We start from the raw sequence: 115,343 nt of genomic DNA, 5'->3' as shown, positions 1-115,343 counted from the left end.
GGATGCTTAATGTTCTGGCTATCGTATCAATTGATTCAGTTTGCTTTAGAAAAAAGTTAAAAAGATCTTTAAAGGACTAAGGAGCAACTGCAAAATATGAAGGACGATGAGATTTTATATTTAGTTGAGCAGATGTCTGAGAAAAAGTACTTCTATCAGGAAGAATCGAAGTGCTATACGAACGAAGGCTCACCATCAGACACCGCTTATGAAAAAGTTCGTCATTTTAGGGACGCGAATATGCTTCCGAGATTGAACACGTTACTCGACAAAGTGAAACAAGCAGAACAAAAACAACATCTTTATTTTATGATTGGAACGATTGGTGAGAATTCGGGAGATGTTCGTGCAGGGATGTTATTGCTTGAGAAACTGGAGCAAGAAACAAAGCCGAGTCTTCTCGAAAGTATCTTAGAAGAAATAGCAAAACAACGATGCATTCATAATACAGAACGAATTGTAAAATACATAGACGATTCTCGGTCGTCTGTTCGAGAGGCTGCGATTCAAGCATTGCGAGTCTGTCGAGATGAGATAGCAGAGGATGCATTAATTCGTTTGATTACGACATCAAATAACTCTTTTGATATCATGAGTGCTAATTTTGTTTTAGCCACGATTGGAACAGAGCGAGCAATTTCTTATTTGATTCCTTTGTTGGACCATTCGCGAGGAGACGTTAGGCATTCGGCTTTAGCTGCACTGAGTGAACTTGGAAATGGATTAGATCTTTCAATATTTTTGCATGGACTAAAAGATCGATCTAGCAATGTGAGAGAGTATGCGTTAGTCGCAATCGAGCGACATGGTGATGAAGTAGCGATTGAACCGGTGATCAAACGTGTACAAATATTATTGAAGCGAACGCGACAAATACAAACAGATGAAGTCCTAATCGCTCTTCGATTTTTACATCGATACCAGCATTCTCATCAGGCGATTCCTAAATTATTTCATTGGATCATTCAAACAAAAAGAGAAGTCTTGTTTGACGAAGAATGGCAATGGATCGAAGACCATTTTACTTTCTACTGATGGGCTCGAGGGTAGGTGGAGATAACGATCAATAAACAAGCCTGACTTCCCACTAGACGTGAAGAAGGTCAGGCTTGTTTATTTTAAGAAAATTAGATGCTCTTTAATTACTCTAGTTCATTCTCCTCAATAATCTTATCCGACAGCTTTAACTGCTTACTCACATCCTTCACTTGATTTCGACAGAACTTCAGCTCGACCTTTTTCTCAGTCGATACATCATAACAAGTGCCTTCGCCTGATGCTTTCGTCAAATCCGCTTCATAGTAATAGTCCTTGTAGCGGAACGAACCATCACGGAAGCCCGTCAGATTCGGTTTGTCGTCGATGAGGGATTGCCCCATCATATAGGATGTTTTGAGATTCAACAAATCAATGATCGTTGGTGCAATATCGATCTGTCCGCCGTTTTCTTTCATGACCCGACCGGTTTGTTGGTCGGGTTTTTTGATGAAGAGTGGGATGAGGCGCTCGAGTTCGAAAGCTGCAACCGGAGACGATACATCCGCCTTTTTGCGCATCTCACTGCCTTCATTGACGAGTCCACTATCGTGATCGCCATAAAAGATGACGAGCGACTGATCCCAAAGATCCCGTTGTTTCAACTCATCAATCATCTTTCCGACACCGGTATCGACGTAATGGACAGTCTGGTAATACCGTTTCAACATCGGATCCTTATATCCGGACAAATCAAGCGTCTGATCTTCCTTATCGATCTCATACGGTGTATGACTCGTCAGCGCGACTAAAAACGAGAAGAACGGTTCTTGTAACGTCTCCATATGATCAATCGATTCGAGGAAGAATTGTTGATCGTTCAGCGCCATGCCGATTTTCTTCTCTTTTGAATAATCATTTTGGCTGAAGAAGTGCTTAAAACCGATGTTCTTGTAAACATCGTCACGGTTCCAGAAACCTTTTTCGTAAGCGTGCATTGCTGCCGTATCGTATCCGTTCTTCTCAAGTAACGCAGGTAGCGGCTCAAATTCATTCGTCGGATATTGCGTATAAACGGAACCTGATTTCAACGGGTAAAGCGATGTGTTCGTGATGAACTCAGCGTCCGAAGTTCGTCCTTCATGTGTCTGGTGGTAAAACGACGAGAAGTAGAGCGATTCCTTCTTCAACTGATTCAGGTTCGGCGTTACTTCTTCGCCATTAATGGTCTGGTCGATGACAGAAGCCTGGAACGACTCGAGTTGCACCAAAATGATGTTCGGTGTCTTTTTCGCACCGGTCGGATTCGTCTGCTCCTTTTGGTTGATGCGCTGTTGCTCCTGAGCCGTTAGTCCGTCGCTCGGTCGCCCGGTCACGCCTTTGAAAGCGTCCCACCCGTGATAACCCCAAAAGCCGAACAGGTAGTAGTCACGCATATCGGAGATTGTTGCCGTCGGTTGACGATCTTCCGTTAGCGTCCGGTACGTCAGCAGCGAGGCAGACAAAATAATGCCACTGACTGCAAGGAGTCCAGCTGTCCGGCGTCGTGTTTGCGCTGTCGTTACTTCCGGTCGTTTGCGGAAGACAAAGAGCAGTACCATGAAAATCAAACTATCAGCGAACAAGAGGAAGTCTTGCGGTACGATCAAGGCAGTGAAGCCGCTACTGACGTCACTCATCTGCGTCATTTGTGAGAGGAGCGAGACGGAGAGGAAGTCCTCGAAGTAACGGTAGTACCACATGTCGGAAGCCAGCAGAAAACTGTGCGCCAGCAGTAGACCGAGCCAGACCCAGCGGCGTTTATTCCACGGAATCAGTAACGTCCAGCTCGATAGTATCAGCATGCCAGCAAGATTCATCAGTGTTAAATGAAGCGAAAGGTCGGTTTTTGTAAAATAACTAAATAGCATGAACTTCAGCATGCCAAGTAACAGATAAAGGGTGTAGCGAATCGCCATGGTCAGTACTCCTTACGTGTGTCGTCAATCGGTCTTTACCCTAAACGGCAAATCGAGGAACGCATAGATGTGGGAAGTATACAATCTGAAGGTGAAATGGCGATTGTTTCTGAATCAGGCAAAAATAGAACTATTACCAAGACAGGAAGTCATGTTCGCTCGTTTCATGAATTAATCGAGGAATTGGTTTGAATTTCCTCTTGAATTCAAACAATTGACGTTAATTTGCGCGGAAAGCGGGAATAGAAAGCGTGTACGTCCATCGTCCGTCACTGTCTTTTAAAAAAGGAGCGAAGTCATGTCAAACGTGAAACTAGCGGTCATCTATTACAGCGCAACCGGAACGAACCATCAACTTGCCTCATGGGCAAAAGAAGCGGGAGAAGCAGCAGGGGCGGAAGTCCGTCTTGCGAAAATCAAGGAGACAGCCCCAGCAGAAGCGATCGCTTCGAACCCATTGTGGCAAAAGCATGCGGAAGCCACACGTGATATCGAAGAAGCGACACCGGATCTACTCGACTGGGCAGATGCGATTATCTTTAGCGTCCCGACACGTTACGGTCATGTCCCAGGACAATTCCAACAGTTCCTCGACACGACAGGCGGACTGTGGGCACAAGGCAAACTCGTCAATAAAGTCGTCAGTGCGATGTCGTCGGCACAGAATCCGCATGGCGGTCAGGAAGCGACTGTTCTCGCAGTTTATACGACGATGTTCCACTGGGGTGCAATCGTTGCGGCACCAGGTTATTCGGATCCTGTCTTGTTCGCAGCGGGCGGAAATCCATATGGTACATCGGTCACTGTCGACCAAGACGGTAACATGGTTGAATCAGTCGAACCAGCCGTGCGCCATCAAGCGAAACGGACGGTTGAAGTGGCAAGCCGTCTTAACTCATAACATTACCTAATTCAAAAAGCGCCGTAATGCTGATTCGCATTCTGGCGCTTTTTCGTATGCATCATGTGTTTTGTATTAACGGAAGTTCGACTGTGAACGTCGAGCCTTGTCCTTCGATCGACTCGACATGGATTTCTCCATCATGTCCACGCGCAATTTCGCGACAGATCGAGAGCCCAAGACCAGTACCGCCGATTTGACGGGTGTCCGAATTGTCAACACGATAGAATTTTTGGAACAGGTTACTCATCGCAGAAGCTGGGATCCCGATACCCTCATCTTGAATCGCGACCGTGACCCGTGACGCGTGTCGCGTCAGTTGAATATCGATCGTTCCACCAGCTGGTGAGTATTTGATCGCATTGTTGATCAGGTTACTGAATAATTGGCGAATCTTCTTCGCATCCCCTTCGACGATCAATGGTTCGACGTTTCGGAATATTTCAATCGCGTGGGAAGAAGACGACAGACTATGCAACTGTTTCAAATCCCGAATCATCGCGACGATATCGAACGGTGCCATCTCATATTCCTGACGGTTTGCTTCCATCCGTTGCAAGTCGAGGAAGTCATTGATCAACAGCGAGAGACGTTCTGTTTCCGAATGGACCGCTTCGAGATACTTCTTCTGTCGTTTCGGTGGTAGGTCACGCTGAATCATCAGCTCAGTAAAGCCATAGATCGACGAGAGTGGTGTCCGTAGTTCGTGTGAGATCGTCGAGACGAGTTCGTTTTTGATCCGGTCAATCTCGACTTCATTCGTCACGTCACGTAAGACGAGTAGAATCCCGCGGAACTGTCCACCATAATGAATGCTCTCGGAGTACGTCTTGATGAAGCGTCGCTCTTGATCGATCGAGAAGGTGGTTCCTTCACCGATTTCTCGTTTCACGAACGTCTTTTTCAAGTAACGTTCGAATTCCGGTAGTTGGTCGACGCGATGCTTGAGTTGAACGACAGACGGAGTGATGTTCATCAGCCCATTCTCATCGAGACTGTCATCAACCGGATGGTCAAACAGATCGAGCAATGGTCGGTTGATCAACTGGATGTCACCTTCTGGTTCGATATAGACGATCGATTCACGGATCGAGTTCAACAGTCGCGCTGTTTTTTCCCGTTCGCGTTCAATCTCGTCGAACGTCCGCATCCGTAGGAGTGACAACGCTAGCTGACGCGCGAAGGCAGCGAGTTCTTCCTGCTCGTAACGATCAAACCGATCCTGATTACGGGACAAGAAGATATAGGCGATGATCTCATTTTGACTCGGATCAAGAACCGGTGTGACAGCGCGCGCGACTTCATCTTCGAACTGCGTATGCGGTCGTTTGTCTTGTCGCGACTCACGTAATAACGGCTCAATCGTTGGCATCCAATCTTCGACTGTGAGCGGTGTCTGCGGATAAAAGACGATATCGATCACTTTCGTACCATCTTTGAAAATCAAGGCACCTTGCGTCGCATTCGTGATTTCAACCATCTTTTGAATGACGGCAGGATAGGCACTGATGCTATCACGCGACGCAAGTGTCTCCGTCAATTGATTACGTAGCCGTAAATGGGACTCGTTCCGTTGCGTCAATTTCAACGCATCTTCGAGATTAACGTTCGTCGACATCAATTGGTGTTTGTTTTCAATCAAGGCTGTCGCCATCTGATGGAACGATTTACTCAATTCACCGATCTCGTCAGCACGGTTCAGCGGAATCAACGGTAACGTATGCTCACCACTTGCAAGGAGCTTGCTCTCCTTGCTGAGAAGGTGGATTTGTCGCGTCGTCCGTTCGATGAACGGGCGGACGATCAGCAAGATGACGAGGAACAACACGATCAGGTTGACGAGCCAAATCCACTCAGCGTACTTCGTCTGCGTGACAAGCTGTTCTTTTGCACCGAGTTCTTTCGCGCGGAGACTACTCCGGTAGTTCGTGAACGTACTCTCCATCGTGTTGACACTTTTACGCATCGTTTCACTGTTCGAGGCATTCATCTTGAACTTCCGATTCGGGTCCCGAGGTACTTGTGGCATCATCGCTTTTAGACTCGGCATCTGCAGGAAACGCTCGTCAATCGTGCCCGATTGCTTTGCTTGGACGTATTTAATCAAGCTGGGCATGACGAAATTTGTATAAGAATTATAGAGCGACCGGATATCAGACGCATAGATTTGATCCGCTTTATATAAGCGATTCTTTTCAAACCAAGCCGTCTGTTGTTCGAGTGATGCCTTCTTTTCATCAATCACGTCGAGCACGGCGTCATCTCCGAAGACGATATAGCCCCGCATCTCGTATTGAAGGGACTGCCAATCGTCCCAGAGTTTCGTCGCCCGATCTTCGCGCATGCTGATCGCATCGAGCTCTTGTTTGGCATCCATGACTTGGTGGTTCGTATAAAAATAAGCAGCCAAAGAGGAGACGGATAAGGTAATAAGAATGAGATAAAATGACGACATGATCTGTCGACTGATCTTTTGATTGAACCATTTTCGCATATGGATTATGGATGCTCCTTTGTATATGTGAGTCGAGGGTCGATTAGATGTATTACATTGGAATATTTGTTACCGTAATCGTACATTTTTTAGACGGATAAATATAGTCATAATGTATAAAATATCTTCAAAATAAGAGATTCACGTTCACAAGAAAATAAAGAACGACAAAAAAGCAGGACGAGAGCCTAGTCTCATCCTGCTTCGATACCTATTAATGATGTTCAACGACAATCTTTCCAATCGTTTTTCCACTTTCGACGAGACGGTGTGCTTCTTTTAGATTGTCGGCGTTCATGCCGATCAATGTCTGTGTCACCGTCGTCTCGAGCGTATGCTCTTCGATCCATGCTGCGACTTGCGTCAGAATCTCATGTTGGCGAATCATATCATCTGTCGCAAACAGCGGGCGCGTGAACATGAATTCCCAGACGAACGTCGCACTCTTTTGTTGGAGCGCACTTAAATCGAGTTTTTGATTCGTCTCGACGATGCTACAGATTTTCCCTTGCGGTGCGATCACATCGACCATCGTCTCGAAATGTTGGTCCGTCGCATTGAGACAGAAGATATAGTCAACGTATTTGTAACCGAGGGCTTCGAGCTGAGGACGGAATGCGTCGTGGTGATTGATCGTATGATGCGCACCGTGTTCCTTCGCCCAATCAATCGTCTCGTCGCGTGACGCGGTACCGATGACCGTCAATCCAGCGTGATTCGCAAGTTGTGTCGCAATCGAACCGACACCGCCAGCGGCTCCGATGATGAGGATTGTCTTCTTAAGATTCGACTTAGCATCAAACGTCAATCCGAGACGATCGTTCAATGCTTCATAGGCTGTCAGCGTCGTCAACGGGAGAGCAGCCGCTTCACTGAACGTCAACCGTTCCGGTTTTTTAGCGACAATTCGTTCATCGACGAGTTGGAAGTCGCTGTTTGATCCAGGGCGCTGAATTGCACCAGCGTAATACACTTCATCACCGACTTGGAAGAGGGAGGCATCATCGCCGACTTCAACGACGACTCCCGCTGCATCATAACCGATGACCTTCGGGGCGTCTTCGTCTTTCCCGTGGGCACGGACTTTCGTATCGACCGGGTTGACGGAGACAGCTTTGATCTCAACTAAGAGATCGTGTCCTGTTGCTTCTGGTCGTGGTAGTTCCAGATCAATCAGACTATCTTGTTCCGTTAAAGGTAAGTGTCGGTGGAAACCGACAGCGGACATATTCGACATCAACAATCATCCTTTCCAGATAGGAATCGTTTCTCTCCATCTGTTCCACGCCCGCTCGGTCTTAAAACCAGTTGCGAAACTTTGAAAACGGATTCCCCTTCTGTCATCAACGGAAGAATGCTGGATAGATATGGTAGCATATGAGAGTAGCTATCCATTTTCGAGAAGGAGCGATTTTGTATGTATGACGTCATCTCTCTACCGGCAGGAACGACTCAAGTCACGATTGAACGTTACCTCGTCCATGCTCATCCGCACCCCCGTCCGTATCGACCCGCGCGTTTGATTGCCTTACGTCAAAGTGGTGGCGTCATGCATCGACTGTATCGCACGGAGCGGGAAATCGTGCTCTCTCCGCACGAGGCACTCGCCCCACAAGTCCAGCGGCTCTCGTTCTCGCAACAGGAGCGTGTCCTTGCGTATATCGAAGAACGTCGCGCAAGCTTTGGTTTTGATGAAGGGGAGGAATACAAATTTTACTTACTCGAAGTAGCATATGAACTTCGTCACTTACCACGAACGGATCGACCGATTCGGGCACATACGTACTATCAACTGGATGAGCTGTTGTCGGGTCGACCGCTCGTCTTGCGAGCTAGAAGTTAAGAACGCTCCACATGAGATAAAAAAACAGTCCGCCTTTCCTTACGTTCATCGCGAGGAGGGCGGACTGTTTATTAAAGTGCTGGCGTTGGCGTCGGTGTGACACCGGTCTTCGCATAAGTTTGATCGATTGCAGTCCGAATTTCCTTGACGGAGCTACCTTTTTGATAAGCGACGATCGACTGTGCCGCGATATCGAGACACGTACCACACGTAATGCCGTGCGTCGTCCAGGTCGTTGACGTAGCGTTCTGTTCTTCGATGAAGCAGTCATAGTTGCTCGTATGACCCGCAGATTCACCACAACCGCAATAACATGGCATCTTCTTCAATAAATCGGGATGTTTAGCGACGGAGCGATAGATTGTTTGAATCGATTGATCCTGCTCATCGAGAAAAGCAGGTAACGTGTCCGGTCCCGCGGTCTTCTCGAGTTGATCATCGGCACCGTGACTGGCATGGTCAGCGTGATCTTCGTGATTCGTGTGTTCTGTTTTTGGAGTATCCGTCTGTTCAGCCGTCCCGCATGCAGCGAGCAACAGGCTGAGACTAAGTGGAAGTCCAAAACGATACAGTCGTCTTTGCATAGTCGGCCTCTCTTTCATTGTCTTACCTTCATTATAAGGAAAGTAAAACGATGAAAGCATGACGATTTATTGACGCTTATTTCGTGAGTGCTTGTGTGATCGTCTTGATGTTCGCTTGCATCATACTGTAGTACGTGTCGCCGTCTTTACCCGGTGCTCCGAGCGAGTCGGTGAAAAGTGTGCCAGCGATCGGAACGCCGGTCTCACGAGAGACAGTCTCCATACTCCGCCGGTCGACGCTTGTTTCGACGAATAGGACAGGGATGTCTTGCTCCTTGATCGTATCGACGATCCGGCGGACTTGTGCCGGCGTTCCTTGATTATCCGAGTTGATCTCCCAAATATAATCCGCTTTGACGTCATAGGCAGTTCCGAAGTATTTGAAGGCACCTTCACTCGTGACGAGGTGACGTTCTGCTTTCGGAATGTCGGCAAACTGCTTTTTCGCTTCCTGATCAAGCGTCTGCAGTTGTTTGATGTAAGCCTCGGCATTTTTCTCGTAGTCCGCTTTGTGCTTCGGATCTTCCTTGATCAATGCCTGCTTGACGTTTTCGACGTATTGAATGCCGTTACTCACATCGAGCCACGCGTGCGGATCGGTTTCTGATTCCTTGCCTTTTGTCGTCAGGTACTTTGGTTCGACGCCTTGACTTAAACGATAGACTGGCGCGTCAGACGCATCTTTACTGGTCGTTGCCCGAAGTTTGTCGAACCACGCACCGCCGGCTTCAAGATTCAGACCGTTATAGAAAACGACATCCGCATCCGCCATCGCTTGTACGTCTGCCGGAAGTGGATCATACTCATGCGGATTTGCCCCGATCTTAACCATGCTGTGAACATCAACGTGTTCACGACCAACTTCGCGGGCGAGATCAGCGAGGATTGAATACGTCGCAACGACCTTCAGCTTTCCGTTATCTTCTGCTGGTGTCGAACAAGCAGCAAGCAAGACTGTGCTGAGGAGGACGAACAGGAAAAATTTTAATTTCATACCGTAGACTCCTTTCGTTTCCGGTGACGCATCAGACCGTGACGTGGTGAAAAGATGAAGACGAGTGCGAACAGCGTCGTCGCGACGAGGACGATCGATGCACCTGAGGATAAATTGTAGGTGAAGCTGAAATACAGTCCGACGATGGCGGACAGCGTACCGAAGCCTGCTGCTAGGAACAGCATCCGCGAGAGACGGTTCGTCAGTAAATACGCTGTCGCAGCTGGTGTGATCAGCATCGCAACGACGAGGATGATGCCGACCGTCTGAAGGGAAGCGACGGTGACGAGTGTCAGCAATGTCATCAATCCATAGTGAATCCAGCGTGTCGATAGTCCATAGGCTTGCGCCATTGTCGGGTCAAAGGAACTGATCAGCAACTCTTTGTAGAACAAGAAGATTCCCCCGAGGACGATCAATCCGATGATGACGGTCATCCACATATCGCTCGGACGGACCGCGAGGACGTTGCCGAACAAAATGTGATAGAGATCGCTACTGCTGCGCAAGAACGAAATCAAGATGATCCCGAGGGCGAAGGCGGACGTGAAGAGGATGCCGATCGCTGTGTCGTTCTTGATGCGACTGTTTTGGCTGACGAAGCCGATTCCAAGTGCCGTCACGAGACCTGTGACGATGGCACCGATCAAGAAGTTGATCCCGAGTAGATAAGAAATCGCGACACCAGGTAAAACGGCGTGCGAGATCGCATCACCCATTAACGACATCCCGCGTAAGATGATGAAACAGCCGATCACACCACAGATGATGCCGACCATGATGGCGGTGATCATCGCTTTTTGTAAGAACTCATATTGAAGTAATGCCTCGATGAACGTCATCCTTGTTCCTCCTTGCGTCGTTCGAATAGGGGTAAGCCATACGCTGGTTCGAGCCACTCCGGCGTCAAGATATCAGACGGAGGACCGACAGCGATTAGTCGTTTGTTCAACAGCATCAACGTGTCGAAGTAGTCCTCTGCTTTATGCAGATCATGGTGGACGACGACAATCGTCCGCCCTTCGGCTCGGAGTGTCCGTAAGAGTTCGATGATCATCTGCTCACTGGCGACATCGATACCGACGAACGGTTCGTCCAGCAACAGTAGTTCTGCTTCTTGGGCAAGGGCACGCGCCAGAAAGACCCGTTGTTGTTGTCCGCCTGACAGTTCACCGATTTGCCGTTCGGCATGATCGGACATACCGACGCGTTCGAGACATTCCATGGCGAACGCTTTTTGTGCTTTCGATGGTCGTTTGAATAAGCCGAGCTTCGGATAACAGCCCATCAACACGACATCCTGCACACGAACCGGGAAGTCCCAATCAATTGCACTTCGTTGCGGGACGTATGCGACACGTGACCGGACAGCTTCGAGTGGTTGATCGAGTACGCGTAACTGCTCGATCCGAGCGGGAATCAGACCGAGGATGGCTTTTAAGAAAGTGGATTTACCGGCACCATTCGGTCCGATGATACCAATCAGCGAAGCGACCGGAAGACGGACGGATACATCGGCGAGTGCATGTGTATCAAAATAGGAGACCGTGAGTCGGTTAACATCAAGGGCGTACATGAATGCTCACTCCTTTAGTTTTATGGTATAGAGAAGGAAAGTTTCCTTAGGGCAAAAAGTAGATTAAAAATTTTTGATGATTCATTACTAGAGAAAGATTCGGTCTACTAATAATGTTTCCTTAAGGCAAACTTTAAAGCCGTGAAAAACAGTTGTCAACTGTTTTTCGATATCGATCGCGAATCAACTCGTGCTAAGATGAAAAGGCAGAATCGTATGGGGGTGAGGAGATTGCGTCAGACAGCAGAACAACAATGGAAGTGGCTATTGCTCGATGCGCTTGCGAAGGAAAAGCGAGAGCAAGCACAGCAAGTCATCGAAGAAGTCTATCCGTATGACATCGCGCAAGTGTATGAAGAATTAGGAGAAGACGATCAAGCACGACTCCTCGATTATCTCGATCACGAACGATTGGCAGATGTGCTTGAGGAGCTCGAAGGAGAGCAACGTCTTGCCGTCTTGCGTCGTTTAGACGTCGAGCGCGCCGGGCATGTCCTCGATTTAATGGAAAACGATGATGTCGCGGATTTACTGGAGGAACTGGGACCAGAAGAAACTGACCGTTTGCTTGGTAGCATGCGGACAGACGAGGCACTGATCGTCCGCAATCTCTTGACGTATCCACCGGAGACGGCAGGGCGTTTGATGACGAACCGGTTCATCTGGGTGGGAGAGGATTTCACGGTCGGTGAGACGGTCGAGAAGATGCGTGACTACATCGAATACTCGGAGACGATCAATTACGTGTACGTCGTCAATCAACTCAGTGAACTCGTCGGTGTCATCTCATACCGGGACGTCATCTTAGCTGAAAATACGGAACGAATCAGCGATGTCATGGAGACGAAGGTGATTCGGGTCGCAGCAGAGACCGATCAGGAAGAGGTCGCGCAATTGTTCGAACGCTACGATCTCGTTTCGCTACCGGTCGTCGAAGGCGATGTTCTCGTCGGATTGATTACGGTCGATGATGCACTCGATGTCTTACGGGAAGAAGCGAATGAAGACATCGAGAAACTCTCAGCATCCGGTAAATCAATTGATTTCGAGACGAAGCCGTGGATTGCTGCAACCCGGCGCTTGCCATGGCTCGTCTTGTTACTGTTCATCGGGCTCGTCTCTGGATCGATCATCAGTCAGTTCGAAGAGACGCTTTCAAAAGTTGTCGCGCTCGCCTTTTTCATGCCAATGATTGCTGGGATGACCGGAAATACCGGTACCCAATCGCTCGCGGTCGTCGTCCGTGGATTGATCACGCGTGAAGTCGATAAGCGGGTCGCGACGCGATTAATCCTACGAGAACTTTGGGTTGGTTTGATCATTGGTGTCATTTGTGGCGTCTTGATTGCTATCATTGCGTACGTCTGGCAAGGAAGTGCCGTCTTAGGTCTTGTCGTCGGCAGCTCACTCGTCATCACGCTGATTTTTGGAACACTGGCTGGAACGATCATTCCGCTCATCTTACATCGCTTAAAGATCGACCCGGCGATTGCGTCCGGACCGCTGATCACGACGTTGAACGATATCTTGTCGCTCCTCGTCTACTTCGGGATCGCGACCGCGTTCATCAGTCGCTTGATGTAAAAAAACCGAACCGATTCGCCTTCTCTTCAAGAGAAAGGGAATTGGTTCGGTTTTTTTCATGCATTCTCATGCGTCGTGCGAATCCAGACCGCCAGTGGACCGATGTCGTCAAAGCCTGCTTCGAGCGCCGTGATCAGGTGATCACCGTATTCGTATCCGACGAGTGGTTGACCGGGGAAGTGTGCGGAGCACAAGCGTGCGATATCATCCCATAAGCGTTCATCAAGATAGTCGGAACTAACGTACATCAATCCGGTCGTCGTTTGGTTCGAGTAGGCGATGCAACTTGCCTGTTGTGCTTCGCAATAGAAAAAGCGGACGTCCGGATGTTGCCATAACGATTCCGGTAACTCCGGTGTCGCTTGGATTGCTTGGAAGCGAGTAAACTGCGTGGCATCCGTGACGACAGACCAATCGACGGGAAGAGCGCGACGATCGAGTATGGCGGGACGGGTCATCCATTCCGCTGTGAACAGGTGACTGAGACCAGCGCTTGAGAAATCATAGCTCGCCGTACAGTCCTTGATGCTGTACACGTCGGTTGCATTAATTCGCTGATGAGGAAGGCGAACCATCAGTTCCGGATAATAACTTGGAACGCTTCCTTTAGCGAGCCAGGTCGATTCGGTTTCTGTCACCTGGCATCCGACTTGTTCACAAACAAGGCGACACCAATCGAAATTGTTTTGGATGGCAGATTGACGCATATTTGATTCCCCCCTTAATCCTCTTCCGGTTGTTTAATCAAAACGTATGACAAGGTAGCAATTAACGTCAAGAACAACCCGCAGCCGATCGTGATATACGCCATCGTGAAGACCTTACCGAGCGTCGTCGTCGGGATGAATGTCGGATGCCCGACCGTACTCAGTGTCGTGATGCAAAAGTAAAGCGCATCGATGACCGAAAGGTTTTCTTCCGTACTATAGAAGATCGTCCCAGAGACGAGTGTCAACAAACAAAGAATCAGTAGTCCGCGGAAGTAAGACAAGTGAAAGGCGCGGCGCAATCCCTTGAATAGGCGTGAAAAAATCGTCAGTACAGATATCATCGAATCTCTCCTTTAAGATCGGTGCGTCGAGTCCATCGTATCATGAATGAGATAATCATTCTTTCCGGCATGTTTGACACCATCTATCACCTGATCAACCTGTAAGTTCAAGTGAAGAGGCATTTTTCTTGAATGGAGGAAGAACATCCCATAAGTAAGCGAACGTGAATAAGCTGAGCAGTTAGTGTTGCGGATGTGATGGAGTGCGTAAAAATATATCAATCGACATATAGAACATGATGAAGGTCGGAATCAGATAGACGATCGTAAAAAGAAACAAGGATGGCATGCGTTCCGCTCTTCGAGATGATTTTTAGATAGATAGTCTCAGTATAGTGGGCGCAGATTGCTTAGGCGGATTGAAATTTTAAAAAAGGGGAATCAATCGAGATTTAATGTCAGCCGTCGTATTTTAGCGACACCTTGGAGTCCTGACGGATCATGATGCGTCTTATGGGCGACGAAATGTTCATCGGCTTCCGTCGTCCGGATTCGTAACGGACGTTCGTCACGGTGGACGACCTCGAAGATCACCTCAGCCAGAGCTTCTGCCGATTGGCGGTCGGCATGTCGCGTTCGGTACGTCTGCAAATAAGCCGTGATGATCGGTTTGAAGTCGTCTTCGTGTAAGCCACCCGTCCGTTCAAGTTGATCGAGAACATTTGCGGTAAAGTTCGTCTCGACGGCGGCCGGTTCAATCAGGGTGACGTCGATATTGAAGTACGGTTTATAGTAGGTCGCAAGACTTTCGAACAGCCCTTCGATTGCAAACTTACTGGCACAATACAATTCATTCATCGGTTGACCGACGAGACCACTGACGCTTGAAGTCGCGAGTAAGTGACTACCTTCCGGTGCTTGTTTGAGTAAGGGGAGGCAGGCTTCAATCGTTCGGATGACACCGAAGACATTCGTTTCGAAGAGTTGCTTGATTTCATAACTTGTCGCTTGACCGAGTGCGCGCAGTAAACCATGACCGGCGTTGCAGAATACAACGTCCAGGTGATCGACCTCTTGTTCGATTTGCCGGATGGCTGCCTTCACGCTTGTTTCATCTGTGACATCGAGCGACAAGAAGGTGAGCGTCGGTAACGACACAGTCATCTCACCCGGACTCCGAACACCAGCGTAGACAGACCAGCCGGCTTCCGCAAACCGCTGCGCCGTCGCCAGACCGATACCGGAAGAAGCACCCGTGATCAATATCGTTTGCATATCAATTCCTCCGTTCTGAAAGTAGTTGTCTTCTATTATTTACCCGAATTATCGTCGAATTATTTGCAATAAAATTGCATATGGTAATGAAAAAACTTAATATAAAGAAAAAAGGAGGTAGGAATCGATGGGGCAAATCGAACGGCTGCAACAGATGCGGGAATGGATCAAGACGAGTCCTGAAATTTCGCTGGATCAACTGATGCAGGAGTATCAGATTTCACGAGATACCGCACGTCGTGACGTCATCGTCCTCGAACAAGAAGGGGAGATCATTCGTGTTAAGAATGGATTAGTCCGTGCTGGTGGGACGCTTGCATATGAACAGCGGACAGAGAAACCGGAAAAACGGCGGATCGGACAGCGCGCGGCGCGTCACGTCCAAGCGAACGATCGCTTATTGCTCGACGCTGCAACGACGGTATCTGAGATGGCACGGGCACTTCCACCGTATTCACTACAGGTCATCACGAACTCACTCGATATCGCCGATCACGTCGGAGCGCGGAGGGATATTGAGCTGTACGTCACGGGAGGGCGTTTCGACCGGCATGCGCGAAGCTTGAGTGGGATCAAGACGGCAGACGACATCCTGAATTATCAAGTCGATTGTGTTTTTCTTGGAGCATGTGGGTTGACGGAAGAAGGACTTTTTGCGGAACAACTCGAAGAAGCGGTCGTAAAGAAGGCGATGATTCGAAGTGCGAACCGTGTCATCGTCCTCGCAGACCATACGAAATTCAATAAGCGCTTTTTGCATAAGGTCTGTGATTGGGGACAAATCGATATGCTCGTCACCGATCAAGTACCAGACGCAACGTGGCAAGAACGATTAGATCATTATCATGTCGATCTCGACGTGACAGAGGAGGAAACAACATGAACCCGATTCAAACGACGCTCGTCGGATTCGGCTTTTCAGCGGTGACGTTCCACGTTCCGTTCTTACAAGCATTACCGGCATTTGAAGTGACACAAGTCGTCTCGAGTCGACCGGAGCAGGTGGCACAACATTTCAGTGAGGCGATAGTCGTCGCTACCCTTGCTGATGCGTTGCGAGATGAGAATACGGAACTTGTCGTCATCACGACACCAACGGCACTGCATTTCGAAATGGCAAAACAAGCGATCGAAGCAAAAAAGCACGTCTTACTCGAAAAGCCGGCCGTCGTGACGATCGAAGAAGCACTGGCGCTGCAAACGTTAGCAAAACAGCACGGGGTTCAAATCGCCGTCTATCAAAACCGTCGCTTTGACGGGGACTTCCTGACACTTGAACAATTGATGGAGATGAACGAAATTGGGGACTGGCAAGTCATTGAGTCACGCTTTGATCGCTATCGCCCAGTTGTTCGGGAGCGTTGGCGGGAACAAGCGGGTGATGGTGCCGGCATCCTGTTTGATCTCGGCTCACACTTACTCGATCAAGCACTTGCCTTGTTTGGAGAACCGGATGCTCTGACGGGCGATGTTTACCTGCAACGTGACGGTGCTGTTGTCGATGACGGTTTCCATGTCACGCTACATTACGGTACGCGGCGTGTCATTCTTCGCTCGGCATCCTTTATCCAAGGACCGACACCGCGTTTTGAGTTCCATGCGACACGCGGCAGTTACATTAAATATGGAATGGATCCACAAGAAGGACGGCTTGCGAAAGGTCATGCTGTCGATGGACAGCTCGGCGAAGATGAAGTGGACTCCTATGGCTATCTCCAGATCGCCGATCAGCCAGTTGAGCGCCTCGCGACACTTCCAGGCAGTTATGCGACGTTTTACGAACAGTTGGCGGAAGGACTTCGCGGTGGACGGGTACCTGTCGATTTACGCGACGCTGAAAAAACAATGCGCTTGATTGAAGCAGTGCGCATCAGCAGTGATGAAGGGCGATGCCTCTTACGAAAGGAATGGGATGCATGGAAGAATTGAAAGTGCTGCTTGCGGAAGAGGAAGAACTCGTCCTGACGTCACTGACGAATACGGAAGCGATCGGGATGGGGCATGAGTTGATCGGACGGGCGATGAAGAAAAACTTGTCGATTGCCGTTGAAATCAAACGGAATGGGCAGCGTTTATATTACGCGGCGCTCGATGGTACGGCACCGGATCAAGAAGAGTGGATTCGCCGGAAATCGAACGTCGTCTTGCGACATGGCTATAGCTCGCTGTACATGCGTCGGTATAATGAGAGCAAACATCGCTCGTATCATACGATGTATGCTGTTTCTCCAGCCGATTATGTCGATGCCGGTGGGTCGTTCCCGATCCGGATCGAAGGAGTCGGTGTCGTTGGTACGATCACCGTTTCCGGTCTATCGCAGGAAGCAGACCATCGTCTTGCGACGGAAGCGTTACGTTTACTTAAGAGACAACAGCTGGAACAGTGATATAGATTCATTCGATGTCCTTGCGATGTTCCATTCGCTTTCCTTGGGCGAGACACAAACTGGTCTCGGCTGCCACAGACAGCCGATCCGGGTCTTGTGTGTCTCTAATGAATCGTGCTTTTTTCTGTAAGAGTCGTGTGGAAGTCGGAAAGAACGAGAGGTCATATGAAACAATGAGTAAAAGATTCATACTTAAATCAAAACAGCATCTAAGTGGTGGTATTATCAAAATTGTCGTAGATACGGAAACAGGTGTAAATTACTTAATGACAAGTGGGATTGGCTTGAACGGAATGACACCGTTGTTAGACAAGGACGGTAAAGTCGTTATTGATAAGCCAATCGACTGAAAAAAGTGCAATTTTTTCTAGTATAAGTATCGCATCTACGAGGTCTCACTTATTCTGCTTTTCCTGAAGGAGTCTTCGTCTTGCACGTTCAACAACGAATCGTTCGACACGAAAAAACCGAAATGTTGAAGTAAATTCACTTCAGCATTTCGGTTTTTTCTGTTTCCTTGATGAATTCCGAGAAGTGGTAGGACTCCGTTGTTCACACGATTGCTACAGGAAAAAGCGCGTGAACGAATCGTGAGGGCAATCGTCATGATGCCATCGAATCAGATGAAGCCGATACGTCTTTGCGTGTGTTCCCGCGATAGACGAAGTAAAGCGCAGCTAACATCGCAAGCAAACCGAGTAGACGTTTTCCGTCGAGTGGGACGACGACGCCACCGAATGCACCGATGTGGTCAATGACCATACCTGCTGCGAGTTGACCGATGACGGTCGCGATACTAGCTGCCGTGACACCGATCTGCGGAACGGCAAGAATCGTCAGGAATAGATAACTGACGCCGAACAGGACAGCACTTAGTTGCCAACGAGGTGCTTCGAGCAAGAGTAGGACGTTTCCTTGTCCGAAGAAGAGGATGGCTAAAGCGAGAATCAGCATCCCCGTGAAGAAGGTCAGAAACGTACTTTCGAGAGCCCCTGCCTTTTGACTGAAGGCACCATTGATAGACGACTGTGCGCTCAGCATGACGCCACCGAGTAATGTAAAACCAAGTAATAGAATATTCACGAGCGAACCTCCTTAAAAGATAAGAAATAGGGCGACGAGCATCAGAGCAGAAGCCATCAGCTTGTCGCGATTGATGGGACGTTTCGGACTACCAAGCCAACCGTTATGTTCGATGACCATACTAGCGACCATTTGACCGAGAATGACACTGATCATGGCGAGACCGACACCGACGAGCGGGATGCTGATGATCAAGATCGTCAAGTAGATGCTACCGAGTAGACCACCGAGCAAGGTCCATTTCGGTGCGCGGAATGTATAGCCGAGTGAACCCTTTCCGAAGAAGAGGACGATCAATCCGATGATGATCGTACCGGCGAAGAAATTATAAAAGCTACTTTCGAGTTTTCCGACGAAGTTCCCGAGCTCACCATAGATGGCTCCTTCCACACTGAGAGCGATACCCGCAAGTAACGCGAGTGCGTAATACACGATTTTCAACAGAATTCATCCTTTCACGAATCTAAATATCGAGAAATGTCGATATGTAAGGCGAGGAGAACGAATCAAAGTTCTCCTTTGAGGTACGCTGCAAGCTCCTGGATTTTTTCTTCATTTCGCCGGTAATACGTCCATTTGCCGTGACGTTCGGATTCGAGCAATCCGACTTTTTGCAACATCGCAAGATATTGGGAGACGGTCGATTGAGATAAGTTCGCCTTCTCTTGGATATCTCCGACGCAAATGCCTCCCTTGTCCGACAAATTCGTCGCGAGATGGGCCGTCGGCTTATTGAAATGAGTCTCGGGATCCTTGAGCCAGCGTAAGATATCAAGACGTACCTCGTTCGATAATGCCTTGAATAGATCCACTTGATTTGTCATATGCTTAAACTAATCGATGATTCCCGATATGTCAATTCAAGAAACTTATGGTTGAACGAATCCATGCTTGAGAAGGCGATGTGTCACTTTAGTTGCTGTATACGGCTCAAAACCGAATTGTTCATAAAAGATACTGGCATCGTCCGTATAGAGCCAGAGCTCGGAATACGTCAAAAGTGCTTCCGGGATGATTTTCTCAAGTAGTTGCGTACCAACACCGTGGTGTCGTATTTCTGGTAAGACATAGACATGACGAATCCGACCGACGTCGTTCGTGCCGGTTTGTTTCATATACCCCCCGCACGCGATGACGTGTCCGGAAAGAGATAAAGCGACAAACAGTGCCTCACCATCCTCTTGGAACGTTTCGTTTCGCCGTTCGCGTAGCATCCGTTCGATGAAGGGATAGCCTTCCTGTGTACTCTTTGATAAAATTGGTAACCAGTTGAAGGCATCAAAATCGTTGACCCGTTCGATTGTCATCTCCATCTGTCATTCCTCCTTCTTCTCTCTTGGATATTCCTTTTTCGGGAGCGGGAAAAACACAAATCGAGAATCAATTCGAGCTTTTTTTAAATAGAGACTGGATTTTTAAAAGCCATTTTGCGTATAATGAGAAGTAATGGATTGAACGCAAATGAAAGGAAGTGGCCGTCACAATGAGCCTCAGCCGTTTAAGTAAAGAAGAGATTATTGATCTTTCGCTGATCGAATTCGTCAATGAAATGTTGCAAGAAGCTGGCGAACAGCCAATCACGTTCGATGACATCACGTCAGAAATCGAAAAGTACCATACGTTTACAGATGAAGAAGACAAGTTCGAGAAACTTGCTCAACTCTATACAGACATGAACATCGACGGAAACTTCGTTAACGTCGGAGCGAACCGTTGGTCACTCCGCGCTTGGTATCCGTTTGATAAGTCGGATGAGGATCTCGTCATCGAAGCGCGTCAACGTGGAGAACTCGATGAGTTTGAAGAAGAGTTCAACTATGATGCAGAAGAAGATGAGTTCGAGACGATCGAAGACGATCTCGATACATTCGCGAAGACAGCAGACTATGATTCAGCTGACGACAGCGAAGACGATGATACGTTCAAAAAAGTCGCAGCCATCGATGAACTCGATGACGATCTCGACGAAGAAGACTTAGAAGACTTCGAAGAAGAAGAGGAAGTCTAAGCACGATCAACCACAACTGTACAGCTGCTATTTCCCTATAGAAATGGCAGTTTTTTCGTTGACGGCTGACGAACGAGCGCGAAAATTTTTCTCTGAAAAATTAGGCTTGACGAAGTTTTCCGAATGACGTAAGTTAGTCATGGGCTTCTTTAAGCAACGTGCTTATTTCAGCAAAAGTGTCTCCTATTATGGGGGCACTTTTGCTTTTTTGTTTTTACCACCTCTGTTTTGTTGAGATGTGAATTAGAGAAGGGAGCAATATTTAACATGACAAAGTATATTTTCGTAACAGGTGGCGTCGTATCGTCACTCGGTAAAGGGATCACCGCTGCATCGCTCGCTCGTCTCTTGAAAAACCGTGGCCTTAACGTCACGATCCAAAAATTTGACCCGTACATCAACATCGACCCGGGTACAATGAGCCCGTACCAACACGGGGAAGTTTTCGTCACAGATGATGGCGCAGAGACGGACCTTGACCTTGGTCACTACGAGCGCTTCATCGACATCAACTTGAGCCAGAACGCAAACGTCACGTCTGGTCGTATTTACTCGACGATCCTCAAGAAGGAACGCCGTGGAGACTACAACGGTGGAACAGTCCAAGTCATTCCGCACATCACGAACGAAATCAAAGACCGTGTCTTCCGTGCTGGAAAAGAAACGGGCGCAGACGTCGTCATCACGGAGATTGGTGGAACAGTAGGGGATATTGAGTCGCTTCCGTTCATCGAAGCCATTCGCCAAGTGAAAAACGATATCGGAAAAGAAAACGTCATGTACGTCCACTGTACGCTTGTTCCGTATCTTGCAGCAGCAGGTGAGCTCAAGACGAAACCGACACAACACAGTGTCAAAGAACTCCGTAGCTATGGTATCCAGCCAGACATCATCGTCTTACGTGCAGAGCACCCAGTCCCACAAGAGATGAAAGATAAAATCGCTCTCTTCTGTGACACACGTCCGGAAGCAGTCATCGAAGCACAAGATGCATCGACGCTCTACGAAGTACCGCTCAACTTGCAACGTCAAGGCATGGACCAACTCGTCTGTGACTACTTCAAGTTCGACACACCAGTTGCTGACATGACGGCTTGGAAACAACTCGTCCACACAGTGACGCACCTCGAGAAGACGACGAAGATCGCACTCGTCGGGAAATACGTCGAATTGCGTGATGCGTACATCTCAGTTGCAGAAGCACTGAAACACGCTGGATTCGCCTTCAACAGTGATATCGAAATCGACTGGATCAACGCAGAAGACGTGACGCGCGAAAACGTCAACGAATTGCTCGGTTCAGCAGACGGAATCCTCGTTCCTGGTGGATTTGGAGAACGCGGAATCGAAGGGAAAATCGAAGCGACACGTTTTGCACGTGAAAACAACGTACCGTTCTTCGGTATCTGTCTCGGTATGCAACTCGCGACAGTTGAATTCGCACGTAACGTACTCAATCTTGAAGGCGCACACTCAGCGGAAATCGACCCAGCGACACCATACCCAATCATTGACTTGTTGCCAGAACAAAAAGACATCGAGGATCTCGGTGGTACACTCCGTCTCGGACTTTACCCATGTAAACTCGAAGATGGAACGAAAGCACGTGCCGCGTATTCAAGCGAGCTCGTCTACGAACGTCACCGTCACCGTTATGAGTTCGGTAACGAATTCCGTGAGCAGTTCGAAGCGAACGGCATGGTCTTCTCAGGTACGAGCCCAGACGGTCGTCTCGTTGAGATCATCGAGATTCCAGAACACAAATGGTTCGTCGCGTGTCAGTTCCACCCAGAATTGATCTCGCGTCCCGAACGTCCACAAGCACTCTTCCATGACTTCATCCAAGCTTCACTTGGTGAATGAAAAGAAAGATAATCAAAGACGCGGTAACCTTCAGCATCTTGAAGTTTACCGCGTCTTTTTTGATTAATTATATTCAGAACTACATATTATAGAAGAAAAGTGTTAATCCCACTCTTCCGTCATCTCTTGTAGTTGCGTCAAGATATGTGTCAAGAGGAACGCGCAAAGGGCAAGACTCGGCAGTCCGTGACGTGAACCGTCCTCTGCCGGAAGCAATCCTTTATTAAACTTCAATGCGAGCGGTGCAATCGAACGCTCGAGCGTTTCTGTCACGTCACTGAGTGTGACGATCGCATAAGGCGTATGCCATGCGTCATAGCGGGCAAGAGAAGCGAGAAGGTCGGAGCGTTCCGTATCTGGCGTAAAGATTAAGACGCGATCGACAGCGTGCAGTGTCTTTCGATCCTTGATTTTCGTAACCCGTTTCATCTGATCCGGACCTTCTGAGAGCATTGGATAGAGTCCTTCACATTCACCGTAAGCGTCGACGTAGACCGTGCCTTCTCCGACGAGCGCCTGTGCGAGCAGACGGACGACATCGAATAGTTCGTCTTCCTGTTTTGCGAGCGTTTGCAATTTTCCGTTGAATTGTGTAGCTAAGATTTTCATCATTTTTCTTCATCCTTTCTGTATTTCTCTCAAGGACAGTATAAAGCAAGTTTTGCTTTAGTGTAGAATGGAAATAACTAGAGGGGGAGTGGCAGAGATGAAAGGCAGATTGTTGATCGTCGAGGATGAGCCGGGAATCCGGAACTTACTTGCACAATTGTTCCGGACAGAAGGGTATGAAACGGACGTCGCCGTCGATGGAGAGGAAGCGATCGTCTATTTACAAGAAGCGGCATATGATTTGCTGTTGATGGATGTCAACATGCCGGGGCGGACCGGGATCGAGGTTTTACGTCATCAGGACCGGATCGGACGACGTGTCCGGACGATTTTAATGACGGCACTCGGTGAAAAAGAAGCGATGGAAGAAGCGAAACGATTAGGGGTCGTCGCCTTCTTCGGGAAGCCATTTGACATCTTCGAATTAAAAAAAGAAGTGACTGTGCAAATTTCTCACGATGTAAGCGGTTAATCCTTCACGTCGCCGTCACAAACCAAAAAACCAAGCGAAATGCTGTACGTTCCGATGAATCAGTATGTTATAATCAGTCTGAAATTGCACGAGTTCGTGTAAGCAGCGATCAAAACAGAGGAGGATGTCATTATGCCATTAGTATCTATGACAGACATGTTAAACAAAGCTCTCGAAGGTAAGTATGCAGTAGGTCAATTCAACATCAACAACCTCGAGTGGACACAAGCGATTCTCGGTGCGGCTCAAGAAGAGCAGTCACCAGTTATCCTTGGAGTATCTGAAGGTGCAGCACGCCACATGGGCGGATTCTACACTGTCGTGAAAATGGTTGAAGGTCTCGTACACGACATGAAAGTAACAGTTCCAGTCGCAATCCACCTCGACCACGGTTCGAGCGTTGAAAAATGTAAAGAAGCGATCGACGCTGGATTTACATCTGTCATGATCGATGATTCGCACAGCCCGATCGACACAAACATCGAAACAACTAAAGCAGTCGTTGAATACGCTCACGCTAAAGGCGTTTCAGTTGAAGCGGAAGTTGGTACAGTTGGTGGACAAGAAGACGACGTCATCGGTGATGTCATGTACGCGAAACTTGACGAGTGTGTACGCATCGTTAAAGAAACTGGAATCGACACGCTTGCTCCTGCACTCGGTTCTGTTCACGGACCATACAAAGGTGAACCAAACCTCGGATTCAAAGAGATGGAAGAAATCCGTGACGCTACAAACCTCCCACTCGTTCTTCACGGTGGAACTGGAATTCCGACACACGATATCGAAAAAGCGATCTCACTCGGAACTTCAAAAATCAACGTTAACACAGAGAACCAAATCTCATTCGCGAAAGTCGTTCGTGAAGTGTTGGCTGAGAAACCAGAAGCATATGACCCACGCGTATTCATCGCACCAGGTCGTGAAGCAATCAAACAAACTGTCATCGGTAAGATGCGTGAGTTCGGTTCAAGCAACAAAGCTTAATCGACTCCTCTTTAAAGTGCGGTAGACTTCGGTCTACCGTGCTTTTTTCATATCATATGAACGTGTATTCGATGGAAAACAGTAGGACTTCTCGTGAAAAAAACCTATAATAGAGTCGTAAGCGATTTCAAGGGATGAAAGGGGAACGAGAAAGATGAGATTTTTCATTGACACAGCAAACGTAGAGGACATCAAGAAAGCACATAAAATGGGGATTTTAGATGGTGTCACGACGAATCCATCGCTCGTCGCTAAGGAGGGCGTCGATTTCCATACAAGACTTCGTGAAATCTGTGAAATCGTCGGAGATGTCTCTGTCAGCGCTGAAGTCATCGCGCTTGATGCAGAAGGAATGATTCGCGAAGGGAAGGAACTTGCCCAGATCGCACCGAACATTACGGTTAAGGTTCCAATGACTCCGGCCGGACTCGAAGCGGTCGCAGCACTTTCAAAAGAGAAGATCACGACGAACGTCACATTGATCTTCAATCCGAACCAAGCATTACTCGCAGCCCGTGCTGGTGCGACATACGTATCACCATTCCTCGGTCGTCTAGATGACATCGGTCAAGATGGAATGGGCCTCGTCGAGACGATTGCTCAAATTTTCGTCGTACATGATATTCCGACACAAATCATTGCGGCATCGGTCCGGAACCCGGTTCACGTGACGAACGCTGCACTTGCGGGCGCAGACATCGCGACGATTCCATTCTCGGTCATCGAGTCACTCACACACCACCCACTCACGACGCAAGGAATTGAAAAGTTCCTCGCGGACTGGGAAAAAACGCAGCAATAATCGTAGCGAAGAGAAAGGTTGATGGAACGTGGACATTTTGCATATCGTAGGGCAACAACGCCTAGAAGGAACCGTATCAATCAGTGGTTCGAAGCAAAGCGCCATTCCGTGTCTTGCTGCAGCTCTACTGACGGATCAGACGGTCATTCTAGAAGGCGTGCCGGAAATTGGCGACGTCGCGACAATGATCGAGATTTTAGAGACGCTCGGCACGGTCGTGACACGTCAAGGCGATATGGTGACGATTGATCCAAGTCGGGTTGAATCGATGCCGTTAACTGGTGCGGAGACGCGCAAGTTACGCGGATCGATCTACCTTATGAGCGTTCTGGCGGCCAGATTCAAACAAGGAGTCGTCGGTCTGCCTGGGGGTTATGACATCGGACCACGACCGATTGATTTACACATCAAAGCACTGGAGCGTCTCGGTGTTTCCGTACGTAACGAGCAGGGCGTCCATTACATGCGCGTTGACCGTCTCGTCGGAAACCGAATCTATCTCGATCTTCCGTCATTCGGAGCGACGATCAGTGCTTTACTCGTCGCTGTCTTCGCTGAAGGAACGACTGTCATCGAAAACGCTGCCTATGATCCAGAAGTCATCGACGTCAGTACGATGCTGACGAACATGGGAGCAAATGTCAAAGGGGCAGGAACGGATGAGATTCGAATCAAAGGTGTCTCACGCCTGAGTGGTTGCCGGCATACCTTGATTCCAGACCGGATGGAAGCAGGAACGTTTTTGACGATGGGCGCGGCACTTGGGCGCGTCACCGTCGATAACGTCATTCCGCTCCATCTCGAGAGCGTTATTCAAAAACTCGAGCGGTATGGTGCGTTGATCGAAGTGACAGATGATTCCGTCACGGCGACATTCCAGGAGGCGAAGCCGGTCGATATTCGTGTCTTCCACTACGGTGGATTCCCAAGCGATCTACAACCTGTCATCTCGGCAGCGTTGTTGCAAGCGAAAGGAGCGAGTATCGTTGTCGATAAGTTGTACCCGCAACGTTTCCGACATGTACAGGAGTTGCGGCGCTTAAACGCCCGAATCACGCATGAAGACGCTTCGATCATCATTCGTGGTGGCGAATCCTTACTCGGTACGGAAATCGAGGCACCAGATCCACGCGGTGGCGCAGCACTTGTCTTGGCGGGACTTCTCGCTTCAGGGGAGACGACATTGCACCACGCAGAAGTGCTTGACCAGAGTTACGAACGATTTGATCAGAAGTTGAAGGAACTAGGCGCCCTCGTATGGCGTGAAACGATTTGACCGATTTGTAACAAGGGAGAGGGGACATACACATGGAGAGAAGTCTATCAATGGAACTTGTACGCGTCACGGAGGCGGCAGCACTTGCCTCTGCACGCTGGATGGGAAAAGGATTGAAGAATGAAGCGGATGATGCGGCAACAAGCGCGATGCGTGATGTCTTCGATACGATTCCGATGAAAGGAACCGTCGTCATCGGGGAAGGCGAGATGGATGAAGCACCGATGCTTTACATTGGAGAAAAGCTAGGAAATGGGTATGGACCACGACTTGACGTCGCTGTCGATCCGCTCGAAGGAACGAATATCGTCGCAAAAGGAACATGGGGCGCACTTGCTGTCCTCGCTGTTGCGGATGCGGGAGATTTACTCCATGCACCGGACATGTACATGGATAAGATTGCAGTTGGTCCAGAAGCAGCAGGACACATCAGTCTGGATGCGACGATTGAAGAAAACATCGCAGCCGTCGCAAAGGCGAAGAACAAGGAAATCGAAGACGTCGTCGTCTCGATCCTTGATCGCGAACGTCATGAAGAAATCATTCAACGGATTCGGGCAACAGGGGCACGGATTCGCTTGATTGGTGACGGTGACGTTGCTGGTGCAATCAACACGGCGTTCCCGCATACAGGGATTGATATCTTGCTCGGTTCAGGTGGCGCACCGGAAGGCGTTCTTGCTGCCGTTGCCTTGAAGTGTCTCGGTGGAGAGCTCCAAGGGCGCTTATTACCAGCAGACGATGCCGAGATCGAACGTTGTAAGAAGATGGGTATCGAAGATCCATCGAAGATTCTCATGATGGACGATCTCGTCGCAGGAGACGACTGTATCTTCGCTGCGACAGGGGTCACGGACAGTGAGTTGATGAAAGGTGTCCAGTTCACGGCACAAGGCGGTCAGACACACTCTGTCGTCATGCGTGCGAAATCCGGAACGGTTCGTTTCGTTGAAGGCATTCACTCGTTTAAGAAAAAACCGAAGCTTGTCATTAAGTAAAAGAGACGGACTCATACGTGAGGACTTGATTGATAAAAAAGAGTTGGTGTTTCGGATAATTTCCGAAACACCAACTCTTTTTGCTATGTTTCTAGGAATCAAGACGTTCATCCTCAATTCCTAGAGGAAAAGGAAACGTGCTAACGTTTTCCGCTTCGTTAAATCGTATGGGAAGATTGCAGTACCTCCAAATCGCTCGACATGAAATTTCGTTTTGAAGAGCATTGCCTCACGTTTGACGAGCAAGATGTGATCTCCTGATCGTGCAGATAAGCGAATTCACGACTAAGACCTCTTGAAGCACCTGTGATGAAGACATGCATCCTATTTCCTTCTTATGAATTGAATGAGATGAAAAGAAGCGATCGAGCCAATGCTCAACCGCTTTGAGATGATGAATTAAAGGTAAGATCCTGCGCCGACAAGACGTGAACCCCAGTACCCTGATTTGAAGCTTGAGTATTTAACGCCACCTGTTTCTGAGTTAACCATGCTTGACTTACTTGTTGCGATCCCGACGTGTTGAATGCCGCTACCGTGTGAGAAGAAGACAAGATCTCCTGGTTGTACGCTTGAAACACTGACTTTCTTAGAAGAAGAATATTGTGAAGAAGACGTACGTGGCAATGTTTTACCAGCCGCTTTCTTGTAAACGTAGCTTGTGAAACCAGAGCAGTCGAATCCACGAGTCGTTGTTCCGCCCCATACGTATGGTGTACCTTTATGTTTTGCTGCTTCGTTCAGGATTTTCGTCCGTTTAGAAGATGTGCTTGTTGATTTTTTAGCGCTTGAAGATGATTTGTATGTCTTTGTGTATTGTGAGAAGACATAACGTGTTTTACCGCCGTATGAGATTTTTGTCCAGCTGCCTGATTTGCCTTTGTATGTAAAGACTTGACCAGCGTTGACTTTCCCGACGATGCTTGCTTTCGTAGAAGGAGCTGTCCGAACACGAAGACCGTTGTCCGTGATCTTGACTTTCGTGACTGTTGCTGCTTCAACTTTACCTGTACCCACTGATGTAAAACCTGAAACCACTAAGGCTGCTGTCGCGATCGATGCTAGAAAACGTTTCATGTTAAGAATTCCTCCGTTTTAATGTAGTGTGTTGCGTCCGTAAGTTATATGATGAAATCATTAAGTGTGTAATTAAGCAGTGAACCTTACAACTGTGTAAGAATTTTGTCTGCAGGAATATCTTAGCATGTGCGCCCTTAAAAACGTTTTTTCAGTTAGAAGACAAAATAGATGCTTTTGTAACATAACTGAAATAATATCCTTGAATATTACAAAGTAAGAAACGCAAAGGATTGTTGACGACGAATTTAAAAAAATATGATACCTTTAGTTCACGAAAGAAATTACATACCTCCTGATGTATGTATGGAAGTATGCTGAATGCAGTTGAATTTATAAAGAATAGGTGAAAAACATGCCAACAACTGATAAAAAAGATAAACCTGAACGTTCCTATACTTTGGCTCAATTGAGCCAGCTGACATTAAAAGAATTATATGAAATCGCAAAGACGAAGAATGTCCCGCAATATCGGGAAGCCCGTAAGCGTGAGTTGATGTTCAAGATTCTAAAAGCACAGGCGGAATCAACAGGTCTTTATTTCCTCGAAGGGGTACTTGAAGTCATCCCTGGTAATCCACAAATGCAAAACGATGGTGGCTTCGGCTTCCTTCGCCCTATCAATTATTCCCAATCCTCTGAAGATATCTATATCGCCGCTTCTCAAATCCGACGCTTCAATCTACGTAATGGTGATGTCGTCACAGGTAAAGTACGCCCACCGAAGGAAAACGAACGTTTCCAAGGGTTACTTAGTGTGGAAGCCGTCAACGGCGAAGCACCGGATACAGCGCGTAACCGTTTGTTCTTCCCGGCGCTGACACCGATCTATCCGGATCGTTTAATGCGTCTTGAGACAGAGCCACGTCATTTATCGGTTCGTGTCATGGATATGATTGCACCAGTTGGGTTTGGACAACGCGGTTTGATCGTCGCACCACCAAAAGCAGGGAAGACGTCACTCCTCAAAGAAATCGCGAACTCGATTCAAGAGAATCATCCGGATGTCGAGCTGATCATTCTATTGATCGATGAGCGACCAGAGGAAGTAACTGACATCGAGCGTTCAGTTCCGGGAGCAGACGTCGTCAGTTCAACGTTCGACGAAACACCGGACAACCATGTGCGGATTTCTGAACTTGTCCTTGAACGGGCGATGCGACTTGTCGAACATAAAAAAGATGTCGTCATCTTGATGGATTCGATCACGCGTTTGACTCGTGCGTATAACTTAACAGTGCCGCAAAGCGGACGGACGCTTTCAGGGGGGATTGACCCAGCAGCGTTCCACAAACCAAAACGGTTCTTTGGTGCGGCGCGAAACATCGAACATGGTGGCAGTTTGACGATTCTTGCGACGGCGCTCGTCGAGACGGGATCCCGCATGGATGACGTCATCTATGAGGAATTCAAAGGAACAGGAAACATGGAGCTACATCTCGATCGTAAGCTGTCGGAACGCCGAATCTTCCCGGCAATCGACATTCGCAAATCAGGTACGCGGAAGGAAGAACTCTTGCTTCCGAAAGAGCAACTCGATGCGCTCTGGACGATTCGTCGGACGATGAACGAGTCGAACGAGTTCGTCGATACGTTCCTGCGTAAGATTCGCGACACGAAAAATAATGAAGAATTTTTTGCTGAACTTGAGAAAGAAAAGAAGAAGACGGTCCGACGTGCACCTGCTAAACCGCGTACCGTCAAGAAGGAAGCAACGACGGAAAAATAACTATTGCGACGCGTAAAAAAATCGTTTAGTATAGGAAGGTAACTTACTCTGGCTCAGCAAATGGACCAGGGCGGAAGGAGAGAAATCAACCATGAAACAAGGAATTCACCCTAACTACAACAAAGTAGTATTTATGGATTCAACGACTGAGTACAAATTCTTAAGCGGTTCTACTCGTTCTTCGAACGAAACGATCACTTGGGAAGATGGTAACGAGTACCCACTCATCCGTGTGGATGTGTCTTCAGACTCGCACCCATTCTACACAGGTCGTCAAAAGTTCAACGCGGCAGATGGTCGTGTCGATCGCTTCAACAAAAAATACGGCCGCAAGTAATTACTTGCCGGTTCTTAAAAAACAGCCTGCCTCCATTACGGAAGCAGGCTGTTTTTGTATAGGCTAAATTGCGAACGGTACGTAAGGTACGTCTTTAAGACGAACGAGAAAGCAATCCCGCCGACGATCCCGATCAAGTACGGCATAGCATCTGGATGTGCCAAGATGTAGTCGACGACTTTATGGAACGAGATATGACGACCAACAAAGTAGCCGGCGCCCAAGAACACACTGACCCAAATCAAAGCACCTGTATACGCGTAACTCGCAAAAATGCGAAACGGCATTTTTGAAACACCTGCAAAAAAGGCAGAGAGTTGGCGAAGACCAGGTATGTAGTAACCGATGATCAAGACCGATTTGCCGTAACGACGAAATCCGGCTTCAGCGGAGAGAATGTGTTTTTCTGAGATGCGCATCTTTGGTCCGACGCGATGCAACAGGGGCATGCCGAGTTTTAAGCCCAGCACGTAGCTAATCGTCATTCCAATGCAACTGCCAGCGTAAGCGGCAAGAATCGTACCGAACAGCGGTAGATTGCCTTGATGCATCCAAAAACCGGACAGGACGAGCAAGGTCTCATCAGGAACCGGCAATCCCACGATACCACCTGCGAGAAGGACGGAAAGACCAAGGGCGCCATATTGGTGCAGAATGTCATGTAAGAGATGATGAATCGGGGACACCTTCTTTCGCGAGAATCTTCTTCTTTAGTGTACAGGAAATGGATGAAGGTTGGAATGAAAGGACAAAAATTCTAGGTAAAGAAAAAATGAATTTTGATTTCCGGAAGTCAACCCTTTTTCTCAATACCGTTTCGAGCTATACTCGTTAAAGTGACTATTTTTAGAGGACGGTGTCGGACGATGATGCATGTAATAAATCAGTACGGCTGGATCGAAGTAATTTGTGGCAGTATGTTTTCCGGGAAATCGGAAGAGTTGATTCGTCGTGTCAGACGGGCACAGTACGGCAAACTGCCCGTTCAAGTATTCAAGCCGGCAATCGATGACCGGTACCATGAAGAGCATGTCGTCTCTCACATCGGAAATTCCGTCGTGGCGATTCCAATGGCGACGAGTCGTGATCTCTATGCAGCAGTAGCGGAAGAAACACAAATTGTCGGAATTGATGAAGTTCAATTCTTTGATGATGAGATCGTTCAAGTCATCGAAGCACTTGCGCAAGACGGAAAACGCGTCATTTGTGCAGGACTCGATCAGGATTTCCGGGCAGAGCCATTTGGCAAGATGCCGGAATTACTGGCGCGCGCAGAATTTGTGACGAAACTTCAGGCGATCTGTCTCTCATGTGGCGATCCGGCTTCCCGGACACAACGTTTGATTGATGGAAAACCAGCGAACTATGATGATCCGATCATTTTAGTCGGCGCTTCAGAATCGTATGAGCCACGGTGCCGCCACTGCCATGAAGTGCCAGGAAAGCCGAAGCCGCTCCAAACGATGCAGCACCAAAAAGGATAAACAAAAAAGACGAACCGATGATGGTCGTCCTTTGATGTAACAGCTGTTCGCTTCTAAGTGAAGACGAATAGCTGTTTTTTTATTATCCCGTTTCCTGTGAGAAACGACTCGAGCGTTCGATGAAACGAATCGTCTCACGCACGATTAAATCCTGATCATGATCGAGGGTCGCGACGTGGTACGAGTTGAGGAGACAGTAGATTCGTTTATCATTCGTCCCGATATGCTGATGCAGGTAATCCGAGCTCGACGGCGGAACGACGTGATCGGTTGCCGAGTAAAGAATCAATGTCGGTAGAAGGATCGATCCAAGGCGTCCTTTCGTCTCATCCATCAAGCGGACGAGTTCGAATGCACAACGACTCGGAACGAGGTCATAGATGATTTCGAAAGCAGACCGTTTGATATCCGGTGCCCCTTCTGGTAAGTACTGTGGACCATCTTCAAACGACAATGCTTCATAAGACGGAACGGAGAGAGCGGCATTGATCGTAATGATGCCTGAAAATGGAATCCCGTCAGCGGCGAGCGATAGTGCGAGCGTCGCGCCCATCGATTGACCGATGACGAAGACTTGATCGCATGTTTCTTGTAAACGTGCATAGCCGTCTTGCAGGCTCTGCTTCCAACATCGAGCAGTCGATTGTTCGAACTCACGGACGTTCGTCCCGTGACCACGCAAACGTGGAGCATAGACAGTGAATCCTTTAGCAGCAAATGCCTCACCGACGTCCCGAACACTTTGCGGGGTCGCATTAAAACCATGACAGATTAAAATGCCGATCGGTCCACCTTGAAGATAAAATGCTTCAGCACCAGTCAATACAGGATAGTTCATCATTACTATTTTTCCTCCATTCGTGAAAAAAAACTCGTCAACGTCACTGCTTGGACGCCCACGAGTTTTTCACCGTATCATCCAAAGCCGCGCTTTGCTGGTCGGAGCACCTTACAGATTGCAGGTTGCCGTGAAGTCATAGAGCCAGGTCTCTCGTTCACTCTTGATAAATATCATATTGGAATTGTCGGATTAATCATTGAAACGATGGTAGCACGACCGAAAATGCCTTGTCAAATCGTTCTGGACGAATCGTGATTTGTTCTTTCAGCTAACTCATAACTTATGACTCAATCGATATGCGACAAATGGATTATTTTTGCAAAGTTGGTTGACTTTTAAAGGTTCGACCCGTAATGTAAAAATTAGTTTTACGACATAAGCAACAACGCAACAACACACATACGAATTTCATACCGCAATACTTATCCAGAGAGGTGGAGGGACTGGCCCTACGAAACCTCGGCAACAGACTCATTATGAGCACTGTGCCAATTCCATCAGACAGATGTCTGAGAGATGAGTGGAGTGGATTCTGCCACTGTGCGGATCCAGGTCTCTTCTTGTTTCTCAAGAAGGGACCTTTTTTGTTGAATGAAGGGGGAAAACGGAATGATTGCATTTCATCAAGTCAAAAAAACGTACATCACGAAGGATCAGACGATCGCAGCACTCGACGGTGTCGACCTGACGATCGAAAAAGGCGAAATCTTCGGTGTCATCGGCTTTAGCGGTGCTGGGAAAAGTTCATTGCTCCGCTGCGTCAACCTATTAGAACGACCGACGTCAGGAACAGTGACGGTCGACGGGGAAGATTTAACAAAACTATCACCAAAAAAATTACGCCAAGCGAAACAGCGGATCGGGATGATCTTTCAACACTTCAATCTATTGAATGCAAACACGGTCTTTACGAACGTTGCGAAACCACTCGTTCTCGCAGGTGTCAAGAAAGACGAGATTCGTCGCCGGGTGACGGAGTTACTCGAATTCGTCGATCTCGCAGACAAGGCGGATCATTATCCGGATCAATTATCCGGCGGACAAAAGCAACGTGTCGGCATCGCCCGGGCACTAGCGACGCAACCATCCGTCCTCTTATGTGACGAAGCGACGTCAGCACTCGATCCTCAGACGACACATCATATTCTCCAGTTATTAAAACGCATCAATGCGGAATACGGGATCACCATTCTCTTGATCACCCATGAGATGGGCGTCATCCGTGAGATTTGTGACCGGGTCGCCGTCATCGAAGCTGGGAAGCTGATCGAGTCAGGAACAGTCTTTGATGTCTTTTCGAATCCGCAGACCGAGACAGCGAAAAACTTCGTCCGCTCCGTCATGCATGATGAAATTCCGGCATCAATTCGTCAGTTGATCGAGTCACGGAATGCGCATCCGATCTATAAGATTCATTTTCTCGGACACCACACCGGACAACCACTCTTGTCGCAAGTCGCAAAACGCTTCGACGTCGATGTCAACATCCTGCACGGTAGCATCACGGAGTTACAGGAAACACCGTTCGGTACATTACTTGTTGAACTGATCGGTGAAACGATCGAAGTAAAACGGGCCTTACAGTACATCGATCAGGCACAGGTGACCGTCGAGGAGGTGCTTGCTGATGCTAGTTAACTACAGTGATATCTGGACAGCATTTTTGCAGACGATGACGATGGTGTCAGTGTCGTTATTATTTTCGACTTTGATCGGTTTACCACTCGGCATCCTGCTCGTCGTCACCCGGAAAGGGGCATTGCTCGAGAACGTCCCGCTGTTCACATTCTTCAACAGTATCGTCAATATCTTCCGTTCAATTCCGTTCATCATCTTACTTGTTGCGATCATCCCGTTGACACGGTTGATCGTCCAGACGTCGATCGGAACCGAAGCCGCAATCGTCCCGCTCGTCTTTTACGCCGCACCGTACATGGCGCGTCTGATCGAGAGCTCGTTACTTGAAGTCGATAAAGGCGTCCTTGAGGCAGCAGAAGCGATGGGGGCGACACCGTTTCAAACGATTTTCCGCTTCCTCTTACCGGAAGCACTCGGTTCACTAATCCTTAATTTAACGATTGCAACAGTCGGCTTGATCGGGGCGTCGGCGATGGCAGGCGCCATCGGTGGTGGCGGTTTGGGTGACTTAGCAATTACGTACGGTTATCAACGGTTCGACACGAAAGTCATGATCATCACGGTCGGGATTCTCGTTATCTTAGTCCAAGGCTTACAGACGACAGGCAACATCGTCGCACGAAAAATCAGAAGACATTAATCAAGGGAGCGATTCAGCCATGAAAAAAGCAGTAGCGATTGGAGCAACATTAACGACGATTTTATTTGCCGGGTGCTCAGCATCAGGAGAAGGAGAAAAGACGATCAAGCTAGGGGTCAGTGGTTCAGACACTCAAGTGTGGGATTACGTCGCGAAAAAAGCGGAAAAGGAGGGCATCAAAATCGAGCTCGTCAAGTTCTCCGATTATGTCCAGCCGAACATGGCACTGGCTGAGGGTGAGATCGACGCCAATGCCTTCCAGACGATTTCCTACTTCAACGCCTTCAAGAAGGAACATAAGTTGAAGCTGTCGCCGATTGCGACGACCGTCATTGCACCGATGGGCATTTACTCAGATAAATATAAGGACGTCAAAGATATTCCAGTCGGTGGCAAAATCGCTGTTCCGAACGAAGCGACGAACATGGGACGTGCCTTCTTGTTACTACAAGAAGCAGGTTTGATCAAATTACCGGACGACTTTGACGGCAATGGATCGGTCGATAAGATCGTTGAAAATCCGAAGAAACTGAAAATCGTTCCGATCGTCGCGGGACAAACGCCACGCGTCTTACCGGACGTCGCTGCATCGATCATCAATAACGGTATTGCTGTTGACGCAGGACTAAATCCGATCAAGGACTCGATCGTCCATGAGAACGAGACAGCAAAACCATACATCAACATCATCGCGACACGGACGGAAGACAAGAACAAAAAAGAACTAAAAAAGATCGCGTCGCTTTACCAACAAAAAGATGTCGCGGCTTTCATCAAAAAAGAATATAAAGGTAGCTCGATCCCGACGTTCGTTCCACTAAGCGAAATCGGCGAATAAATTCTAAAGGAGAGTGGATAGCATGACGACACCAGTACGCACGACATGGGTAGAGACGATTGAGCAGGACATCGAACAAAAACGGGAATCGTATCTTGAGACGAGCCACCGGATTCATGCGACGCCGGAAATCGGTAACGAGGAATTCTTTGCTTCGCGACTACATGCAGAGCGTTTAACGGCAGAAGGCTTTACAGTAGAACTCGGCGTCGCAGGGCACGAGACCGCGTTCATCGCGAAGAAGTCAAGCGACCGACCTGGCGCGACAATTGCCTTTCTCGCTGAGTACGATGCGTTGCCGGGCATCGGACACGCATGCGGTCATAATATCATCGGAACGACGAGTGTCGCAGCGGCGATTGCGCTCAGCAAAGTGCTTGATGAAGTCGGTGGGAGTGTCGTCGTGCTTGGAACGCCAGCCGAAGAAGGTGGGCCGAACGGAAGTGCGAAAGGCAGTTTCGTCAAACACCAGTTGCTTGAAGGAATCGATGCGGCCTTGATGGTCCACCCGTCCGGACAAACGCGGATCACGGGGTCCTCGCTTGCGGTTGATCCGCTCGATTTTGCCTTTACGGGTCGTCCCGCGCACGCAGCGGCGACACCGGAAGAAGGTATCAACGCTCTCGACGCTGTCATTCAGCTCTTCAATGGGATCAACGCCTTACGTCAGCAGTTACCGGACGATGTCCGGATCCACGGGATCATCACGAATGGTGGCGATGCGCCGAACATCATTCCGGAATACGCAAAAGCACGTTTCTTCATTCGGGCGACGACACGGGAACGGCTGAATGCCGTCACGGAGAAAGTCAAAGCGGTCGCGCAAGGTGCGGCACTTGCGACCGGGGCGACGCTTGACGTCATCGCTTTCCAAAATGAAGTCGACAATCTCGTCTTCAACCGGACGTTTGATCGTCTCTTCCAAGAAGAAGCAGAGGCGCTTGGGCAAATCGTGCACCTCGACGAACGACCGGGTCTTGGATCGACGGACGCGGGTAACATCAGTCAAGTCATCCCGACAATCCATCCGTATATCAAGATTGGTCCGGACGATCTCGTCGCGCATACAGAAGCATTCAAAGAAGCCGCCCGTTCAGAAGCGGGGGATGAAGCGTTGATCGCAGGCGCTAAAATCCTCGCACGGACAGCACTTCGCGTCCTCGCTGATGAACGGACACGCGGAGCGATTGCCCAAGAATTCCACGACCGGAAGAACGGTTATTTGTAACCGGAACACAATGACTGGACGCACTGATATCAGGTGCTCCAGTCATTTTTAGTATCCAATAGATCACGAATTGGGGAGGGGTAACAGAAGTGGAACGAAATCATAAAAGAGCCAATACCGAAACATTTGCGCTTTGTTTTCTTGAAAAAGATATGCTAGGCTAAAGTTGTATAACTCAATAATCCAGTTCTTCGGGGTAGGGTGAAAATCCCAACCGGCGGTGATGCGATCGATCGATCGACGAGCCCGCGACCCGCGATGTACGCATCATGGCTGACTTGGTGAGATTCCAGGGCCGACGGTAAAGTCCGGATGGGAGAAGAACGAAACGACGCGATTCAAGCTGTTTTCTGAAAAAATGTTTTCAGAAGATGGTCTCTTTCTGCATGCGAAAAAGCAGAAGGCGAACCGTGTATTTCGTGAACCCTTCTATACAGACGCCCCTTTTTCAAGGAGCGTCTTTTTTATTTGAAAGGAGTGAACGCGATGTCACAGATGATGAGTTATGCCATGCAATTAGCACATATGTTAAACGGACAAACAAGTCCGAATCCAAGTGTCGGCTGTGTCATCGTCAAACAAGGACGCATCATCGGATTTGGTGCGCACCGGTTTGCCGGTGGTCCGCACGCGGAAGTCGAAGCCTTGCGAATGGCAGGAGAGGCCGCCCGTGGTGCTGATCTCTACGTGACGCTTGAGCCATGCAACCATCATGGTAAGACACCACCATGTACGGAAGCGATTCTACAAGCCGGGATCAAACGGGTTTTCGTCGCAACGGAAGACAAACATACGATTGTCGCTGGTTCAGGGATCAAACGGCTTCAAGACGAGGGAATCGAAGTCGAAGTCGGCTTGTTACGGCATGAAGCGGAAGTCCTCTACGAGACATTTTGGAAAACGATCGAACGGAAACGTCCGACCGTGACCGTCAAAATCGCTCAGACGATGAACGGGATCGCGGCAACGGGGGAACAGCGCTGGATCACGTCAGAAGAAGCACGCGCGAATGGTCGCGCCCTGCGGGGGTGCCATGATGCGATCCTCGTCGGAAGTGAAACGGTGCTCGTCGATGATCCAGCACTGACTTTACGCGCAGTGTCAGGCATCGAGCCGATTCGAGTAATCGTCGATCGCCGTGGTCGGGTGCCAGAGACCGCGCAAGTCTTTTGCGATGGAAAAAATCCAACGTACTGGCTGACGAGTGTTCCTCGGATAAGTCATGATCAAGTGACGGTGCTCGTCGGTGAATATGAGACGCCGGAAGCGATTCTTAAACGCTTATACGAACAAGACATCCGCAGCGTTTTAATTGAAGGTGGACCGACGATTCAAGCCGCATTCTTTGAAGCAGATCTCGTCGATCGGATTGAAGTCTACCAAGCCCCGTCGATTTTTGAAGGGACTGCCTGGAACGGACGACATGATATCGAAGAACGTTTTCAAATCGATCAGATTGAAATGGTCGGACCGGATCTCCATCTGACGTACATCCGAAAGGAGGAGACGATATGTTCACCGGATTGATTGAAGAAGTCGGGACCCTAAAACGAAAGATTCCGCGACCGAATGGATTAGCACTTGAAATTGAAGCGCACCGGGTGCTCGAAGGAACGAAGATTGGTGACAGTATCGCCGTCGACGGGATTTGTTTGACGGTCACGTCAATGAGCCCAACCGGTTTTACGGCGGATGCTGTCCATGACACGATTCGTTCGACAGCACTCGGCACGTACCGGGTCGGAAACCCGTTGCAACTCGAACGGGCGATGCCGGCAGACGGTCGGTTCGGTGGACATTTCGTCAGTGGGCACATCGACGGGACGGCACGACTAATCAGTCGGCGACCGGACGGAGAAGCGATGGTGTATACGTTTGATGTCGGATCGTGGCAAAAGTATTGCATTCCAAAAGGATCAATCGCGATCAACGGCACGAGCCTGACCTTGCAACGCGTCACGCCGGAAACGATCTCGATTTCATTGATTCCGCATTCCCGTCAAGTGACGACGTTTGATCGATTGGCAAGCGGCGCAGTCGTCAATATCGAGTGTGACATGATGGCGAAACATCTCTATCATTTCACGCAACATGAGAAACAGACGGACTGGGCAGCATTCTTAGGAGGCGACATGTGATGAACGGATTCGACTTGATTGAAGACGCGATAGAAGATTTGAAGAACGGACGACCGATCATCGTCTGTGATGACGAGGATCGTGAGAATGAGGGCGATCTCGTCATGCTCGCAGAACACGCGACGCCAGAAAACATCAACTTCATGATTACGTATGGAAAAGGACTCGTCTGTGTTCCGGTTAGTCCATATGTGGCAGAGCGATTACATCTCTCGCCGATGACGGACAATAATACGGACCCGCACGGTACGGCATTCACGCTCAGCATTGATCATGAAGAAGCGAAGACCGGCATCAGTGCCGAAGAGCGTTCGCTGACGATCCAGCGGATGCTGACGGATGGACCGGAGCGCTTCAAACGACCGGGTCACATCTTCCCGTTGATCGCAAAAGAGGGCGGTGTCCGGGAACGACGCGGACATACGGAAGCAGGTGTTGACCTTGCCCGTCTTGCCGGTAACGATGAGATTGCCGTCATTTGTGAAATCATCAAGGAAGATGGCACGATGGCACGGGTGGATGATTTGCTTCTCTATAAGGAAGAACACGACTTAAAACTGATCACGATCGAGGCACTCGTCGCGTATCTCGAGCATCCATTGACGCGGGAAGCGGAAGTGTTGCTTCCGACGACGTTCGGAGCCTTTCGGATGATTGGCTATACGACACAAGATAAGAAAGAACATGTCGCTGTCTTATCCGGTGAAGCGCACGACGGGATGCTCGTCCGTCTGCACTCGGAATGTCTGACAGGGGATGTCTTCGGTTCGAAACGTTGCGATTGTGGTCCACAACTCGATGCGGCACTTGAGCGAATCGAACGAGAAGGTGGAGCCGTCTTGTATCTACGTCAGGAAGGACGCGGCATCGGTCTGATGGCGAAGTTGAAAGCGTACGAGTTGCAGGAACAAGGACTCGATACAGTCGAAGCGAACCATGCACTCGGTTATCCGACAGACATGCGTGATTATACGGTCGCGGCCAACATGTTGCGTGATCTTGGCGTGACGAAGATTCGCTTGATGACGAACAATCCAGACAAACAACGGGTGCTCGAGCAAGAGGGGATTGAAGTCATCGAACGTGTTCCCCATCAAGTACCCGTTGAACCGGAAAATCAGCGTTATCTGAAAACAAAACAAACGAAACTCGGGCACTGGCTCGATATCCAAGGAGGACACACATCATGATTTACGAAGGTTTCTTAACAGGAGAAGGACTACGCGTCGCAATCGTCGCAGCACGTTTTAATGAATTGATCACATCAAAACTCGTCGGAGGAGCGAACGACGCGTTCCGTCGTCACGGTGTTGCGGCGGATGCTGTGGATACAGCATGGGTTCCTGGAGCATTTGAAATTCCACTCGTTGCGGAAAAGTTAGCGAAAAGCGGTAAGTATGATGCGGTCATCACACTGGGTGCCGTCATCCGCGGAGCAACATCACACTATGACTATGTCTGTAACGAAGTCGCGAAAGGTGTCGCGAGTGCGTCGCGTGATACAGGCGTACCCATCATCTTCGGTGTCCTGACGACGGATTCGATCGAGCAAGCGGTCGAACGTGCCGGTACGAAAGCTGGAAATAAAGGCTACGAAGCTGCCGTTTCCGCGATTGAGATGGCGAATCTTTTACGCACGATCTAACGAAATAAGGATAGGGTGACGGAAGTTTCCGTCATCCTATTTTTTTGTGGACATTTTGCAGGTGATAAATCAAATTTCAAAAAAAGAATAGTAGATTTGAAATATGAGGATTTGTTTTGAAGAAGAACGGTAATGAGGTAATAAAGAAACTTTGAAACATTTTCCAATGCTTTTCGTAAATCAGGGTAACGCGTATAAAGGAGGAAATGAATATGAAGAAAACAAGGTGGGTAGCAGCTGGGATCATCGCAGCATCGATTGGACTAGCTGGATGTCAAGATGGGCAGACAGATTCGGGTAGTGGCAGTGGGTCTGGTTCGACGAAGTCGGGGGAACTCTCGAATACGGAATTACTGAATAAAGCGACAGCCGCTCAAAAAGATATTAAATCGTTCCACATGGAGGGGACAGTCAATTCAAAAGCAGGTGAGATGGCAGTAGATCAGAAGGTATCAGCCGATATCATCCAGAAGCCGCTTACGATGCATCAGACGATGACGATGAAAAATCCACAGGACGGTAAGGACATGTCGATCGAGAGCTATATCGTCGACGATAAGATGTATCTATCGCAAAACGGACAATGGCTCGTTCAAGATGTCTCGGAGCTAGGTGATATGGTTGAGGCGATGGAGTCATCGGCATCGACGGATCAAAATCTCAAGCTACTGAAAAAGTACAAAGACAACTGGACCGCCAAAAAAGAGGGTGACGTTTATCAAATCGACGTCAAACTAAAAGGGGACGACCTCAAAGCATTCATGAAGGATTCGCTTGAGCAGACAGGACAGATGGCACAGATGAAAGATGCGATGGACAGCATCGATTACAAGAAAATGAATTACACGATGACGTATGATGCGAAAACATTCTATCCGAAATCACTCGATATGGACATGGTGTTTGCGATTGAAAAAGATACCGAGTTCAATATGAAGAACGAGTCGACGTTCTCAAAATTCAATGAGATCAGCGAAATCAAATTACCTGCGGAAGCAAAAGATGCACAACCGCTCACAGGTGCAGCACAATAAACATCGAAGTCCCCTCTCTTCCATGAAGATGAGGGGACTTTTTTGAGACTTGGAACTGACGAAGAACTTCTTTTAGTGCTTCCGTCTGTTTTTGACTGATGGAAATCTGTTCGTGCATATCGCGGAATGCTTGAGCGTCATCCTAGTATTGAATCGAGATAGCTTCGAATAAATCATTGTCATTGACGACTTTCGTATCGATGAAGGACAGCACCCCACCGGACGCGGCATTCAAATGTTCGATCGTCTTGAGTGGCAAGTTCGTAGGTTTTGCCTGCAGTTGGCGAAGAGGACCGAAGATCGATTATAAAATCAAGATAATAAAGATTACACTGAACACTCCAATGACAACGATCGTAGTGAACAGGAGGATGTGTGCTGTGTTAACGGTATCCGTGATCGTTGCTCCGTTATTCTTAGCCTATTGATTATTAAATTTCACGATTTCGTCAGTTGTTCCGAGACGGTGAAGTATGAATCACGACTATCTCCTTCATATTATTGAAATGAATAAGTATCAAAATAGTTTCATAAAAAAATAGTTTGACAATTATCAGTAAATTCTGAAAAAATGGTAAAGAACTACATATTTCATAAAGGGAGGTAACACGAATGGGAAATTCATTTAGTGACTGGATCAGTACGGTGTCCAATCTTGTTTGGGGACCACCGTTACTTATTCTGTTGGTCGGTACGGGGATTTACTTGACGATTCGCTTAGGATTCATTCAAATTACCAAACTACCGTATGCGCTGAAGCTCGCGTTTTCAAAGCATCAGGACGATAAGTCGGAAGGCGACATCAGTCACTTTCAAGCATTGATGACGGCACTGGCTGCGACCGTCGGTACGGGGAATATCGTTGGTGTCGCAACCGCCGTCGTCCTCGGCGGACCGGGTGCGATCGTTTGGATGTGGTTGTCCGGTCTATTCGGGATGGCGACGAAGTATGCGGAAGCAATCCTTGCCGTCAAGTACCGTGTCGTTGATGAAAATGGACAGATGGCAGGGGGGCCAATGTATTATCTCGAGCGTGGGCTGAAGCAGAAATGGCTGGGTGTCTTGTTTGCCGCATTCGCTTCAATCGCTGCGTTCGGGATCGGGAACGGGGTCCAGACGAATTCGGTCGCCCTCGCGATGAAATCAACGTTCGATGTGCCACTTTACGTGACGGGGATCGTATTGATGGTACTGACAGGCGTCGTCATTCTTGGTGGGGTCAAATCAATCGGAAAAGTTGTCAGTTTGTTTGTTCCGTTTATGATTTTCTTCTATGTTGGAAGTGGATTACTGATTCTCGTCATGAACTATGACTTGATTCCAGGTGCGATTTCGACGATCTTCAGCAGCACGTTCTCAAGCGAAGCAATTACGGGTGGCGCGATCGGGGCGGCGATTCGTTATGGTGTCGCGCGTGGTGTCTTCTCAAATGAAGCGGGTCTTGGTTCAGCACCGATTGCAGCCGCTGCAGCGAAAACGGACTTCCCAGGACGTCAAGCGCTCGTTTCGATGACGCAGGTGTTTTTAGATACATTGGTCGTCTGTTCGATCACAGGTTTGACGCTCGTCATGGGAGGACAACTTGATACGAAGTTACAAGGCGTTGAATTGACGACAGCAAGCTTCGAGGTCTTCCTCGGTCCTGCCGGAAAATACATCGTCACGATTGGACTCGTCATGTTTGCTTATTCGACTGTTCTTGGCTGGTCGTATTATGGCGAAAAATCAATCTATTATCTATTCGGTCAAAAATCGATCCTCCCATACCGTATCCTGTTCGTCTTAGTCGCCGGAGCGGGTGCGATGACGACGAACTTGAACATGGTCTGGGCGATTTCCGATGTCTTTAATGGATTGATGGCGATTCCGAACTTAATCGGTTTGATTGGATTGTCCGGTGTCGTCATTGCTGAGACACGACTGTTCCGCGAACAGTTGAGACGAGAAGAAGCGAATCGGAAAGTTTCGTAGAACATGCGAAAATGAAAGACTCGGAAGGAACTAGTGCTTAAAAATCATTTTTGAAAACGAATGACTTTGCCATCCTCGCTTTCCCTGACAAAAGCATGTACCATGCTTTCTTTTCCTGTAGGAGTCGAGGAATAGGCATTCACATTCTATATCTATTCAACGAAAGAGAAGATTGGTTTCTAGGGTATCCCTTGGAAACCAACCTTCTCTTTTTTGCGTGTGCTCCGTCTCATTCAATCACTTTTTACGATAAAGCATCAGTGATTCATAAGGTCGTAACGTTAAAGTGTACCCCTCTGTCTGCATCTGCTGATAATTATGAAGCAACACCGTATAGTCCGATCCGTCATGAGGTAACGTGAACGTCGTGTCCGTTCCGTAGAAATTCGAGACGACGAGTAATTCTTCTTCACTCGTTGCGCGTTCGTACGCCCAGAGTGATGGATCGTCCGGTGTCAACAGCCGGTATGAACCGTCCGTGAGCACGTCATACTGTTTGCGGAGTTGAATCAACCGTTTGTAATGATGATAGACCGAATCAGGGTCTGCGACAGCAGCCTTGACATTGATCTGATCATACGTCGGCGAGACCGGAATCCATGGTTCACTTGTACTAAAGCCACCGTTGACGGCGTCTGACCAAGGCATCGGTGTCCGCGCGTTATCGCGCGATTTTTGACGGATCGCAGCGAGAATTGCTTCTTCCGATACGCCGTTGGTCCGTGCTTCTTGATAGGCATTCAATGTCTCGACATCACGGTAGTCGGACAGATTCGTGAAGTCCGGATTCGGCATTCCGATCTCTTCTCCTTGGTAAATATACGGTGTACCTTGCAAGCCATGAAGCGTCGTCGCGAGCATCTTTGCACTCTCGACACGATACGCGACGTCGTCACCAAACCGGCTGACGACGCGGGGTTGGTCATGGTTACACCAAAAAATCGCGTTCCATGCTTGTCCGTTCATGCCAGTTTGCCAGTCGGAGAAAATTTGTTTCAACTGCTTGAAGTCAAACGGTGCAGCCGTCCATTTCTCACCGTTCGGATAATCGACCTTCAAGTGATGGAAGTTGAACGTCATCTTCAGTTCTTGATTTTCGAGCGAAGAATATTGAAGACAATGTTCAAGCGACGTCGACGACATCTCACCGACCGTCAAGAGATCGTGTCCAGCAAAAACGGCTGCGTTCATCTCTTGCAAGTAGTCGTGGACGTTCGGTCCGTCCGTATAATACGCACGTCCGTCTCCCTCGGGATCATTGGGAAGCCCTGGCGTCTTCGAGATCAAGTTGATGACGTCGAGTCGGAAGCCGCTGACCCCTTTATCGCGCCAAAAGCGCATCATCGCGTAAACGTCTTCCCGGAGTCGGGGATTTTCCCAGTTCAGGTCCGCTTGCGTCTTGTCGAACAGGTGCAAGTAATACTTACCTGCTACCTCATCGAATGACCAAGCAGGACCGCCGAACTTCGATACCCAGTCGTTCGGTGTCTCGCGCCAAATGAAGTAGTCATGATAGGGACTGTCCGGATGACGTCCTTCTTCGAACCAAGCGTGTGACGTCGAGCAGTGATTGACGACGATATCCATCATGACCGACAGACCACGTCGTTTTGTTTCTGCGAGTAACGTCTCGAAATCATCCATCGTTCCATACGAGGGATCAATCGCGTAATAGTCACTGACATCATATCCATTATCGTTTTGCGGTGAGGCATAGACCGGCGTCAACCACAGGTAATCGACACCAAGATCCGCCAGATAATCGAGTTTGGCCGTGACCCCGCGCAACGTACCGGTCGCTTTACCCTCCGGACTATAAAAACTCTTCGGATAGATTTGATAAACGGCGGATTTGCGCCAATCGGTTGTCGTGATCATCAGATACACACCTTTCTGAAATTACGCCGCTTTGTTCAGTGCGGCTTTTTTTGCGCGTTTCGTTGAGACATAGTGGAACAGGAACGTACAGGCAATAGGAACGATAATTGCGATTACCATGCCGACAATGAACGACAGGATCGACCCGGGTACGATCGAGATGAAAGCAGGTAAGCCACCGACACCGATTGCAGGAGCAAGGACACCGCTGACTGCGATGAAGGCAGACGCGATTGCTGATCCGACGAGTGCCGCATAAAACGGATATTTGAATCGAAGATTAACCCCGAACATCGCTGGTTCCGTGATCCCAAAGTAAGCGGATAGGGCCGACGTCGACGCCATGTTCTTATCGTTGACGTTTTTCGCGAGGAAAAGCATCGCAAGCGTTGCTGAACCTTGGGCGATGTTCGAGATCGCGATCATCGGCCAGATAAACGTCGTTCCATTTTGTCCGATCAACTGTAAGTCGACGGCGATGAACATGTGATGCATGCCGGTGATGACGAGCGGTGCGTAGAGTGCACCGAATAATAAGGCACCGAGTAACGGAACAGCTTCGAACGTATTGACGACACCAATCGTGATCCAGTCACCGACTTGACGTGTGACCGGTCCGATGACGGCAAGGGCAAGGAAGCCCGTTAATGTGATCGTCGTAATCGGTACGACGAGTAATTGGATGGCGTTCGGTACGCGTTTTTTGAGCCAGCGTTCAATCGTGCTAAGGACATAAGCGGCTGCGAGCACCGGGAGAATTTGTCCTTGATAGCCGACTTTTTCGATTTCAAACAGACCGAGGATGTTGAACGTCGGAATTTCACCTTTTAAAGCGCTCTGTCCGTAATTCCAAGCGTTTAAGAGATCAGGGTGAACAAGCATTAGACCCATGACGATTCCGAGGATCTCACTTCCACCGAAGCGTTTCGTTGCCGACCAGCCGACGAGTGCCGGGAGGAAGACGAAAGCGGTATTTGCCATCATATTGATCAGGTCCCATAATCCTTGTAGATTCGGATAACGATCAATCATCGTCTTGCCGCCGAATTCGATACCGAACAGGTTATTGATCCCCATTAAGAGACCAGCGACGATGATCGCCGGGATGATGGGCATGAAGACGTCGGAAAAGACTTTGATCAACTTTTGGAACGGGTTCATTTTCGCCGCTCCTGACGATTTAACATCTGCAATCGTTGTCGCCTGCAAACCAGTCAGTTGAATGAATTCAGCATAGACCCGGTCGACATCACCAGCACCAATGACGATTTGATAAACGCCTGCGTTCAAGAACGCGCCTTTGACGAGCGGAACTTCAAGTAAGGCTTCTTGGTCGACAAGCTCTTGATTTTTAAGCGTTAAGCGAAGACGGGTGACACAGTGAGCTGCCTGCTCAACGTTCTCCTTGCCTCCGATTTTCTCAATGATTTGCTCTGCAATCTGACGATAGTTTGGTTTCATCTCGATGCTCCTTTTTGGAAGTGACGTACTCGACCACTTTTGAAATGAAAACGTTTTCTTATCTGCGCACACTTATCTTAACTTATCTATATAAGTTGGTCAAGAACTTATATAGATAAGTTAAGATGTTAAAAAAAGAGAGAACCCGTCATGTACGGATTCTCTCGTGGATCATCATCTATTCAACGCCGTGCGATATCGGTGAATTGAAATTTATCGAGGCGGTGACGTGATTCCGTTCGCTCGAAATGTTGGCCTTCATAGAAGTACGTATCGTTCGTGACGACGATGACGTGTGTCATGTCGTGAAGATCAAGTCGTTCTTGGTCTTCCCGTGTCGCAGGGCGCGCTTCAATCTTTCGTTTCGCATAGCTGATCTGCCGGCCGAGTGTCTCTTCGATGTAATGATAGATGGACCCTTTAGCAATGTCAGCGGTTAGGCCGGGCACAAGTGCGGTCACGAAATGATTAATGTCACGGATGACGCGTTCGCCATCAATCTGACGAATCCGCTCAATACGGGTTACGTCTGTTCCTTGTGCCACATGCAATAACGAAGCGAGCTCAGGAGAGGCGGAGAGCACTTCGCACGATAGCACATCCGTCTCGACAGCATGTCGACCCATCCGGCGATGCGCCTCCGAAAAGCTGACGATTCCGTTGAACTGAAACTCGATCGCTTCTTGCGATAGAACGAAGACACCCTTTCCTTGGTGTTTGCGGACGAAGCCTTTCTCTTGCAGCGCATCGATCGCTTTTCGGACCGTTCCACGACTCGCCTCGAATTCATGCATCAATTCTGTCTCAGAAGGTAATTTCATGTCAGCTGGAAGCGTTCCTTCTTGAATCCGTTGTGCGAGTTGATGATAAATGGTTAAGTATTTCGGCATACAATCCGTCCTTTGCACTCAAATAGTGCTTTTAGTGTAGCATGGAACGAATACAGGCATCAAAATAGCTCCACCTATGGTCCGAGTACAACCGGAAAACAGATGGAGCGCAAAAGTGTGAAAGGTAGTTAACGAAGGGATGTCGAATACGTCGTACCCTTTTGGAGGACCGCTTGTTTTTCATCGAGTACGTCACTCGTCAAGAGTTCGATTGATGTGACCGGGCGTTCCAAGATGAATCCGAAGTTACCACTATGAGTTTCAGACGGAGCATATGTCTTTGCCAGGGATTCGAGATAGACATCGTCTTCAAGTGTCTTTTCCGCTTCGTCATCCAGTTTGAAATGAGCAACGGGATTAAAGGTGACGGGTGCGTCACTCGTGTTTGTGATCGTGACACGTATCTTAATCAGATCAAAGGACTCATCGTGCGTATAACCATGGAAGAAATCGATCATGCCGTAGCTTGGACGGGCGTGAAAGACTTTGATTTCTTCGATCGTCATCTTGATTGGACCAATCTTCCGCGTTTCATTCACTGGTTTGAACTGTTTTAACGTCAGGTCGCCTTTGTCGTCCGTCACGGTTTGATCGATTTTCGTCAGCTGACGATCATCTGGAAGTTGTGGGTTCGGGACATAGGCGCTTGTTTTTTCAAGCAGTACCGGCTGCTCTTGTTTCGCAGACGATGGTTCTTTCGGTGTGTCTTGTGATGCGGAAGTGCTACAACCAGCGAGCACTGTCCCAAGCATCAAAGTAGCAAGGATCTGTTTCATGAGACGTCTCCTTATTTCTTCGCCTTCAACAGATCGAAGATGATTTTGGCGTGATCCGTGTTATCGACTTGACCAGCGAATCGGTCTTTCGCAGGACCGAACGCATAGACGGGTACGTCTTCACCCGTATGACCACCTGTCGTCCAGCCCGTATGCGAGCGTTCGTTGAAGATCTCTTCGATGGCATTATCGATGTCGAGTAATGTTTTCGATTCAGCAGCGCGAGAGACGCTGTCGATTTCTTGATCCGTCAAGGCGAGTTTGTCTTGGTCGATGTACTTCATTAACGTTTTCCGTACGTCCGCGCCTTCGACGATTTGCTGCGCCATGAAGTCAGGTGTCTTCTTCGCTGCTTTGATTGGCTCAGCGAACCAGTTGTAAATGCCATCTGCACCAATCGAGTAACCGCCAGTCGAGTGGTCGGCTGTTGCGACGACGAGTGTATGCTTATCCTTCTTCGCGAAAGCGATCGCGGCTTTAAAAGCACGTTCGAAATCTTCCATCTCACTCATCGCACCGACGATATCATTGTCGTGTCCTGCCCAGTCAATTTGACTGCCTTCGACCATCAGGAAGAATCCTTTTTTATTCGAATCAAGTCGCTTGATTGCGGCGTTCGTCATTTGAGCAAGTGACGGGACTGAGTTTTCGCGATCGATTCGTTTAGGTAATCCACCGTCTGCGAACAATCCGAGCACTTGTTTATTTTTATCCGCTTGCAGCTGATTGAGGTCAGTGACATAGCTATAGCCATCTTTCTTGAACGCTTTCGTCAAATCGACGTCTGGACGGACAAAGTTCGATTTCCCACCCCCGAGCATGACATCAATCTTATGTTTGCCGTTCACACGTTCTTTGAAATAGTCATCTGCAATCGCATTCATGTTTTTACGACTTTCGTCATGCGCACCGAATGAGGCAGGTGTTGCATGCGTGATTTCCGATGTCGCGACGAGTCCCGTTGACTTGCCACGTTCTTTGGCTGCTTCAAGGACGGTCTTGACTTCCGATTTATCATTATCGACCGCAATCGCTGCATTGTACGTCTTCACACCAGAGGACATCGCTGTCGCGGCAGAGGCGGAATCGGTGATATTCTCCTTCGCATCTTCCGGATACGTCATCTGTTGACCGACGAGATAGGGATCAAAGGCTGTTTTTTCAGCCGTCGTCGTCGAAGGATCGTTCTTTAAGTAACGGTGTGCAGACGTGTATGAGACACCCATGCCGTCACCAATCAGGAAGATGACGTTCCGGATTTCGGGTGAGTGAGTATGTTTGGCTTTCGCTTCGGCTTCCGGCATCGAAATCATCGTACTCAGGGAAAGGGTCGATAAGGCAAAAATCGGGATCAGACGTTTTAGTTTCATAGGGATTCCTCCTCAAAAGGTAATGGGTTATGGCGCTACGACCTACAAACACAACCTTACGCAGAAAATATGAAATCCATATGGACCGTCTGTAAAGGTTTGTGAAGAAACGATGACAAACGAATAGCCCTTCTGAAAAATTATCTCAGAAGGACTACTTGTGTATAGATTAGCGACTCCATCCGATCATCCGACGGTAGGAACTGAACGTCGGCCATGCGAGAATGACGATCGCGAGCCAGTACAGGAACTGGTTCTCGGACGAAATCAGACCAATGATTCCTGCGAGCAGGATCGTCGTGTAGATCGAGAACGTAATGATCAGTGCTGGGTGTAGTTTTGGGAAAATAGTGAACCGACCGAGTCGTTCGTTCGCTCCGCGGATATATAGGCGACTACCAAAGAAGAGTAAGGCAATCGTCAAAGCTAAACAGAACAAGACGGGATATGTTAGATTCAGATCGACATTACTTTCGAAAAAGAGTGCGAAGGGTGTCGTGATCGTCATCAGGAAACTTGTTGGCTTGTCTAACTCCTCGTAGGTCACGCCAAAACCGAGCAGGGCGACGGCGTAGATGCTGAAATACGTGAAGTAGTTCAAGAACAAGAAGAACGTGCCGAGCAACAGTTGTCCGATGATATCACCAGCGATTGTTCCGGCGAATAAGAAGATCGTCAAAATCGTCACATCAAATAGAAGGAAAAGACCAAAATCTTGGAAGAGTGACGACCACGTGACGTAATCAAACGGATTGATACCGCCGAACGCTTGCAGCAACAACCAGCTGACGAAGAAGCCGATGATCGGAAACACGATCAGTGTTACGACGCCAATCGCCCATTTGATCCAGAACAACCAGACCTTCGGAAACGGTAACGCGTGCAAAACCAGGCTGCGACCACTCCCGCGCTCGGAACCGAGCATCAGGATCGCGAAGACAGCAATGAGAATCGCTGCGAATCCGGCGAAAAAGGGACTGACGAGTACGGTGTTGAGTAGAGCAGGTTGCTGAGAGGCCTCGTAATTCTCGAACTCATTGATGACGGTATAACTGCCGAACCCATAGCTGAAGATCGCAAGCAGAATGAAACAAGCGAGCGGCCAGATGCCTTGTTTGATATGATAACGGATCAATTGCTTAACCATGTCGTTTCCCTCCAAATGTCCCTAAGAAGTAATCTTCCATCTGCACTGGCAAAGCATCTTTTAACAAGGGGTTCGTCGTTTCAAGATACTGCGCGCCTGCATCGGATAAGACGAGCAATGTCACGACCCGACCTGTTTGGGATAAGACGTGAAGATCAGCATGTGACAATTCCGGAACGTCCTCATAGACGACTTGCCATTTCTGCATGCTGGCTTTGGCGTCGTCGAGTGCTTTGGGTTCACGGACGAGATGCTTTTCGATCGTCATGACACGGTCAGCGAGTGAATCAAGCTCTTCGAGTTGGTGTGAGGCGATCAAGACGGCAGTTTGGCGCTCCGCAAGTAACGAGACGAGCTGCTTTAAGTAATCTCGTTTGTTGATTCGATCGAGTCCGTCTGTTGGTTCATCCAGTAAGAGGACCGGAGCATTCGTCGCGAACGCAAGTTGAAGAAGGAACAACTGAGCTTGTCCTTTGGATAATGACGTCACGCGACGTCCGCGATCGAGGTTTGACGAACGACAATAGTTTTCGATGTACGTTTTCTCGAAGTTCGGATAGAACGCATTGTAGAAGTTGATCAGTTCGCCGAGTGTCATCTGGCGATAGACGGAAACAGAATCCGGAACGAGGAAAAGGTGCTCGCGTGTCTTCGGGACGTGGTGGATCGACTCGCCATTCCATTCAACTTTTCCGCGCGTTGGCTCAAGAGCACCGACAAGTGTTTTCAGTAATGTCGTTTTTCCGGCACCATTACGCCCGATCAACGCAGTAATCGTTCCTGCTGGTAGAGTAAAGGATGCATTTTCATAAATCATGGTACGGTCAATTTGTTTCGTTAGATGAGAAACGGTCAACATGAGGAATCCTCCCTAATGTGTAAGATGAGTTGATAGAGTTCTTCGTTTGAAATGGAGAGTTCGTCGGCGACGGAACAAAGACGGATGAGTGGATCTTGAATGGCGGCTTTCTTGACTTCATGAAGTGGAATATCTGAGATGAAGGAGCCTTTGCCGCGCATCGTGACGATGAAGTTGCGGCTCTCGAGTTCCTGATAGGCGCGGGAGACAGTGTTCGGATTGACAAGGAGTGTACCAGCAAGTTCACGGACGGATGGCATCTGTTCGCCAGAGCGGAGTAGACCACGGGCAATCGAGCGGATGATTTGAGCGACCAGTTGTTCATAGATCGGTAACGGACTTTTTGGATCGACGGTGAACATTTCTTCACCTCCTTAAGTGTACTAATTCAATTAATACACCAATTATAGGAATTCAAAACCTGTCTGTCAATGCCTCTTTTCAAGAAGACGATGACGCCATCGATCGCAATATTTGCTATACTGACGTCAGAAGAATCGCAGGAAGGATGACCCGAGATGTTGGATCGATTGAGTGCCTTAGAGGACCGTTATGAAAAACTGAATGATATGTTGGCTGATCCAGCCATCATTAATGATACGAATCAATTGCGCGAGGTCTCAAAAGAGCAGTCGCAACTTGCACCGACCGTCGAGACCTATCGCGTCTACCGCGAGAAGATGGAAGCCTATCAAGAGGCACGCCAAATGTTGACGGATCCGGAGATGCGCGACCTTGCGAAGGAAGAAGTCGCGATGCTTGAGCCGGAGATCAAAGAGCTCGAAGCGAAACTGAAAGCCTTACTGCTACCGAAGGACCCGAATGACGACAAGAACGTCATCGTCGAAATCCGCGGCGCAGCGGGAGGAGACGAGGCAGCCTTATTTGCTGGTGATCTCTTTAAGATGTACTCGAAGTTTGCTGAGAAACAGAACTGGAAGATCGAAATCATCGACGCGAGCTATACGGAGCTTGGCGGTTATAAGGAAATTATCTTCATCGTCAAAGGAACGGGTGCCTACTCGAAGTTAAAATACGAGAACGGAGCACATCGTGTCCAACGTGTTCCGTCCACAGAATCCGGCGGACGGATCCATACATCGACCGCAACGGTCGCCGTGTTACCGGAAGCAGAAGACGTTGAAGTCGAGATCCACGATAAGGATGTCCGGGTCGACACGTTCACATCGAGTGGACCGGGCGGGCAGTCCGTTAATACGACGCAATCCGCTGTCCGTGTCACACACGTGCCGACGGGAATCGTCGCCAGTTGTCAGGACGAGAAGTCGCAGATCAAGAACAAGGAAAAAGCGATGAAGGTCTTGCGCGCACGTGTCTACGATAAGATTCAACGCGAGCAGCAGGCGGAGTATGATGAAAAACGGAAGTCGGCTGTCGGTACAGGTGACCGTTCAGAACGGATCCGGACGTATAATTTCGCACAAAACCGAGTGACGGACCACCGAATCGGTTTGACGATCCAGAAGCTCGACCGGATCCTCCAAGGAGAGATGGATGAGGTCATCGATACGCTCGTCATGGAGTATCAAGCACGGGCATCGGAGGCGGCAAACTGATGCGGATCGCAAAACGTCTAAATGATGCAAAAACGATGATGGAACAAGCAGGACGCGAGGGTTCGAGTGCCGAATGGTTACTCATGCACGTCTTAGAAGTCGACCGGACCGGACTCCTCGTCCGTCTGTCAGATGAATTGACGCCGGAGCAGGATTTACGATTCAGTGAATACTTGCTCGCCCATGTTCACGGTGTGCCCGTGCAACATTTAATCGGCTATCAGCCGTTTTATGGACGGGATTTCCGTGTCACACCGGATGTCTTGATTCCGCGACCAGAAACGGAAGAGTTGATCGTCTTCGTGACGGAGCGCCTCAAACGTGAGTCGTTTACCGCGGGACAGATCGTCGACATCGGTACCGGTAGTGGGGCGATCGGAATCACACTCGCGCTCGAACTCGAGCAACCGGTCACGACCGTCGATATTTCACCAGCCGCGATTGCGGTCGCGAAGCAGAATCAAGCGACGCTTGGTGGGGACGTGACGTTTCTCGAAGGGGATCTACTGGCACCACTTGCGGACGATTCCGTGCGGGTGCTCGTCTCGAACCCTCCTTATATTGAGGAAGAAGAATTGCTCAGTGAGGTCGTATTCGACCATGAACCGCATCTCGCTCTGTTTGGTGGAAAAGACGGTCTCGTCTTTTACCGACGTCTCGTCGAGGAGAGCGGACGGGTTCTACGCGACGATTTCCGACTGATTGCGTTTGAAATTGGACACAATCAAGGACCAGAAGTGCAAATGATGTTAAAAGAACGTTATCCAAGTGCGGAAACGGGTATTTTAAAAGATATAAACGGTAAAGACCGTATCGTGTATGCGGAACGAAAGGATTGTACAGCGTGAAGACGGAAATGATTGATTTACAGACAATGGATGAAGCAGTTCGGTTATTGCAGGAAGGAGAGGTCGTGGCGATGCCGACCGAGACCGTCTATGGTCTCGCAGGGGACGCAACGAACGAAGCGGCTGTTCGGCGAATCTTCGCCGCGAAGGGTCGACCTTCCGACAATCCGCTGATTGTCCATGTCGCATCCGTAGAACAGGCACATCAGTTCGTCACGCACATTCCCGATGTTGCAACACGTTTGATGGAGGCGTTTTGGCCAGGAGCCTTGACGATCATCCTCGAATCGAACGGCACCGCATCCACACTCGTCACAGCAGGACTAGATACGATCGGATTACGGATGCCAGATCATCCGCTCGCGCTTCAATTGATTGAAGCGACAGGGCTGGGTCTCGCAGCACCGAGTGCCAACCGTTCTGGAAAACCTTCACCGACGTCATCTGCGCATGTCGCACATGACCTCTCGGGACGCATCGCTGCGATCGTCGATGGAGGGGAGACGGGCATCGGGGTCGAATCGACTGTCATCGATTGTACGATGACGCCACCGGCGATTTTACGACCGGGTGGCGTGACACGCGAACAAGTCGAGGCAATCATCGGTCCTGTCACACTCGATCCTGCTTTATCGATGAAAGATGTTACACCGAAGGCACCCGGGATGAAATATACCCATTATGCGCCGGAAGCGACACTGTCCGTCGTCGAAGGGGATCTTTCATTCTTACAGCAACTCATCGATGATGCACGACAAACCGGACACAAGACGGGCGTTCTCCTGTTCGATGGAGAGGATGTCGACGCAGATGTTCGCTGCTCCCTTGGTAATTCGATGGAGACGGCGGCACAACGTCTTTACGATTGTTTACGGCGATTTGATCAGACGACGGTGGATCAGATTTTTGTACGAGACCTATCAGAAGAAGGGGTGGGGCTTGCGGTCCGCAACCGCCTCCATAAAGCAGCAGGTGGTCGGGTCATTCGCCCTTGAAGAAGGAGGATACGGAGATGAGCACACGTCGCGTTTTATTCATCTGTACAGGAAATACATGCCGTAGCCCGATGGCGATGGCGTTACTACGCTCGAAAGTCGCTGATCAGGAATTCGATGTCCGTTCAGCAGGACTACGTTCGATGCAAGGATTCGATGCGTCCGAGAACGCACTACAAGTGTTACGCGAACGCGGCATCGAACTCGAGCACTATACGCAAGTCTTTGATGATGTACTCGGACGCTGGTCTGACATCATCTTGACGATGACGCGTCAGCACAAGCAGGAAGTCGGTGAACGCTATCCGGAACTGAAGGAACGGACATTCACCTTGTACGAATATGTGACTGGGCTTGAACGGGATATCAACGATCCGTACGGCGGATCGATGAACGTCTATCGCCAAGTACGTAATGAACTCGAACCCCTCGTCAATCGTCTTGTGTTAAAATTAACGCAGAACGGAAACGGAAGAAAAACTCCGGACACACGGAAGCTTCCGAAAAAACAACCTAAACAAACGGGGGAATAGTAAAGATGAAAGTAGCAATCGGCGCGGATCATGGCGGTTTTAAGTTAAAGGCAGAAATCAACGATCTCCTACAAGAGCTCGGCATCGACTATACGGACTTCGGTACGCATTCGTCCGACTCGATCGATTATCCGGATGTCGCGATTCCAGTCGCGGAGGCAGTCGCGAACGGAGAGTTTGACCGTGGCATCTTGATTTGTGGCACAGGCATTGGGATCGGTATCGCAGCGAACAAGGTCAAGGGCATCCGAGCAGCGCTCGTCCATGATACGTTCAGCGCGAAAGCGACGCGGCAGCACAACAACTCGAACATCTTGACGATGGGCGAACGCGTTATCGGTCCAGGACTGGCTCGTGAGATCGCGCAGCTTTGGCTTGAGACGGAATTCGAAGGTGGACGTCATGAGAACCGCGTTTGCAAAATCTCGGATTATGAGGTGAAGTAATGGACGTGACACGCATCCAGCACGATTTAGAAGAAACACTGAACGCTCTGGATGAACGATTTTCTTTAAAAGGAAAATTGCTCGTGATCGGCTGTTCGACGAGTGAAGTGATTGGCAAACAAATCGGCAAGGCAGGTTCACCAGAAGTGGCGGACGCCTTGTTCGATGTCTTCGATGCCTTTCGTCGATCGCATCAAGTCGATCTCGCCTTCCAAGGCTGTGAGCATATCAACCGAGCGCTGACACTTGAGCGGCAAACGGCCGAACGTCTCGGGCTTGATCCGGTGACGGTCGTTCCCGTTCCAGAAGCGGGTGGATCGATGGCGAGTGCTGCGTACCAGCGCTTCTCGGCACCTGTCGTCGTCGAAGCGATTCAAGCTGATGCCGGAATCGATATCGGTGATACATTCATCGGGATGCACTTGAAAGCTGTTGCGATTCCAGTGCGCTTGCCGCATAAGGAAATTGGTGAGGCACACGTGACGGCAGCCGTGACACGACCAAAATTAATCGGTGGGGCACGTGCTAAATACGAATAATTCATGCAAGGGGTTGCGCACCCCTTGCTTTTTTGATGTTGTTTTGGGGGATGCCGGGAAGGAAACATTCGTGTTAAGATAGGTTTATCGAAATGAAATGGGGGAATTCAGATGGAACAAACACCGCTTACGTATCTGAAACAACAAGATGAGGCACTCTTTTCGGCAATGCGCCAGGAACTAGGTCGTCAACGGGATAACATCGAATTGATCGCATCCGAGAACTTCGTCTCGCAAGCTGTCATGGAAGCACAAGGCAGCGTCTTAACGAACAAGTACGCAGAAGGTTACCCGGGTCGTCGTTATTATGGTGGCTGTGAGTATGTCGATCTCGCTGAGAATCTCGCACGCGACCGCGCGAAGGAAATCTTCGGGGCAGAGCACGCGAACGTGCAGCCGCACTCCGGTGCACAAGCGAACATGGCGGTCTACTTCACGATTCTCGAACAGGGCGATACGGTCCTCGGGATGAACCTATCGCACGGTGGCCATCTGACGCACGGTAGTCCCGTCAATTTCTCCGGTGTCCAGTACAACTTCGTGGAATACGGTGTCGATCAAGAGACAGAGATGATTGACTACGACGTCGTCGCGAAATTAGCAGAAGAGCACAAACCAAAATTAATCGTAGCGGGCGCATCGGCGTATCCGCGCGTCATCGACTTCAAGCGGTTCCGTGAAATCGCAGACAGCGTCGGTGCTTACTTGATGGTCGACATGGCACACATCGCTGGACTCGTCGCAGCAGGTCAACATCCGAACCCAGTCGAGCATGCACACTTCGTCACGACGACGACGCATAAGACGTTGCGTGGTCCACGTGGTGGGATGATTCTCTGTAAAGAAGAGCATGCGAAAGCGATTGATAAAGCAATCTTCCCAGGGATCCAAGGTGGTCCACTCATGCATGTCATCGCCGCGAAAGCTGTTGCATTTGGTGAAGCCCTTGCACCAGAGTTCAAGGACTACATCGGTCAAGTCGTCACGAACGCCAAAGTACTCGGTGAGGAATTGACGAATCGTGGACTCCGGATCGTTTCAGGCGGAACAGACAATCACTTGCTCCTCGTTGACTTGCAACCACTCGGTATCACAGGTAAACTCGCCGAGCATGCGCTTGACGAAGCTGGCATTACGGTCAACAAGAACACGATTCCGTTCGACCCAGCGAGCCCGTTCGTCACGAGCGGTATCCGGATCGGAACGGCAGCGATGACATCTCGCGGATTCAAGGAAGCTGAGATGAAAGAAATCGCAGAGTTGATCGAACTCGTGTTGAACCACCCAGAAGAAGCAGACGTTCTCGCACAAGCACGTGAGCGTGTCGTTGCTTTGACAGGTCGTTTCCCACTCTACCCAGAGCGCGGATGATCGTCATCCCCTTCATCCTTTTCATTTTGAGAAGGGGGAAGGGGATTTTTTTGTTTGTCTAAAAAAGGAGGAGTACGATGTATATTCTAGTCGCAGAAGATGATCCTCATATCCAAGCCCTTGTCGTGTCGACGTTACAAGCCGACGGGCATTCCATCCGAGCGACAGCAGACGGAAACGAAGCGCTTGCTTGGATCGAGAAGATGACGTTCGAAGCAGCCGTACTTGATGTCCTGCTCCCCGGACAGACCGGTCTCGTCTTATGCGAGCGATTACGGCAACACGGGGACATCCCGATCTTGATGCTGACGGCACTCGGGGAGCTGACAGATAAACGGGACGGTTTCGCAGCAGGTGCCGATGATTACATCACAAAACCGTTTGATCCGGAAGAATTAGTATTTCGCCTCCACGCTGTGGCTCGGCGCTATCAAAAAGCGGCGCAACCTGTTTTGCATCTTGGAGATGTCACGATCGATAAACGTAGTCAGCTCGTGACGATTCAGTCGACCGAGTGGACACTCCCGCGACGTGAATTCGAATTGTTGCATCAGTTGGCGAGTTTCCCGGGACGGGTCTTCAGCCGCGAGGAATTGATCGAACACGTCTGGGGACTCGATTTCATGGGGGATGACCGGACGATTGATGTTCACATTAAACGCCTCCGTGGACGCTTAAAGGAAACGAATCAGGTGAAGATTGAGACGGTCCGCGGACTCGGATACCGGTTGGAGGTCGACGCATGAGATCCCTCTATACGAAAATCGTCGGACTCGTCTGCGTTGTCTTACTCGTGTCGGCACTACTGGCGCTCCTGATTAGTAATATTGCCTATTATTCCTTTTGGCAGGACAGCTACAGCCAAAAAGTCGAGGAAGCGGTCGAGACGGCGATCGATTATTATGAAACGCACGGGGACGGCAAGACGGAGTCGTTTTACCGGATGTTACAAGCGACCGGCTTTCAACTTTATGTGCGCACGGACGACGCAATCGAGCGTTACGGAAACCCGTTTCGTGATGAAGCGCTCTCGAATCGGGTCGTCGAGCAAGTGAAGAGTGGTCAACCGTATTACGGAATGCGTGAATATCCGTTCCATCTCTTCTTGCTCGGTCTGTTCGATAACGAAGTCATCAATACGTACGGCACGTCGGTCAAGACGGCGCAAGGCACGGACGCGATCTTCGTCCGACCGGACTTGAGTCGTCAGATCCGTGAGTTGCATCTGTTCGTCGGTCTGTTCCTTGGACTGCTTGTCGTGATCAGTTTCCTTTTGCTTGTCTTTTCAATCCGCTATCTCGTTCGTCCGATCCGGCGCCTGACAAAAGCGACGGAACAGATGGCAGACGGTGACTACGGAATCCGCGTCGGAACGAAGGCACGCGATGAAATTGGTGAGCTGTCCCGGCGGTTTGACGAAATGGCAACGGCAGTCGAAGCGTCTGATACGGAACGGCGCCGATTCGTTGCGAACGTCTCGCATGAATTCCAGTCGCCGCTGACGACGATTGCTGGTTACGCGGGACAACTCGATGTGACGGGAGAAGACGTCAGGAAACGGACGGTCATCCGTCAAGAGGCGGAGCGAATGTCGGAGCTGACGCGTCAACTGTTGATCTTAGCGAAGCTCGATGAAGGACGACGCTTCAAACGACAAGCACTTAATCTGCGGACGAATCTTGAGGCGACACTCACGACACTTGCCTTCCAGCTGGATGAGCAAGGAATCGCTGTCGCACTCGATGTTCCGACGGTGATACAAATACAAGCGGATGTCAGTGCGTTGGAACATGTCTTCCAAAATGTCATCCGAAACGCTGTCTCGGTCTCAAAAGACGGAGCGACGATCCAGATTCAAGCAGAGGAACAAGCGGATCAGATCATCATCCGAATCAAGGATGAAGGACCAGGCATGACTGATGAACAGATGAAACATGCCTTTGAACGCTTTTATCAAGGCGATGCATCCCGGACGACGCGTGGGACGGGTCTTGGTCTAGCGATTGTCAAAGAGACGATGCGTCAACTCGGTGGGGATGCGAGTTTGTCGTCCGCTTCATCGGGTCTAACCGTAATGTTAACTTTTTTACGCGCGTGACACCTGCGTTCATGTTCCGTTCATATTGCGGCTGTATCATCAATCCTGTAGCGAACATACAGGAGGGATCACATAATGAAACTAGGATGGAAAGAACTCGTCCGGATGAAAGGGCGATTCAGTTGGATGACGATTGTGACGATGTTGATCGTCTTATTAATCTTGATGATCACCGGTCTTGCAGATGGACTAGCTTATGACAATGGGGCAGCCGTCCGTAATCTGCCGGTCGAACAGTTTGCGCTAAGTAAAGATGCAGAAGGGCAGCTGACCCGTTCATTCTTACAGGCGGATGAGACACCAAAGGACGCGGAAGCACTCGGTGTCCAGAACATGGTGCTTGAGAAGAAGAATAAAACGAAGGACGACGTAACGGTCTTTGCGTTACCACAGACTACGAAATATGGTCCCAAACAGCTGCAATCGTTGCAAAAAGGGGAGGTACTTGTTGATGCTGCGTATGCGGAGCAACGCGGAACGCGCGTCGGCGATAGGATCACGGATTTTCGAACGAAGGAGACGTTCCAGATTGCCGGTACAGTGACGGACGGTCGTTATAGTCATGCACCCGTTCTCTGGATGACGGATGAATCGTGGCAAGCCTGGCAATCAAAAATGGGCACGTCATACGTATCAGCGTACATCGGTCAGTCGTTGCAAACGGATCAAGCGCTCTTTTCGAAACAAACGGTGGTCGAGAACGTTCCGGGTTATGCGGCAGAACAAAACTCCTTTCAGATGATGCGGGTCGCGCTCGTCGTCATCGGAGCATTGATCCTGACAGCCTTCTTCTATATTTTAACGATGCAGAAGATGAAACAGCTTGGTGTCTTAAAGGCAATCGGTATCCGGACACGGACGATGGGTGCGAGTCTGCTCGTTCAAGTCGTCATACTGACGAGTCTTGCCTTTGGTGTCAGCGTCGCCATCACCTATCTGACGAGTCGTTTCCTACCGACGGATCTTCCCTTTCGATTTGAATGGTCGACGAGTCTGATGTACGGCGGCATTCTACTCGCAACGGCGATCCTCGGTGCGCTCGTTCCCTTACGGATGGTCAAGAAACTCGAAGCGGCAGATGCGATGGGAGGAATGAACGGATGATTCGATTAGAACAGATTGAGCAAAGTTATGGTGAGATGACGGTGTTGCATGACATTAACTTACAAGCAGAAGCGGGTGAGTTGATTGCTCTCGTCGGACCGAGCGGTAGTGGGAAAAGTACACTACTCCAGTTGCTTGGATTGTTACAGACCCCAACGAATGGTGCCGTCTACTTTGATCATACGTGTGTCAGTGAAGCAGTGGACGAAGAACGTCGTCGCTTACGTCTCGAAGAAGTCGGATTCATCTTTCAAGAATCGCATCTCGTGCCGTTTTTGACGGCAGGTGAGCAACTGGAGCTAGTCGCGAAGGAAGCTGGTCGATCGGTTGACGCGACGGCGGCACTCGCTGTGTTCGGACTCGAGCACCGGAAAGACCATTTGCCGCACGCCTTATCGGGTGGGGAACGTCAACGTGTCGCAATTGCCCGGGCTTTCGTCAATGACCCACGACTTGTACTCGCGGATGAACCGACGGCGAGTCTCGATTACCCAAATGGACGCCGGGTGATGGAGTTATTGCAACAGCAAGCGCATGATGCGAACAAGACCGTCATCGTCATCACCCATGATGAACGGATGCTAGATGTCTGTGACCGGATTTGGCGAATTGAAGACGGACGGATTACGGAAGCGACAGCATCCCGGTCCTATTCTCATAGTTGAACGAGTTCCCCTTTTGTTTTCGTGCCTCAGTGCATGTGAAAACAAAAGGGTTTTTTGCTGATTCGTCACGAAGATAGGGGAAACGGACCATTTGCGGAAGCGTTATCTTTGATATACTTAACCGTAGTAAAAAAAGATAAGGGTGGAAATAAATGTGAATTTAACAACCTTGATTCAAAGCGAATTACAAGCCATTCAGACTGAACGACTAACGGAATGGTTTACACATAAAAGCCACGAGCGCCGGGAATATCAACGGATGCTCGAAGATTTCAAAGCAATCGTCATCATGCAACAGGCCGGATTTTATGAACAAGCGGATGCTCGTTTTGAACAGTGGAAGACGTTACCGATGCCGGCAGAGGTTTATCGTTACCGCCTAGCGATCGCAGGAAAAGCAGGCGGGAAACGTCTTGTTCAGAAACGGCTAGCATCGTTTCCTATGACCGTTCAGAATCATCCACAGCTGAAAAACTGGAAGCGACTCGGAAAACTAAATCTCTGGTGGCTCGGTGGAGCTGTAGCTGTCGTTTGTCTCGGTCTGATCTGGACACAGTTGGACGATGAACCCGCAACACCGGTCGCGACGAAACAGACAGAGGTCGAGCAACAACTCGCAGCGCTGCAAACAGAAGTCGAACAGTTAAAAGAAAAAAACGAACAGTTGGCAAGTGAGCAAGAGAGAGAGAAAGCGATCAAGCCAGAGAAGAAGAAAACGAAAACGGAAACGCAGAAGCCGAAAGTGTCTGCGAAAGAATCGCTCGAGCAAGGGGTCGCTGCCGTTCAGGCGAAGGACTACAAGCGAGCAGACAGTGCCTTGACCGGATCCGTCTTGACGAACAAAGAGACGGCAGGCATGGCCCGCTTTTATAAGTTGATTGCGGCCGGAAAGTTGAAGAACACGACACAAGCGGATTACATCGCCTATCGGGAAGATTTTCCGAAGTCCGGTTACATAAGTGATGTCCTCTGGATGCAAGCCGTTTATGAACAAAAATATAAAAAAGGCGACTATCGAGCGACCTTACAAGAACTCGCGAAACAACCGGAAAATGAATGGTCTTATGCGGCAAAAGCGATTCTGTCGGGTAAGAGTACGCTCGGGAATTGACGAAAAAACAGTTCCCAAGCAGTACGCTTATAGAGTACAATGCGAAAAGAGAATGGAGAGGAGATGCAAACAATGAGTAAAGTACATGTATTTGATCACCCATTGATTCAGCACAAGATGACGATCATGCGTAAAGTCGAAACAGGAACGAAACAATTCCGGGAACTTGTCGACGAGGTGGCTTCATTGATGGCATATGAAATCACACGTGACCTTCCACTCACAGATGTCGCGATCGAGACACCGGTCACGAAGACGACGCAGAAGATGATCGAAGGCAAGAAACTCGGGATCGTCCCGATTCTCCGCGCCGGTCTCGGTATGGTCGACGGCATGCTCCGCATGATGCCGAACGTCAAAGTCGGTCACATCGGTTTGTACCGTGATCCGGAGACACTCGAGCCAACGGAATACTACCTCAAGCTCCCAACAGACGTCGCAGAACGTGATTTCGTCGTCGTTGACCCGATGCTTGCGACAGGTGGTTCGGCGGCAGACGCCATCTCCTCCTTAAAGAAACAAGGGGCGAAGAGCATCAAGCTCGCATGTCTCTGTGCAGCACCTGAAGGCGTTAAACGCGTTCAAGAAGAACACCCAGACGTCGACATCTATCTCGCGGCACTCGACGAGAAGTTGAACGACCACGGATACATCGTCCCAGGACTCGGTGATGCAGGAGACCGTCTCTTCGGAACGAAGTAAAAAACAGCAAGATATACGAAAAGACCGCAGACGATGATCTGCGGTCTTTTCGTTGCTATTTCGTAAACTGCGCAAGATTGCTGAAATATGCTTTAATGAAAAAAGGAAAAAAGGAGGAAGTCACCATGCCGATTACAGTCATGCCGATTTTCGGGACACGACCGGAAGCCATCAAGATGGCACCGCTCGTCAACGCCCTAAAGCAACACCCTGCTTTTGATGTTCATGTTACGATCACTGCCCAACACCGCGAGATGCTCGATCAAGTGCTCGATCTGTTTGAGATCGAACCGGATCATGATTTGAATATCATGAAGCAACGTCAAACACTTGTCGACATTACGACGCGTGGTCTTGAAGGACTTGATGCCATCATGAAGGACATCAAACCGGATCTCGTCCTCGTCCATGGGGACACGACGACGACGTTCGTCGGAAGCCTGGCTGCTTATTACAATCAGATCGCGGTCGGTCACGTCGAGGCGGGACTGCGGACCTATAATAAGTACTCTCCGTTTCCGGAAGAGGTCAATCGTCAGTTGACGTCGACGCTCGCGGACTTACATTTCGCTCCGACAGCGCAAGCGGCAGCGAATCTCGCATCTGAAAATCGTCACGCCGGTGTTTACATTACAGGAAACACGGCAATCGATGCCCTGCAAACGACCGTCCAATCGGATTACGTCCATCCGATGCTCGAGACGGTCGGGGACCGGAAGTTGATCTTGATGACAGCGCACCGTCGTGAGAACCAAGGCGAGAAAATGCACCAAATGTTCCGGGCGATTCGTCGCCTCGTCGATGCGTTCCCGGAGACGCACGTCGTCTATCCGGTCCACCTCAATCCAGTTGTTCAAGAAGCAGCGAAGAAGGTTTTTGAAGGGCATGATCGGATTTCGTTGATCGCTCCACTCGACGTCTTCGATTTCCATAACTTCGCGAGCCGTGCCCATTTGATCTTAACTGACTCGGGTGGCGTACAAGAAGAAGCACCATCACTCGGTGTTCCTGTTCTTGTCTTACGCGATACGACGGAACGTCCGGAAGGGATTACTGCCGGAACGTTGAAGCTTGCCGGAACGGAAGAAGAGACGATCTATCAGATGGCAACAGAACTCTTGACGAACAAAACACTTTATCAGGAGATGGCGCATGCTTCAAACCCGTATGGAGACGGTCGCGCGTCCGAACGCATCGTCCAAGCGATTCTGCATCACTTCGGTCAAGGCGAAGCACCGGCACCGTTACTCACGCAATAAAAAACGATCATTCTCGAATCGCTTGCATTCACTTGCTTTCCTCAGGCGAGACGTGAGCCGCGCCTCCTTCGTCTTTAGACGAGGAGTCGGATCTCACTTGTCTCTGACAGCACGAAAACTCGTGCTTTTTCCTGTAGGAGTCGCGTGATGTGAGCGATTCTTTGTTATGTCTTGAATTTCGTGTAATCGCAATAGTTGATTTAGGAGGATAATATCTTTAAATCTTACCATTTCCACTAAAATCAGCCCATTTGTTTAGAAAATGTAAAACCAGATGACCTTGAAACTGGAAGGGAAGCGATGACGATTCAAGCTGTGACGTAGCGCACGATTAAAAAAATGGAAATCGCTGAAATGTATTGTTACAAACAGATGTCAGAGCTGTTTTTATGTCCTGATTCGGAAGCGTTTTCAATTGTGAACAAAAAATGTTTTTTCACAAAATCGACACAAATCAATTTTAGAGGTCTTGTTTCGGTTTAACGGACACGATATAACGTTACTGTTCAACGGTTTTGTTCACCATATGAACAATCTCTTTAACCGTTGATAGCACTACATATTTTCTTCACATCTTCGTGAAATGACTTGCATGTAAGACATCTGTGAAAACCTTATCAATCGTTGATATGTATAGGTTTTTCGGCTCTGTTTTTATTGTGAATTCATTTGACTATGAAAGCTGCTTCATTGTATTCTTGACTAGTATGAAAATCCGCAAATTGTGGGAAAGAAAAAGAACTCACAATTGGGAAAAAAGGGGGTCGTCTCTAGTGCGCCAAAGTGGGCTCGCGAAGAGTATGGTCATGGCCTCGCAAATTTCGACGGCACTGGCTGCACCGATCGTCATTGGCTTTTTGGTTGGGAACTATGGGGAACAACAACAATGGTGGGAAAAAATGGGTGCGACGTTCGCCGTGTTCATCGGGATTTTCATCGGCATTCTTTGCATGATCGCCATGATCAGGCACTTGTTAGGGGAGAAGACATGAACATCATCCTTCAAGATGCGTTGTATCGTGCGTACTTACGATGGTTTGGACTCTTTTACGGGATCCTGGCTGTCCTGCTGCTCATTGGACGCCCGAGTGAACCGGTCATTTATGGACTGGCGCTTGGTGGAACTGGCAGCTTTCTGATCTTGACGCTTCAACGACTCAGCGTCGATCGGATGTATCGTGTAATCGAGACGGGGCGTAAGCCGATGTCTCGTGGGACCGTTTCACGCATGGCGGTCGCGGTACTTTGTGTGATGATCGGTTTGAAATATCAAACTGAATTGTCATTAACTGCGGTGGTAATAGGCCTTCTCGCCGGCCACGTCATACAATTTTGTGAGTTCTTGACTCACGAACTCAAGCGGGAAAAGAGGTGAATAGTCAAATGAACCACGAAATGCCACTTTACGAAATCCCACTCTGGGGTGACTTCGTTCTGTACGGTAGCTGGACGAACTTGATCACAGTATTGATTGCTGCTGCTCTCGTCTTCTTGATTGCCGTGGCCGGTACGCGACGTCTTGTGATGAAGCCAACCGGTGCTCAAAACGTGATGGAGATGTTCCTCGAATTCGTTCGCGGTATCATCAGCAGCACGATGGACTGGAAAACAGGGGGTCGCTTCCTTACGTTCGGAATGACATTATTCCTGTTCATCCTTGTATCCAACATCATGGGTCTCCCATTCAACGTCGTGACGGGACACTACATTTGGTTCAACTCACCAACTGCAGATCCTTACGTGACACTGGCACTTTCATCTATGGTAGTGGTCATGAGCCATTACTACGGTGTGAAGATGCGAGGCTTCGGCTCTTATGCGAAAACATTCATGACGCCGATGTTTATCATTACCATCATCGAGGAGTTTGCAAACACGTTGACACTCGGTCTTCGTCTTTACGGAAACATCTTCGCTGGTGAGATCATGATCGGAATCATTCTTTCGATCGGTATCGTCTCTGGTACGAACGATTTCCAATTCGCCGGACCACTAGGCGCGATCATCTCGGGTATCCCGATGTTGATCTGGCAAGGATTCTCACTCTTCATCGGTGGTATCCAAGCGTACATCTTCCTTATCCTGACGATGGTTTACATCGGACATAAGGCAGCGCACGACCATTAATTCGAAGGTAAAGCATTCGCTTTTCCGATAACAGCACGACCAAATCAATGAACACACTCTAGGGAGGCAATTTATCATGAATCTTATTGCAACAGCGATCATCATCGGACTCGGCGCACTCGGCGCAGGTATCGGTAACGGTCTTATCGTAAACGGTACAGTATTAGGTCAAGCACGTCAGCCAGAACTCAAAAACGAACTTCGTCAAACAATGTTCATCGGTATCGGTCTCGTCGAGGCACTTCCAATCATCGGTGTAGCGGTCGGTTTCCTTCTTCTCAACTCTTAATCCACGATTAACGAGAACGGACTACATAGGGCGCTATTCGTTCAACGTTTGAGTGAACCGTCACGGGAGCTTAGGCTCCCTTATGTAGATATTGAAGTTGAACCAACCACGAGGGGAGTGTAATCGAATGAATCTAGCGTATCTTGCTGCTGAAAAAACAGAGACTGCAAACACGCATGAACTCTTGATCGGCAATATGATCGTCACGATCGTCGTTTTCCTCTTGCTCCTCATCCTCTTGAAGAAATTCGCATGGGGCCCGCTCGTCAACATGATGAAAGCGCGGGAAGAGCATGTGGCTAGCGAGATCAACTCGGCTGAAAAGAGCCGTAAAGACGCTGAAGTCTACGTAGAACAACAACGCGAAGAATTAAACAAGGCGCGTACGGAAGCACGCGACCTTTTAGAAGCATCACGCCGTCAGGCAGAAGCAGAGCAAGCACGTGCGATGGAGCAGGCACGTCTTGAATCCGAAATGAGTAAGGAAGAAGCTCGCCGTGCGATCGAACGTGAACGCGCTGAAGCACAAGCTGCTTTGAAGAACGATGTCGCTCTTCAAGCAATCGCTGCAGCACGCCACGTCATGAAAACACAGCTTGCGACGGACGAAGCCGCTCAAAAGGCACTCGTCGATCAATTCCTTGCTGATACTAAGGGCACGAACTAATGCGTGATCACGTAGCGGGACGCTACGCAAAAGCGCTCTTCGATCTTGCGCTTGAGCACCATGTGCTCGAGCAAGCAGAAGCTGATGTGCGGACGCTCGGCGAAGTGCTCCACGCAACACCAGAGCTCGCTTCGGTTTTAGATAACCCATCGATTTCTGCTGAAGAGCTCAAGCAAGTTCTTCAAACAAGCTTCACTGGCTTCAACTCGATCGTCTTGAACACGTTGCTCGTCATGGTCGAAAACGACCGGGCGGCAGAAATCGTCACGTTACCGGAACACTTCATTGCATTGTTGAATGAACACCGCAATGTCGCGACGGCAATCGTCACGAGTGCATACAAATTGTCAGACGAGGAACTCACGAAAGTGAAAGAGACGTTTGGCCAAAAATCAGGTAAAACGCTTGAAGTCGAGAACGTCGTCGACACGAGTGTCATCGGAGGACTTCGCGTTCAAATCGGTTACACGACATATGACGGTACGATCGAAACTAAACTAACGCGCCTTGAGCGTGAGCTGTTAAAAGCGTAAGAAAATAGGGGTGAAACGCATGAGCATTAGAGCTGAAGAAATCAGCGCCCTGCTTAAAGCGCGTATCGCGCAGTACGGTTCTACGATGGAAGTGAACGAGACAGGTACGGTCATCCAAATCGGTGATGGTATCGCTCGTGCACACGGACTCGACAACGTCATGTCGGGAGAGCTCGTAGAATTCGCTAACGGCACAATGGGCTTGGCGCAAAACTTAGAAGAAGGCAACGTCGGTATCATCATCCTCGGTGACTACCTTGAAATCAAAGAAGGCGACTCTGTTCGCCGTACGGGCCGCATCATGGAAGTACCAACTGGAGACGCACTTCTCGGACGTGTCGTTAACCCACTCGGTATGCCAATCGATGGTCTTGGTCCAATCGAAACAGAACACTACAACCCGATCGAGCGTAAGGCGTCTGGCGTCATGGCGCGTAAATCGGTACACGAACCACTTCAGACAGGAATCAAGGCGATCGATGCCCTCGTTCCAATCGGTCGTGGACAGCGTGAGTTGATCATCGGTGACCGTCAGACGGGTAAGACGTCGATCGCAATCGATACGATCATCAACCAAAAAGAAGAAAACATGATCTGTATCTACGTCGCAATCGGACAAAAAGAATCAACAGTCCGTGGCGTCGTCGAGACGCTCCGTAAAAACGGTGCCCTCGATTACACGATCGTCGTTTCGGCAGCGGCTTCACAGCCGGCTCCACTTCTTTACCTCGCACCATTCGCAGGTGTCGCGATGGGTGAACACTTCATGGACCAAGGCAAACACGTTCTTGTCATCTATGATGATCTTTCAAAACAAGCAGCTGCTTACCGTGAGCTTTCACTTCTCTTGAAACGCCCACCAGGCCGCGAAGCTTACCCAGGGGATGTCTTCTACCTCCACTCACGCCTTCTTGAGCGTGCGGCGAAGTTGAACGACGAGCTTGGCGCAGGTAGCTTGACTGCCCTTCCGTTCATCGAGACGCAAGCGTCGGATATCTCAGCTTATATCCCGACGAACGTTATCTCGATCACGGATGGTCAAATCTTCCTTCAATCGGATCTCTTCTTCTCAGGTGTCCGTCCCGCGATCAACCCGGGTCTCTCGGTATCGCGTGTAGGTGGTTCGGCTCAAGTAAAAGCGATGAAGAAGGTAGCGGGTACGCTCCGTCTTGACCTCGCATCTTACCGTGAGCTTGAAGCATTCGCTCAGTTCGGATCTGACCTTGATAAAGCGACTCAGTCGAAGCTTAACCGTGGTGAGCGGACAGTTGAAGTCTTGAAACAAGACTTGAACCAACCCCTTACTGTCGATAAGCAAGTCATCATCATCTATGCCTTGACTCGTGGTCACCTTGATGATGTTGCTGTAACGGATATTCGTCGTTTTGAAAAGGAACTCAACCTCTGGCTCGATCAAAACCGCAAACAACTTTGCGATGAGATCCGTAAGACAGGTAACCTTCCAGCAGACGAAGAGATCGTAGCAGCAATCTCAGAATTTAAGAAAACGTTCCAAGCGACGGTTTAATCCGGCGGAACGCTCTTGATACTAACAAGGTGGTGAATCGAAATGGCATCGTTGCGCGAGATACAAACGCGGATCAACTCGACGAAAAGTACGAAACAGATCACGAAAGCGATGAACATGGTTTCGGCGTCGAAACTGAACCGCGCTCAAGCACATAGCGCGAAGTTCCAACCTTACATGCTGAAAATGCAAGAGGTACTCGGAACCATTGCGAATGGCACGACAGGTGCGAGCCATCCGATGCTCGAGAAACGTCCCGTCAAAAAGACAGGATATATCGTCATCACATCGGATCGCGGCTTAGCTGGTGCATATAACGCCAACGTGCTGCGTGAAGTCTACCGGGAAATCAAAGAAAAGCATACTACGGACAGTTACGTTCTCTTCGTGGTCGGTAAAGTCGGTGTCCAGTTCTTCCGTTCGCGCGGAATCACGGTCACGGATGCGATCACAGGTTTGAACGATTCTCCTTCGTATGTCGACGTCGCTGAGATCGTGAAGCGTACAGTGAGTGCGTTCACGGTCGGCGAAATCGACGAGCTCAAGCTGTGCTACAACCACTTCCTATCTGTCATCAGCCAGGAAGTGAAAGTCGAAACCCTTCTCCCACTCGGAGAAATCGAAGCTTCATCTTCGACGACTTATGAGTACGAGCCAAGCGAGGAACAAATCCTTGCGGAACTCCTCCCGCGTTATGCGGAGAGCTTGATCTTCGGTGCGCTTCTTGACGCGAAAGTAGCAGAACATGCGTCACGTATGACAGCAATGCAAAGTGCGACAGATAACGCAGATGACTTGATCGGTCGATTGACTCTCGTCTACAACCGAGCTCGACAAGCTGCGATCACGCAAGAAATCACAGAGATCGTCAGTGGGGCTGCTGCGCAGCAGTAATCCCGACTGGCGTAACGATAGGTAGGAGGAAACACGATGAACGAACTCGGTTTAAAAGGCCGCGTCGTCGCGGTCATGGGACCTGTCATCGACGTTAAGTTCGAAGGACACTTACCGAACATCTACAACGCGCTCCGTATTCAATATACGCCGCAAACTGTAGAAGAAGTGGCTATCGACTTGACGCTTGAGGTCGCCCTGCACCTTGGTGACGACGTCGTCCGTACCATTGCGATGGACTCTACGGATGGAGTACGCCGTGGAATGGAAGTACTCGATACGAATGCTCCAATCTCGGTACCCGTCGGAGAAGCGACACTTGGTCGCGTCTTCAACGTACTCGGTAACCCAATTGATGAAAAAGAAATCGCTGCTGATGTGGAACGTCTTCCGATCCACAAAAAAGCACCGACTTTCGATAACCTTTCAACGAAAGTTGAAATCCTCGAAACTGGAATTAAAGTCGTCGACTTGCTCGCTCCTTACATCAAGGGTGGTAAGATCGGTCTCTTCGGTGGTGCCGGTGTAGGTAAGACCGTCCTCATCCAGGAATTGATCAACAACATCGCGCAAGAGCACAGCGGTATCTCAGTATTCGCAGGTGTTGGTGAGCGGACGCGTGAAGGAAATGACTTGTTCCACGAGATGACGGATTCAGGCGTTATCAAACAAACAGCGATGGTCTTCGGTCAGATGAACGAACCACCGGGTGCACGTCTTCGTGTTGCGTTGACTGGTTTGACGATGGCAGAATACTTCCGTGATGAGCAAGGACAAGACGTTCTTCTCTTCGTTGATAACATCTTCCGTTACACACAAGCGGGTTCTGAGGTATCGGCCCTTCTCGGTCGTATGCCATCTGCCGTTGGTTACCAGCCGACACTCGCAACAGAGATGGGTATGCTCCAAGAGCGAATTACATCAACAAACAAAGGTTCGGTTACATCGATCCAAGCGGTTTATGTACCAGCCGATGACTATACTGACCCGGCTCCTGCAACGACGTTTGCTCACTTAGATGCAACGACGAACCTTGAGCGCCGTCTCTCTGAGATGGGGATCTATCCTGCCGTGGATCCACTTGCATCGACATCACGTGCCCTTTCACCGGAAATCGTCGGCGAAGAGCACTACGGTGTTGCACGTCAAGTTCAGGAAACACTTCAGCGTTATAAAGAACTTCAAGATATCATCGCGATCCTCGGTATGGACGAGTTGTCAGAAGACGACAAATTGACTGTACACCGTGCGCGTCGTATCCAGTTCTTCTTGTCGCAGAACTTCCACGTAGCTGAGCAGTTCACAGGACAAAAAGGATCGTACGTCCCAGTTAAGGACACGATCCGCGGCTTCAAAGAAATCCTCGAAGGTAAACACGATGATCTAACGGAAGAAGCATTCCGTCTCGTCGGTCCGATCGAAGATGCGATTGAAAAAGCGAAGGCGCTTGTCTAAGTGACAAAGCATAAGGGGGACTTGAGATGAACACACTTCATGTCAATATCGTCACCCCGGATGGCGAAGTGTATGATGGCGATGTCCGTATGGTCGTTGCGAAGACGATTTCTGGTGAGATCGGGGTTCTCCCGCACCACGTCCCACTCGTGACACCACTCGACATCAGCATCTTGAAGTTGCGCCACGAAGATGGCGGACGCACGTTGATCGCTATCAGCGGTGGCTTTATGGAAGTGCGCCAGGATACTGTAACGGTTCTTGCGGAAACTGCGGAGCAAGCAGACAAGGTCGACTATGACCGTGCTGCAGCTGCGAAGGTTCGTGCAGAACGTCGTCTCCAGGACACGAAATTATCAGAACTCGAATTCAAGCGTGCTGAACTTTCACTGAAACGAGCAGTTAACCGTCTCAGCTTGAAAGACTACGGTCGCGATTGATTCGACCAAAGACCCGAATTCCTTTGCGGAATCGGGTCTTTTTTTGTACGATACGTCAATGATTTTTCTAAAGACAAACGTTTTCGCAAGAGGGAGAACGATACAGGTTTAAAACGCCGTAAAAATGTAAAAGTACATTATATGCCTCGTCTTCACAATTTCTTCAACATTTTTTCTTTGGAAGACTAAATTTATCTTCAATAAATATATTTTATACGCTAAAATTAATTCAGCGTGTTCTTTTTTGTTTGCGCAATCATTCATTTTATGAAATCATAGTAAAGTTGGAGAAACTATGAAGAAGAGGTGCAACGAAAGTGACATCTATTGGTGTGAGTGCGTTAGTTGGTATGCTGGTCTACATCGTAGCGATTCTACTCGCTTGGTGGTCCTTATTACCAGTCAAATGGGAGAAAATCCTGCAACATCCTAAAGGACCGCATGCGGTAGCCTTGCGAACGATTCTAGCCATTGCACTCGGATCGATCGTCGCTCGCTTTTTATTGGATTATGCCGGTTTTGCACAGCGTCTTCAGTTTTTAATTGGGTGAACTTGTAACTGCATTGTAAACCCTGAAATGGTAATTTGTTTTAACATGGAACAGGACACTGCTCTTTCAATGAAGGAACACAGTCATTTAGCAATTATCTAACATTACAATCGAAACGTCGTATTGGCTTTGGAGTAAGAGATCAACTATAGGGAAGTTTCTTTTCTAACATTCGTTGAATTCCAACTATGATCCTCACCAATCACGAATTGAACATACTAGAACAGAAACGAAGCAGAGGAGTAGGGAGAATGGAAAAAATCGTTGTCCGTGGCGGACGTAAATTAGCTGGAACAGTCAAAGTAGAAGGTGCAAAGAACGCGGTCTTAAAAACACTCGTCGCGACATTGCTTGCATCAGAGGGCCAATCGGTTCTTCAAAACGTACCACGTCTAGCAGACGTCTATACAATCAATAACGTCTTACGCAACTTGAATGCGGAAGTCGAGTTCGACGCTGAAGCAAATACGGTGACGGTCAATGCCGAACCGAATCTTAAAGATGAAGCGCCACTCGAATACGTCCGTAAGATGCGGGCTTCGATCCTCGTCATGGGTCCATTACTTGCACGTCTCGGTCGCGCACGTGTTGCGATGCCAGGTGGCTGTGCGATTGGTTCACGTCCAATCGATCTTCACCTAAAAGGCTTCGAAGCGATGGGCGCGAAGACGATCATCGGAAATGGATTCGTTGAAGCACATGTCGACGGTCGTCTCAAAGGTGCGAAAATCTACCTCGACTTCCCATCAGTCGGTGCGACAGAAAACATCATGATGGCTGCGACACTCGCAGAAGGAACGACAGTGATTGAGAACGTCGCAAAAGAACCAGAAATCGTTGATCTTGCGAACTTCTTGAACGCAATGGGCGCAAAAGTCCGCGGTGCAGGTACAGAAACGATCCGCATCGAAGGCGTCGAGAAGTTACATGGTGCAACACACTACGTCATTCCGGACCGGATTGAAGCAGGTACGTTCATGATCGCAGCAGCAATCACAGAAGGTGACGTCGAAGTCATCGGTGCAGAACGTGAACACCTTCGTCCACTCATCTCGAAGATGGAAGAGATGGGCGTTAAGATCACGGATACAGAAGAAGGTCTCCGTGTCGTCGGTCCAGCGAAACTCGAAGCAGTCGACGTCAAGACGATGCCACACCCAGGGTTCCCGACAGACGTTCAAGCACAAATGATGGCGCTTGTTCTCAAAGCAGGTGGCACATCGGTCATCACGGAAACTGTTTTCGAGAACCGCTTCATGCACGTTGAAGAATTCCGTCGTATGAACGCGGACATCAAAATCGAAGGTCGTTCATCGATCATCAATGGTGGCGTTCAATTACAAGGTGCAGAAGTGCTCTCAACAGACCTTCGCTCAGGTGCGGCACTCGTCACAGCAGGATTGATCGCTGAAGGCGAAACGCGCGTTGGCGCACTTCACCACATCGACCGTGGATACGTCGACTTCCACTTGAAGTTACAAGCACTTGGTGCAGACGTAGAACGTGTGACAGAAGAAGCGGCAGTCGTTGAAGAAACAGCTGCAACAAAACTTTAAGCACTCATTCAAGAGCATTCTCTCGATTTCGGGGGAATGCTCTTTTTGTCTTCTTTTTAAAAAGATGACAATGAAATCAGAAAAGCCGAAAAAGAAAGTCGTTTCACGATGGGGCATATGCTAGAATTGAAAGGTATGTATACATAAATGGGTTAGACGTCCAAACGACGTTCTATATTTTGGAAGAATAGCCAGTGGGTAAAGGAGAGCACACGAGATGTTTTCAAGAGATATCGGAATCGACTTAGGGACGGCGAATGTCGTCATTCATGTAAAAGGTAGAGGCATTGTCCTCGATGAGCCATCGGTCGTCGCGATCGATAAGGCGACAGGCAAGATTCATGCGGTAGGGACAGAAGCACACTTGATGGTGGGCCGGACACCGGGAAACATTGTGGCCATTCGACCGCTTCAAGACGGCGTCATTGCTGATTTCGAAATGACAGAAGCGATGCTACGCCATTTCATCGATAAGATTGAGGTCCGTAAGATGTTCGGTGGAGTCCGCATGTTGATTTGTACACCAGCAAGCATCACAACGGTCGAAGCAAAAGCGATTCGCCAAGCTGGTGAAAAATCAGGCGCGAAGACGGTCTTCCTCGAAGTCGAGCCGAAGGTCGCAGCAGTCGGTGCCGGTATGGACATTTGGATGCCAGCAGGGCACATGGTCATTGATATCGGTGGCGGAACGACGGATGTTGCCGTCCTTTCAATGGGTGATATCGTTTGCGGTGAAACGATCAAAGTCGCAGGTGACCGGTTTGATCACGACATCATCCGCTCGATCAAGGATACGCATAAGTTGATCATCGGGGAACGGACAGCGCAAGCCGTCAAGACGACGGTCGCGACGGTCTCAGAAGACGGACGTCGGGAACAGATGGATATTCGTGGACGCAATCTCGTGACGGGCTTACCGCACAACATCACGGTGACATCAGAAGAGATGCATGAGGCACTTGCAGAAGCAGCAATGGAGATCGTCGAAGCAACGAAGCGTGTGCTCGAGAAGACACCACCAGAGCTTGCAGCGGACATCATCGACCGTGGCATCATCCTGACGGGTGGGGGCGCACTTCTTGACGGAATCGACCAGTTACTTGCAAAAGAACTCGGCCTACCGGTTCTGATTGCAGAAGATCCGATGTTATGTGTCGCACGCGGTACAGGGATCATGCTCGACAATCTTGGGAAGTAAGAGCGTGTCAGCGTAAAAGATATGATTTTTCGTAAAAATTCATTCCTATAACGACCGTCTTGTCCTTCTCGCTTTCCACAGGCGGGAGGTAAGCCGCGACAGCGCGCATTTCATGCGAGTTGTCGCGTCTTACCTATCCCTGACGAAAGTGCTACTTGCACTTTCTTTTCCTGCAGGAGTCGAGAATGGACAAGTTCGTTCGATATGAATCAAACCAATAGGGAGTCCGGTTTCCGAAGTACGTATCGGAAACTGGACTCCCCTTGTTTTAAACATAATGCTTAGTCCATAATGTCATGGTAATAAATGATTATGTGCCTCCTTGTGCTTCATTCGACTCCTACAGGAAAAAATGCAAATTTTTGCGCTGTCAGAGACAAACAAGACCCAGGTTCACTGTTATACGAACAGTGAAGACTGGCTTGTGTCTCGCCTGAGGAAAGCGGATGAAAAGCAAAGGGGCATAAAGATAACTTACTGCGTACTACGCATGAAAGTCTGGTAGGCTTCAAAATCATGATAGACAATGGCACTTGGTGGCAACGAACTTGCCATCGTCTGATTAACGAGCTGATTTAGCTGCGTCCGTGTTTTGCCGTAGAACGTAATGTCTGGTGTTTCCGGAAGCTCCGTGAATTCGATCGCATACGATAAACGATATCCGTTACTCGCTGCATACAGTGCATCCGTCATCGTGATGGCGCCAAGTCCGTTGCCACCACCGTAAACGGTCCGGTAACTCATCAATGTGACTTCGTCAGCGAGATCCATCGTCCATTCGCTGATGGAACGCCCACCTGCATCCTGTACGGTATGGAACCAGAACGGGAGGAACAGCTGAAGCGGTAATCCTTCAGCAGATGCTTTTTCGCGGAAGGCGAGTAAGATGCGTTCGTAGGAGGCGATGACTCCTGGCTGGTCCGTCTCCCATTCCGGTAAGGCGTACGGTTCGAGATCGACACTGATACCGTCCGGATGACTGATCGTCTCCTGCTGATAGGTCGAGATCCAGGCGAGTGGATCTTCAACGTTTGGTCGAGCTGTCGTTCCTTCGTTTGTGATCCAGCGCGGCTGTCCGAATAGAAAGTACACTTCGATGCCGACAGCGTGCGCTTTTTCAACGAATGTTCGGTAGAGAGTACGGTCACCCTCGACAGCGACATGCAGATAGACACGTTTCATCTGTCTGTTTGCCAGCTGATTGATCTTCGTTGAAATGGATTTGACCTCTGGGATGGACCAGATGACCGTGTGACGAGTGACGGAAACGGCAGCTGAACTCTTGAGCGGTAGTCCGAATTGAAGCAACGACAGGCAGACTACGCCAATCAAAAAGCGTTTCATTTCAATTTCACTCCTTCGTGTGGATTACCTTACTATCGGTCGTTGCGCATTCACTTATATGCATCAAAGGTCCTGTTCTACACTTTGACAGTTCAAATCCTAGACATTTCACAATGTGAAGTGTATATTAAAAGTTGTTGTATTGAAACGAGTTGTCAATTAAAAGGAAGTGATGCCACAATGCCATTGTGGAAAAGAAATTTAGTAGTCGTCTGGTTCGGTAGTTTTTTGACCGCTGCCGCCCTCAGTCTTGTATTACCGTTTTTGCCTTTATTCATTGAAGAACTCGGTGTCGACAGCCGACAAGATATTACGACCTGGTCTGGTATCGCCTTTGGTGCAACCTTCCTCGTCGCTGCGATCGTGTCACCCATTTGGGGACGTCTTGCCGATCGAAAAGGGCGTAAGCTCATGCTACTCCGAGCAAGTCTTGGTATGTCGATCGTCATGTTCTTAATCAGTTTCGTTCAAGACGTGTATCAACTCGTATTCCTACGTCTTGTCATGGGAGCCGTCTCCGGATTCATCTCAGCCGGGATTACAATGGTTGCTTCCCAAACCCCAAAAGAGAAAAGTGGCTGGGCGCTCGGCACCCTGTCGACCGGTGGGATTGCCGGTGGATTGCTAGGACCTCTCATTGGAGGATTCCTCGCCGACGTTGTTGGGCTTCGACCCGTTTTTCTCTTTACGAGCGTTCCGCTCTTCATTACCTTCCTCGTGACCTACTTCTTCGTCAAAGAAGAATTCGTCCCACTGGAAGTCAAAAAGATGGCGTCTGCGAAAGAAATCATCCAGTCACTTCGCCATCCGGAACTCATTTTAAGCCTCTTCTTGACGACGTTCCTGATTCAGTTCGCGGCACAATCAATTAGTCCGATTCTGTCGCTGTACGTGCGGGAACTCAGTCCCGGTACCGAACGACTCGCCTTGTTATCTGGAATTGTTGCTTCGGCACCAGGGATTGCGGCACTGATCGCTGCACAACGACTGGGTCGTCTATCCGATAAGATTGGCGCTGAGCGTGTCTTATTCTTTGCGTTACTCGTCTTTGCAGCTTTCTTGATTCCGCAAGCATTCGTCACGGATACAAGTCAATTGATCGTCTTACGGATGGGGATCGGTTTTGCGACAGCAGCACTGCTGCCATCTGTCCAAACCTTGTTACGGAAGAATACGCCAGCGAATGCATCGGGACGGATCTTTGGATATAACCAGTCCGCGCAGTTCATGGGGAACTTCCTCGGACCACTCGCAGGTGGACAGATTGCCGGTCACTTTGGTTTTGAAGCGCTGTTCCTCTTTACTGGCTTGATCGTCATCACGAATGCGGTGCTAGAGCGAACACAAACGGCTGTTTTAAAGAAAAATCCGAATAACTAATGAGAAGCTTCCATTTCCTAGACTGTGTTTGGGGAACGGAAGCTTTTTTTCATAGGATTCACCTTAAGTATCTTTAAATTATTATCTAAAGTATAACAAAATTTGTAAATTTTTAATATACAAGCTATTAAAAAGTGGATTATGGAATTTAGGTAGGTCTTTCGATGCATCTCTGCTGAATATTACCGTTTTGTTCAAAAAAGCTCATAATTCCTCTTCGGTCGACCGATATACTGAAAGGAAAGAATTGAACATGAAGTCAATGAGGAGATGGAACGCATGCTACGAGGAATGTACACGGCGTCGAATGCGATGCAGGCATTACAACGTCAACAGGAAATGCTCAGTAACAACTTGGCGAATGCGCGGACGCCGGGCTTCCGCGCTGATCAAGCGTCACTCCGGACATTTCCAGAGATGCTGATCCAGCAGACAGCAAACAATGAACGGACAGGCGTGCGAGGAGTCGCGACGGTCGGGAAACTCGCGACCGGTGTCTTCATGCAGGCAGCGACCCCGAACTTCACGCAAGGTTCGATCACGGAGACAGGCAATGCGACCGATCTACAAATCAGTTCACTTGAAGGAGCACCGCTGTTCACGATTCGTCACCGGGATCCGTTGACAGAAGAGGAAGAGACGCTTTATACGACGAACGGACAGTTTGCCGTCGGACAAGACGGTCTACTCCGGACGACAGAGAATGATCTCGTTCTTGATACGAACGGGCAACCACTCGACGTCGTCAATGAGGACTTCAAAGTTGACGCGGACGGAGCCGTCACGGATGGAAATGGTCAAGCGATCGGCAATCTCGGTCTCGTCGTAACGGATCAACCGGAGACGCTCGAACGGACAGGAAATGGTCTATTCCGGTCAACCAATCCATTGAATGCCGGAAACGTCCGAGTCGATCAAGGTGTACTCGAACTCGGAAATGTCGAGATTGAACAGACGATGGCGGAGATGAATGCTGGTCTGCGTCAGTTCGAAGCCAATCAAAAAGTCATTCAAGCGTACGACCGGACAGCGGAAAAAGCTGTTTCCGAAATCGGACGCGTTCGCTAATAGGAGGATATGATGCAATCAATCTATACATCCGCAAGTACGATGGGACAATTGCAAAAACAGCTTGATACGACCGGGCAAAACCTTGCCAATGTGGATACGAACGGTTATAAACGGCGGGATGCTCAGTTCAATGAACTGCTCGTCCGTAACATCAATAACCAAGCGACAGGCTTCACACCAGGTCCCTTGACGACGCCAGAGGGTCTTCGACTCGGCGTTGGTGGTTATGTCGCGAACGAAGCGACACGTTTTGGCGTCGGAACATTCCGGACGACGGATCGAAAACTCGATGCGGCACTCGGAAACCCGCACCATTTCTTCGGTGTCATCGATACGGATGGCGTGACGAAGTTTACGCGGGACGGAAACTTCCAGTTGTCGCCGCAAGCGAACGGACAAGTTCTGTTGACGGACGATGCCGGGCGCTCCGTCATCAACCAGGCGAATGATCCAATCGTCTTACCGGCGAACGCGACCGAGATTGAACTGAACAAGGACGGCAACATCACCGGCATCTTAAACGGGGATCGTCGTGTCCTCGCTCGAGTGGGTGTCGCGGACATCCCGAACTACGGAGAGCTGACGGAAGTCGGGGGTGGCTTGTTCACAGCAACCGGACAATACCAGAATGCGACAGGGAATCCGTTGACGGTCGGTCGGCTTGAGACATCGAACGTCGATATGGCGCTTGAGATGACGAACTTGACGCAACTCCAGCGGGCGTATCAGTTTAACTCGAAAGCGTTGATGACGAGTGATCAGATGATGGGGATCGTCACGTCACTGAAATAAAACATCACAAAAGGGTGACGCTTCTCGCAAGAGAGGTATCACCCTTTTCATTATTTTTCCTGTAACGCAAGATAGATCGCAGCCATGTCCGCGTCGCCGTAAGCGGGTTTCGCATTAGTGTAGCTAGCGTCCGTTGCTTGCGCAAGGGGTAGTTCAAGCTTTTGTCGTCTCGCTTCTGCCGTGATGAGTCCAAGATCCTTTGCCATCAGACGGAGCGGGAAAGCAGACGGGAAGTCGTTCTTCCGGTACATGTCACGTTTACCGCTGAAGAGGGGAGTGTTCATCCCGGAAGCACTGATCATCTGGATCAGCTTCTCTTTTTCGAGCCCGGCACCTTCTCCGAGCAGTAATGTCTCCGCGACCCCTTGACCGACGACAGCGAGCAATAAATTGATGGCGAGTTTCGCCGCACTGCCTGAGCCATGTGGTCCAAAATGAATCGTTTCCTTACCAAGTAGGTCAAGATACGGCTGACAAGTCGCGACGACGTTCACGTCACCACCGGCAAGCAGGACGAGCTGACCGTTTTCTGCGACCGGAACGGAGCCCGAGACAGGCGATTCCAGATACGTGCCGTCATTCTTTTCGACGAGACGAGCCATCTCCTTCGTTTCTTCTGGTGAGATTGTACTTAAGTTAACGATTGTCTTACCTGTGAGGTTCTCTTGGATACTTTCGAGAACGGACGCGACGGCAGGTCCGTCCGCTAACATGACGAAGAGAATGTCGCTCTGACGTACCACGTCCTGTATTTCTTTGACAGCTGTTGCTCCTAATTCTGTCAACGGAGCAGTCTTTTCATACGTCCGGTTATAGACGAGCAAATCATGACCGCCATCAATTAAACGTTTTGCCATCGGTACACCCATATGTCCTAAGCCAATCCATCCGAGTTGCATGTCGATTCCTCCTTATCATGATGCGCTTTTGACTATACCCCGCGCTTCGCCAAATCTAACGAAAAAAAGACCGTCCACATGATGTGAACGGTCGCGTGATTAATCTTCATACGTGAGGATGGTCGAGATGACGGCGATCGGGAAACGAATCGTAAAGGTCGATCCGACACCAACGACAGATTCGACATCAATCGTTCCGTTGTGGTGCTTGACGATCTCCTTACAGATCGACAGACCAAGACCGGTTCCGCCAATTTTGCGTGTCTCGGAGTTATCGACACGATAGAACTTATCGAACAATTTTGGAAGGGCATCTTGCGGAATCCCGATGCCTTCATCTTGGATACGGATTTGAGCGAAACCAAGTTCATTTGTAATCCGTATCAAGACTGTACCACCGCTCGGCGAGTACTTGACGGCGTTGCTGAGCAGGTTGTTCAGCAACTGTTTCATCTTTTCCGCATCCCCGTCGATCATGATCGGTCCACGGGCCTCAAAATCAATCGTATGCGTCTCATGCGAGACATCATAGAACTCGATCAAGTCCTGAGCAAGTTCGACGACATCAAACGTCGTCATCTCATACCGGTGTTCACTCGACTCCATGCGCTGGACGTCGAGGAAGTCGTTGACGAGTGTCGTCAGGCGACCAGTCTCGGAGTGGATCGTCTGGAGGTACTTCCGTTGCCGTTCCTCCTCGAACCGTTTGTTGAGCATCAGCTCCGTGAAGCCATAGATCGAAGAGAGCGGTGTCCGTAACTCATGCGAGACGGTCGAGACGAACTCTTCCTTCATCCGCTCGGCTTCCGTTTCTTTCGTCACGTCGCGGAGAACGAGCATCGTACCGACCCACATACCGTCTACCTCGATCTTCTCCGCGTAGATTTGGATGTAAGTACTATGCTTGCGGATCGAGACGATCAAGCTGTCTTTCGGTAAATCGAGTTCGACGATCTGTTCAATGTAACGTTCGAACGCTGCCGGTTCGTCAATGATGTCAGCGAGTGCCTGCATCGCTTGCTCGAAGGCAGAACGTTCTTCGTCTTCGAACGTTGTCGGGACTTCCGGAAACAACGTCATGAGGGGTTCGTTGACGAGCAACTCATCCGTCTCATGTTCGATGTAGACGACAGCTTCCCGAATCGAGTTCAACAGTTGCGTCGTCTTGTTCTTCTCGCGAATCATTTCTTCATAGATCCCCATCCGTAGGAGGGAGAGCGACAATTGATGCGAGAACGACAAGATGTCGCTCATCTGCTCGGTCGTGAAGGCATCACGATAACGAACGAGATAGATGCAGGCGATCATATGCTCTTTTGACGGATCAAGGACCGGAACCGCGACTTCATACATATAGTACGGGTACGGAAGCGGGCTTTCGTGCGCGACCTGTTTCGATGAGTGCACAGGACGCTTCAGAAGACGTGCCCGGTGCAGGAGTGACTGATCATCAGAGACGAGACGACCGACCATCTCTTCTGTCATCCCGTAATCGATCGTCGAGCGGACTTCCTGTTGATCGAGGAACAAGAGGGCACCGATTTCAGAATGCGTGATCGAGACGAGTTTCTCGATGATTTCCGGATAAGCCGTCAACGTCTCACGAGAAGCAAGCGTCTCAGTCAGTTCGTTACGATACTTGAGATGTTGTTCACTCCGAAGCGTGATATCAAGTGCTTCCTCGAGTTCTTCCTGTTGCGCTTGCAATTCTTCTTGCTGCGCGACGAGTTCTTCCTGTTGCGCTTGGAGTTCTTCGTTCTTCGCGAGCATATGGACTTTATTGTCCGCGATCGAAGCCGCCATCTGATTGAACGATGCCGTTAGCGTATGCAGTTCATCCTTGCGTTTCGGTAACGGAATTGCTTGGATGTCTTCCCCTGATGTAAGTAGAGCACTGTCGTGGGATAGCGTATTGACCTGTTTCGTGACGCGGCTGATGAATGGGCGAACGAGAGATAAGAGGACGAGAATCAAGACGACGAGATTCGACAGCCAGATGAACTGCGCGACACGCATCTCACTTAAAAGATCGTTTTTCGCGTCCACTTCCTTCTTTTCGATCAACGTCAGATAATCTGAAAGCAACGTATCAATCCGTGTCATGTCGACGTCTGCTTCTGATAAGCTGACCGACCCGCGTAACGTCCCATTTTTGGTGAACAAGTCTTTCCCGTTGGAAAGAGCAGCGAGCGTGTCAGGAGTCACAAAGTCTTCATTGATCTTCCCGTCCTTTTTTCCTTCGACGTATTCGTTGAGAAGTGGAAGAGATGTGCCGAAATAATCGTCATAAATGCGACGAGTCGCTGTCGCATATTCTTTCCCTTGCTCATAAATTGCATACTTTTCGAACCACGTCGTCAGACGATTGATTTCCTGCTGATTCGTCTTCACCTGATCAAGTGTTTCCTGTGAACCAGTCAATAAGTAGGATTTAACGTTACTTTGCGCGACGGTCCATTCGTTAGCGAGTGCATTCGCATTCGTCCGCCGTTCACGTAAATCATCAAATGTTGCATTGGCTTGATCGATCTTCTGTTCCGTATAGAAATAGACGATCGCAGACGTGATGCTAAGCGCGACGAACACCATATAGAAGGCGAACATCAATTGACGACCGATGGTACGATTAATCCATTTCACTGGGGTATCCTCCGTATTCTGTTTTACATGTATGAAAAAGATTGCTTAAATGCCGAATATATTCATCTTACGTAGTTTTAAAGGTCTCGGCAAATTTGAATCTGCAAAAACCACTAAAACAAATATATCATATATTTGTTAATTGATATTAAATGATACATTTTTTAAGAATAAGGATTAAGAAGCAATGTTTTAAGGAAAAACCATAGAAGATATTGAACTTCATCATTTTAAGTAGGGAAGTGGTTAGATGCAAAAAATGTTTGAAAACAAATGGTACCGATTCGCATGGTGGGTCATGACATTGCTCATCATCGTCTGGATTGGTGATCATGTTACGTTCTTGTTCCGACCGATCGCAATTCTGCTTCAAATGGTCGTACCACCCCTTGCAATCGCTGGGATTCTCTACTATGTCCTGTTGCCAATCGTCGAGTTGCTCGAGAAAAAGATGAAGCGGCGACCTGCTGTCTTAATCGTGCTCGTCGGTTTAATCGGTATTTTAACGACACTCGGCTTCATCTTTGGTCCGATGTTGTCGGAGCAGGTCACGCAGTTCGTCAATTCGATACCGACGCTCGCGACACAGTTCCAGCGCCAATTGATTGACGTCCGGGATCAACTCGAAAACAGTGCAGCCTTTTCACGCTTCCTATCAGGACCAGATAACTTGTTCAATAAGTTCTCAGGGAACATCTCGGAATATGCATCGACGTTCCTGAAGAACATCGGTACAGGTGTCGGTGGGTTCGTCAGTGTCCTGACGACAGCGGTCGTGACGATCATCATCATTCCGATCATGTTGACCTATATGCTGCTTGACGGCGATAAGCTTAAAGGCAATCTCGTTAAGCTGATGCCGTATGAGTACCATAAGGAAACGCAAAAAATCCTCGGGGACGTCCACGTGACGATCATGAGCTACATCCGCGGGCAAGTCATCGTCAGTATTGGTGTCGGGATCATCGCCTATATCGGATATCTCATCATCGGAATCGATTATGCGTTGTTACTCGCCTTGTTTGCGACACTGACGAATATCATTCCGTTTCTCGGTCCGGTTCTCGGTGTCATTCCGGCATTGATCGTTGGGTTCATCCAGGATCCGATCCTTGCGATTTATGCGATCATCGTCATGACGGTCGCGCAACAGATTGATTCGCACATCATGTCACCACTTGTACAAGGGAAGACACTCGATGTCCACCCGTTGACAATCATCATCGTCTTGCTTGTCGCGGGGAACATCGCCGGTTTCTTCGGAGTCTTGCTAGGTGTACCGTTCTACGCTGTCATGAAGGTCGTCATTCTAAACATCCGTCGTCTCTATCACCTCCGATCGCAGAAGAAGATGGTCATCACGGAGGAAGAAAAGACGTTCGATACGATCATCACCGAGCGCGATTGAGTTTTGAAATTCATGTAAAAGTGCGTCATACTGAAAAGGTAGCTAAGAGAAGGGGGCAAGAATCAGATGGATTCACGTCATACCGAAGAACAAGCCGATCTACTGGCGTTGCAAAAATTTCAACACAACTTCGAAAACAGTCTCAAGTCGAGTATCATTTATCTCTTGCGTGATGGAGCGTTGACGATCGGGGAACTCGAGCAACGGATTGATCAGTCACACGGACAAATCCTCGAGCAACTGCAGGAGCTGATTGAAGACGGACTCGTCATCCAGCAGATGTCTGAGAAAGTGCACGGACTGGCCTATTATTTGACGGCACCAGCAGAAGACCTCGTTCGACAATTCACGGAATCGATCCGGTGGAGTAAACAGCACATCCGATATTAAACAGCAGGATTCTAGACCTCTGAGCAGCTGCTCAGAGGTCTTTTTTTGCGTTTTTTGAAGCGATCCTCCTAAAAAAATGGCATGCGCAGGAAAGAACCGGGTCAAAACAAGGCGATGCATGTCTTCTTCAATGCTTCTGAACGAGTGAACGAACTTGAAGTGTAGTAGATAAAAGTAAAGCAGGAACCAAATCATCCGTTGGTTCCTGCTCTGCTATCATTTTTGGACGGCGCTGAACGCATCCTCTGATTCGATTCCGGCTTTACTGACTGCCGTGATGACGAAACGACCTGTTGCATCTTTAGGGAGCGGGAATGCTTTACGCTCGATTGATTCCGTTGTACCGAGTTTTTTGCGTTTTCCGTCCTTCTCTTGATAGATGTTGTATTTGACGACATCCTCATCTGTTGAGGCATACCAGTTGATGAATCCACCACTGACACGGATGTTCGTCGCTGGTTTTGGTGGTGTCTTGACGGGATCTGATGCCTTTTCGTCTAATTCCGTGAAAACGACGAGGCGGTTATCATACGTTCCTTGGTTCTGATCGTATGTTCCGATACACGTGATTAAGTTCAAGTTCCGCGTATCAGCTGGACCAAAGATTTTCTTCAGTGGTGCTTTTAAGTGATCGTACTGGATGAGCTCTTTGACACGAAAGACGAGCTTACGCCCGGAAGCGTCCGTCACTTCGACCGGATCGCCCCTTTTTAGTTCATGCAGTTTATAGAAGATGGCAGGACCGGTCTTCGTATCGGTATGTCCGTCAATGACGGCGTTCCCGACATCACCCGGACGCGGACCGAACTTATACCAACCGGCTTGTTGTTCGTTTTTAGGTGTCGCCATCGCGCCATCTTGATCGAGTCCGACTTGTTCGACCTTCGTCTTGATGTCATGTTTCGGAATGAAGAGTTGTTTTGGGAGCTCGACCTCTGTCGTCGAGAGATCCTTGAACTCCTTCTTAAAGATTTCTGACGGCTTGAGCGGATCTTCCTTCGTCTCGGAAGAGGCCGCGGATTCTGTTTTAGGATCACCTTGCGTGATGTTCGACGTGTCCGGCTTTGATTGACCGAACAAAAGGAACAGCAATGTTCCGACTGATGCGACCATCAAAAGAATGCTCGCCGGTAATAACCAACGTTTCATGTGCGCGTAGCTCCTTTCCGAGAGAAGGGGTTCCCTCTATGTAAAAAACAGGATAGCGGATCGCTATCCTGTTATGGAGTATACCCAATTTCTTAGGCGTTTTGACGTTTACGTGCGAGGACAAGACCAACTGCTCCAAGTGCAAGACCGAATACTGCGATCGCACCAGTTGTTGCAGCTGTGTTGTTGCTATCGCTCATACCACCGTTACCTGTGTTCGGCATTGATCCTGGAGTACCATCCATGAACTTCTCTGGTGATTGTTTGACGATGGCATCACCGAGGTTAGCTCCTACGCCGTACATGTAAGCGTAAGACTCACGGAATGTGTCGACAGAACCTTTGTAGTCGCCTTCAACATACTGCATGAATGTATCTTGGACGTACGTCTCGTGACCGGATACGGCTTCTTGTGCTGCTTTTGTTGGAAGGTTTTCTTCTGTAGCTGCACCAAGGAATGCACCGAAGTCGTTCGAGAACATTTTGAGCATGTCTTGCGCGTCACCCATCAATTTCTTATCATCATTGACGGCTGCTGTGACAAGGTTCGCTTGTGCTTCGATGTGGTTTTTCGTCCAAACTTGTTCGAATTGATCTGCACCGGCTTGACCATAGATTGATTTAATGGCTGCTTTGAAGTCAGCTGTGTGCATATCTTCAGCCCAGTTTGCTGCATCGTAGTCTTTTGCTTTATCCACACCAGCTGTCATGCTGAGGTTTGCAAGTGCGACGTGTTCAGCGGCGAGACTGTTGAGTGTTGAACGAAGATCTGCTGCTTTTGAGTCAGCTTTCGTGTTGTCGAATTTCTCAGGCATCTGTGTTGTGATCGCAACAGAGAGTGCTTTTGAGATGTCATACATACGGCTGTATCCTTCGCGGAACGTGTTGTACGATCCTTCGTAGTCACCAGCTGCGTATTGTTGGAAAGTCTTGTAGACGTCTGCTTCGTGCGCACGGAGAACTTCTTCAGCTGCTGCTTTCGGGAGTTTACCTTCCGTTGCTGTATCGAGGAAGCTTGAGAGATCTTGTACGAACTCTTCTGTTTCTTTCTTCGAAGCGTTGATACCGTCTTGGTCGTCCGCTTTTACGGCTTTGACGAGGTCTGTCGTATATTTGTTGTGAGCAACGAAGATTTTCTCGAATTGTTTCGCGCCTTCGTCACCGTAGACAGAAGCGATTGCTGGTGTCATGTCGAGTGCGTTTTGTTTAAGTGCTGCTTCGTAGTACTGTGCGTCTTTTGAACCGTCATATTGTTTCTTCATGTCCATGACGGCAAGAACGAAGTGCTCAGAGAGTAATTGATCGAGTGTGGCACGAAGGTCAGCGGCTTTCGTTTTGACCGTGACGTTTTTCGGTGCATCTTGTTTCATGTCTTCTCCGCCACCGGAAGCGAATGCTGCCGTTCCTGGTAGTACGAGTGCTGCTGCCATTGCTGATGCTGCGAATTTTTTCGTGTGTTTCATCTGAAATCATTCCTCTCATTTTTTGGTTTATTTGGTAGGTGTTTCTTGCCTGTTCTGAATAGCTTACGCATCACTGGTCGATTTGGATTGCATAAAGTTTTATTTTTTCAAAAGACTGTCGAAGTGATGTTTCATGCCATCCGGTGGACCGTTGTTGCGTCGTTCTGGAAAGCTTACGCCGAGCAGTTCATTTTGGATTTAAAAAAATCGCAAAAAACCGCAGATCGTGGGAAACTGTTTTTCTGCTTCCTTATATACATAAACTAAAATTTTTTAGAGAAATTGCCTGTCTGGTCGTGTTACACTAATTGCGGAACACGTTTTGTAGCGAATTTGGAACTATTTAATACCAGGTACTAATATGCTATACTGTTCTCAGACTGAATCAATGAAAGGTGATCAAGATGGTACAAAACCAAACAGGCACGGATCAGCCAACGCGTGAACGCCTGAAGAAGCAACAGCCTTCGAACCAGGAAACCGGCAATCCAGAGCACAAATCAGAGCGACGTTTTCGTGCGTACTCGACACGCCGAGTTCCGATCATCGTACGCGTACTGATCGTTCTCGTTCTCATCGTCGTAGCACTGATCGTCGGTGCAATGGTGGGTTATGCGACGTTTGGTGGTGGCGAGGCAATGGATGTGTTAAAGCTCGACACATGGACCCGCATCACCGATTTTTGGATGAAATCTTAATTTTAATCAGTGATGGGAGCTGTCGAATATGTATACAATCGAACAAATCAAGGAAGTCATTCCGCACCGGTATCCGTTTTTACTCGTTGACCGCATTTTAGAAGTCGAAGAGGGAAAACGTGCCGTTGGAATCAAGAACGTGACGGCGAATGAAGAATTCTTCAATGGCCATTTCCCAGAATACAATGTCATGCCTGGCGTCTTGATCGTCGAAGCACTCGCACAAGTTGGTGCCTTCGCTGTGCTGAAGATGGAAGAAAACCAAGGGAAGCTTGCCTTCTTCGCAGGAATTGAAGGATGTCGCTTCAAACGTCAAGTCGTTCCCGGGGATCAGCTCCGCCTCGAAGTCGAATTGACGAAGGTCCGTGGACCAATCGGTAAAGGTCGTGCCACAGCCACAGTCGATGGGGAAGTCGCCTGTGTCGCTGAACTGACGTTTGCTATGAAGTGAAGCCAACATGAAACGCTGGCTGATCCCTCTTGCGATTTCCTTACTTGTCATTCCGGGTTGTCAGCGCGCGGAACAAGCGAAGACCGCTTCCCCGACGGTCATCGTAGATCCCGTTAAGCGTGCGGGGCAGACCGAGAACATTTCCGCACAGGTCACGCTGACGGAAAATGACCGGATGCGTCTCGTCATCCGGACAGCAAATGACATTCGGCTCGATGACCAACAGGTCGATATCCGCCTCGATGTCGCCAATCAATCGATTCCGTTTCCGTTCGTCTCCTTCCAAGCAAAGAAGATGGGGGAAATCCGGACCTATACGTCCGATACGACGATTGAAAAAGAAGTCTTCGATGACCAGCGTCTTCCGGTCCTCATCATTGATGCAGGAGCAGGGCGTGGGATCGAGATTCCGCTTGAGATCGTTAAATAAGACAACAGGGTGAGCATTTTGCTCCAAATGCTGTCTTATTTTTGTTTTGTTTCAAGTCATCAGGGTAATCAAAACCTATACAAAGGAGGAATCAATATGGATCACGCAGTACAGCAACGACTGACGGATTGTATTCTCGCCTGTAATCATTGTTTTGATGCCTGCCTGAACGAGGAACATGTCGGACATATGTCAGATTGTATTCGACTCGACCGCGATTGTGCCGATATCTGTAGCTTATTGCTGCAAGCGATCGCTCGAAACAGCGCAAATGTCGCGGTCCTTGCAAAGGCATGCCAAGAAATCTGTGAAGCATGTGCGACTGAATGTAGCAAACACGATCATGACCACTGCCAAGCTTGTGCGCAAGCATGTACGGAATGTGCAGAAGCGTGTCGCCAGCTTATCTAATACCTTGTCCTTGGACGAGGTTTTTATTATAAAAAAATAGCAGGAATTCAAGATTTCTTCTGGTTATTTTTGGCGGATTTGTTTACTATTTAGGGAGGTAATATTAAATCACGATAGGAGCATACATACACTTATGAAAAAACTTAGCTTACTTTTGATGGCACTCGTCGTTGCATTTGGTCTGAAGTTACCGGTCTATGCGGAAACAGTCGAGTGGGACGTCACAGGAACGGGCACAGGTCCGTATACGTTGACGTTTGAAGGCACAGGCATCGTCGATATCACGTCTGAGACGGCACTTGTCTTTGAAGACGGTGTAACAGGGGAAGATGTCAACATCGAAGAGACACCGGTTGTGACGTTTACGGCAGAGACGGCACCTGTCGTCAAGGTCGTCTCAGCAGATGGACAGCGGACGGTTCTCGTCCAGTTCGGTAAAGTCGTTACACCAGATGAACCGACGACAGACGAACCGACGACAGAGACACCAAAGACGGATGAGCCAGTCACAGAAGATCCAGCGACAGACGAACCCGTCAAGGAAGAACCAACACCGGAAGAGCCCGTGAAAGAAGAACCGGTCAAGGAAGAGCCGACATCGGAAGAACCAACGACCGAAAAACCGGAGACAGGTGATGACGCGACACCGACACCAGTCGAAACACCGACGACGGCAACGATCGAAGGAACGATCTGGTTCGATGAGAACGAGGACGGGATTCGTCAAGAGAAGGAAACACGTCTCGATGATATCCTCGTCTCTTTGATGAATCGGAACGAAGATGTCATCGATGAAGCCTACACGAAGAACGGCGCATACAGCTTCAAGAATTTGAAGCCAGGAACATATGAAGTGGAAGTCGACGGATATGATATGGGTTACTACTTCTATTCCGAGCAAAACGTCGGTGACGACCGGACGATCGATTCCGATGTCGACGAAGACATGGGAACGAAGAAAGTCCGTCTTGTTGCAGGACAAACGGAAGTGATTGATGCAGGAATCTACGGCGACGAAGAGCTCGATGGTATGTTCGAGCATTGGTTAGCCGTCGTCAACTTCTTTGATGCGAACGGCAACCAAAAGCCAGATTATGACGAAGGAACAGTTCCTGCGACATATACGGTGACGGATGCGATCACAGGAAAAGACGTCTATCAAGAGAAGATTTCGAAAGATGACTTAATGATGATCCAGCTCGATCCAGGAACATACACAGTCAAGACGGAAGTCGCAGAAGGCTACACGGTCAAAGCGATGCACCATCTTGACATGGATGACTTAATGATGGATATGGACGAAGAAATGTATGAAGATTATGAGTCATTCGCTCAGCAAGCAAAAGCGATGAAATTGATGGCGAACGATGAAGAAGCCTTGACACCAGAAGAACAAGAAATGGTGGATGAGTTGTTGAAGTACTTTGAGCGGAAATCACCGGAAGCGGGTGTGACGATCGAAGAAGGTAGCTTCGGTACGATCTTGCTCGCAGAAATTGCGAAAGTAGAACCGGTCGCGAAGCCAACACCAAAACCAACACCAAAACCAACACCAACGTCAACAAAAACGCCAGTCAAAGCAGTCGATGCTGCGACAAAACAGTCGACGACAACAGCAACGGGAACATTACCACAAGCTGGGGAAGACAAGCCATTCCCATATGCAGCAACAGGAGCAGGTCTTGCTGTCGTGGGTCTTTGGTTACTCGTACGTCGTGGAGCATAATCATTACGGAGGGACCTTCTATAGGAAGGTCTCTTTTTTTGGTGTGTGTATCCTTTGACACACACGCACACATGTGTGTATAGTGAAGGTACTACTAGAAGAAAAGAGGGATGACGATGTTAACGACAAAACAGATTAGTGAATTGTTGCGCGTCTCAGAAGAAACGGTCCGTCGCTGGATCCGGACAGGTGAATTACATGCCGAACAGGACGGAAAAGGGTATCTCGTCGATGAGTTAGCGCTGAAACGTCTCGTTGACCAGAAGTCACAAATTCCGGGCACAGCGATGAATAAGATTCTCCCGCTCATCCAAGACATGTTCGGACCGGAAGCAGCACAGTTTGCGAAATCGAACCTGTTCGACCCGCTCCGTCAATCGATGGAACAGGCACCACCGAAACCGGAAGCGTCGACAGAGTCACTCGCGGAAGAACTCGATCGCCTGAAACGGAAAAAACGTCGTCTTGAACTGGAACATGAACTGAAGTTACTAGAGATTGAAGAAAAAATTGCGGCGGTTGAACGGAAAGTTCAATCGTAAAGACAAAAAGCGATGTTCCCGATATAGGAGACATCGCTTTTTTCGTTTCGCTACAAGAAAAACCCACTTCACGAGGCGGAAGGGGTTTTGTCGTTTGCTTGTTTCTTTTTACGTTGCCAGTACCAGTAGGCAAGTCCCAGTCCAATCGGGATTGCAGCCAGATACGGATTGGCTTCGATGAAGCCGATCATCTCAAAGAGCGCGAACCATCCACTGAGTAAACCGAGGATGAGTAAAATCGTCCGTAGTGCTTCGGGAAGCTTGCGGATCCGATACGCAATGAGACAGACGAGGCAAAAGATAATGATAGCCACGAGCATTCCTCCCATTCCCGTAATCCAGTATAGCGTATTCGGAAAGCTTTTTCGATGCACAAATCTTCTCCTCTCCCGTATAGTGGAGACAGAGAAACTATCGAAGGACGTGATGGAATGCAACTGACAGTGATTGGAACAGGATATGTCGGTCTTGTGACCGCCATCGGACTGGCTGAAAATGGACATAACGTGACATGTGTCGACTTGAACGCTGATCGGATGGCGCAACTGACACGAGGAATCCCACCGATTAAGGAAGAGGGAATCGAAGAAGCGTTAATCGCGAATCAACATCGAATGACGTTCACGACGGAATATCCAGTCGCAAAGACATACCTTGTCGCTGTCGGAACACCAGAGAAAGCGGACGGCAGTTGCGACTTATCAGCGGTAGAAGCCGTCGTCGCCCATATTGAACGAATCGCACCAAGTGCGGCTGTCGTCATTAAATCGACAGTGCCACCTGGTACGACGATGCAACTGGCGATGCAGTATCCGACGTTACGCTTTGCAATGGTGCCTGAATTTTTACGAGAGGGTACAGCACTCGCTGATATGCGACATCCTCACCGTGTCGTCATTGGAACGAATGATGAAGATTTATCAAACGAGCTTGCGACACTATTTGCGACGACCGCTCCTCTCGTCGCAGTCGATCCGACGACGGCAGAGTTGACGAAGTATGCAGCGAATAGTTTTTTAGCAGTGAAAATCAGTTTTATCAATGAAATCGCGCGACTAGCAGATGCAGTTGGTGCTGATGTCTCTGATGTCGCAAAAGGTATCGGTCTTGATCCACGGATTGGCTCCTCGTTCTTACGGGCTGGAGCTGGATATGGCGGATCTTGTTTCCCGAAAGACATCGCAGCACTTACGACGCTCGCTCGTCAGCATGATCAGCAACTTCACGTCATCGAAGCAGCTGATAAGACAAATGAAGCACAACTGGACTATGTGTTACAAAAAATCCAACCGCGGACAGGAATGCGCGTGGCGCTACTCGGTCTCGCCTTTAAACCAGGAACGGATGACTTACGTGATGCGCCGGCATTACGACTAGCGACACGTCTTGAGCAATTCGGTGTCATCGTAACCGGATATGACCCTGTTGCACGGACGCTACTCGACCAAAAGCAAACGGTCGAAGAGGCGTTACAGGATGCAGATGTTGCCGTCATCATGACGGAGTGGGAAGAACTCCGTCTTATCACACCAGAGCAGTTCATTCGTCAGATGCGTCAGCCACGTGTCGTCGATGGACGTAACTGTTGGTCGTTTATGGATCATCCGGGTGGTGTTCAATACGAAAGTATTGGACGCCCTTCTAAATCATTTTCGAACAATCGAACCATTTGACCTGTCATGATAGGTGAGACCCACGCGGACTCACCTATTTTTTTGATGAAAAGGAGCAGACGAATGGTCATTGATTATTTCGCAGTCTTACCGAGTGGTAAAAAAGGAGCGCTAGAGCCGCACTGTCTGACGCAAGGTACCTGGTATCAGCGTATCAATGAGGAGTTGTTCCGGGCGATTCATTACGGAGCGGGCATCATCCGGATACGAGATAAGGGAGCGGAGCTGCGGATTCCGATTGAGTTTGGGTTCGGTTATGTCCTCCAGTACTTGCGCCAATTTACGGAAGCAGAGCGACAGGACGGACGAAAGCGTCATGTCTTGCAACGTCAACTTGATTGGATTGGTCGTGGATTACCGATTGAACTCAAACGACGTGGATCAAAAATCGAGATGTGGGCCGATGATGTGCATCGTCTACATCGTGAATCATTTCTTCGGGCGATCGAAAAAGCAGATCATTTCATCTCATGAAATTTAAACTTTATTTTAATAAAACGAAAACAAGACAAAAATTTAATATAATGTAAGCGTTTTCTTTAAAGGGGTAAATCCAAAAATTAATTTCCATGCACAGCCTATGTAAATATATTTTATCTTACTACTATTCACCTATTTTTTACAAAAAATCTATTGTGGCGTCTTTCCCAGTTTTGTATATTTGACGTGTAGCATTCTTACCGTTTCTCAAAAACGAAATGGTGGAGTGCACGAATCTACAATAAAAATGCTTTTTGAAGCGGTTTTGGCAGTGTCTTTAGTTCATCCCAATCGGATACATATGAATCACGGATAGATCGTCTTGATGATAGACGAATGATCGCACGTGAAACAGAACGTACTCCTCCTAAGACGACTAAAGAATTTTTTTACTGCTCTAAAGTAAAATATTTCTATATTTTACTTATATTGTAGATTTAAAATTGGGATTTTCGCTTTTGATTTGTTAGAAAAGAGGAGGAATAGTAAACATGGGTTATTCGAAGAAAACGAACAAATTGTACGCTGCTGCAGCTGCGCTTGCAGTCACGGCGTCTGTCGTAGCTCCGGTTGCTGCTGATGCAGCATCGAAGGTCTCGGTTAAATACATCTCTCCAATCTTGATGAAACATGCAGGTGGTTCGAAATACGCAGTCAAGAAATTGACGCTTCCGACGAAAGTCAAAGTCAAACTTTCAAACGGCAAGTATGAGATGCGCTCAGTCAAGTGGAGCGGTTCTGTCAAATTCGAAAAGAAATACATCAACAAATACCAAGTTCTCTACGGTAAGGTAGCCGGTACGACGAAGAAAGCAGTTCTTAAAGTCGAACTTCAAAACTATGTCGTAGATATCATCGAACCAGTCCTCGAACCGGTTGCTGTTGGCGGAAAAGTTCAATTGCCAAGCACAATCAACGTTCAATACAAATCAGGTATCATCGTCAAGCGCCCAATTAGCAAGTTCAACCTCAAAACTCCATCGACTTCAAAAGCAGGCAAATATAAATTAGCTTACACGTACAAAGGTGCTAACTCTGTCGTAACAGGTTACATCAACTACGAAGTTAAGGCAGCAAACATCTCGAACGTCTTGGGAAGCGTTGATGATCAGAAGCTTTCAGTCAAAGCAGACGTTATGTACCCAGCAGTGGGCGCGAAGGCAGAACTCTTGATCTATCCAGGCAAAAACATGTCAGCTACACCAATCGTAGCGAAAGGAACGCTCTCGAAAGGGAAGTTCATGGCATCGCAAGGTGGTATTCCAGAAGGAACACACAGCTATGTCGTCAAAGTCGGCGCTGTCAAATCAGCTGCGATGGACTTCACGATTGCAAACACAGTCCTCGCTTCAGCAAAAGCAATCGGCAAAGAGCGAGTTGAAGTTTCATTCTCGCGTGCCGTTGACTCTGTCACAGCAGACAATTTCAAAATCGCAGGTGCGACAGTTAAATCCGCGACACTTAGCCCAGACAAGAAGTCAGCCGTTCTTGAAGTGGAAGGACTCGAGTATGGCAAAGACTACTCAGTTGACGCGAAAGGGATCATGGTCGGTGGCGTCGCGAAGGATCTCGGTTCGCTCAGCTTCATGACACAAAGTGTTGAAGATATCTGGATGCTGGAAGTATCACCAAAAGCTTCGACAATCGTTGCGAACGGAGCAGATAACACGGAAGTGACATTCGCTCTTAAAAACAAAGCGACAGGTGAAGTCGATAAAAATGCAGATGATATCGTCTTGAAATTGTCGACATCATTCGGTGCTCTCGCGAAAGATCGTGTCACGATCCAGGACGGTAAAGCGACAGTTCTGTTGACGTCTGAATTCAGTAACACAGATATCGAAGCAATCATCAAAGCAGAAATCATTGAAACGGCAGCTGGTGACTACAAAAACCTAATCGGTAAGATTGCTGGAGAAACGAAAGTCAAATTCAGCACGATCGCTGTGACGCCTGCTCCAATTGAGATGATCAATGTTCTTGCAGCTGAGTCGAACCAAGCAGATCGCGTAACGATCTTCCTCGATAAAGCGGTCTCACGTGAACTTCTGCTTAAATCATTTGGACTCGATAAAGTCATGCAAGGTCTTCATGAAGAAGATTATCTCGCAAACGATAACATCCAAATCGAACAATTTGAGGGAACGAAACGTGTCATCGGTGTCAAAGCAGTTCCTTCTAATCCAAAAGCATTCGAGTTGATCTTGGACAAAGAAACACCACTCCAAGATAACGCAGTCGTTAAGCTGACAGCGAAAATCACGAGCAACACGGATACAGAAGTCAAATCAAAAGCAAGCTTCAAGTTAACAGATGCTCGTCAGCCTGAAGTCACTTCTGTTAAGGCTGTAGGGTTGAATCAACTCGAAGTGAAATTCTCTGAATCTGTTGCTACGGCTGATTTCAAAATCGACGGTCAGTACGGCGAGAAGTACTTCGACGTCCTCCATTATGGATTTGATAATAAAATGGGTGTCGATCGCCGCGATACAGTCAAAATCACTTTAAAAGATAACTATCCAGGTCTTAAACAAGGTTACTTCGCAGCGGGTAAACATTCACTTCAAGTATCAAGCATTTACGACTATGCAGCGCTTTCTGATGAAACGAATATCGGTACGACTCAAAACCTTGACTTCACTGTTGCAGCAGACACGGTTAAACCGACAGCTGGTGTGGTAGTTGAGTCGCCTGAACAATTCCGTATCATGTTCAGTAAAGGTCTTAAAAAAGCGAACATCTTAGCATTGCTTGATAATGAACTGAAGTTTGAGCGTTACAACTCGAATACGAAGAAATATGAAGACTTCAGCAAATATGTGGACGTCACGTCGTATAACAAAGAGACTGGCGAAGCAGTCATCGAGTTGATGAAGGACTGGACGGAAATCTATGATACCGTCAACACGAAAGAAAACTATTACAACGATAAATTCCGCATCACACTCGCGAAAGATGCGATTCAGGCTGAAGCGAATGGAGAGAAAAATGACGCACTCGTGCTTGATTTGAACTATGATGGTTCTCCTCTTAATTCACCAGATCTGAAGAGTGCTGAGATTAACACGATTGATCGCTTAGCACCAAGTAATGATTTCGTTGTTATGATGAGTGAGCCTGTTAAAATCCGTGATCTCGATGAGTACAACACTCCACTCATTAATAGTGATGGTGTAGTCTTACCTCCGAAGACAACTGTTGAATTCATTGGTAAAAACAAAGACGGAAAAATCGTTACAATCGATGGTTCGGTCCTTAATTACACGGATACAACAGATAAAAACTTCCGCGTCGCAGCAAACGAGAATCTACAAAAGCTTGTTGACATGGAAGGTTACGGTGAAGAGTGGAAAGTCGTCGTCAAATCACTTTCGGATGATGTCGGCAACACAGTTGCGACAGCGACACATGATTTCAAACTCATGAAAACACCACCAACACCAGTCTTATCACCATTTGAAATCCTTAAGGTCACTGCTAATGCGAAAAACGAGAAAGATGTCATTCGCATCAAATTCACAGAGGGCGTTCAGTACTCTGGTATGTACGATGCGACAAGTACAGCGAATTATGTCTTAAACGGCAAAGCACTTCCGGTCGGAACAACGATTTCGCTTGCTGACTCAGATGACATCGTATCGAACGGACTTGACATCGTGAAGATCAAAGTCCCAGCTGGTACGCTGAAAACGTTGTCGAACGTCATCGTCGTCAATAAAGATCTTCAGTCGTATGACAACTCTGTCTTGACTGGTGGTTACGAGAAAGCTGTTCTTCTCGGATTGAACTAAGGAATGTGAACCTCTTTCTACTTCGGTAGGAGGAGGTTTTTTCGAGGAATTAGCGCAATCGATTGCATTTTGAAAAATATATTTACTTACTTTGAAAAATCAGACTCATATTCATCTCAATAAAATGTTAAATTATGTGATGTTATTTGGAAATTCAGGTAGAAATATTAAAAAACATATAGAGATAAAGGAGATTTAATCCATGGGAAAAACGAAAAAAGTATCTGTTGGATTGTTAGCAGCCGTCGTTGCAACAAGTGGGCTCACGTATGCACCAGAACGTGCGCAAGCATTCACAGCAGGTGAAAAACTCGATAACCGTGTCATTTTCCAAAGCTTTAGCCTTTTCCAACCGTACGAAAGTAACATGTACCGGACGCTTGCGAAAAAAGGAGATTTACTGAACGCGTGGGGCGTGACAGATGTCTGGCTTCCACCAGCGTATCGTTCATTTGATATGGCTCGTTATTTAGAAGGCTATGCGATTGCCGATCGATATGACCTTGGTGAATTCCCGCAAGGACCGGGTGGTACGATTCCGACGAAGTACGGAAAAGCCTCACAACTCGAAATGATGGTCGATATGTTGCATGACGATCACATCAAAGTCCAAATGGATCTCGTACCGAACCAAATGCTTGGTCTAAGTCAACGAGAAGCAGTTTACGTTCGTCGTGCGACAGGTTCAGGTAAACCATTCGCAAATCCATTCACAGGTGGCGAAACGACGAAAACCCTTGCGACACCTTACCTCGCCTACACAAAAGGTGGGGGTATGGGACAAGCGAAATACGGCTACATCAAAGAATGGAACAAGTTGTATCTCAACGGAACCTCTCTTCAAGGGCAGGGGCTTGGACGGATCATGACGGACCAAGACGGGAAAGCGTATCGTTTCTTTGGTGTCGATCACGCGGACAACTACTTGCCAGAATGGTTGCTTGAAGCGGCAAAAACGGGACACATCAACACGGTCGATTCGTATCTCGCGACAGATGGCTGGTATGAAGTATCACCAGATAACTGGAAACCGATGTTGACGCAATATACAAAAGACACAGGTTATCTGCCGTTCATGCTGAAGAATGGCTTTGCATCAAAAGAAGCTTTGTTAGCATCTGGAGATAATAAAAAAATTGCCGACTTAACAACTCAATACATGAATACAAAAGCGGAGTATGGTTATGGTTCGGAAGAACGTTCGTTCCAAAACGATAACTCCGGAATCGATACAGAAGATCAGTTCCTCTTCGTCGATGAAAAGGGAAACCCGACGCAGACAATCAACAACACGATGGCAAGAAATGATGAATTCCTAGTCGGTGTTGACCTCGCAAACTCGAACCCGGAGGTCATCAAGGAACAGAAAAACTGGATGAAGTGGATGCTTGAAACGTATAAGTTCGACGGATTCCGAATCGATGCAGCGTCGCACTATGATAAAGCGATTCTAAAAGCAGAAGCAGAAATCTCAAAAGCACATTTCGGAAAACAAGATTACTTGAGCTATATCGAAAGCTATAAAGTGTCTCAACGTTCGTACATGAAGGCAAACAATAACGAACAACTCATCATGGACTCTGATTTGTACTTCACATTGCGTTCAGCGCTAAAAGCTTCGCAAAAACGTCCACTTCGTGATCTTGCGAAACTTTCAGTTGTCGATCGTGAGGGGTATGGCGCGACAGACGTTCAACCGAACTGGTCGTTCGTCAATAACCATGACCAAGAGAAAAACCGTGTCAACCAAATCATGCTCGATAGGTTCGGCATCAAGGCTGGTGCTCAGTACAGTAAAACGGATCAGCCGAAGTCGTTTGAGAAGCTGTACACGAAAGAAAAAGAGGCAGAAGCACTGACAATCTATAACAAAGAGCTTGCTAGTCCGACGAAGAAATACTCGACGGAAAACATCGTCGCTCAGTATGCGTACCTCTTATCGAACAAAAACACGGTTCCGACTGTCTACTACGGTGACCTCTACCAAACCGATGCATCGTACATGTCAAAAACGACACCGTACTATGACGAAATCACGAATCTCTTAAAAGTACGTAAAAAATACGCGTACGGCAAACAGTTCGTGGCTTACCATACATCGAACACATCAAAAGAAGCTGGGAAAGACTTGATCTCGAGCGTCCGCTTCGGGAAGAACCGTAACACAGGTGTCGCGACCGTCATCGGGAAAAATGCAGCTCTCGATACGACGATTCCAGTCAGCATGGGTAAAACACACGCGAACCAAGTCTTCGTCGATGCAAGTGGCGTCACGAACACGAAACTCGTCACAGATAAGAACGGTGTCTTGACGGTACCAGTCAAAGGAATCAAGACGGCGGAAGTCAACGGGTACGTCGGCGTTTTCGTGCCGCAAGCAACAAAAGCACCAGTCGCAACGATGAAAGCCGGTGCCGTCTATCAAGGGAAAGTGTTGAACTTGAAAACGACGATTGCAAACTCAAAATCAGCAATCGCTTCGACTCGCTATCGTGTCCTCGATACGAAAAAAGCGATAGTCGATTCAAAAGGTCGCTTGACAGGTAAAGCAACAGGGAAAACGACGGTTGAAGCAACGGTTACGTTAAAAGATGGTTTTGTTTTGAAGACGGTCTTGCCAATCGAAACAAAAGCAAACAGTGTCACGCTGAAAGCTTCAAAAGCAACACTGAAGAAGAACCAGACGACACGTATCTCTTATACGTCAGCAACGGATAAAATCAAATCCGTTCAGTATACGTCAGCGAACAAAAAAGTCGCACAAGTCTCGTCACGCGGTAACGTCAGAGGCATTAAAGCAGGCAAAACGACGATTCGTATCACGTACATGACAGCTGGAAACTATAAAGTCGTTAAAACGTTCACAGTCACAGTCAAGTAACATCAAGCGCCACTCTCAATATGAGAGTGGTGTTTTTTATGATTTCCGTCAATGTTTCACTATATTCCACATAATCCTATCTAATCCGGGTATTATTGACACTTCCACGGCTAAAGCCGCAAGCTCACCCTTCGGGATGAGTGGGATTCCAAAGTGCTTGTGCGAGCGCAGTCCATTTCTGTTTTGCTCAAGCCTTCAGATGAGGGTGTGCCATCACCCCTCCTAAGACAGACCCTATAGGTTCTCAGGCTGATTGACTATTACCATCAACCACAGGTGCGTATCGAATGTTCATCGCACCGACGAAATCTCTGTGTTTCTTGAATCCACATGAACAAGAATATGTTCGATCTTTCGCTTTGTTTCTTTTGCCGCAAGAAGGGCATGTCTGAGATGTATATGCCGGATCGACATATTCAACTTTAATCCCTTCTAATTTTGCTTTGTACTCAATAAATGTTGCTAAGCGATAGAATGACCACGTGTGTAGATTCTTATTGTTTTTACGGCTTGTTCTTGCCGTCTGTCGGATGTTCGCCAGCCTTTCGAGGCGGATGACAGAAATGTTGTTTTCTTTTGCAAACTCAACGATTTTACGACTGACTTTGTGATCCTTATCTTGCATCCAACGTTGCTCTTTGTTATCTAACTTCTTGATCGCCTTTAACTTTTTCTTTTGACCAAGATCTTTTCGTTTTGCACGAAACTTTCGTTTCATATACTTATTTTCTCGACCGTTACCAAAGAACCTAACTCGATCACAATCTGTAGTAGCGACTGCTGGAACCTTTAATCCCAGATCAACCCCTACTGTTTTTATGCCTGTTTTCTCTGTTGTCAAAATCGTGACAGCAATTTGTGCCATCCATTTGTTCGATTTTTTGATAATCCGGAGTGTTCCGAGTTTGTTGTTCAATAGTGAAAAAATACGGTTGTCTTGATCGACCATCTCGGCGCGGATTGCCGTTTTCTTCGCTTTACCGTTTATCATGATGGGTAGAGAAATCGACTCGAAATCGAACGAATAGTTCTGGTTGTTCCATGTGCAGTACGGTTTCTTGAGAATAGGGATGATTTCAAATTTTGATTTTTTCGCTTTCTTGAAGACACTTTGGGCATCCTTGATAGCTTGGTTCTTGACGGCACTAGGCAAATGAACGTGAACATTCTTGCTTGTCATTTTTATCATTGTTTCTGCTTCTACCATGTCTGAAACAAGCTGGTTGACCGTGTGAATATAAGCCCCCATCATACTTTCCAAAATAGGCTGCTGTTCTCTAGTAGGAAGAAGCTTGATATTTACCGTCAATATCTGAGACACGGTTTCACCCCCTTGTTTTTTGTTGTTCGACATAACGTCTGATCGTCTCACTCGATACATTTCCAGCAGTAGAGACGAAGTAGGAACGCGTCCAAAGACTTGGCAAATGTTGAAGATGAGGAAATTCTTCTCTCAGCTTTTTAGAGGTCACTCCTTTAATTTTTGCCATGATGTCAGCAGGACTAAGTGTTGGTAGAGTATTGAGAAGCATATGCGAATGATCTTTATCGCATTCCAAAGCAATCACCGTGATCTCCAACTCTTCACACACCTCCCGTACCAATTGTTTAAAACGTGCTTCGACATCCTTACGAAGAAATATCTTTCTTCTGTATCGAGGGCAGAATACAAAATGATAATTAATTAAAGAAACAGTCGTGTGAGTTCTTCTGTAGTTGTTTTCCATAACATGATTGTATCAATTTGTCAGGTTAATTGAAACAAAAACCCTTCGGATACGTGAAGTGTCAAAACCGGTAGTTTAGTACTGACACTCCGTATCCGACATCGCTTTCATCCCACCCCTAAAGGAGTGGGATTTCTCGCTATGAAGTTTTGTAAAGCCGACGCGGAAGCGGGTCGCGTCTACAATCGCTATTACCAAGTCACGGATGATACGCTCTACTTCCCGCTCAGTTGGAATGGACGACAGTACTTAGTGCTCGAAGGGTATCCAGGCGACCGCTACTCCGTTCCTGCCTACATCTCACGTTATGAACCGATCGAGGAATCGATGACAGCTGCCGTCAAAGCAGTCAAACCAGCGTTACTCGTTCAGACACGACCCGGTGCAATGCGAGCGCAAGCCTTCGGCGCCTTAAAAGTAGAGTCGATCGCGTCAGAGCTTCGAATCGAGCGACTCGTCTATGCTTCCTATGCGGAAGCGAAAGCAGCGCAACAGAAATTCGAACGCTCATCAGCTGTCGCGTTCGCGGAGTTCGATGCACCAATTCAAGCATTCGGAGTCGATGCCTATCAGAAATATCAATGGTCCTTGCAGAATACGGGGCAAAAGAAAGGTCTCAAAGGGGCGGATATCGGTTTCGTCGCCATGCAAAAACGGATCAAAGGCAAGAAACTCTCTGCAACGAAAGTCGCAGTCCTCGACTCCGGCATTAATCCGACATATGCCGACTTCGCAGGGAAAGTCCGCATGGATCTTGGCTATGATTTCATCAATGGCGATAAGAGCGCCTGGGATGATAACGGACATGGCTCGCATGTCGCTGGAATCATTGCAGCTGGAGGAAATAACACATATGGAATGACGGGCATCAATCCGATGGCGACGTTGATTCCGATCAAGGTCCTCGATGACTCAGGCGCTGGTTCAGTGTCAGGACTCGTCAAAGGCATTCAGCATGCGACGAAACAAGGTGCTCGGGTCATCAACATGAGTCTCGGTGGGAGTTCCTCTTCGAAATCGATTGAGTCGGCGTTAGCAGCAGCAGTCAAGAAGAATATCCTGATCGTTGCGGCATCCGGGAACGAAGGGCGTGGAACGATTGCTTATCCGGCCCGTTCGAAATATGTCTTATCGGTCGGGGCGACAGGACGTAAAGATACGAAAGCCTCGTTCTCGAACTACGGGACGGGACTTGACCTTGTCGCACCGGGAGTCTCGATTCCAAGCTACGTCGCGGATGGGGAGTTGTTATATGGAAGTGGGACCTCGATGGCGACGCCACACGTCGCTGGTGTCGCGAGTCTCTTGATTAGTTTGAAGCCGTCTTTAAAGGCAAGCAGTGTCGAAAGCATCCTTAAGAAATCGGCAAAAGATCTTGGGAAAAAAGGCTATGATACGAGCTATGGTGCTGGTCGGTTGAACGCCGATAGTGCCGTCAAACTGATTCCTTAAATCATTAAAGAAGTCCTGTGCTGACAGGGCTTCTTTTTTTCGGTCCATTCATTGATTGATGGAGGTAAAAAGAACTAGAAAAATCAATTTTTTCCATTATAATGAAAAAGGATACATGAATGAAGGAGTGAAATCATATGAAAAAGATCATCGTCAGCGCCCTCCTCGTGAGTGCGTTTAGTACATATACGTTGGATACGACAGAAGCGGCGACAACGGCTAAAAAAGTACCAGCCATTGAAGCGAAAACGAAAAAAGGCTATATCAAAGGAAAGTTCGATGCAAGTGGGAAAGCGTTGTTCTATTTCGATACCAAAACCTATCTTGCCGGCGGAACACACTTGAAGTTCGCCTTCGATGCTTCAAAGAAAGCGACCGTCTATACATCGCAGACAGAGTATAAACAAAAAGATCCGTATGCGCGATATGCGAACAGTAAAAAGACACTCTTTTTCCCACTGACGTGGAGTGGGCGACAATACATCGAAGTGACGGGAGCGAAGAACAAAGCATTCACGATTCCCTATAAACTCGAACGGCTCGAACCGATCCGGGATTACGCAACCAAATCAACGGCAACCGAACAAGCGACGAGTCTCGTCGTCCGTCTAAACGGGGCGACGAAAGCGAGTACGTTATCACAGACGTCGCGCGCGAGTCATCACGAAACGATCGACAACACGTTACGGCTCGAGAAGTTCTCCTACAACAGCTTCATTCAAGCTGTAGCTGCGAAACGACAACTCGAACAAACGAAGGGTGTCCGGTATGTCGAACTCGATCAATCGATGAAGTTGCTCAGTACGGATCCTTTCCAGTCCGTCCAGTGGTCGTTAAAAAATACCGGACAACGTGGTGGTGTCAAAGGAGCGGACATCGGTTATCATGCGATGGTCAAGCGGATTGCGAATAAGTCACGTTCGACTGTCCGTGTAGCGGTCGTCGATACGGGCATCAATCCAACCTATGCGGATTTCGCTGGACGCGTCCGGATGGATCTCGGCTACGATTTCGTTCATAAGCGCCAGCTTGCTTATGACGATCATGGACACGGGACCCACGTCGCCGGTGTCATTGCCGCAGCATCGAACAATGGCTACGGGATGACGGGGATCAATGATCGGGCGAGCATCATTCCGATTAAAGTCATCTCACGCAATAACTACGCTTCGAACTCGAATATCGCGAAAGGCATTCTGTTTGCCGTAAAACAAAAGGCGAAAGTCATCAACTTAAGTCTTGGCGGTGGCGGTGTTTCCCTCGCGATTGAAGATGCTTTGGCGGAAGCGCGTAAGAAAGGAATCTTCGTCGCCGCAGCGACCGGAAACGAAGGGGCGTCGAAACTATCCTATCCGGCACGGTCGAAATATGCCTTCTCGGTCGGAGCGACGAACCGGTCCGATAAACGGGCCTCGTTCTCGAACTATGGTGAAGGGCTTGATCTCGTCGCACCGGGGCAAGACATCGCGAGTTACCTAGAAGACGGGGAATCGATCTTCTGGAGTGGCACATCGATGGCGACACCGCATGTCGCAGGCGTCGCGAGTGTCCTCTATAGCTTGAAGCCAAGCATCAAGGTGACGGACGTCGAATCGATCCTCCGCAAGTCAGCGAAGGACCTCGGCAAAAAGGGCTATGACACGACGTACGGATATGGTCGCTTGAATGCCGATCGTGCCGTTCAGCTCGTGAAATAAGGAAAGTGGGTCGAACGATGAAACGAATTTTATGTGTTCTCCTGATTGGTGTCCTCTGTGTGAGCGGGATCCTCGAAGGACAGGCAGCGTCAAAAGAAGAACAACAAACATTAAACGATTATCGGGAATTAAAGTTCGGACTGACGCTGACACAAATCGCAAAAGTCGTGTACGGTTCGTCGTACAAGGAGCATCTAACACAAAAGAATGGTGCGACGGTCTTGAAGCAAAAAGCGAATTGGGCGAAGCAGGATAAAGGATACCGGTCCCGGTCGTATTCATTCATGAATCAATCGAAGACCCTTCCGAGTCGGACGACACTTGAGTTCTATACGAAGAAAAATGGAAAAACGTATTATCTCGCACAAAAAACGATTCAATTTTTAGCGGATACGAATACAGGACTTCGGGAGAGCACGCGGACACTGAAGCATGTGACGTATGTTCAGGGAGATGAGACAGAAGAAGAGCTCGACGCACTGTTGTCAGGAAAAGGATTAGGTCAGGTTGGCATGCGTTGGTCATGGGACTTTACATCCGTCCAGACGAAACAGGAACGGAAAGCGTACAAGTATAAGGGACGGATCAAGATTTATATCTTCCAAAGCTCTAATCCAAAGAAGCAAATCGATATGACGATGAAGTTCGATGATCAGCAGGAACAATATAAGGTCAACAACTATAGACTCATTCCGATTGAATCACCTAAAACAAAATAAGCAGACAATCATGTCTAACAGTCATCATGAAAGAACAAGGAGAAAGGAAACATCAAAATGAAAGTACTCGTAAAACTGATCGTTCTCGTAATCATAGCGATGTCGGTCTTGATTCCGAATACGATATCGGCAGCCTCAAAAGAAGCACTGCAAATCAAGCAAGATTACAAAACACTCAAATTCAGCATGACGCTGACGGAAGTCGCGAAGACGATATACGGAAAAGAGTACCGAAAGTACATCAAGAAAAAAGATGGGAGAGTCGTCTTTACGAAAAAACCAGGCACGACCGGTAACGAACAAGGTTATCGGTCCCTCGGATATGTACTGGATCGTCCCTCTAAAAACCTTCCAACAACAACACTTCTTGAATTTAGTACGAAACAACATCAGAAGACATATTACCTGACACAAAAAGCTCTGTACTATCAAGGCGATACGGAGAATGGCTTGTACGAAAATAGCCGGACACTCGTGAAACCGTCGGCACTCCGCCACGGAATGACAGAGAAACAGCTTAATCAACTGGTGACAGGTAAAAAGCTCGGACAGGTGTCGATGTATTGGAGTTGGAACGTTTCATCCGTCATAAAAAAAAGTCCGATGAAGAATGGACGCTATAAAATCTATCAATTCCACCGACCACATTCGAAAAAAATCGAAGTCGTCACCTTGTCCTATAACACGAAGAAAAAGCGATATGAGGTTGACACAGAAATCGGGATTTCATTGAAGTACGAAAAATGAATAATGATGATGTATAGAGTCATCAAAGAGAGAGGGAAGCAGATATGAAGCGCACCATCACGTGGTCATTCTGTTTAGTATTACTGCTTAGTCTGTTTGTTCCAGGAACGGTATCCGCAGCGACAAAAGCAGAAACGCTTGCGACGACACAGTACAAGGGCTTGAAAAATGGAATGACGATGGAACAAGTCGCTCAAGTCCTGTATGGCAAGTCGTATCAGCAACACCTGAAGAAAAGAAACGGATCGACTGTCTTGAAGCTTTCAATCAACTTTGAAGGGGACGAAGAAGGACATAAGCAATTGATCCACGTCCTCTCCGATTCGACAACAACACATCCCCCGACCGAACTGGTCTTACAATTCATGACGAAACAGAAGAGTACGAAGTACCGATTGGTGACGAAAGCCTTGTTCATCGAACGGAAGACGAAGACAGGATATCGTGAAAGTACACGGACGCTCGTCAAAGGTGCCGTACTCCAGAACGGGATGACGGAAAAAGAGCTCGATGCGAAATTGACGGGGAAAGGTCTTGGTAACTGGACGATGCTCGGTCATATGGATACAGCGTCTGCTTATACGCTAGATGAACAAAAACGAGGATTTGCTGACGTGTTTCGAGTGAAGGAATATGTCTTTAAATCGACGACGAATAAGTGGAAACATGTCGAGTTGACGTATAACGAACAAGCGAAAATCTATAAAGTCAGTGACATTCGGACGATTCTGACGAAAAACTAAAGCAACAGGAATGGAAAGCGAGTGGAATGGATGCAAAAATGGATCAAATTGAGTTTCGTCTGTCTGATGGCAATCGTATTACTTAGCGGTGGATCGGTCTCAGCAGCAACGAAGAACGAACAACAATTCACCGATTCTTTGAAGAACTATTCGTTCGGGATGACGGTGACAGAGTTTGCCAAGAAGATGTACGGCAAGTCGTATCAAAAACATCTAACGAAAAAGAATGGTTCGACCGTCCTCAAACACGATGTAAAGAAAGTCATTTCAGAAGAATCTGTCGATAGCCTTCAGTATTTCTTCTATGATCAAACGAAACAAGAGCCGATGCATGTCATGCAAATCATGTTCATGAAAAAGCCGAAGGACAAGCTCTATCGTCTTGTATTCAAAGGCGTTGACATGAAACGAGATAAGACCGTAAGGCAAAGTACGAAACAACTCATGACAGGGAAACGGATTCGATTCGAAATGACTACGGAACAAGTAGATGCTGTCTTGACAGGAAAAGGGCTCGGTGATTGGATGACGTGGGCTGTGATGGATTATAGATCGGTCTTTACGAAACGAGAGTTGAAAAACATTGGATTCAGAAAGGCAAAAGTGAAGATTTACATCTTCCAGACGGACAAAAAGAATAAGCAGAAGCGCGTCAGGATGCATGATACGGGTAAAGGTTATGTCGTCACAGATATCATGACGGTTTCTGGTGCGACTGAAGATGGTAGGTTCTGATGCATAATTGGATTATAAGTCGATTCCTTCCCATAGTAGTTCTAGCAACAGTTTGCCTTAATCCAGTAACAGCGGATGCAGCAACGAAGGCTGAGACAATCGCAACGAAACAATATCGTGCGTTAAAACCAGGGATGACAGTGGAGCAAGTCGCAAAAGTCCTCTACGGAAAGACATATAAAAAACAACTGAAGATGAAAAAAGGTTCACAAGTTTTACGATTGAACACAGAAATCGAGATGGAGGAATGGGATCGAAACGTCCTTCTCTACGATCTCGTGAATCGAAAAGTTGAATTCCCGTCAGCAATCGGTGTTCTGATGTTCATGACAGAGACGGGTGGAACGAAGTACCGGCTAACGATGAAACAAATGGAGTTCAAGCGTGACACGGCAGCGGGCTTCCGGACGAGTGATCGTAAACTAATCAAAAGTGCGAAAATCAAGAACGGGATGACGGAACAACAAGTCGATCGACTACTGACAGGGAAAGGACTCGGAGCATTCGGAACACTCGGTCTAGCCGATACGACATCCGTTCTTCGAAAAAAAGAAATTAAAGCAGGAAAAGCGACGATCATTCATACGAAATCATACGTTTTTCCGACAGCGACGAATCAGTGGCAGTATGTCTTTTTCATCTATGACGCCAAAAAGAAAACGTATCTTGTCGAAAGTCACGATCGGTATTAAAAAGGAGCTGGGAATATGAACACGACATTCATGAAAATCACGGTAGCGACAATCATCGCGGGATCAACACTCTTTAGTGGAACAGCATCTGCTGCGACGAAAGTCGAGACAGCGGCAACGAATCAATACAAAGCACTCAAAGCGGGTATGACGATGGAGCAAGCAGCGAAGGTCTTGTATGGAAAAAGTTATAAAACACAACTCATCAAAAAAAATGGCTCAACGATGCTGAAGAAAAAAGCGGCTTCGACTTCAAATGAAGAAGGGCATAAAATTGCTAACTATCAATTCTTCGATACAAAAGCAAAAGTGCCGCCAGTGACAACGGATTTGACGTTTGTGAAAAAAAAGAAGGATTCGGTTTATCGCTTGGCGATGAAGATCATCAATATCACGGCAGATACGAAGCTTGAAGCGCGTGAAAGTAAGATGCAACTCGTAAAAGGCGCGAAACTAAAAGAAGGCATGACGGAAAAACAGTTAGATGCTGTTCTGACAGGAAAGGGTCTCGGAGACTGGATGACTTTGATGACATTCGATTTCACAAGTATTGCTACGAAGAAAGAAATCAAAGACGGCATAGCGGGTCCAGCATCGATAAAAGCCTACGTCTTCCAAACAACGGATCCTAAAAAACGAATGGTTGTTAATCTCGAATACAATACGAAGAAAAAAGTTTTTGAAGTATTCGATTTTGAGAAGATTTCTGCTAATTCACCACTCTATTAAGTCTTTTTAAAGACAAAGAGTCTACTTTTTGGTAGGCTCTTTTTTTCATCTTTTCCCGTTTTTTACAAATCACTTTCAAATTTCGTTATACTCAGGCTGTAAGTCTTGTCATACACAACCGATATTAACGAGAAGCAAAACACAGAAGGGAATGGACGCAGTTGGAACGAGTAAAGAAAAAACGTAAGGTGAAAAAACGCTGGACGCCACTGAAAATCATGCTATTAATTGCACTTGTCCTCATCGTCGGTGTCGGCGGATTCATCGGCTATACATATTATCAAGTCGACCAGACGGTCAAAAAAATTCAGTCGCCGGTCAAGAACACGGGAGACAAGGTCGTTGAAGATCAAAAGCCGGTCTCGGTGTTGTTACTAGGTGTCGACCAACGACCAGGCGAGCGCGGACGCAGTGACTCAATCATGGTCATGACACTGAACCCGACACGAAATGAAAGTCGGTTGATTAGTATTCCCCGGGATACAAAAGTCGATATCGTCGGTAAAGGAACAAATGATAAGATCAACCACGCCTATTCATTCGGTGGACCAGAGATGGCCATCAAGACGGTCGAAAAATTTCTCAATATCCCGATCAACTACTATGCAGAAATCAACATGGAAGGGTTCACGTCTCTAGTTGATGCAGTCGGTGGTGTGACGGTCAATAATGATATCGATTTTACAGTCAGTGGGACACATTTCCCGATTGGTAAAGTGAACTTAGATGGAAAGTCGGCGTTGAAGTTCACACGGATGCGTTATGAAGATCCACGTGGTGACTTTGGTCGTCAGATGCGTCAACGGGAAGTCATCGCCCAAGTCGCAAACAAATTGTCGTCCGACGTTTCAGTCAGTAACTTCAACGCCATCATGGATGTCGTCGGGAAGAACGCTCAAACGAATGTCTCGTTCAAACCAATGCGGACACTGGCCTTTGACTACATGGACGCTTTCCGTAATCAAAAGAACTTAAAGCTTGAAGGAACAGGTGGAAAAGAAGGCGATGGAATTTATTACTGGCACCCAACAGAGGATTCACTCAAAGAAACACAAACGGCATTACGCTATTCGCTCGATATGGAATAAGACAAAAGTGCACCGAACCCACATGGATTCGGTGCACTTTTCATTAGAACGATTGTTCAGCTAAACGAATCCGGCTAACTGTTCCGTCCTTCGCGAAGCGTTGGATGCGATACGAATTGCTTGTAACGAGTCCTGTCGTGTCAGTCTCTAGTTGAAGTGGTGCGAGTGAGGCTAAGTGCTCATTCGTAATACTTGTCTCCATCCAGTCGATGGCAGCCACTTTATCGTCTTTTAAGATAAAGAAATGGTTACCGTAGAACCAGTACTGATGAATGTTATCTGGATATCTTCCATCAACAGGATAAGTACGATCGGGTGGTCCATAAAGACTATTTAGTTCTTCACCACTTTTGCCGATAAGGTCAATGAGTGTACCCGTCACAAAACTCGTATCGAGATTATCGTTTGCCCAAGTCAAGAGTGTCTCGTCAGCAAGCGGTTCACCTTCAAGTCGTTTTGTCGTGTCGGACGTTTTAATATAACCAGTTAAGTCATCTGATAATTCGATTTCGGTTACGCCGTCTTTTTTCTTAATGATACGATATCCATCGCCGAAGTCGGCTTCATAGAGTAATGTCGTCATCGCTTCTTCACCATAAATATTGCTAGATCGAGTTTTGACATATAAAACATCCTCAACAGTAGTAGCTGCTTTTGGTTTCTTTTCCTTTGTTTTTTCAACGGTCACTGGTTTTTCAACAGTAGCTTTAGGCTTAGTATCTGCCGAATCAGCGAAATAAGTCGAGTAGACATAAGTTCCACTTGCTCCAAGTAAGAAACAAAGAATCAATAGCGCGATCCAGCCCCAAGGTACTGGTCGCTTAGATCGAGAAGACTTAATGACTTTTTCTTTTTTACGATGTTTTGGTTCAGGTTCCCGTTGACTACGCGATAGCGTTGGGAGTGGTTCTTTCTCTTCGTCCGGTAGTGGACCATCTTCATCGAGAATTGGACGAGCAACTAATGTACCGTAAAAGTCAGCTAATGTCGCATGATGTTTTCCGGCAAGGAATGCATTCCATTCGTCGACCGTGACGGCATCTTCGTCATAAGGAATCAGTGGCGGCTGACCGGTGATTCGGATCATTGTATCCGTTAAGGATTCGGTCGAAGCCAGACTCGAACGAATTCGTTCATGAAGTCGTGCGATGTCCTCCTTCGAGTGGGATGTATAGAATTGTAGCGCTTGTAACGAGCGATGCATAAAGAAATTCCTCCTATGTCGAGATACGGAAATGAATGTAAAAAGTAACAATTCATCTTTTATTATACGCAATGTTTTTCAATAAACGTATGACATTTCCTAAAAAAACATCAACCATTTCCCAAAAATTTGTTATACTAACTTTTAGTTGTGTTAGAAAACGTTGAATTAGACAAATAAAGGAGAATAATTAGACCATGAATGAAACGATTAGCTTACAAGAATTATTTTCAATTTTACGTAAATCGTTCTGGCGCATCTTGGCGTTGACGATCGTCACCGCTCTCATCTCATTTGCCGTCAGTAGCTTTTTGATTAAACCGACGTATCAAGCAGGAACGCAAATTCTCGTCACACCAAAAAAACAAGAAAATCAAGTTATCGATGCATCACAAGTCCAGTCATCTGTCACATTGGTTAATACATATCGGGTCATCATCAAGAGCCCGGCGATTTTAGAGCAGGTTCAAAAAGAAGTAGCGAATGCACCAATAAATATTAAATCACTAAACGATATGGTAACTGTTGAAAGTGAACAAAATTCACAGGTCATTAATGTCTCTGTCCAAAGTACGGATGCAGCACTCGCATCTAACTTAGCAAATTCGATTGCAGAAATCTTTAGCACGGATGTCCAAGAATTGATGAGTGTCGATAACGTCAAAGTCTTATCAACATCTAGTATTCCGACATCACCAATTAGTCCTAATATTTTATTGAACACAGCAATCGCGGCAGTCGTCGGATTCTTACTTGGTGTCGGTCTTGCCTTCTTACGTGAAGTACTTGATCGTCGCATCCGTACAGAAGATCAAGTACAACAAATTCTTGATCTTCCAGTCCTCGGTAGTATCCCGGATATTGATAGCAAAGTTTTCAAGTCATCGTCAAAAGCAACAAAACGAGAGGCGGTCCAACAACATGGCTAAGAAAAGCAAAATGAATAAAGACGCTCGGAAGCTGATTACAGTTACACAACCAAAGTCACCTGTTGCTGAACAATACCGAACTATTCGGACGAATATTGAATTCATGGCTGTCGATCGTGAGATTCAAGCGATTCT

117 protein-coding genes and 3 riboswitches (2 of these 120 running past the window's edge) are annotated in these 115,343 nt (G+C 48.2%); of the genes, 82 read left to right on the top strand and 35 right to left on the bottom strand.

The window, feature by feature from the left end; all coding sequences use genetic code 11:
• Positions 1-60, top strand: the final stretch of a protein-coding gene (locus ACN9MT_RS14265) for a LysE/ArgO family amino acid transporter (RefSeq protein WP_290788751.1). 561 nt of this gene lie to the left of the window's left edge; the window shows 60 of its 621 coding nt (coding positions 562-621); the start codon falls outside the window, past its left edge; it ends in the stop codon at positions 58-60.
• A gap of 36 nt (positions 61-96) precedes the next feature.
• Positions 97-1,035 carry a HEAT repeat domain-containing protein gene (locus ACN9MT_RS14260; RefSeq protein ID WP_426272461.1) on the top strand — a complete coding sequence of 313 codons (939 nt, stop codon included), beginning with the start codon at positions 97-99 and terminating at the stop codon, positions 1,033-1,035.
• Between the two features lie 107 nt (positions 1,036-1,142).
• Here the strand turns inward: ACN9MT_RS14260 and ACN9MT_RS14255 are convergent, their stop codons facing one another.
• The gene (locus ACN9MT_RS14255) at positions 1,143-2,933 is read right to left on the bottom strand and encodes an LTA synthase family protein (protein WP_426272460.1); all 1,791 of its coding nucleotides are present in this window, start codon (positions 2,931-2,933) and stop codon (positions 1,143-1,145) included.
• 298 nt (positions 2,934-3,231) lie between these two features.
• Here ACN9MT_RS14255 and wrbA point away from each other — a divergent pair, with 298 nt between their 5' ends.
• Entirely contained in the window at positions 3,232-3,834 is a 603-nt protein-coding gene (wrbA, locus tag ACN9MT_RS14250) for an NAD(P)H:quinone oxidoreductase (RefSeq protein ID WP_035410786.1), read from the top strand.
• 61 nt (positions 3,835-3,895) lie between these two features.
• Here the strand turns inward: wrbA and ACN9MT_RS14245 are convergent, their stop codons facing one another.
• Entirely contained in the window at positions 3,896-6,328 is a 2,433-nt protein-coding gene (locus tag ACN9MT_RS14245) for an ATP-binding protein (RefSeq protein WP_426272459.1), read from the bottom strand.
• A gap of 214 nt (positions 6,329-6,542) precedes the next feature.
• Positions 6,543-7,556, bottom strand: a complete 1,014-nt coding sequence (locus ACN9MT_RS14240; RefSeq protein ID WP_426273521.1) for a zinc-binding alcohol dehydrogenase family protein — start codon at positions 7,554-7,556, stop codon at positions 6,543-6,545.
• A 189-nt stretch (positions 7,557-7,745) separates the two neighbouring features.
• Here ACN9MT_RS14240 and ACN9MT_RS14235 point away from each other — a divergent pair, with 189 nt between their 5' ends.
• Entirely contained in the window at positions 7,746-8,171 is a 426-nt protein-coding gene (locus tag ACN9MT_RS14235) for a hypothetical protein (protein WP_035410778.1), read from the top strand.
• Positions 8,172-8,242: 71 nt separating this feature from the next.
• On the opposite strand, the gene ACN9MT_RS14230 is transcribed toward ACN9MT_RS14235, so the two are convergent.
• The 4 genes from ACN9MT_RS14230 to ACN9MT_RS14215 all read right to left on the bottom strand — a co-directional run bounded on the left by ACN9MT_RS14230 (position 8,243) and on the right by ACN9MT_RS14215 (position 11,325).
• Positions 8,243-8,755: a PCYCGC domain-containing protein gene (locus ACN9MT_RS14230; protein ID WP_214852058.1), complete on the bottom strand. Its 513-nt coding sequence runs from the start codon at positions 8,753-8,755 to the stop codon at positions 8,243-8,245.
• 76 nt (positions 8,756-8,831) lie between these two features.
• On the bottom strand, positions 8,832-9,749 hold the full coding sequence (locus tag ACN9MT_RS14225) for a metal ABC transporter substrate-binding protein (protein ID WP_214852059.1): 918 nt from the start codon (positions 9,747-9,749) through the stop codon (positions 8,832-8,834).
• Positions 9,746-10,591, bottom strand: coding sequence for a metal ABC transporter permease (locus ACN9MT_RS14220; protein ID WP_426272458.1), 846 nt, complete (start codon positions 10,589-10,591; stop codon positions 9,746-9,748). The genes ACN9MT_RS14225 and ACN9MT_RS14220 overlap by 4 nt, the downstream gene beginning before the upstream one ends.
• Entirely contained in the window at positions 10,588-11,325 is a 738-nt protein-coding gene (locus ACN9MT_RS14215) for a metal ABC transporter ATP-binding protein (RefSeq protein WP_313489533.1), read from the bottom strand. The genes ACN9MT_RS14220 and ACN9MT_RS14215 overlap by 4 nt, the downstream gene beginning before the upstream one ends.
• 231 nt (positions 11,326-11,556) lie before the next feature.
• Between ACN9MT_RS14215 and mgtE the strand changes: the two genes are divergently transcribed.
• Positions 11,557-12,909: a magnesium transporter gene (mgtE, locus tag ACN9MT_RS14210; protein WP_035410763.1), complete on the top strand. Its 1,353-nt coding sequence runs from the start codon at positions 11,557-11,559 to the stop codon at positions 12,907-12,909.
• 56 nt (positions 12,910-12,965) lie between these two features.
• Here the strand turns inward: mgtE and ACN9MT_RS14205 are convergent, their stop codons facing one another.
• From ACN9MT_RS14205 to ACN9MT_RS14195, 3 genes are all read right to left on the bottom strand, one after another.
• Positions 12,966-13,616, bottom strand: a complete 651-nt coding sequence (locus ACN9MT_RS14205; RefSeq protein ID WP_056064119.1) for a hypothetical protein — start codon at positions 13,614-13,616, stop codon at positions 12,966-12,968.
• 14 nt (positions 13,617-13,630) lie between these two features.
• Complete coding sequence (locus ACN9MT_RS14200) at positions 13,631-13,960, bottom strand: potassium channel family protein (protein WP_035410757.1); 330 nt, start codon at positions 13,958-13,960, stop codon at positions 13,631-13,633.
• A 381-nt stretch (positions 13,961-14,341) separates the two neighbouring features.
• Entirely contained in the window at positions 14,342-15,175 is an 834-nt protein-coding gene (locus ACN9MT_RS14195; protein WP_329469375.1) for an SDR family oxidoreductase, read from the bottom strand.
• Positions 15,176-15,302: 127 nt separating this feature from the next.
• On the opposite strand from ACN9MT_RS14195, the gene ACN9MT_RS14190 reads away from it, so the two are divergent.
• From ACN9MT_RS14190 to ACN9MT_RS14175, 4 genes are read left to right on the top strand one after another with little or no spacing between them, the layout of a single operon-like run.
• Positions 15,303-16,058: a DeoR/GlpR family DNA-binding transcription regulator gene (locus ACN9MT_RS14190; protein ID WP_426272457.1), complete on the top strand. Its 756-nt coding sequence runs from the start codon at positions 15,303-15,305 to the stop codon at positions 16,056-16,058.
• Positions 16,055-17,104 (top strand): Gfo/Idh/MocA family oxidoreductase, encoded by a 1,050-nt coding sequence (locus tag ACN9MT_RS14185; RefSeq protein ID WP_426272456.1) that lies wholly within the window; start codon positions 16,055-16,057, stop codon positions 17,102-17,104. Before ACN9MT_RS14190 ends, ACN9MT_RS14185 begins: the two co-directional genes overlap by 4 nt.
• A complete protein-coding gene (locus tag ACN9MT_RS14180; protein ID WP_035410746.1) occupies positions 17,092-17,562 on the top strand; it encodes a heme-degrading domain-containing protein in 471 nt (156 codons plus the stop codon). The genes ACN9MT_RS14185 and ACN9MT_RS14180 overlap by 13 nt, the downstream gene beginning before the upstream one ends.
• A 14-nt stretch (positions 17,563-17,576) precedes the next feature.
• On the top strand, positions 17,577-17,912 hold the full coding sequence (locus ACN9MT_RS14175; protein ID WP_426272455.1) for a DUF6440 family protein: 336 nt from the start codon (positions 17,577-17,579) through the stop codon (positions 17,910-17,912).
• Between the two features lie 253 nt (positions 17,913-18,165).
• On the opposite strand, the gene ACN9MT_RS14170 is transcribed toward ACN9MT_RS14175, so the two are convergent.
• The 4 genes from ACN9MT_RS14170 to ACN9MT_RS14155 form a co-directional block, all read right to left on the bottom strand.
• Positions 18,166-18,645: a DMT family transporter gene (locus ACN9MT_RS14170; protein ID WP_035395771.1), complete on the bottom strand. Its 480-nt coding sequence runs from the start codon at positions 18,643-18,645 to the stop codon at positions 18,166-18,168.
• A 12-nt stretch (positions 18,646-18,657) separates the two neighbouring features.
• On the bottom strand, positions 18,658-19,086 hold the full coding sequence (locus ACN9MT_RS14165) for a DMT family transporter (RefSeq protein ID WP_290756349.1): 429 nt from the start codon (positions 19,084-19,086) through the stop codon (positions 18,658-18,660).
• Between the two features lie 65 nt (positions 19,087-19,151).
• Entirely contained in the window at positions 19,152-19,469 is a 318-nt protein-coding gene (locus tag ACN9MT_RS14160) for an ArsR/SmtB family transcription factor (protein WP_023469564.1), read from the bottom strand.
• A gap of 45 nt (positions 19,470-19,514) precedes the next feature.
• Complete coding sequence (locus ACN9MT_RS14155; RefSeq protein WP_426272454.1) at positions 19,515-19,958, bottom strand: GNAT family N-acetyltransferase; 444 nt, start codon at positions 19,956-19,958, stop codon at positions 19,515-19,517.
• Between the two features lie 170 nt (positions 19,959-20,128).
• Between ACN9MT_RS14155 and rpoE the strand changes: the two genes are divergently transcribed.
• Together rpoE and ACN9MT_RS14145 are read left to right on the top strand one after the other, a co-directional pair.
• Positions 20,129-20,653, top strand: coding sequence for a DNA-directed RNA polymerase subunit delta (rpoE, locus tag ACN9MT_RS14150; protein ID WP_426272453.1), 525 nt, complete (start codon positions 20,129-20,131; stop codon positions 20,651-20,653).
• Between the two features lie 267 nt (positions 20,654-20,920).
• Positions 20,921-22,516: a CTP synthase gene (locus tag ACN9MT_RS14145; RefSeq protein WP_047394418.1), complete on the top strand. Its 1,596-nt coding sequence runs from the start codon at positions 20,921-20,923 to the stop codon at positions 22,514-22,516.
• Between the two features lie 102 nt (positions 22,517-22,618).
• Here the strand turns inward: ACN9MT_RS14145 and ACN9MT_RS14140 are convergent, their stop codons facing one another.
• Complete coding sequence (locus ACN9MT_RS14140; RefSeq protein WP_035395788.1) at positions 22,619-23,128, bottom strand: DUF2529 family protein; 510 nt, start codon at positions 23,126-23,128, stop codon at positions 22,619-22,621.
• Between the two features lie 94 nt (positions 23,129-23,222).
• On the opposite strand from ACN9MT_RS14140, the gene ACN9MT_RS14135 reads away from it, so the two are divergent.
• The 5 genes from ACN9MT_RS14135 to glpX all read left to right on the top strand — a co-directional run bounded on the left by ACN9MT_RS14135 (position 23,223) and on the right by glpX (position 27,660).
• Positions 23,223-23,597 (top strand): response regulator, encoded by a 375-nt coding sequence (locus ACN9MT_RS14135; RefSeq protein WP_035410731.1) that lies wholly within the window; start codon positions 23,223-23,225, stop codon positions 23,595-23,597.
• Positions 23,598-23,729: 132 nt separating this feature from the next.
• On the top strand, positions 23,730-24,584 hold the full coding sequence (gene fba / locus ACN9MT_RS14130; protein WP_035410728.1) for a class II fructose-1,6-bisphosphate aldolase: 855 nt from the start codon (positions 23,730-23,732) through the stop codon (positions 24,582-24,584).
• A 154-nt stretch (positions 24,585-24,738) separates the two neighbouring features.
• On the top strand, positions 24,739-25,386 hold the full coding sequence (fsa, locus tag ACN9MT_RS14125; protein ID WP_023469552.1) for a fructose-6-phosphate aldolase: 648 nt from the start codon (positions 24,739-24,741) through the stop codon (positions 25,384-25,386).
• A gap of 28 nt (positions 25,387-25,414) precedes the next feature.
• Positions 25,415-26,662 carry a UDP-N-acetylglucosamine 1-carboxyvinyltransferase gene (gene murA / locus ACN9MT_RS14120; RefSeq protein ID WP_290772808.1) on the top strand — a complete coding sequence of 416 codons (1,248 nt, stop codon included), beginning with the start codon at positions 25,415-25,417 and terminating at the stop codon, positions 26,660-26,662.
• A gap of 32 nt (positions 26,663-26,694) precedes the next feature.
• Complete coding sequence (gene glpX, locus ACN9MT_RS14115; protein ID WP_035410722.1) at positions 26,695-27,660, top strand: class II fructose-bisphosphatase; 966 nt, start codon at positions 26,695-26,697, stop codon at positions 27,658-27,660.
• Positions 27,661-28,059: 399 nt separating this feature from the next.
• On the opposite strand, the gene ACN9MT_RS14110 is transcribed toward glpX, so the two are convergent.
• Positions 28,060-28,737 (bottom strand): C40 family peptidase, encoded by a 678-nt coding sequence (locus ACN9MT_RS14110; protein WP_035410719.1) that lies wholly within the window; start codon positions 28,735-28,737, stop codon positions 28,060-28,062.
• A 355-nt stretch (positions 28,738-29,092) separates the two neighbouring features.
• Here ACN9MT_RS14110 and rho point away from each other — a divergent pair, with 355 nt between their 5' ends.
• Positions 29,093-30,466 carry a transcription termination factor Rho gene (gene rho / locus ACN9MT_RS14105; protein ID WP_056064138.1) on the top strand — a complete coding sequence of 458 codons (1,374 nt, stop codon included), beginning with the start codon at positions 29,093-29,095 and terminating at the stop codon, positions 30,464-30,466.
• 91 nt (positions 30,467-30,557) lie between these two features.
• Positions 30,558-30,803 (top strand): type B 50S ribosomal protein L31, encoded by a 246-nt coding sequence (locus ACN9MT_RS14100; RefSeq protein ID WP_023469546.1) that lies wholly within the window; start codon positions 30,558-30,560, stop codon positions 30,801-30,803.
• A 35-nt stretch (positions 30,804-30,838) separates the two neighbouring features.
• Here ACN9MT_RS14100 and ACN9MT_RS14095 read toward each other — a convergent pair whose 3' ends face one another.
• Positions 30,839-31,489 carry a DedA family protein gene (locus ACN9MT_RS14095; RefSeq protein WP_052019115.1) on the bottom strand — a complete coding sequence of 217 codons (651 nt, stop codon included), beginning with the start codon at positions 31,487-31,489 and terminating at the stop codon, positions 30,839-30,841.
• 183 nt (positions 31,490-31,672) lie between these two features.
• Here ACN9MT_RS14095 and ACN9MT_RS14090 point away from each other — a divergent pair, with 183 nt between their 5' ends.
• Positions 31,673-32,287, top strand: coding sequence for a thymidine kinase (locus ACN9MT_RS14090; RefSeq protein WP_035410895.1), 615 nt, complete (start codon positions 31,673-31,675; stop codon positions 32,285-32,287).
• An 82-nt stretch (positions 32,288-32,369) separates the two neighbouring features.
• Here the strand turns inward: ACN9MT_RS14090 and ACN9MT_RS14085 are convergent, their stop codons facing one another.
• A complete protein-coding gene (locus tag ACN9MT_RS14085; RefSeq protein ID WP_290753029.1) occupies positions 32,370-33,128 on the bottom strand; it encodes an alpha/beta hydrolase in 759 nt (252 codons plus the stop codon).
• Positions 33,129-33,196: 68 nt separating this feature from the next.
• Positions 33,197-33,298, bottom strand: a riboswitch (SAM riboswitch).
• A 249-nt stretch (positions 33,299-33,547) separates the two neighbouring features.
• Positions 33,548-33,651: riboswitch (SAM riboswitch) on the top strand.
• 86 nt (positions 33,652-33,737) lie between these two features.
• Here ACN9MT_RS14085 and ACN9MT_RS14080 point away from each other — a divergent pair.
• From ACN9MT_RS14080 to ACN9MT_RS14035, 10 genes are all read left to right on the top strand, one after another.
• A complete protein-coding gene (locus tag ACN9MT_RS14080) occupies positions 33,738-34,766 on the top strand; it encodes a methionine ABC transporter ATP-binding protein (RefSeq protein WP_426272452.1) in 1,029 nt (342 codons plus the stop codon).
• Complete coding sequence (locus tag ACN9MT_RS14075; protein ID WP_023469541.1) at positions 34,756-35,406, top strand: methionine ABC transporter permease; 651 nt, start codon at positions 34,756-34,758, stop codon at positions 35,404-35,406. The genes ACN9MT_RS14080 and ACN9MT_RS14075 overlap by 11 nt, the downstream gene beginning before the upstream one ends.
• A gap of 19 nt (positions 35,407-35,425) precedes the next feature.
• Positions 35,426-36,244 carry a MetQ/NlpA family ABC transporter substrate-binding protein gene (locus ACN9MT_RS14070; protein ID WP_426272451.1) on the top strand — a complete coding sequence of 273 codons (819 nt, stop codon included), beginning with the start codon at positions 35,426-35,428 and terminating at the stop codon, positions 36,242-36,244.
• A 22-nt stretch (positions 36,245-36,266) separates the two neighbouring features.
• Entirely contained in the window at positions 36,267-37,472 is a 1,206-nt protein-coding gene (locus ACN9MT_RS14065; protein WP_426272450.1) for a M20 family metallopeptidase, read from the top strand.
• A 183-nt stretch (positions 37,473-37,655) separates the two neighbouring features.
• Positions 37,656-37,800: riboswitch (FMN riboswitch) on the top strand.
• Positions 37,801-37,958: 158 nt separating this feature from the next.
• On the top strand, positions 37,959-38,999 hold the full coding sequence (gene ribD / locus ACN9MT_RS14060; protein ID WP_426272449.1) for a bifunctional diaminohydroxyphosphoribosylaminopyrimidine deaminase/5-amino-6-(5-phosphoribosylamino)uracil reductase RibD: 1,041 nt from the start codon (positions 37,959-37,961) through the stop codon (positions 38,997-38,999).
• On the top strand, positions 38,984-39,610 hold the full coding sequence (ribE, locus tag ACN9MT_RS14055) for a riboflavin synthase (RefSeq protein WP_290784024.1): 627 nt from the start codon (positions 38,984-38,986) through the stop codon (positions 39,608-39,610). Before ribD ends, ribE begins: the two co-directional genes overlap by 16 nt.
• Positions 39,610-40,800, top strand: a complete 1,191-nt coding sequence (gene ribA, locus ACN9MT_RS14050; RefSeq protein ID WP_426272448.1) for a GTP cyclohydrolase II — start codon at positions 39,610-39,612, stop codon at positions 40,798-40,800. Before ribE ends, ribA begins: the two co-directional genes overlap by 1 nt.
• A complete protein-coding gene (gene ribH / locus ACN9MT_RS14045) occupies positions 40,797-41,255 on the top strand; it encodes a 6,7-dimethyl-8-ribityllumazine synthase (RefSeq protein WP_035395821.1) in 459 nt (152 codons plus the stop codon). Before ribA ends, ribH begins: the two co-directional genes overlap by 4 nt.
• A 212-nt stretch (positions 41,256-41,467) precedes the next feature.
• A complete protein-coding gene (locus ACN9MT_RS14040) occupies positions 41,468-42,289 on the top strand; it encodes a DUF6612 family protein (RefSeq protein WP_426272447.1) in 822 nt (273 codons plus the stop codon).
• Positions 42,290-42,901: 612 nt separating this feature from the next.
• Complete coding sequence (locus ACN9MT_RS14035) at positions 42,902-44,260, top strand: alanine/glycine:cation symporter family protein (protein WP_056064159.1); 1,359 nt, start codon at positions 42,902-42,904, stop codon at positions 44,258-44,260.
• Positions 44,261-44,497: 237 nt separating this feature from the next.
• Here ACN9MT_RS14035 and treC read toward each other — a convergent pair whose 3' ends face one another.
• From treC to ACN9MT_RS13995, 8 genes are all read right to left on the bottom strand, one after another.
• Positions 44,498-46,138, bottom strand: coding sequence for an alpha,alpha-phosphotrehalase (gene treC, locus ACN9MT_RS14030; protein ID WP_426272446.1), 1,641 nt, complete (start codon positions 46,136-46,138; stop codon positions 44,498-44,500).
• 21 nt (positions 46,139-46,159) lie between these two features.
• Complete coding sequence (gene treP, locus ACN9MT_RS14025) at positions 46,160-47,599, bottom strand: PTS system trehalose-specific EIIBC component (protein WP_290753012.1); 1,440 nt, start codon at positions 47,597-47,599, stop codon at positions 46,160-46,162.
• A 182-nt stretch (positions 47,600-47,781) separates the two neighbouring features.
• Positions 47,782-48,489 carry a trehalose operon repressor gene (gene treR / locus ACN9MT_RS14020; protein ID WP_290753009.1) on the bottom strand — a complete coding sequence of 236 codons (708 nt, stop codon included), beginning with the start codon at positions 48,487-48,489 and terminating at the stop codon, positions 47,782-47,784.
• A 128-nt stretch (positions 48,490-48,617) separates the two neighbouring features.
• On the bottom strand, positions 48,618-49,265 hold the full coding sequence (locus ACN9MT_RS14015) for a DUF4352 domain-containing protein (protein ID WP_056064168.1): 648 nt from the start codon (positions 49,263-49,265) through the stop codon (positions 48,618-48,620).
• Between the two features lie 11 nt (positions 49,266-49,276).
• The gene (locus ACN9MT_RS14010; RefSeq protein ID WP_056064171.1) at positions 49,277-50,635 is read right to left on the bottom strand and encodes an alkaline phosphatase; all 1,359 of its coding nucleotides are present in this window, start codon (positions 50,633-50,635) and stop codon (positions 49,277-49,279) included.
• Positions 50,636-50,804: 169 nt separating this feature from the next.
• Positions 50,805-51,782 (bottom strand): ABC transporter permease subunit, encoded by a 978-nt coding sequence (locus ACN9MT_RS14005; RefSeq protein WP_426272445.1) that lies wholly within the window; start codon positions 51,780-51,782, stop codon positions 50,805-50,807.
• A complete protein-coding gene (locus ACN9MT_RS14000) occupies positions 51,775-52,641 on the bottom strand; it encodes an ATP-binding cassette domain-containing protein (RefSeq protein WP_035410673.1) in 867 nt (288 codons plus the stop codon). Before ACN9MT_RS14000 ends, ACN9MT_RS14005 begins: the two co-directional genes overlap by 8 nt.
• Entirely contained in the window at positions 52,635-53,003 is a 369-nt protein-coding gene (locus tag ACN9MT_RS13995) for a GntR family transcriptional regulator (protein ID WP_035410669.1), read from the bottom strand. The genes ACN9MT_RS14000 and ACN9MT_RS13995 overlap by 7 nt, the downstream gene beginning before the upstream one ends.
• 156 nt (positions 53,004-53,159) lie before the next feature.
• Here ACN9MT_RS13995 and prfA point away from each other — a divergent pair, with 156 nt between their 5' ends.
• The 27 genes from prfA to mreB all read left to right on the top strand — a co-directional run bounded on the left by prfA (position 53,160) and on the right by mreB (position 77,127).
• Positions 53,160-54,218, top strand: coding sequence for a peptide chain release factor 1 (gene prfA, locus ACN9MT_RS13990; RefSeq protein WP_056064179.1), 1,059 nt, complete (start codon positions 53,160-53,162; stop codon positions 54,216-54,218).
• Entirely contained in the window at positions 54,218-55,066 is an 849-nt protein-coding gene (gene prmC / locus ACN9MT_RS13985; RefSeq protein WP_426272444.1) for a peptide chain release factor N(5)-glutamine methyltransferase, read from the top strand. Before prfA ends, prmC begins: the two co-directional genes overlap by 1 nt.
• Complete coding sequence (locus tag ACN9MT_RS13980; RefSeq protein ID WP_035410658.1) at positions 55,063-56,061, top strand: L-threonylcarbamoyladenylate synthase; 999 nt, start codon at positions 55,063-55,065, stop codon at positions 56,059-56,061. Before prmC ends, ACN9MT_RS13980 begins: the two co-directional genes overlap by 4 nt.
• 17 nt (positions 56,062-56,078) lie before the next feature.
• A complete protein-coding gene (locus ACN9MT_RS13975) occupies positions 56,079-56,594 on the top strand; it encodes a low molecular weight protein arginine phosphatase (RefSeq protein WP_035410655.1) in 516 nt (171 codons plus the stop codon).
• Positions 56,595-56,599: 5 nt separating this feature from the next.
• Complete coding sequence (rpiB, locus tag ACN9MT_RS13970) at positions 56,600-57,040, top strand: ribose 5-phosphate isomerase B (RefSeq protein WP_035410653.1); 441 nt, start codon at positions 56,600-56,602, stop codon at positions 57,038-57,040.
• Positions 57,040-57,579 carry a TIGR01440 family protein gene (locus tag ACN9MT_RS13965; protein ID WP_035410650.1) on the top strand — a complete coding sequence of 180 codons (540 nt, stop codon included), beginning with the start codon at positions 57,040-57,042 and terminating at the stop codon, positions 57,577-57,579. The genes rpiB and ACN9MT_RS13965 overlap by 1 nt, the downstream gene beginning before the upstream one ends.
• Positions 57,580-57,690: 111 nt before the next feature.
• Positions 57,691-58,950: a serine hydroxymethyltransferase gene (gene glyA / locus ACN9MT_RS13960; RefSeq protein WP_035410645.1), complete on the top strand. Its 1,260-nt coding sequence runs from the start codon at positions 57,691-57,693 to the stop codon at positions 58,948-58,950.
• A 77-nt stretch (positions 58,951-59,027) separates the two neighbouring features.
• Entirely contained in the window at positions 59,028-59,696 is a 669-nt protein-coding gene (locus tag ACN9MT_RS13955; protein ID WP_035410642.1) for a response regulator transcription factor, read from the top strand.
• Positions 59,693-61,048 carry a HAMP domain-containing sensor histidine kinase gene (locus ACN9MT_RS13950; RefSeq protein ID WP_426272443.1) on the top strand — a complete coding sequence of 452 codons (1,356 nt, stop codon included), beginning with the start codon at positions 59,693-59,695 and terminating at the stop codon, positions 61,046-61,048. The genes ACN9MT_RS13955 and ACN9MT_RS13950 overlap by 4 nt, the downstream gene beginning before the upstream one ends.
• Positions 61,049-61,123: 75 nt before the next feature.
• Positions 61,124-62,152 carry an ABC transporter permease gene (locus ACN9MT_RS13945; protein WP_426272442.1) on the top strand — a complete coding sequence of 343 codons (1,029 nt, stop codon included), beginning with the start codon at positions 61,124-61,126 and terminating at the stop codon, positions 62,150-62,152.
• Positions 62,149-62,817, top strand: coding sequence for an ABC transporter ATP-binding protein (locus tag ACN9MT_RS13940; RefSeq protein WP_035410636.1), 669 nt, complete (start codon positions 62,149-62,151; stop codon positions 62,815-62,817). Before ACN9MT_RS13945 ends, ACN9MT_RS13940 begins: the two co-directional genes overlap by 4 nt.
• A 154-nt stretch (positions 62,818-62,971) precedes the next feature.
• Complete coding sequence (locus ACN9MT_RS13935) at positions 62,972-63,928, top strand: hypothetical protein (protein WP_426272441.1); 957 nt, start codon at positions 62,972-62,974, stop codon at positions 63,926-63,928.
• 72 nt (positions 63,929-64,000) lie between these two features.
• Positions 64,001-64,630, top strand: a complete 630-nt coding sequence (gene upp / locus ACN9MT_RS13930) for a uracil phosphoribosyltransferase (RefSeq protein WP_023469504.1) — start codon at positions 64,001-64,003, stop codon at positions 64,628-64,630.
• A 125-nt stretch (positions 64,631-64,755) separates the two neighbouring features.
• On the top strand, positions 64,756-65,889 hold the full coding sequence (wecB, locus tag ACN9MT_RS13925) for a non-hydrolyzing UDP-N-acetylglucosamine 2-epimerase (protein WP_426272440.1): 1,134 nt from the start codon (positions 64,756-64,758) through the stop codon (positions 65,887-65,889).
• Positions 65,890-66,662: 773 nt separating this feature from the next.
• Positions 66,663-66,881 (top strand): AtpZ/AtpI family protein, encoded by a 219-nt coding sequence (locus tag ACN9MT_RS13920; RefSeq protein ID WP_023469502.1) that lies wholly within the window; start codon positions 66,663-66,665, stop codon positions 66,879-66,881.
• Positions 66,878-67,264, top strand: a complete 387-nt coding sequence (locus ACN9MT_RS13915; RefSeq protein ID WP_290752966.1) for an ATP synthase subunit I — start codon at positions 66,878-66,880, stop codon at positions 67,262-67,264. Before ACN9MT_RS13920 ends, ACN9MT_RS13915 begins: the two co-directional genes overlap by 4 nt.
• A gap of 8 nt (positions 67,265-67,272) precedes the next feature.
• Complete coding sequence (atpB, locus tag ACN9MT_RS13910) at positions 67,273-68,016, top strand: F0F1 ATP synthase subunit A (RefSeq protein WP_290784050.1); 744 nt, start codon at positions 67,273-67,275, stop codon at positions 68,014-68,016.
• Between the two features lie 76 nt (positions 68,017-68,092).
• Complete coding sequence (gene atpE, locus ACN9MT_RS13905; RefSeq protein WP_023469499.1) at positions 68,093-68,305, top strand: F0F1 ATP synthase subunit C; 213 nt, start codon at positions 68,093-68,095, stop codon at positions 68,303-68,305.
• 127 nt (positions 68,306-68,432) lie between these two features.
• Positions 68,433-68,972: a F0F1 ATP synthase subunit B gene (atpF, locus tag ACN9MT_RS13900; protein WP_290788662.1), complete on the top strand. Its 540-nt coding sequence runs from the start codon at positions 68,433-68,435 to the stop codon at positions 68,970-68,972.
• Positions 68,972-69,505: a F0F1 ATP synthase subunit delta gene (locus ACN9MT_RS13895; protein ID WP_023469497.1), complete on the top strand. Its 534-nt coding sequence runs from the start codon at positions 68,972-68,974 to the stop codon at positions 69,503-69,505. Before atpF ends, ACN9MT_RS13895 begins: the two co-directional genes overlap by 1 nt.
• Positions 69,506-69,524: 19 nt before the next feature.
• Complete coding sequence (gene atpA / locus ACN9MT_RS13890; RefSeq protein ID WP_023469496.1) at positions 69,525-71,033, top strand: F0F1 ATP synthase subunit alpha; 1,509 nt, start codon at positions 69,525-69,527, stop codon at positions 71,031-71,033.
• A 42-nt stretch (positions 71,034-71,075) separates the two neighbouring features.
• Complete coding sequence (atpG, locus tag ACN9MT_RS13885; RefSeq protein WP_035410620.1) at positions 71,076-71,927, top strand: ATP synthase F1 subunit gamma; 852 nt, start codon at positions 71,076-71,078, stop codon at positions 71,925-71,927.
• A 36-nt stretch (positions 71,928-71,963) separates the two neighbouring features.
• Positions 71,964-73,382: a F0F1 ATP synthase subunit beta gene (atpD, locus tag ACN9MT_RS13880; RefSeq protein ID WP_023469494.1), complete on the top strand. Its 1,419-nt coding sequence runs from the start codon at positions 71,964-71,966 to the stop codon at positions 73,380-73,382.
• Positions 73,383-73,408: 26 nt separating this feature from the next.
• Positions 73,409-73,822 carry a F0F1 ATP synthase subunit epsilon gene (locus ACN9MT_RS13875; protein WP_029342737.1) on the top strand — a complete coding sequence of 138 codons (414 nt, stop codon included), beginning with the start codon at positions 73,409-73,411 and terminating at the stop codon, positions 73,820-73,822.
• 317 nt (positions 73,823-74,139) lie between these two features.
• Positions 74,140-74,373 (top strand): DUF1146 family protein, encoded by a 234-nt coding sequence (locus ACN9MT_RS13870; protein ID WP_426272439.1) that lies wholly within the window; start codon positions 74,140-74,142, stop codon positions 74,371-74,373.
• Between the two features lie 251 nt (positions 74,374-74,624).
• Positions 74,625-75,929: a UDP-N-acetylglucosamine 1-carboxyvinyltransferase gene (gene murA, locus ACN9MT_RS13865; protein WP_290752951.1), complete on the top strand. Its 1,305-nt coding sequence runs from the start codon at positions 74,625-74,627 to the stop codon at positions 75,927-75,929.
• Between the two features lie 217 nt (positions 75,930-76,146).
• Complete coding sequence (gene mreB, locus ACN9MT_RS13860) at positions 76,147-77,127, top strand: rod shape-determining protein MreB (RefSeq protein WP_035410615.1); 981 nt, start codon at positions 76,147-76,149, stop codon at positions 77,125-77,127.
• Between the two features lie 474 nt (positions 77,128-77,601).
• Here the strand turns inward: mreB and ACN9MT_RS13855 are convergent, their stop codons facing one another.
• Entirely contained in the window at positions 77,602-78,471 is an 870-nt protein-coding gene (locus ACN9MT_RS13855) for a hypothetical protein (RefSeq protein WP_426272438.1), read from the bottom strand.
• Positions 78,472-78,651: 180 nt separating this feature from the next.
• Here ACN9MT_RS13855 and ACN9MT_RS13850 point away from each other — a divergent pair, with 180 nt between their 5' ends.
• The 3 genes from ACN9MT_RS13850 to ACN9MT_RS13840 all read left to right on the top strand — a co-directional run bounded on the left by ACN9MT_RS13850 (position 78,652) and on the right by ACN9MT_RS13840 (position 81,714).
• On the top strand, positions 78,652-79,851 hold the full coding sequence (locus ACN9MT_RS13850; RefSeq protein ID WP_368914422.1) for a multidrug efflux MFS transporter: 1,200 nt from the start codon (positions 78,652-78,654) through the stop codon (positions 79,849-79,851).
• A gap of 279 nt (positions 79,852-80,130) precedes the next feature.
• Positions 80,131-80,919 (top strand): flagellar hook-basal body protein, encoded by a 789-nt coding sequence (locus ACN9MT_RS13845; RefSeq protein WP_035410606.1) that lies wholly within the window; start codon positions 80,131-80,133, stop codon positions 80,917-80,919.
• A 12-nt stretch (positions 80,920-80,931) separates the two neighbouring features.
• Complete coding sequence (locus ACN9MT_RS13840) at positions 80,932-81,714, top strand: flagellar hook-basal body protein (RefSeq protein ID WP_035410604.1); 783 nt, start codon at positions 80,932-80,934, stop codon at positions 81,712-81,714.
• Positions 81,715-81,764: 50 nt separating this feature from the next.
• Here ACN9MT_RS13840 and ACN9MT_RS13835 read toward each other — a convergent pair whose 3' ends face one another.
• Together ACN9MT_RS13835 and ACN9MT_RS13830 are read right to left on the bottom strand one after the other, a co-directional pair.
• Entirely contained in the window at positions 81,765-82,613 is an 849-nt protein-coding gene (locus tag ACN9MT_RS13835) for an NAD(P)-dependent oxidoreductase (RefSeq protein ID WP_426272437.1), read from the bottom strand.
• A gap of 99 nt (positions 82,614-82,712) precedes the next feature.
• The gene (locus ACN9MT_RS13830; protein WP_426272436.1) at positions 82,713-85,253 is read right to left on the bottom strand and encodes an ATP-binding protein; all 2,541 of its coding nucleotides are present in this window, start codon (positions 85,251-85,253) and stop codon (positions 82,713-82,715) included.
• 250 nt (positions 85,254-85,503) lie between these two features.
• On the opposite strand from ACN9MT_RS13830, the gene ACN9MT_RS13825 reads away from it, so the two are divergent.
• Both ACN9MT_RS13825 and ACN9MT_RS13820 read left to right on the top strand, forming a co-directional pair.
• Entirely contained in the window at positions 85,504-86,661 is a 1,158-nt protein-coding gene (locus ACN9MT_RS13825; protein ID WP_426272435.1) for an AI-2E family transporter, read from the top strand.
• A gap of 66 nt (positions 86,662-86,727) precedes the next feature.
• A complete protein-coding gene (locus ACN9MT_RS13820) occupies positions 86,728-87,051 on the top strand; it encodes a winged helix-turn-helix transcriptional regulator (RefSeq protein ID WP_035410591.1) in 324 nt (107 codons plus the stop codon).
• A gap of 216 nt (positions 87,052-87,267) precedes the next feature.
• On the opposite strand, the gene ACN9MT_RS13815 is transcribed toward ACN9MT_RS13820, so the two are convergent.
• Both ACN9MT_RS13815 and ACN9MT_RS13810 read right to left on the bottom strand, forming a co-directional pair.
• Entirely contained in the window at positions 87,268-88,200 is a 933-nt protein-coding gene (locus ACN9MT_RS13815) for a sortase domain-bontaining protein (RefSeq protein WP_426272434.1), read from the bottom strand.
• Between the two features lie 92 nt (positions 88,201-88,292).
• Positions 88,293-89,663, bottom strand: coding sequence for a copper amine oxidase (locus ACN9MT_RS13810; RefSeq protein WP_290784065.1), 1,371 nt, complete (start codon positions 89,661-89,663; stop codon positions 88,293-88,295).
• Positions 89,664-90,067: 404 nt separating this feature from the next.
• Between ACN9MT_RS13810 and ACN9MT_RS13805 the strand changes: the two genes are divergently transcribed.
• The 6 genes from ACN9MT_RS13805 to ACN9MT_RS13780 all read left to right on the top strand — a co-directional run bounded on the left by ACN9MT_RS13805 (position 90,068) and on the right by ACN9MT_RS13780 (position 93,921).
• The gene (locus ACN9MT_RS13805) at positions 90,068-90,361 is read left to right on the top strand and encodes a DNA-directed RNA polymerase subunit beta (protein WP_329469306.1); all 294 of its coding nucleotides are present in this window, start codon (positions 90,068-90,070) and stop codon (positions 90,359-90,361) included.
• 28 nt (positions 90,362-90,389) lie between these two features.
• Positions 90,390-90,812 carry a 3-hydroxyacyl-ACP dehydratase FabZ gene (gene fabZ, locus ACN9MT_RS13800; RefSeq protein ID WP_029342716.1) on the top strand — a complete coding sequence of 141 codons (423 nt, stop codon included), beginning with the start codon at positions 90,390-90,392 and terminating at the stop codon, positions 90,810-90,812.
• 7 nt (positions 90,813-90,819) lie between these two features.
• Entirely contained in the window at positions 90,820-91,242 is a 423-nt protein-coding gene (locus ACN9MT_RS13795) for a hypothetical protein (protein WP_035410579.1), read from the top strand.
• A 96-nt stretch (positions 91,243-91,338) separates the two neighbouring features.
• Positions 91,339-91,653 (top strand): four-helix bundle copper-binding protein, encoded by a 315-nt coding sequence (locus ACN9MT_RS13790; RefSeq protein WP_290775128.1) that lies wholly within the window; start codon positions 91,339-91,341, stop codon positions 91,651-91,653.
• 133 nt (positions 91,654-91,786) lie between these two features.
• Positions 91,787-93,379, top strand: coding sequence for an SdrD B-like domain-containing protein (locus tag ACN9MT_RS13785; RefSeq protein WP_426272433.1), 1,593 nt, complete (start codon positions 91,787-91,789; stop codon positions 93,377-93,379).
• Positions 93,380-93,495: 116 nt separating this feature from the next.
• Positions 93,496-93,921: a helix-turn-helix domain-containing protein gene (locus ACN9MT_RS13780; protein ID WP_035410570.1), complete on the top strand. Its 426-nt coding sequence runs from the start codon at positions 93,496-93,498 to the stop codon at positions 93,919-93,921.
• A gap of 68 nt (positions 93,922-93,989) precedes the next feature.
• Here ACN9MT_RS13780 and ACN9MT_RS13775 read toward each other — a convergent pair whose 3' ends face one another.
• Entirely contained in the window at positions 93,990-94,241 is a 252-nt protein-coding gene (locus tag ACN9MT_RS13775; RefSeq protein ID WP_235514041.1) for a hypothetical protein, read from the bottom strand.
• A 111-nt stretch (positions 94,242-94,352) separates the two neighbouring features.
• On the opposite strand from ACN9MT_RS13775, the gene ACN9MT_RS13770 reads away from it, so the two are divergent.
• From ACN9MT_RS13770 to ACN9MT_RS13755, 4 genes are all read left to right on the top strand, one after another.
• Complete coding sequence (locus ACN9MT_RS13770) at positions 94,353-95,594, top strand: UDP-glucose dehydrogenase family protein (RefSeq protein ID WP_426272432.1); 1,242 nt, start codon at positions 94,353-94,355, stop codon at positions 95,592-95,594.
• A gap of 63 nt (positions 95,595-95,657) precedes the next feature.
• Entirely contained in the window at positions 95,658-96,068 is a 411-nt protein-coding gene (locus tag ACN9MT_RS13765) for a hypothetical protein (RefSeq protein WP_056064263.1), read from the top strand.
• Positions 96,069-96,565: 497 nt separating this feature from the next.
• Positions 96,566-99,865: a hypothetical protein gene (locus ACN9MT_RS13760; protein ID WP_426272431.1), complete on the top strand. Its 3,300-nt coding sequence runs from the start codon at positions 96,566-96,568 to the stop codon at positions 99,863-99,865.
• Between the two features lie 202 nt (positions 99,866-100,067).
• Positions 100,068-102,746 carry a glycoside hydrolase family 70 protein gene (locus tag ACN9MT_RS13755; RefSeq protein WP_426272430.1) on the top strand — a complete coding sequence of 893 codons (2,679 nt, stop codon included), beginning with the start codon at positions 100,068-100,070 and terminating at the stop codon, positions 102,744-102,746.
• A gap of 244 nt (positions 102,747-102,990) precedes the next feature.
• Here the strand turns inward: ACN9MT_RS13755 and ACN9MT_RS13750 are convergent, their stop codons facing one another.
• The gene (locus tag ACN9MT_RS13750) at positions 102,991-104,067 is read right to left on the bottom strand and encodes an RNA-guided endonuclease TnpB family protein (RefSeq protein ID WP_426272429.1); all 1,077 of its coding nucleotides are present in this window, start codon (positions 104,065-104,067) and stop codon (positions 102,991-102,993) included.
• Positions 104,068-104,071: 4 nt separating this feature from the next.
• Positions 104,072-104,473, bottom strand: coding sequence for an IS200/IS605 family transposase (tnpA, locus tag ACN9MT_RS13745; protein ID WP_426272428.1), 402 nt, complete (start codon positions 104,471-104,473; stop codon positions 104,072-104,074).
• 141 nt (positions 104,474-104,614) lie between these two features.
• On the opposite strand from tnpA, the gene ACN9MT_RS13740 reads away from it, so the two are divergent.
• The 9 genes from ACN9MT_RS13740 to ACN9MT_RS13700 all read left to right on the top strand — a co-directional run bounded on the left by ACN9MT_RS13740 (position 104,615) and on the right by ACN9MT_RS13700 (position 113,075).
• Complete coding sequence (locus tag ACN9MT_RS13740; protein WP_426272427.1) at positions 104,615-105,925, top strand: S8 family peptidase; 1,311 nt, start codon at positions 104,615-104,617, stop codon at positions 105,923-105,925.
• Positions 105,926-106,062: 137 nt separating this feature from the next.
• Complete coding sequence (locus tag ACN9MT_RS13735; RefSeq protein WP_426272426.1) at positions 106,063-107,622, top strand: S8 family peptidase; 1,560 nt, start codon at positions 106,063-106,065, stop codon at positions 107,620-107,622.
• 17 nt (positions 107,623-107,639) lie between these two features.
• Positions 107,640-108,341 (top strand): hypothetical protein, encoded by a 702-nt coding sequence (locus ACN9MT_RS13730; protein ID WP_426272425.1) that lies wholly within the window; start codon positions 107,640-107,642, stop codon positions 108,339-108,341.
• A gap of 57 nt (positions 108,342-108,398) precedes the next feature.
• Positions 108,399-109,088 carry a hypothetical protein gene (locus tag ACN9MT_RS13725; RefSeq protein ID WP_426272424.1) on the top strand — a complete coding sequence of 230 codons (690 nt, stop codon included), beginning with the start codon at positions 108,399-108,401 and terminating at the stop codon, positions 109,086-109,088.
• Positions 109,089-109,132: 44 nt separating this feature from the next.
• The gene (locus ACN9MT_RS13720) at positions 109,133-109,831 is read left to right on the top strand and encodes a hypothetical protein (RefSeq protein ID WP_426272423.1); all 699 of its coding nucleotides are present in this window, start codon (positions 109,133-109,135) and stop codon (positions 109,829-109,831) included.
• 30 nt (positions 109,832-109,861) lie between these two features.
• Positions 109,862-110,566, top strand: a complete 705-nt coding sequence (locus tag ACN9MT_RS13715) for a hypothetical protein (RefSeq protein WP_426272422.1) — start codon at positions 109,862-109,864, stop codon at positions 110,564-110,566.
• Positions 110,566-111,258 carry a hypothetical protein gene (locus ACN9MT_RS13710; RefSeq protein ID WP_426272421.1) on the top strand — a complete coding sequence of 231 codons (693 nt, stop codon included), beginning with the start codon at positions 110,566-110,568 and terminating at the stop codon, positions 111,256-111,258. The genes ACN9MT_RS13715 and ACN9MT_RS13710 overlap by 1 nt, the downstream gene beginning before the upstream one ends.
• Positions 111,259-111,273: 15 nt before the next feature.
• A complete protein-coding gene (locus ACN9MT_RS13705) occupies positions 111,274-111,987 on the top strand; it encodes a hypothetical protein (RefSeq protein WP_426272420.1) in 714 nt (237 codons plus the stop codon).
• Between the two features lie 161 nt (positions 111,988-112,148).
• Positions 112,149-113,075, top strand: coding sequence for an LCP family protein (locus ACN9MT_RS13700; protein ID WP_426272419.1), 927 nt, complete (start codon positions 112,149-112,151; stop codon positions 113,073-113,075).
• Between the two features lie 43 nt (positions 113,076-113,118).
• Here ACN9MT_RS13700 and ACN9MT_RS13695 read toward each other — a convergent pair whose 3' ends face one another.
• Positions 113,119-114,279 carry a hypothetical protein gene (locus ACN9MT_RS13695; RefSeq protein ID WP_426272418.1) on the bottom strand — a complete coding sequence of 387 codons (1,161 nt, stop codon included), beginning with the start codon at positions 114,277-114,279 and terminating at the stop codon, positions 113,119-113,121.
• 197 nt (positions 114,280-114,476) lie between these two features.
• Here ACN9MT_RS13695 and ACN9MT_RS13690 point away from each other — a divergent pair, with 197 nt between their 5' ends.
• Entirely contained in the window at positions 114,477-115,208 is a 732-nt protein-coding gene (locus tag ACN9MT_RS13690) for a YveK family protein (protein ID WP_426272417.1), read from the top strand.
• Positions 115,201-115,343, top strand: partial view of a CpsD/CapB family tyrosine-protein kinase gene (locus ACN9MT_RS13685; RefSeq protein ID WP_290756503.1) — the 5' portion only. Its footprint extends 553 nt past the window's final position; the window shows 143 of its 696 coding nt (coding positions 1-143); it begins with the start codon at positions 115,201-115,203; the stop codon falls past the right edge of the window. Before ACN9MT_RS13690 ends, ACN9MT_RS13685 begins: the two co-directional genes overlap by 8 nt.

This window comes from Exiguobacterium sp. R-17, from assembly GCF_049913315.1.
Taxonomy (GTDB): Bacteria; Bacillota; Bacilli; order Exiguobacteriales; family Exiguobacteriaceae; genus Exiguobacterium_A.
The sequence above is the reverse complement of the archived record's forward strand: the minus strand, read 5'-3'. Positions and strand labels throughout refer to the sequence as shown.

Bases quoted from the DNA above. Each gene is read 5' to 3' on its own strand.
- ACN9MT_RS14260 (WP_426272461.1), top strand. From the start codon at position 97: ATGAAGGACGATGAGATTTTATATTTAGTTGAGCAGATGTCTGAGAAA.
- ACN9MT_RS14255 (WP_426272460.1), bottom strand. From the start codon at position 2,933: ATGGCGATTCGCTACACCCTTTATCTGTTACTTGGCATGCTGAAGTTC.
- wrbA (WP_035410786.1), top strand. From the start codon at position 3,232: ATGTCAAACGTGAAACTAGCGGTCATCTATTACAGCGCAACCGGAACG.
- ACN9MT_RS14245 (WP_426272459.1), bottom strand. From the start codon at position 6,328: ATGCGAAAATGGTTCAATCAAAAGATCAGTCGACAGATCATGTCGTCA.
- ACN9MT_RS14240 (WP_426273521.1), bottom strand. From the start codon at position 7,556: ATGTCCGCTGTCGGTTTCCACCGACACTTACCTTTAACGGAACAAGAT.
- ACN9MT_RS14235 (WP_035410778.1), top strand. From the start codon at position 7,746: ATGTATGACGTCATCTCTCTACCGGCAGGAACGACTCAAGTCACGATT.
- ACN9MT_RS14230 (WP_214852058.1), bottom strand. From the start codon at position 8,755: ATGCAAAGACGACTGTATCGTTTTGGACTTCCACTTAGTCTCAGCCTG.
- ACN9MT_RS14225 (WP_214852059.1), bottom strand. From the start codon at position 9,749: ATGAAATTAAAATTTTTCCTGTTCGTCCTCCTCAGCACAGTCTTGCTT.
- ACN9MT_RS14220 (WP_426272458.1), bottom strand. From the start codon at position 10,591: ATGACGTTCATCGAGGCATTACTTCAATATGAGTTCTTACAAAAAGCG.
- ACN9MT_RS14215 (WP_313489533.1), bottom strand. From the start codon at position 11,325: ATGTACGCCCTTGATGTTAACCGACTCACGGTCTCCTATTTTGATACA.
- ACN9MT_RS14205 (WP_056064119.1), bottom strand. From the start codon at position 13,616: ATGCGTCAATCTGCCATCCAAAACAATTTCGATTGGTGTCGCCTTGTT.
- ACN9MT_RS14200 (WP_035410757.1), bottom strand. From the start codon at position 13,960: ATGATATCTGTACTGACGATTTTTTCACGCCTATTCAAGGGATTGCGC.
- ACN9MT_RS14195 (WP_329469375.1), bottom strand. From the start codon at position 15,175: ATGCAAACGATATTGATCACGGGTGCTTCTTCCGGTATCGGTCTGGCG.
- ACN9MT_RS14190 (WP_426272457.1), top strand. From the start codon at position 15,303: ATGGGGCAAATCGAACGGCTGCAACAGATGCGGGAATGGATCAAGACG.
- ACN9MT_RS14185 (WP_426272456.1), top strand. From the start codon at position 16,055: ATGAACCCGATTCAAACGACGCTCGTCGGATTCGGCTTTTCAGCGGTG.
- ACN9MT_RS14180 (WP_035410746.1), top strand. From the start codon at position 17,092: ATGGAAGAATTGAAAGTGCTGCTTGCGGAAGAGGAAGAACTCGTCCTG.
- ACN9MT_RS14175 (WP_426272455.1), top strand. From the start codon at position 17,577: ATGTCCTTGCGATGTTCCATTCGCTTTCCTTGGGCGAGACACAAACTG.
- ACN9MT_RS14160 (WP_023469564.1), bottom strand. From the start codon at position 19,469: ATGACAAATCAAGTGGATCTATTCAAGGCATTATCGAACGAGGTACGT.
- ACN9MT_RS14155 (WP_426272454.1), bottom strand. From the start codon at position 19,958: ATGGAGATGACAATCGAACGGGTCAACGATTTTGATGCCTTCAACTGG.
- rpoE (WP_426272453.1), top strand. From the start codon at position 20,129: ATGAGCCTCAGCCGTTTAAGTAAAGAAGAGATTATTGATCTTTCGCTG.
- ACN9MT_RS14145 (WP_047394418.1), top strand. From the start codon at position 20,921: ATGACAAAGTATATTTTCGTAACAGGTGGCGTCGTATCGTCACTCGGT.
- ACN9MT_RS14140 (WP_035395788.1), bottom strand. From the start codon at position 23,128: ATGATGAAAATCTTAGCTACACAATTCAACGGAAAATTGCAAACGCTC.
- ACN9MT_RS14135 (WP_035410731.1), top strand. From the start codon at position 23,223: ATGAAAGGCAGATTGTTGATCGTCGAGGATGAGCCGGGAATCCGGAAC.
- fba (WP_035410728.1), top strand. From the start codon at position 23,730: ATGCCATTAGTATCTATGACAGACATGTTAAACAAAGCTCTCGAAGGT.
- fsa (WP_023469552.1), top strand. From the start codon at position 24,739: ATGAGATTTTTCATTGACACAGCAAACGTAGAGGACATCAAGAAAGCA.
- glpX (WP_035410722.1), top strand. From the start codon at position 26,695: ATGGAGAGAAGTCTATCAATGGAACTTGTACGCGTCACGGAGGCGGCA.
- ACN9MT_RS14110 (WP_035410719.1), bottom strand. From the start codon at position 28,737: ATGAAACGTTTTCTAGCATCGATCGCGACAGCAGCCTTAGTGGTTTCA.
- rho (WP_056064138.1), top strand. From the start codon at position 29,093: ATGCCAACAACTGATAAAAAAGATAAACCTGAACGTTCCTATACTTTG.
- ACN9MT_RS14100 (WP_023469546.1), top strand. From the start codon at position 30,558: ATGAAACAAGGAATTCACCCTAACTACAACAAAGTAGTATTTATGGAT.
- ACN9MT_RS14090 (WP_035410895.1), top strand. From the start codon at position 31,673: ATGCATGTAATAAATCAGTACGGCTGGATCGAAGTAATTTGTGGCAGT.
- ACN9MT_RS14085 (WP_290753029.1), bottom strand. From the start codon at position 33,128: ATGATGAACTATCCTGTATTGACTGGTGCTGAAGCATTTTATCTTCAA.
- ACN9MT_RS14080 (WP_426272452.1), top strand. From the start codon at position 33,738: ATGATTGCATTTCATCAAGTCAAAAAAACGTACATCACGAAGGATCAG.
- ACN9MT_RS14075 (WP_023469541.1), top strand. From the start codon at position 34,756: ATGCTAGTTAACTACAGTGATATCTGGACAGCATTTTTGCAGACGATG.
- ACN9MT_RS14070 (WP_426272451.1), top strand. From the start codon at position 35,426: ATGAAAAAAGCAGTAGCGATTGGAGCAACATTAACGACGATTTTATTT.
- ACN9MT_RS14065 (WP_426272450.1), top strand. From the start codon at position 36,267: ATGACGACACCAGTACGCACGACATGGGTAGAGACGATTGAGCAGGAC.
- ribD (WP_426272449.1), top strand. From the start codon at position 37,959: ATGTCACAGATGATGAGTTATGCCATGCAATTAGCACATATGTTAAAC.
- ribE (WP_290784024.1), top strand. From the start codon at position 38,984: ATGTTCACCGGATTGATTGAAGAAGTCGGGACCCTAAAACGAAAGATT.
- ribA (WP_426272448.1), top strand. From the start codon at position 39,610: ATGAACGGATTCGACTTGATTGAAGACGCGATAGAAGATTTGAAGAAC.
- ribH (WP_035395821.1), top strand. From the start codon at position 40,797: ATGATTTACGAAGGTTTCTTAACAGGAGAAGGACTACGCGTCGCAATC.
- ACN9MT_RS14040 (WP_426272447.1), top strand. From the start codon at position 41,468: ATGAAGAAAACAAGGTGGGTAGCAGCTGGGATCATCGCAGCATCGATT.
- ACN9MT_RS14035 (WP_056064159.1), top strand. From the start codon at position 42,902: ATGGGAAATTCATTTAGTGACTGGATCAGTACGGTGTCCAATCTTGTT.
- treC (WP_426272446.1), bottom strand. From the start codon at position 46,138: ATGATCACGACAACCGATTGGCGCAAATCCGCCGTTTATCAAATCTAT.
- treP (WP_290753012.1), bottom strand. From the start codon at position 47,599: ATGAAACCAAACTATCGTCAGATTGCAGAGCAAATCATTGAGAAAATC.
- treR (WP_290753009.1), bottom strand. From the start codon at position 48,489: ATGCCGAAATACTTAACCATTTATCATCAACTCGCACAACGGATTCAA.
- ACN9MT_RS14015 (WP_056064168.1), bottom strand. From the start codon at position 49,265: ATGAAACAGATCCTTGCTACTTTGATGCTTGGGACAGTGCTCGCTGGT.
- ACN9MT_RS14010 (WP_056064171.1), bottom strand. From the start codon at position 50,635: ATGAAACTAAAACGTCTGATCCCGATTTTTGCCTTATCGACCCTTTCC.
- ACN9MT_RS14005 (WP_426272445.1), bottom strand. From the start codon at position 51,782: ATGGTTAAGCAATTGATCCGTTATCATATCAAACAAGGCATCTGGCCG.
- ACN9MT_RS14000 (WP_035410673.1), bottom strand. From the start codon at position 52,641: ATGTTGACCGTTTCTCATCTAACGAAACAAATTGACCGTACCATGATT.
- ACN9MT_RS13995 (WP_035410669.1), bottom strand. From the start codon at position 53,003: ATGTTCACCGTCGATCCAAAAAGTCCGTTACCGATCTATGAACAACTG.
- prfA (WP_056064179.1), top strand. From the start codon at position 53,160: ATGTTGGATCGATTGAGTGCCTTAGAGGACCGTTATGAAAAACTGAAT.
- prmC (WP_426272444.1), top strand. From the start codon at position 54,218: ATGCGGATCGCAAAACGTCTAAATGATGCAAAAACGATGATGGAACAA.
- ACN9MT_RS13975 (WP_035410655.1), top strand. From the start codon at position 56,079: ATGAGCACACGTCGCGTTTTATTCATCTGTACAGGAAATACATGCCGT.
- rpiB (WP_035410653.1), top strand. From the start codon at position 56,600: ATGAAAGTAGCAATCGGCGCGGATCATGGCGGTTTTAAGTTAAAGGCA.
- ACN9MT_RS13965 (WP_035410650.1), top strand. From the start codon at position 57,040: ATGGACGTGACACGCATCCAGCACGATTTAGAAGAAACACTGAACGCT.
- glyA (WP_035410645.1), top strand. From the start codon at position 57,691: ATGGAACAAACACCGCTTACGTATCTGAAACAACAAGATGAGGCACTC.
- ACN9MT_RS13955 (WP_035410642.1), top strand. From the start codon at position 59,028: ATGTATATTCTAGTCGCAGAAGATGATCCTCATATCCAAGCCCTTGTC.
- ACN9MT_RS13950 (WP_426272443.1), top strand. From the start codon at position 59,693: ATGAGATCCCTCTATACGAAAATCGTCGGACTCGTCTGCGTTGTCTTA.
- ACN9MT_RS13945 (WP_426272442.1), top strand. From the start codon at position 61,124: ATGAAACTAGGATGGAAAGAACTCGTCCGGATGAAAGGGCGATTCAGT.
- ACN9MT_RS13940 (WP_035410636.1), top strand. From the start codon at position 62,149: ATGATTCGATTAGAACAGATTGAGCAAAGTTATGGTGAGATGACGGTG.
- upp (WP_023469504.1), top strand. From the start codon at position 64,001: ATGAGTAAAGTACATGTATTTGATCACCCATTGATTCAGCACAAGATG.
- wecB (WP_426272440.1), top strand. From the start codon at position 64,756: ATGCCGATTACAGTCATGCCGATTTTCGGGACACGACCGGAAGCCATC.
- ACN9MT_RS13915 (WP_290752966.1), top strand. From the start codon at position 66,878: ATGAACATCATCCTTCAAGATGCGTTGTATCGTGCGTACTTACGATGG.
- atpB (WP_290784050.1), top strand. From the start codon at position 67,273: ATGAACCACGAAATGCCACTTTACGAAATCCCACTCTGGGGTGACTTC.
- atpE (WP_023469499.1), top strand. From the start codon at position 68,093: ATGAATCTTATTGCAACAGCGATCATCATCGGACTCGGCGCACTCGGC.
- atpF (WP_290788662.1), top strand. From the start codon at position 68,433: ATGAATCTAGCGTATCTTGCTGCTGAAAAAACAGAGACTGCAAACACG.
- ACN9MT_RS13895 (WP_023469497.1), top strand. From the start codon at position 68,972: ATGCGTGATCACGTAGCGGGACGCTACGCAAAAGCGCTCTTCGATCTT.
- atpA (WP_023469496.1), top strand. From the start codon at position 69,525: ATGAGCATTAGAGCTGAAGAAATCAGCGCCCTGCTTAAAGCGCGTATC.
- atpG (WP_035410620.1), top strand. From the start codon at position 71,076: ATGGCATCGTTGCGCGAGATACAAACGCGGATCAACTCGACGAAAAGT.
- atpD (WP_023469494.1), top strand. From the start codon at position 71,964: ATGAACGAACTCGGTTTAAAAGGCCGCGTCGTCGCGGTCATGGGACCT.
- ACN9MT_RS13875 (WP_029342737.1), top strand. From the start codon at position 73,409: ATGAACACACTTCATGTCAATATCGTCACCCCGGATGGCGAAGTGTAT.
- murA (WP_290752951.1), top strand. From the start codon at position 74,625: ATGGAAAAAATCGTTGTCCGTGGCGGACGTAAATTAGCTGGAACAGTC.
- mreB (WP_035410615.1), top strand. From the start codon at position 76,147: ATGTTTTCAAGAGATATCGGAATCGACTTAGGGACGGCGAATGTCGTC.
- ACN9MT_RS13855 (WP_426272438.1), bottom strand. From the start codon at position 78,471: ATGAAACGCTTTTTGATTGGCGTAGTCTGCCTGTCGTTGCTTCAATTC.
- ACN9MT_RS13850 (WP_368914422.1), top strand. From the start codon at position 78,652: ATGCCATTGTGGAAAAGAAATTTAGTAGTCGTCTGGTTCGGTAGTTTT.
- ACN9MT_RS13845 (WP_035410606.1), top strand. From the start codon at position 80,131: ATGCTACGAGGAATGTACACGGCGTCGAATGCGATGCAGGCATTACAA.
- ACN9MT_RS13840 (WP_035410604.1), top strand. From the start codon at position 80,932: ATGCAATCAATCTATACATCCGCAAGTACGATGGGACAATTGCAAAAA.
- ACN9MT_RS13835 (WP_426272437.1), bottom strand. From the start codon at position 82,613: ATGCAACTCGGATGGATTGGCTTAGGACATATGGGTGTACCGATGGCA.
- ACN9MT_RS13825 (WP_426272435.1), top strand. From the start codon at position 85,504: ATGCAAAAAATGTTTGAAAACAAATGGTACCGATTCGCATGGTGGGTC.
- ACN9MT_RS13820 (WP_035410591.1), top strand. From the start codon at position 86,728: ATGGATTCACGTCATACCGAAGAACAAGCCGATCTACTGGCGTTGCAA.
- ACN9MT_RS13815 (WP_426272434.1), bottom strand. From the start codon at position 88,200: ATGAAACGTTGGTTATTACCGGCGAGCATTCTTTTGATGGTCGCATCA.
- ACN9MT_RS13810 (WP_290784065.1), bottom strand. From the start codon at position 89,663: ATGAAACACACGAAAAAATTCGCAGCATCAGCAATGGCAGCAGCACTC.
- ACN9MT_RS13805 (WP_329469306.1), top strand. From the start codon at position 90,068: ATGGTACAAAACCAAACAGGCACGGATCAGCCAACGCGTGAACGCCTG.
- fabZ (WP_029342716.1), top strand. From the start codon at position 90,390: ATGTATACAATCGAACAAATCAAGGAAGTCATTCCGCACCGGTATCCG.
- ACN9MT_RS13795 (WP_035410579.1), top strand. From the start codon at position 90,820: ATGAAACGCTGGCTGATCCCTCTTGCGATTTCCTTACTTGTCATTCCG.
- ACN9MT_RS13790 (WP_290775128.1), top strand. From the start codon at position 91,339: ATGGATCACGCAGTACAGCAACGACTGACGGATTGTATTCTCGCCTGT.
- ACN9MT_RS13785 (WP_426272433.1), top strand. From the start codon at position 91,787: ATGAAAAAACTTAGCTTACTTTTGATGGCACTCGTCGTTGCATTTGGT.
- ACN9MT_RS13780 (WP_035410570.1), top strand. From the start codon at position 93,496: ATGTTAACGACAAAACAGATTAGTGAATTGTTGCGCGTCTCAGAAGAA.
- ACN9MT_RS13775 (WP_235514041.1), bottom strand. From the start codon at position 94,241: ATGCTCGTGGCTATCATTATCTTTTGCCTCGTCTGTCTCATTGCGTAT.
- ACN9MT_RS13770 (WP_426272432.1), top strand. From the start codon at position 94,353: ATGCAACTGACAGTGATTGGAACAGGATATGTCGGTCTTGTGACCGCC.
- ACN9MT_RS13765 (WP_056064263.1), top strand. From the start codon at position 95,658: ATGGTCATTGATTATTTCGCAGTCTTACCGAGTGGTAAAAAAGGAGCG.
- ACN9MT_RS13760 (WP_426272431.1), top strand. From the start codon at position 96,566: ATGGGTTATTCGAAGAAAACGAACAAATTGTACGCTGCTGCAGCTGCG.
- ACN9MT_RS13755 (WP_426272430.1), top strand. From the start codon at position 100,068: ATGGGAAAAACGAAAAAAGTATCTGTTGGATTGTTAGCAGCCGTCGTT.
- tnpA (WP_426272428.1), bottom strand. From the start codon at position 104,473: ATGGAAAACAACTACAGAAGAACTCACACGACTGTTTCTTTAATTAAT.
- ACN9MT_RS13740 (WP_426272427.1), top strand. From the start codon at position 104,615: ATGAAGTTTTGTAAAGCCGACGCGGAAGCGGGTCGCGTCTACAATCGC.
- ACN9MT_RS13735 (WP_426272426.1), top strand. From the start codon at position 106,063: ATGAAAAAGATCATCGTCAGCGCCCTCCTCGTGAGTGCGTTTAGTACA.
- ACN9MT_RS13730 (WP_426272425.1), top strand. From the start codon at position 107,640: ATGAAACGAATTTTATGTGTTCTCCTGATTGGTGTCCTCTGTGTGAGC.
- ACN9MT_RS13725 (WP_426272424.1), top strand. From the start codon at position 108,399: ATGAAAGTACTCGTAAAACTGATCGTTCTCGTAATCATAGCGATGTCG.
- ACN9MT_RS13720 (WP_426272423.1), top strand. From the start codon at position 109,133: ATGAAGCGCACCATCACGTGGTCATTCTGTTTAGTATTACTGCTTAGT.
- ACN9MT_RS13715 (WP_426272422.1), top strand. From the start codon at position 109,862: ATGCAAAAATGGATCAAATTGAGTTTCGTCTGTCTGATGGCAATCGTA.
- ACN9MT_RS13710 (WP_426272421.1), top strand. From the start codon at position 110,566: ATGCATAATTGGATTATAAGTCGATTCCTTCCCATAGTAGTTCTAGCA.
- ACN9MT_RS13705 (WP_426272420.1), top strand. From the start codon at position 111,274: ATGAACACGACATTCATGAAAATCACGGTAGCGACAATCATCGCGGGA.
- ACN9MT_RS13695 (WP_426272418.1), bottom strand. From the start codon at position 114,279: ATGCATCGCTCGTTACAAGCGCTACAATTCTATACATCCCACTCGAAG.
- ACN9MT_RS13690 (WP_426272417.1), top strand. From the start codon at position 114,477: ATGAATGAAACGATTAGCTTACAAGAATTATTTTCAATTTTACGTAAA.